Consider the following 112491-nt stretch of genomic DNA (forward strand, 5'->3'; position numbering starts at 1 on the left):
TGGCGCATTCCATCAAGGGCAGCAGTGGCAATCTCGGGGCGGTGAACCTGCAACAGTTCGCCAAGGAGATAGAACAGCTTGCAGTCGAAAAACTGCTGTCGGAAATACCACCGCTCTTATCGGGCCTGCATCAGTCATACGAAATGGTGGCGACAGAACTTGGCAACGAAGTGTTTCTGGAAGACCGCGATGCGGGTAGTAATACCCGCCATGTTGCCAAGGTGCTGGTGGTCGATGATGACCGCAGTACCCGCAGCACTTTGCGCCATACCCTGCAACGCGATGGCTTCAAGGTGGAAGAAGCCGCCGACGGTGCGCAGGCACTGCAAGTGCTGAAACGCATGCGCCCAGATGTGATTTTGATGGATGCCGTGATGCCGGTCATGGATGGTTTCACCGCCTGCGCATTGATACAGGAAATTCCGCATGGGCGCAGCATACCGGTGCTGATGATTACTGCACTGGAAGACAATAATTCGGTAGAGCGTGCCTTTGCTGCGGGGGCATGTGACTATATACCCAAGCCCATCCATTTCGCTGTATTGTCGCAGCGCGTGCGCCGTATCATCGAAGCCAACCAGGCAGAAAAACGCATACGTCATCTGGCCTTCAATGACGTATTGACGGGTTTGCCCAACCGTACCCAGTTTCTTGATCAGTTGGGGCGAAGGCTGGCGCTGGCGCAGGAAAACAGCGAAGCCGTCGCCGTCCTGTTCCTGGATCTCGACCGCTTTAAAAACGTCAATGACACGCTGGGCCATGATGTGGGTGACCGTCTGTTGATCGCGGTTGCCCAGCGCGTACGCCGCAGCGTGCGCAATGCCGATTGTGTGGCCCGCCTTGGTGGTGATGAATTTACCGTCGTACTCAGTGAACTGGCCGACCCGGCTGCGGCGGCATCAGCTGCGCAAAATATCTGCCGCACCCTGGCCAAGCCTTTCCAGATTGATGACCATGATATTTTCGTCACCGCCAGCATAGGCATTTCGATTTACCCAAATGACGGCACCGATGTCGGTACCCTGGTTAAGCATGCCGATACCGCGATGTACCGCGCCAAGAAAACCAATTCCGACTTCCAGTTTTTTGAAGCGGCGATGGAGCACACTATTTCAGAACGCCTGCGCCTGGAAACTGACTTGCGGCGCGCACTGGAACGCAAGGAGCTGGCCGTGTTTTACCAGCCACAGGCACGCATGGATACTGGTGAAATCATTGGTATGGAAGCGCTGGTGCGCTGGTTCCATCCCACCCGTGGCATGGTGTCGCCTCTGGAGTTTATTCCCATGGCAGAAGAAACCGGTTTGATCATCGAACTGGGTGAATGGGTATTGCGTACTGCCTGCACGCAACTGAAAGCCTGGATGCGCAATGACCGCCCTGAACTGAGGGTGGCGGTCAATCTGTCAGTCAGCCAGTTGCTGCAAAAAGATTTTGCTGCCACTGTTGAACAAGTGTTGGCCGATACAGGTTTGCCAGCAGCCATGCTGGAACTGGAAATCACCGAAAGCACCCTGATGGAACACGCGCAGGACACATTGGCCGCGCTGGATCGTTTGCGCAGCCTGGGTGTGCGGCTGACTATCGACGATTTTGGTACCGGCTATTCTTCGTTGTCGTACCTGAAGCGCTTCCCTGTCGATATCATCAAGATCGACCGCTCTTTTGTACGCGATATCCCTGGCGATGCCGACGATGCCGCTATTGTTACCGGCATTATTGCGCTGGCGCATAGTCTGCGTCTGGAAGTAGTAGCCGAAGGGGTGGAAAGCAAGGAGCAACTTGATTTCCTGCGTTCGAAATCTTGTGATATCTTGCAAGGCTTTTATTTAAGTAAAGCAATACCTGCGCAGCAGTTTGAAGACGAAATCCTGAATCAGACAGGTAATCTGATTATGGATCAGGAGCGCAAGTAGATAGCTGTAGCCCAGATACGGCAATGCCTGATTTGGTATGTCCGACACAGCTATTGTATTATTGTTTTTTATTATGTTTTTGCTTGGTCATATTTATTGGTGTTTCCATTTATAGCGTCAAACCGATGAGGGCTTGCATGTTCCAGCTTCAAATGTATCAATGCCGGAGTAGGCTACATGCCAGTATTGCCACGATTTGCGGCTGTACTTTTCTGGTACTCCTGCCCCTCTTGGCCATGCCTGCAAATGCGCAAGACAAGCAAAATACGCCAGATTTTTCCGAGATTGAAGTCATGCATACGCTGGCTGACAGAGACAACACTGCCGCCCTCAGACAATTACAGGAATACAAAGAAAAACTCGACAAAAATGCCGATTATGTCTTACGGGCAGAAGTCCTGAAGACCCTGATTGCTGTTCTGTATGATGCAGGAAAATTGAAGGAAGCCGATGCCACCAATGCAGAATTGTTGCAGTTGGCGAAAGCGCACAATGATACCGATATGATAGGCCTGGCCCTTATCGGAGAAGCTTTTCAATTGCTCGACAAAGGCAAGTTTGCGCAAGCACTGGTCAAACTCGGCGATATCCAGCAAAGCCTGCGTGACAGCAAAAATGCCGAAGTGTTGATGCGCCTGAATATTGCCTTTGGTACAGTGCAACTGGCGATAGGCAATTTTGATAAATCCTTACCTTATAGCCTGGAAGCCCTGCGCCTGGCTGATTTCATACCACGTCGCCAGCTACAGGCCAAACTGTATCGCATGGAATCCATCGCCCGCTTATACCTGAGTATGCACAATGCCGAAAAGGCGTTGGAAACTACCGATGAAGCGCTGGCAATGGCGCCAAAAATCGATACTCCAAAGACCATCGCCTCATTGTTCATGACACGTGGCCTGGCGCTTATTGACCTCAATAAGTACGCAGAAGCGCTGGAATCCTACAAAAAAGTAGTACAGATCGCCCAGGACGCAGGCATGCCTGGCGTAGAGGCCACCGCACTGGGAAATATTTCAGATTATTATCTGCATGTCCACAAGTACGCTGAAGCCGAAAGGGCGGCCCGGATGTCGCTGGAAAAAGCCCAGGTCATCGACGATAAATTTGCGATCGCCCTGGCCAAGGCAAATATAGGTTTCGGCCTGGCGGGGCAAAAGAAATTTAGTCAGGGCATCAGCTATATCAATGAAGCCAAGAAGTTTTTCATGGAAACCGGCTCCAAGTCGGATGTGGAAAACCTGCTCAGCGAAATCGGCAATATGTATGAAGCTGCTGACCTGCACAAGGAAGCCCTGGCGATAGTCCGCGAACAGCAAAAGCTCAGCGATGAATTGTTCCGTTCTGACCGTGCCCGTGCCGTGGCTACCTTGCAGGAACAATTCAATGCCCAGGAAAGACAAAAGCAGATTGAATTGCTGGCGCGGGAAAATCAGTTGAAAGATGCTGAAATCCAGAACCGGCGTTTGCAACAGGTTATCCTGGCACTGGCTGCGGTGGTCATGGTGATGGTTGGTGTCGTGATTTTTTTCCTGTATAAGCGTGTGCGCAAGACCAATGAGAAATTGATCGAGGTGAATCAGCAGCTTGAATTTCATGCCGTGCGCGACCCTTTGACGGGTTTGTATAACCGCCGTTCTTTTGTCGACCTGATGAAGGCGCGTATTATTCTGCCAGAAGGCGAACGACGTGAAGACAGTCTGGAAAATCCGGATTGCCTGATCTTGATGGACATTGATCATTTTAAAAATATCAATGACAACTACGGCCATGCTGCTGGTGACGCCGTGTTGATGGAAGTGGCGCATCGCCTGCGCAATACCGTGCGCGATACCGATATGGTCTTACGCTGGGGCGGTGAAGAATTTTTGATCTATTCACCCCGTTCCAACCCAGCACAATTGAAAAATCTGGTTGACCGCGTCTTGCGCACTATCGGCGAAGAAGGCATGGATGTCGATGGCAAAAAAGTACCGGTGACATTAACGGCCGGTTTCATTAGCCTGCCGTTTTCCGGTATGTCTGAAACCATTTGCAATTGGGAAAAAGCCTTGCAGATTGCTGATATGGCCTTATACCTGGGCAAGGTCAATGGCCGCAATCGTGCCTATGGCGTGACCCGTTTGTTAAAACCATATGCCGAAGCCTTGCCTGTACTGGATCATGATTTGTCCGCCGCCATCAAGGATGGCATGGTAGAACTGGCAGAAGTGCATGGCCCGGTAAAGGCCGCAGCAAATAATTTGCATGAGGCAACAGAAAATCCGGTGGCTGTTTAAGACCGTTGCGAAACTAAGATGGCCAGGCGGCAAGGCGACACAACAACGCCAGCTTAATTTCGCAACAACTTTTAAGTAGTCAGCAAGCCTTCAAATAAATAAGTAACACCTGCAATTCAAAAGTCGTATAATCTGCCGTCGTCGTCCTTATGCAAATAAGGGCTGCACAAAAATGCTAGGGGTCCTGCCATCATTTTGCTGGCGGGTGAGAAATACCCTCGAACCTGATCTGGATAATGCCAGCGAAGGGAAGCTGCCGAAGACTTCTTGCCACCTTTAATGTGCGCATACCGACTTTGGAAACTCCTTTGCTGGCTCCATGCCAACAAAGCAAAGGAGCCAAAATGAACGCCAACCCGCAATTCTTGTCCGCTACCGCGACGGTAGACGAGGCAGCCATACAACCACTGCCGAATTCCCGCAAGACCTATATACAGGGCAGCCGCCCCGATATCCGCGTACCCATGCGTGAAATCACACAGTCTGATACACCCGCCATGTTTGGATCGGAAAAAAATCCACCTATCTATGTCTACGATACCTCTGGTCCTTATACTGACCCTGAAGTAAAAATCGATATCCGTTCTGGCCTGGCATCAGTACGTGGTGCCTGGATAACAGAGCGCAATGACACTGAAGAGCTGACTGGCCCAAGCTCTGAGTATGGCATCGCCCGCCTGCACGACCCCAAACTGGCGGAGCTGCGCTTCAACCTGAAACGCCTGCCACGCCGCGCTCTGGCAGGTAAGAATGTCTCGCAAATGCACTATGCGCGCCAGGGCATCATCACGCCGGAAATGGAATTTGTTTCCATACGCGAAAACCTGCGCAGGAAAGAATACCTGGAAAACCTGAAAGCCTCTGGCCCCATGGGTAGCAAACTGGCAGAAGTCATGGGACGGCAGCATCCGGGTCAGTCTTTTGGTGCAGCGATACCTGAAGAGATCACACCAGAATTCGTGCGTTCAGAAATCGCCCGTGGCCGTGCGATTATCCCTGCCAATATCAACCACCCTGAAATCGAGCCTATGATCATAGGCCGTAATTTTCTGGTCAAAATCAATGCCAATATCGGCAATTCGGCAGTGACCTCTTCCATCGGTGAAGAAGTCGAAAAAATGACCTGGGCAATACGCTGGGGTGGCGACAATGTCATGGATCTTTCCACTGGCAAGCACATCCACGAAACCCGCGAATGGATCATCCGCAATTCACCCGTGCCTATCGGTACCGTGCCTATCTATCAGGCACTGGAAAAAGTGAATGGCAAGGCAGAAGACCTGACCTGGGAAATTTTCCGCGACACGCTGATCGAGCAAGCTGAGCAAGGCGTCGATTACTTCACCATCCACGCAGGCGTGCGTCTGCAATATGTGCCGATGACAGCCAAACGCCTGACCGGCATCGTTTCACGCGGTGGTTCCATCATGGCGAAATGGTGCCTGGCGCATCACAAAGAAAGCTTCCTGTACGAGCATTTTGAAGACATTTGCGAAATCATGAAAGCCTATGACGTGTCCTTCAGTCTTGGTGACGGCCTGCGTCCTGGTTCCATCTATGATGCCAATGATGAAGCGCAGTTGGGTGAATTGAAAACCCTGGGTGAACTGACGCAGATCGCCTGGAAGCATGATGTGCAGGTCATGATAGAAGGCCCCGGTCATGTGCCCATGCACCTCATTAAAGAAAACATGGACCTGCAACTGGAACAGTGCCATGAAGCACCTTTCTATACCCTGGGCCCTTTGACGACTGATATCGCCCCCGGCTACGATCACATCACCTCCGGCATCGGTGCTGCACAGATAGGCTGGTATGGCACGGCGATGTTGTGCTATGTGACACCGAAAGAGCATCTGGGTTTGCCCAACAAGGTCGATGTCAAGGACGGCATCATCACTTACAAAATCGCTGCCCACGCTGCCGACTTGGCAAAAGGCCATCCAGGTGCGCAGATACGTGACAATGCCCTGTCTAAGGCGCGCTTTGAATTCCGCTGGGAAGACCAGTTCAACATCGGTCTCGATCCCGACAAGGCACGCGAATTCCATGATGAAACCTTACCTAAAGACTCTGCAAAGGTTGCCCATTTCTGTTCCATGTGCGGCCCGCATTTCTGCTCGATGAAAATCACGCAGGAAGTACGCGACTATGCCAATGCGCAAGGTATCAGCGAGATACAGGCGCTGAAAAAAGGCATGGAAGTCAAAGCGGTTGAATTCATCAAATCCGGTGCAGAAATCTACAAGAAGCAATAGCCATCATGGAGATACAGCTTAATGGAGAAACGCGGCAATTGAGCAGTGCGCTGTTGGCAGATCTGATTGCTGAACTGAATCTGTCGCAGCAGGCGATTGCGGTGGCGGTGAACCGGCAGATTATTCCCAAGTCGCAGTGGGGAGTGCATCAGTTGCGCGAGCAAGATAATGTTGACGTTGTGCGTGCTATTGGTGGCGGTTGAGTTTTTAACCCCTTCCCCTTCAAGGGGAGGGGATATAGTCTTGTAGGTTGGGCTACGTTTCATCAGCCCAACACTCGCATTCAAATAACGTGCATGTTGATTTAAGGCCCGTGTTGGGCTGGTAAAGCGTAGCTTAGCGAGGCCCGGCCCAACCTACGAGGCCAATGGGTTCCCATCTCAACTCGAATTTCTTTAAGGGGGAAGGTCCGCAATTCAATTTGCACGAATATTTCCTTATAGGTACGCAAGTAAAAACAATTTCCCCAATGCGGAGAAAACAATGAACACAGAAAACAACCCAGGCTTAACCATAGCCGGCAAAACCTACCGCTCCCGCCTCCTGGTCGGCAGCGGTAAATACAAAGACCTCGAACAAACCCGGCTGGCAACGGAAGCCAGTGGTGCCGAGATCATTACGGTTGCAATACGCCGCGTGAATATAGGCCAGGACCCGAATGCACCAAGCCTGCTGGACGTCGTACCTCCCAGCAAATACACCATACTACCCAACTCAGCCGGTTGCTATAACGCCGAAGATGCGATCTACACCTTGCGACTGGGGCGTGAATTATTGGCTGGCCACAAGCTGTGCAAGCTGGAAGTACTGGGCGATGAGAAAACCCTGTTTCCGAATATGCCGGAAACCCTGAAAGCCGCTAAAACCCTGGTGCAGGATGGCTTTGACGTCATGGTGTATTGCAGTGACGACCCGATACAGGCGCGCATGCTGGAAGACATAGGCTGTGTCGCGATCATGCCGCTGGCTTCATTGATAGGATCGGGCATGGGTATTTTGAATCCCTGGAATCTGTCGCTGATTATTGATCAGGCCAAGGTGCCGGTACTGGTCGATGCCGGTGTTGGTACAGCGTCTGATGCAGCGATTGCCATGGAGCTTGGTTGCGACGGTGTATTAATGAATACTGCAATTGCCGGTGCCAAAGATCCGGTACGCATGGCGCGTGCCATGGGCCTGGCAGTAGAAGCTGGACGGGAAGCTTTTCTGGCGGGCCGCATGCCGCGCAAGTTTGCGGCTTCCCCATCTTCCCCCATGGCTGGCCGTATTGTTTGATGAAAGCGCTTAAGCGTCCCTGTGTACTGGTGTTTGCCGGGCATGACCCTAGTGGTGGTGCCGGCATACAGGCAGATATTGAAGCCGTTGCCGCGCAGGGCGCGCATGCCTTGCCGGTGATTACGGCATTGACGGTGCAAGACAATGACCATGCTTATGCCGTGCATGCAGTGGATGTGCAAATTATCTTGCAGCAAGCCATGACGCTGGTTGCCAAGATACCGGTCCGGGTTGTCAAACTGGGCATCGTCGCGCACAAGAAAAATGCCACGGCGATAGCGAGTTTCATCCAGAAAATGAAACAGCAGCAGTCTGATGTGCAAGTCATCGTTGACCCGGTACTGGGCAGTGGTCATGGCGATAGTTTGTCGCTTGATGATGCGGTAGTAGCGATTGCGCCTTTATTGAAAGTGGCGACGCTGATCACGCCCAATTTGCCAGAACTGAAACGCCTGTCACCGCAGGGCCATGACATACAGGCGCAAGTGGCAAGCCTGATGCAAAATACAAGCGCTGATGTCTTGCTGAAAGGTGGGCATGCAACAGAAGCACAGGTAAAAAATATCTGGTTCCAGCATGGGCAATGGCAGAGGCCGCAAGAATGGCAGTGGCCGCGCTTACCTGGAGAGTTTCACGGCAGTGGCTGCACGCTGGCATCTGCAATCGCCGGGCAACTGGCAAATGGTGTTGCGCTGGCAGATGCTTTGCAACAAGCACAAAGCTATACCCAGCATAGCCTGCAACAGGCTTATGCGATCGCCGCAGGCCAGCTTATCCCGGCGCGTCAACCCTTATTGAATACGAGAAAAAAATCATGAATTCACCAGACGTTCAAGACGCAGGGAAAAATCCATTACAGGGATTGTATATCGTCACACCTGACTGGGATGATACGGCACAATTGCTGGCCGTTACAGAACAGGCTTTGCTTGGCGGCGCGAACATTGTGCAATACCGCCACAAGACCGCCAGCCCGGCCTTGCGCCGTGAGCAGGCTGAAGCATTGTTGAGCCTGTGCCGCCGTTTTGGCAAACCCTTCATCATCAATGACCATCTGGAGCTGTGTCTGGCACTTGATGCCGATGGCCTGCATGTAGGCGGCACGGATATCTCGGTCGCGCAAGCGCGGGAGAAACTGGGTGCAGGCAAGATACTGGGGGCATCCTGCTATGGCGATCTGGAACTGGCACGCACTGCCGTTCAAGGCGGTGCAAGCTATATTGCCTTCGGCGGTTTCTATCCATCGCGTATCAAGAAATATGCGGTGACGACACCCTCCAGCATCGTTGGTGAGGCCGTTGAAGAATTTGATTCGCCAAACGTGGTCATCGGCGGCATGACACTGGAAAACTGCCAGCCCCTGCTGGCCCAGGGTGCTGACATGGTGGCGGTCATCAGCAGCGTATATATGACAGAACAGCCGCAGCAGGCAGCGCGTGCGTTTTCAGATTTGTTCTCTGCGCGTGATCAGCAATACAGGTAGGGACTCAGGGCTTGATCGTACTACCACTGGCGTCTTTGCTGGTTTCCTTATCAACTGGTGTTGTTGTCGGTTGCTCCAGGGTTTCTACCTTCAATAACTCTGCCGTGGTGAGGATGCCGACACTGACGGCATCATGGCCTTCTATGATTTCGCATTGGCGCGGGTTGACCAAAGTACCTTCGCCGCAGAAGCGGATATTGCCCTTTTTCGCATTCGCGCCCGGGTAATAGAAAAACATCATGTCATTCGCTTTTTTGATATACAAAGCCTGATCCAGCAATTCTTCCGGGAACTTGCCCTGCGTAGCTTTAAGCAGCCATTCGCGCATTTTGGGAATGAGTTCAGTGACTATTTCCCTGGTTTGCTGGTTGTGCGGGCCATGAAAACCCAGGTGAGTTTGCGCGAGATCGTTCCCGGCCAGCATCTGTCTTTCAATGCCTGACATGAAAATGATGGCGCAGGCTGAAAAACAGCTTCCCCTGACGGCGGTATTGATTTTCCTGGCAGTGATCAGGTAAGAAATATTATAGGCTGCATACAGGTCACCGCCCGGACTCTCCGTCAGAACAACATTTTTTACCGGCCCCTCATTCAGATTTTTGCGGAAACGCAAAAAATCTTCGGCTTCAATCTTGCCATACAGGATCAGGGTTTCATTCGACCGCAACATGGTCATGGCAGAAGCCGGCATGGCCTGGCTGAACACGGCGATGCCCAGCGCAGTAAGCATGAACTTGGCGAGGATTGCGGGCAGGCTGGCTAGGCGTAACGTCATAATAGGGCAGATAAGTGACAGTACGCACATTATCGGCTGCTTTGCCAGACTCAGCAATCTCGCTTTTTTATGGAAGACTTTGCAAACGCTCAAGCACCCCCTGCATTTTGTCTTGCATGGCAGCTGTGGCGAGCTGCATGGGCGGTCGCAAGACATTGTGCATGGCATGCGTGCTCGCCAGTACTGCTTTCAAGGGAGCAGGATTGGGTTCTTCAAACAGCGCCTGCATGACAGGCAGCAGGTGATAAAAGATCGTCCTGGCCTCACCCAGTTGCCCGGCCCTGATCTGTTCATGCATGCGCAAGAACAGATCAGGCCGTATATGGGCAGAAGCAATGATGGCACCCGCACCGCCCAGACACAGGGTATTGAACACCTGCTGGTCTTCACCCGCCAGCACCTGTATGTCTGCGTCAATAATCAGTTGCATGGTGGCTTGCTGGTCGCCGCCACAGTCTTTGATAGCGACAATATTGGGATGGCGTGCCAGTTGCTGCAAGCTTGGCAATTCCATATTCACGCCTGTGCGATAAGGGATGTTATACAGCACGATCGGCACTGCCGAGGCATTGGCAATTGTATGAAAATAGTCAATCACACCTGCCTGCGATGGGCGTATGTAGTATGGCGCGGTGACCAGCACGGCAGCGATCTTGCGCTCTGCGATGACGTGTAGTCTGTGCATGACATTTTGCATATTGTTGCTGCACAGGCCCATGATGACTTGTGATGCTGGTACTACTTCCAGCACTGCATCCAGTACTTGCATCTGTTCCTCATGGCTAAGTGACGCGGCTTCGCCAGTCGAGCCGCAAACTACCAGACCCGCAACGCCTGTGGCGATGAGCTGGCTGGCCAGGCTTTTCAGGGCGGGTAAATCAAGCGCTGCATCGCCCGGAGTTCCATGAATATCATGCATCTCATGAGTAAAAGGTGTCACGATAGCGACCCAGATGCCGGAAAAATCGGTGCGTATGCTATGACACGTATTGGTGCTGAGATTGTTGTTGAGATTATCGTTGAAATTACTGCTGCCTGCTGTGACTGTCATGCCTGTTCTCCTGTTAACCGAATAAAACCCGCCGGTGGAGTTGACATGATTTGCAAGGGGGAGAAAACCGTTTTGCCATCCTGTCAGCTCAACTGACGGGACAGCGCGCCCCGGTCAGATGAGCGTCTGTTTCTTTGCCTTGGCCAAGACCTGTCTCAGGGCAGTGCTGCCTTGAGTTTGTTGCTGGTCTTGGAAAATGGCTTGCATGGTTTGCATTTTTGAAATCGAAATATGTTGCAGATGATTATCTGTGTTTTGTCCGCGACTTGTCAAGGCTGGGAAATGCCTGGTGTTACTGGCCGCTGTTTGGCGATCTTCTGTTGCAGCTATCCATAAGCCGTATAATCGCTTCTATGCAAAATTTACTCCATAACTTAAATCCTGAACAACTGGCTGCCGTCACGCTGCCAGCGCAATCTGCGCTGATACTGGCTGGTGCAGGTTCGGGCAAGACGCGGGTGCTGACGACGCGCATCGCCTGGCTGGTGCAGACCGGGCAAGTGTCACCGGGCGGCTTGCTGGCAGTGACATTTACCAACAAGGCCGCGAAAGAAATGCTGATGCGGCTGTCAGCCATGTTGCCTATCAATACACGCGGGATGTGGATAGGTACTTTCCACGGCCTGTGTAACCGCCTGTTGCGCGCCCATCACCGTGATGCAGGTTTGCCACAGACCTTCCAGATTCTGGATTCTGGCGACCAGTTATCTTTCATCAAGCGCCTGCTCAAAGCGAATAATATCGATGATGAGAAATTCCCGCCCAAGACCCTGATGTATTTCATCAATGGGGCGAAAGACCAGGGCATGCGTGCAGCACAGGTGGATGCCTATGATGATTTCAACCGTAAACTGGTTGGCCTCTATGATTTATATGATGCCCAGTGCCAGCGCGAAGGCGTGGTGGATTTTGCCGAATTGTTACTGCGCACCTATGAACTGCTGAGCCGCAACCAGCCGCTGCGCGAACATTACCAGGAACGTTTTCGCCACATTCTCGTCGATGAGTTTCAGGATACTAATGACCTGCAATACAAATGGCTGAAACTGATGGCAGGCGAAGGTACCAAGCGTCCCGGTGCCGTGTTTGCCGTGGGCGATGATGACCAGAGTATCTATGCGTTCCGTGGTGCCAATGTCGGCAATATGTCGGCGTTTGAGCGGGAATTCCAGGTACAGAACTTGATCAAGCTGGAACAGAATTACCGTTCGCATGGCAATATCCTCGACAGCGCGAATGTGCTGATTGCCAATAACAGCAAGCGCCTGGGCAAGAACCTGCGTACGGATGCAGGTCATGGTGAGCCTGTGCGCATCATGGAAGCCAGCAGCGACATACAGGAAGCCAACTGGATCATAGAAGAAGCCAAAAGCCTGATACGTGAAGGTTCATTGCGCAGTGAAATTGCCATCCTGTACCGTTCGAATGCGCAATCACGCGTGATTGAACATGCGCTGTTCACCGCGAATATTCCTTACCGCGTGTATGGCGGCCAGCGCTTTTTTGAACGTGCTGAAATCAAGCATGCCATCGCCTATCTGCAATTGATGGACAACCCGCATAATGATTCTGCCTTTTTGCGTGTGGTGAACTTCCCTACGCGTGGCATCGGTGCGCGTTCGATCGAGCAATTACAGGATGCTGCCAAGCAGCAGAATATGTCGCTGTATGCCGCCGTGCGTCATGTCACCGGCAAGGCCGGTTCTTCACTGGCGTCGTTTGTCAAACTGATAGAAGGCGCACGCTTTGAAACCCAGAATCTACCGTTGCCGGAAATGGTCAGGATCGTGCTAGAAGTCAGCAGCTTGCTGACGCATTACCAGACTGAAAAAGAAGGTGCCGACCGCATAGAAAATCTGGAACAGCTGGTCAATGCTGCCACCCTGTTTGTATCCGAAGAAGGTTTCAACAAAGAAGCCCCGGCTTTTGCCGGCCCGGCCAGCAGTGCCGCAGTCTTGCTGGATAACGGCGACGGCAGTCAGATCATTGATGCTGACGCCGCCTTGCCAACGGTGATGTCTCCCCTGTCGGCCTTTTTGTCACATGCGTCGCTGGAAGCAGGTGACAATCAGGCGCAGGCCGGACAGGATGCCATGCAATTGATGACCGTGCATTCTGCCAAGGGTCTGGAATTTGATGCGGTGTTTATCACCGGTCTCGAAGAAGGTCTGTTCCCGCATGAAAACAGCGCACAGGAAGAAAGCGGCGTGGAAGAAGAACGCCGCCTCATGTATGTGGCAATTACGCGTGCCCGCAAACGCCTGTACCTGAGTTTTTCGCAAACCCGCATGCTGCATGGGCAGACGCGTTACAACATGCGTTCACGCTTTCTGGAAGAGTTGCCTGAAGAAGCATTGAAATGGCTGTCGCCGAAAGTGCAGGCCAGCTGGTTTGGCAACAAGAAATCAGCCTGGGACGAAGCACCGGACGAAGCAGCGAATCAGATTGCCCAAAGCTTCAAGCAAAAGAACCCGGGCCTGGCCTGGCGCATAGGGCAAAGTGTTGCACATGCAAAATTTGGTGAAGGGGTGATTGTCAAAATCGAGGGGGGGAGCGGCGGCGCTAGCCCTAGCGCACACATCAATTTTGGCAAGTTTGGCATGAAGCAACTTGATTTGAGTATTGCCAAGCTGGAGAAAATTTAAACGCGTAATCAGGCGGGCGTAGCGCCTGGCATACCTGCCTGGATTCAAAGACTTCTACCTCAAACAAAATATGCTGTCGTTGTCATCACCTTCCCCATCAACTGCATGGCAAGTTTGACCGGGGCAGGCATGGCCGCCGCACCTAAAGACTGGGCTGCAGCACCATGCGCAATTTCATCCACGCGCATTTGCTCAACGATGGCGCGTGACTTCAGGTCTTGCGCAGGCAGCTTGTCCAGATGACTGGCAAGGTGTGCCTCTACCTGTTTTTCAGTTTCCACCACAAAGCCCAAGCTTGGCGCATCACCGCTTTTGGCGGCCATCAGACCGCAGGCGTAGGCACCGGCATACCACAGTGGATTCAACAGGCTGGTATGTGAATTCAATTCTTTCAGGCGATTGGCCGTCCAGGCCAGGTGGTCTTCTTCTTCTATGCCTGACTCATAAAACTGCTGGCGAATTTTTTCGGTTTTGGCAAATCCGCCTTGCGCGTCATATAGCGCCTGGGCGCAGATTTCACCTACATGATTGACGCGCATCAGGCCGGCACTATGACTTTTTTCCTGTTCCGACATCTCGGCATCAGGTACATCTTGCGCCGGATTGTTGCGTCTTGCACGTGCTTGGCTGCTGACAACGCGCAGGGCGCGGTCAAATCCCAGAATAAAACGATCTAGAGGCAATATGTTCATCATTCTTACACTTATCCTGCGTTAGGGAGGGCGGGTCACTGCATGGCAGATGAATGGAATTATAGGACAGATGTAGAAAGTCGCTCAGAAGCATTGCTGCCAAGTATGATTTGGCACAAGGCTTTCAGAAAGCTTAAGATTTTCATAATGAGAAAGACGATGCTTGTTGCGGTAACACCACATAAAATTTGCTTAAATACGATCGTTCGCAAATTCTCTTTGCCCTAAATCGCGTAATTTGTTTCAATGGAATCTAGCTTCTTAATCTGCTGGTTTCGAAGTCTTGGCAAGACTAAATACAAAAAGCATGACCGTTTGAAAATAGCGGGTCAATGACTACACATTATAATTTTGGAGACTGTTTAAATGAAAAAAACGATACTGGCTTTTGCAGTTTTGAGTGCATTTGCGGCGAATGCTTCCGCGCAATCCTCAGTCGTCATCTACGGTATCATTGATGCTGCGGTGGTAGCGACTACTAACCAGACAGCAACAGGTGGCTCCAAAATATCGATGGATGCAGGTCAGTTATTGACTTCCCGCTGGGGTATCAAGGGTTCTGAAGATCTGGGCGGCGGTTTGAAAGCTAACTTCAATCTCGAAGGCACATTGGCCAATGACACTGGCGCGGCTGGCGCAGGCTTTGGCGGTAACGTTTTTAATCAGAGCGGTAACAATACTTCCCTGTTTGATCGTCTGTCATGGGTGGGTTTGTCCGGTGACTTCGGTGCAGTCACATTGGGTCGTAACAATATTCTGGGTGTGGATTCCGTTGGTCTGGCTGATCCTATCAGTCTGGCACATGCAGGTTCCAATCCTAACGTGATGTTCAGTGCCCTCAATGCTGGTGCATTCTTTGGCGGCTTCGGTACTAACCAGGGCGGTACAGCCTTGCGTCAAAATAATTCCATCAAATACGTTTCACCACTGATGTCTGGTTTCGGCGGCGCATTGATGTATGGCTTCGGTGAAAAAGCAGGCGACAATTCTGCAAGTAGCTACGCAGGTCTGTCTGGCTTCTTTACCGATGGCACTAACGGTGCTGCGATGTCTTACGCCAAAATGAAAGATGTGAACAATTCAGCCACGCTGACAGGCTGGGCTGGCGGTGCGAAATTCAAGGTAGATCCATCCGTAATGTTGCGCGGCACTTATGCCCAAACCACGGTTGACGGCAATATCAAGATTGATGCATTGCCTAGCGCCAACAACCGCAAACTGGCTGTGATCGGTCTCGGTGTTGATTTCTTCATGTCAGATCAAACCACGCTGACTGCTGCTTACTACAACACCAAGCGTTCTGGCGATATCGATGGTAAAGCTGACCAATACATCGCCCTGGCCAAGTATGCATTTAGCAAACGCACAACAGCGTATGCCTCTTTGACGTATGCAAAAGCTGGATCTGTGAATGCACAAGACGTTTCTCTGGCATTGGGCATCATTGGACCTGGTAACAGCTCAGCAATGCGCACTGCAGTGGGTGTTCTGCACGCATTCTGATCATTTGATTTGCACAGTATTTGCAAAGGTCGCCTTTGGGGCGACCTTTGCAGTTTGCTTTTCTGAAGGATAAGTTCTGTTATTTTTTCGTGATTTTGGTTTTATTACCACATGGTAATGTTTCTTTTAGGTACTAAAATTGTTTCTTTGTAGGCAATTTTTGTTGCTTATCTGAGACATTTTTACCCCTTATTCCCTCCAAAAGCCGAATTTGCTTGGCTGTCTAACACCATATTTGGTCAAATACGTTAACTTCTTTTTAGCAGTCTTGTAGGTTCTTAAGAATTAGCGCGTTTCGTAATATCAATTTTGGCTCTGTTTTTGCGCGAATTGTGCTCAATGTAGTTCATATCAATGTGAAATCCTTTGGAGAAATATCAATGAAAAAATCACTCATCGCTCTGTCCGTTTTGGCTGCTGTCGCTGGTACAGCTCAAGCTCAGTCTTCCGTAACTATATACGGTGTACTGGATATGGCGTTGCAAAATGAAAGCAATGGCGCTGGTACTAAAGGTGCAGGCAATATCACATCTCTGGATTCTGGCGTTCAATCCGGTTCCCGTTTGGGCTTCAAAGGTACTGAAGATCTGGGCGGCGGTCTGAAAGCTATCTTCAAACTGGAAATGGGCGTTAATGCTGATACAGGTGCATCCGCTCAAGGTGGCGTTGCATTCGGTCGCGCAGCTTGGGTAGGTCTGGCTGGTGATTTCGGTACAGTTAAACTGGGTCGTCAAAACAAGCCTATGTTTGATGCTGTTGACTCTATCGATCCATTCAGCACTGGTATTATCGGCGGCACTGCTGGCCAAAGTACAAGCGCAACTGGTTTCGGTAATCTGTTCTTCGCTACCAACCCACGTTCCACAAACACAATCAACTACTCTACAAATGATCTGAGCGGTTTCTCTGCTTCAGTTGCTTACACATTTGGTGAAGTTGCTGGCGACAATTCTAAAAATCGCGGTATTGGCGTTTCTGGCCAATATGCAGCTGGCCCATTCCTTGGCGTAGTTGCTTATCACACAGAAAATGATGCAACTGCACAAGCTATCAAACATTTGTTCACTGGTGCAACATATGACTTCGGCGTAGTTAAAGCAGCCCTGGCATACGGTAAAGTTACTTCTGACAATAACTCTGTTGATAACAAAATGTGGTTGCTGGGTGGAACAGTACCTGTAAGTGATGCTGGCGCAATCGTCGGTACATATGCACGTGTAACAAACAACCTGGTATCTGCTGGTAATTCTAACCAGATCGCTATTGGTTACACTCACTCTCTGTCCAAGCGTACTAACATCTACACATCCTTCGAGCGTTTGTCGAATGATGCAAACACAAATGCTGGTGGCCTGGCCTCTGGTAATGGTGTGACAGAACGTCTGGTGAACGTAGGTATTCGCCATATGTTCTAATATTATGCTGACATTCAGGTCAGTATAAGAGATGTAAAAAAAAAGCACCTTCATGGTGCTTTTTTTATGACTGATGACACTGAAATCGATAGATGAATATTTCCCTAAAGTAAGAACGGTCATCTGCCTCTTATTATGAGTTGTTAGGCTTGTCTGATCGCCAAGCTTTCTTTTCTCAAAAACCTGTCAAATTATTCAGCTACTCTCCTCTTATTTCATCCGGAGAGTATTGGTCGTTAGCATGTCATTTATGCGAAGCTCACACTGAGGCCAGGCAGCGGGATGCCTGAAAATGCCGTGCCCCAGGTTTGCCCTGGCAGTACCGGATAGGCATCGGTCCAGGTGCCGGTAGTGATAATTTCGCCGGCTTGCAAGGGTGGGAACTGAGGCTGCTTCTGTAGTAGGCTATGTAGATACCAGATCGCATGCAAGGGGCTGTCAAGTACATCACTGCCATAACCGGCACTCAGCAAAAAACCGTCACAAGACAGTGACACGCTGGCGTTCGCCAATACCTCGGCCAGATGCTGGCGGCTGGCGCTGGACAAAATACGCGCCTCACCAATGAGTAAAGTACCGTGCATCCCCAGCGCCGCAATAGCGTCTGCCGCTTCAAATTTCCAGTCAGGATAGGGGCTGACGACGATTTCTACGCCATGCGCCATCCATTCGAGGCAGTCTGCCAGCTCTTCTATGGTGGCGTCAGGCGCAGGGGTGCGACCCAGCTTGAATACCACTTCTGGCTCTATGCGCGGCTGCAAGGCACCTGTCAGGCTCTGACAGACGAAGGCTTCTTCGACATAGCGTACGGTACTGTCAAACAAACTGCTCCAGATCGGTGCTTGTATAGCTTCTTTTTCGCCATACTTGTTCCATAGCTTACGGTTGGTAAACCCCAGCTTGCGCCCTATGCGCACTTCGCCTTCAGCCATGCGTATGGCATCTGAAGCATTGGCGATTTCATAAGCTTCGGCAATGGTCAGGGGGAATTGCGATGACAGCGGGCTTAGTGCCTGGGTACGCGCCCGCGCATCCAGGAAAGTGTAAGCATGTTGTTCGGCTTGTGTGGAGATCAGCATGATGGGTAATTTCGATTTGAGATGAAAAAAAGCGTAAAGCCTTGTTCAAAACTGTTGATGCCTGTCGCTGCCTGGCTATCTTCCTAATCTTTCTTGTCTTCGATTTTTTTTGCCAGCAGCCACGAGTGATAAGACGCCGGTTACGGCCGATGGTTGCAAAGTTTTTAGCTGCCACCCCATAATTCGCCATTATTACCAGACCTTGGCATGGTCACGCCAAAATGCTCGTAGGCTGAAGGTGTGGCAATACGGCCCCTGGGGGTGCGTTGCAAAAAGCCTTGCTGTATCAGATAGGGTTCCAGTACATCTTCTATGGTGTCGCGTTCTTCACCAATGGCGGCTGCCACATTGTCCAATCCCACCGGGCCGCCACCAAACTTGAAGAGGATGGCTTCCAGCAGCTTTCTGTCCATCAGATCAAAGCCGACTGCATCCACGTCCAACATTTTCAATGCGGCATCAGCAATCGCCTTGGTGATTTCACCATTGCCTTTGACCTCGGCATAATCACGCACGCGCCGTAACAGACGATTGGCAATGCGTGGTGTGCCACGTGCACGCTTGGCGATTTCACCCGCACCATCCGCTTGTATGGGGGCGTTAAGCAATGAGGCTGAACGCGTGACAATTTTTGTCAGTTCTTCCGGTGTGTAAAATTCCAGCCTGGCGACAATGCCGAAGCGGTCGCGCAGCGGGTTGGTCAGCATGCCCGCGCGCGTGGTCGCGCCAACCAGGGTAAAGGGTTGCAAATCCAGTTTGACTGAGCGGGCCGCCGGGCCTTCTCCAATCATGATGTCGATCTGATAATCTTCCAGCGCCGGATACAAGATTTCTTCAACGACCGGCGACAGCCTGTGTATCTCGTCGATAAACAGGACATCATTGGCTTCCAGGTTTGTCAGCAGCGCCGCCAGGTCACCCGCGCGCTCCAGCACGGGGCCGGAAGTCTGACGCAGGTTGACCCCCATCTCACGCGCAATAATGTGCGCCAGTGTGGTTTTACCCAGTCCTGGTGGCCCAAACAGCAGAGTATGGTCAAGCGCTTCCTTGCGCTGACGCGCTGCCGTGATAAAAATTTCAAGCTGACCGCGAATTTTTTCCTGGCCGACGTATTCATCCAGCTGTTTCGGCCGCAACGCACGTTCTATCGCCTCTTCATTCGGCGAGGCCGGCGCGGCAGAAATCACGCGCGGTTCGCTGAAACTGGAAGACAGGTTGTCGGTCTGTATCGTCATCGTTTATCCCTTGGACAGCGATTTCAGCGCCAGTTTGATGCCATCAGATACGCCGCTACCAGCGGGTACCGACTTCATTGCCAGCAAGGCTTCCTTGTCTGAGTAGCCCAGGGCCAGCAAGGCATTCAAGATATCGGCGCTGTGGTCGCCAGCAGCCAGGGCGGCAACTGCATTGCCCAAGTCGGCACCCAGCTTGCCTTTTAATTCCAGCAGCAGGCGTTCAGCGGTTTTCTTGCCTATGCCAGGCACACGGGTCAGGCGACCAGCTTCCTGTAGGGTAATCGCTTGCGCCAGATCTGCGACCGACATGCCAGACAATATCGACAGGGCAGTACGCGCACCGACACCGCTGATCTTGATTAATTGTTTAAAGGTTGAACGTTCTTCCGCCGTGCCAAAGCCAAACAGCACATGGGCGTCTTCACGTATCGCCAGGTGGGTCAGCAGTACCACTTTTTCACCCAGTGGTGGCAGGTTATAGAAAGTGCTCATAGGAACATCGACTTCATAGCCGACACCCTGGCAATCGACCAGCAATTGCGGGGGATTTTTTTCCACAAGCGTGCCTGCAATGCGACCTATCATGATACTGCTTTCATACTGTATGAATAGACAGTGATAGTAAACGATTCTGTGTCGTTTGACGAGCTTAAAGCGGGAAAATTATGGGCGGTTTGTGCAAAACGGACCAGTGAGAGCCTGTCAGCGGCTTTTGAGGCAAGCTCAGCCGACCAGACGCCCGCCTTTGACGCGCAGGCCCTTTTTTGCCAGGCCAGGGGCAATTGCTCCCAGCAAGGCCAGTGCTTCACCGCTATGCGCATGGCAGATTGCCACGCCCAGCGCATCGGCGGCATCGTCACCAGGCGTACCAGACAGTGTCAGCAGACGTTGCACCATGTCTTGTACCTGCTCTTTTTTTGCCCGCCCGTGACCTACCACACCTTGCTTGACTTGCAGGGCCGTATATTCCGCCACGCTAAGATCCGCCGATACAAGGGCACAAATTGCCGCCCCGCGCGCTTGTCCCAGTAATAAGGTGGACTGTGGATTGACGTTAACGAAGACTTTTTCGATCGCAGCGCAATCTGGCTGGTAAGTGCGTACTATTTCGGATACGCCTGACAATATGGTTTTTAAACGCTCAGGCAAACTGCCTTCTATGGTCTTGATGGTTCCAGAGGCGATATACGTCAGCTTGCTGCCCTGTTTGTGGATGATGCCAAAACCGGTCGTGCGCAAGCCGGGGTCTATGCCTAGGATTTTCATGTATTGTTTTGTTGGTATCTACGGGCTGGTGCTAATGCTGCTGAGCTGGTCTTGCTGAGGAGTATAGCGTATCAGTGTGGGTTTATATTTGTGCTTATGTAAGTGGGTGATTACTTAGGCTTATTGTTATATGTGATTGATACGTGTCGCATGCCGACTTGCCGCACATTTGTGAATGGTATTACTGATCGACCAATGCCGCTGGAGCGCCAGCGCGGTAGCTTCCAGCCTGCGCTGGAGCGAGGTTAAAAAACATGGAGATCATGACTGGCAACTAGCAAGGTTGAGATATTGGCAAACCGGATTAATAGAATATCCTTCTATCCTCAAATTCGTCATTCCCGCGTAGTCAGGAATCTAGTGTCGTTTGTGGTATATCGAAATGCTGATTGCTCACGAAGATATTTCTTGCATGCTGGCGTCGAAAGTATTTGCGAATGGTATTAGTGAACAACCAACGCCGCTGGAGCGCCAGCCCGGTAGCCTCCAGCCTGCGCTGGAGCGACGTTAAACCTGCCTGTAGCGCATCAGAGGCAAGGAGCTTGATAAGGATTCAAATAATATCCAAATACAAATCCCGCCAGTAAGGATTGGTTTCTTCAATTAATCTGATCTCCCATTCCCGCTTCCATGCCTTGATCTGCTTTTCGCGTTGTATGGCGGAAATAATCGAATCGACCTGTTCAAACCAGACCAACTGATGAATCTTATATTTCGACGTAAAACTGTCGACGAAGTCCTTCTTATGCTGATAAACACGAGCTATCAAATCGTTGGTAACACCAACATATAAAGTGCCATTTCGAGCACTGGTCAATATATAGACGTAAGCCATGAGGATGAGAAGGAGAAATGAAAACGGCCCTGAATAATCAGGGCCGCACATACATTATTTAATACATCAATCCCACATCAATGACGGAAATGACGTATACCTGTGTACACCATCACGACACCACGTTCATCGGCAGCATCAATCACTTCCTGATCGCGCATGGAACCACCTGGGTGGATCACGCAAGTTGCACCAGCATCGACAACCACATCCAGGCCATCACGGAACGGGAAGAATGCGTCAGACGCCACCGCAGAACCAGCCAGTGTCAGGCCCGCGTTTTGTGCTTTGATCGAAGCGATGCGGGCAGAATCAATACGGCTCATCTGACCGGCACCTACGCCCAGTGTCATGCCATTGCCACAAAAGACGATGGCATTCGATTTCACATATTTTGCCACGCGCCAGGCGAACATCATGTCCGCCATTTGTTGCGGAGTGGGCTGCAATTTCGAGACCACGCGCAGTTCTTCCTGCAAGACATTTTTTGCATCAGGTGCCTGTACCAGCAAGCCGCCACCGACGCGTTTCATGTCGTACACATTGAAGCCATTACCCAGAGAGATTTCCAGCAGACGCACGTTTTGTTTTGCCGCGAAAATCTGTTTAGCTTCTGCCGTGAAGGAAGGTGCAATCAATACTTCAACGAATTGTTTGGCGACGATTTCAGCAGCCTTGCCATCGAGCTCACGATTGAAAGCGATGATGCCGCCAAATGCCGAAGTCGGGTCAGTCTGCAAAGCCTTGCTGTAGGCTTCAAACGGTGTCGCACCCAGGGCTACGCCACAAGGGTTGGCATGTTTGACGATAACGCAGGCAGATTCAGCGAAAGACTTCACGCATTCCCATGCAGCATCCGCATCCGCAATATTGTTGTACGACAGTTCCTTGCCTTGCAACTGCGTATAGTTGGCCAGTGAACCTTCCAGCGATTTCAGGTCACGGTAAAACGCAGCAGACTGATGCGGGTTTTCACCGTAACGCATTTCCTGCACTTTTTCAAAATGCAGGTTCAAGGTTTGTGGATAGGCGCTGCGTGTTGTGTGCGCCTTGTCTTCACCGAGGCTGGTCAGGTAATTGGTGATGGCACCATCGTATTGTGCCGTGTGGGCAAACACTTTTTTCGCAAGCGTGAACTTGGTGTCATAGCTGACGACGTTTTGATTTGCTTTCATCTCTGCCAGCACGACAGCATAGTCAGCCGGGTCAACGATGACGGTCACGTCTTTGTGGTTTTTGGCAGAAGAGCGCAACATGGTCGGGCCGCCGATGTCGATATTTTCTATCGCATCTTCCAGCGAGCATTCACCCTTGGCCACGGTTTGCTGGAACGGATACAGGTTGACCACCACCATGTCGATAGTAGGAATGCCATGCTGTTCCAGCGCAGCCACATGCGCAGGAAAATCGCGGCGCGCCAGGATGCCACCATGCACTTTTGGATGCAGGGTCTTGACACGGCCATCCAGCATTTCAGGAAAGCCGGTGTAGTCTGCCACTTCAGTGACAGGCAGGCCATTGTCAGCCAGCAGCTTGGCTGTGCCGCCAGTGGATAAAAGCTTGACACCGAGTGCAGACAATTCACGTGCAAATTCGAGCACACCTGTCTTGTCGGAGACGGAAATGAGGGCTTGTTTGATCATGATTTTTGATAATGGTAAGGAAATCGGTGTCAAGCCTCGCGGATAGCTCAGAGCAAACCGTGTTGCTGCAATTTCTTGCGCAAGGTATTGCGGTTAATGCCCAACATATCGGCGGCTTGTGACTGGTTGCTTGATGCGCGCGTCATGACCATTTCCAGCATTGGTTTTTCAACGGCTAACACGACCATGTCGTAAATATTGGAAGCTTGTTGCTCGCCCAGGTCACGGAAATATTTTTCCAGGTTTTTGTGGACGGCGTCTTGAATGCTATCTTTGCTCATGCTGTTTTTATCACTATTCGGTTATGCGGGCGGCGGGCTATCCGTTGTTAACGGACTTGCGGACGACAAGACAAATTTTTTTGTAAAAGTGGTTTGTCTTATGCTGCCAGTTTTTCTTCAAAGGGGCGGTATTGTAACCGCTCCCCAGCCATGTGATCAAAAAAACTGCTGACAGCGGCTAGTTGTGCATCGCAATCTGTCAGTAAGTTCATTTGTTGTCGGAATTCTTCGCCACCTACCAGATCCTGCACATACCAGCCTATATGTTTGCGTGCCGTTCGTACGCCCAGATAATCGCCATAAAACGCATAATGGGCTTTCAAATGGGCATCCATCAATTCACGCACTTCAGAAATCAGGGGGGCCGGTAAATGTTGTCCGGTATTGAGGAAATGCGCAATCTCGCGGAAGATCCACGGTCGGCCCTGCGCCGCACGGCCTATCATGATGGCGTCGGCACCGGTTACTTCCAGCACATATCTGGCTTTTTCCGGTGTCGTGATGTCGCCATTGGCAACCACCGGGATATTCACTGCGGCCTTGACGGCAGCAATGGTTTCGTATTCAGCGTCACCTTTGTAGCCATCGGCACGCGTACGGCCATGCAGGGTCAGCATCTGTATGCCGGCTGATTCTGCCATGCGGGCAATGTTCAGGGCATTTTTATTGGCCCTGTCCCAGCCGGTACGAAATTTCAGCGTGACCGGCACATCGACTGCGGCGACCACGGCATCAAGTATCTGGCCGACCAGGCTTTCATGTTGCAACAGGGCAGAACCGCACCAGGCATTGCAGACTTTTTTTACCGGGCAACCCATATTGATATCAATGATCTGCGCACCTTTGTCGACATTATGCTTTGCGCATTCTGCCAGCATCTGTGCGTCAGCTCCGGCGATCTGTACGGCTTTTGGTTCCATCTCGCCTTCATGATTAGTGCGGCGCGTGGATTTTTCTGTTTCCCACAACTTAGGATTGGATGCTGCCATTTCTGACACGGCATAACCCGCACCCAGGTCTTTGCAAAGCTGACGGAAAGGTCTGTCCGTCACGCCAGCCATAGGGGCGACAAAAATATTATTACGCAGCACGTAAGAGCCGATTTGCACGATCAGGGAAGGGGAAATTCGAAGAAGCGCTATTCTACCTGAATCCTGCCTAAATATTTAGCAATTTCGCACAGCTGGCGCGGGAATATTTTTATCTATACGTCCTCTGTTTCTGATAGTTTAAATTTTGCAGAAATGCTATCAGCCGGTACCGATTAGACTTACTTCTCTAAACGCCTTGTTCTTCATCGACATCTGCCTGCAATGTTGGGCAGGCAACCCTCAGCTTTGCCAGTTCTGTGTATACTCCGTGTGTTCTTTTGTCATTTTTCTCCTGACAAAAATGTATTCCCTTGCCATCCTGCGCCTGAGCAAACTCTTTGTATGTCAAGGCACATAAAGATGTTTTATATGATGGTCAGCAAGGGAATATATTTTTCATATAAGGGAGTAATCGTGGACACGCAAAACAAGGAGGCAGTACATCGCATTACGATAGTCGGCGGCGGTGCCGGTGGCCTGGAACTGGCCGTCAGACTAGGCAAAAAACTGGGTAAAAAACATAAGGCCGTCATCACTCTGGTCGACGCCAGTCGTACCCATTTGTGGAAACCCTTATTACATCAGGTTGCCGCAGGCACACTCGACAGCCATGCTGATGAACGTGAATATTTTGCGCTGGCAAGATCGAATCATTTCGAATTCCGCCTCGGTCGCATGGACGGTCTGTCGCGCGAAAAGAAAGAAATCTATATTGCTCCCATGCTCGACGAAAACGGCGTCCAGCTATTGCCGAGGCAGGCCATACCCTATGACAGCCTGGTGATTGCTCTCGGCAGCCAGACCAATGACTTCGGTACGCCGGGTGCGCGTGATAACTGCATCATGCTTGATTCACCGGCTGCGGCAGAACGTTTTCACCAGCGCCTCATCAATTGCTGCTTACAGGCACAAAGCCAGCAGCAAACGGCGGGTGAGGGGCGCTTTACTGTCACCATCATCGGCGGCGGGGCTACTGGTGTAGAGCTGGCAGCAGAGCTGCACATGACTACCAAAATCTTATCCAGCTATGGGCTGGTGAATTTCCACCCTGAAAAAGACTTGAAGATCGTCATCGTCGATGCTGGTACCCGCCTGCTGCAAATGCTGCCCGAACGCGTGTCTGACTCGGTTGCACGTGAATTGCGCAGCATGGCCGTAGAAGTACATACCAATGAGAAAGTGGTGGAAGTTTCCAAAGCGGGTGTACAGATGGCCAGTGGAAAATTCATCCCTAGCGGCATTGTGGTCTGGGCCGCGGGTATTAAAGCACCAGAATTTCTGAAAGACCTGGACGGCCTTGAAGTCAACCGCATCAACCAGCTGGTCGTTACCCGTAACTTGCAAACCACGCTAGACCCGTCGATTTTTGCCATCGGCGATTGCTGTGCCTGCCCGCAGGGTGAAGGCCTGCCCAATGTGCCACCTCGCGCCCAGTCTGCCCACCAACAAGCCAGCACGCTGGCACAAACCCTGGTGCGTCGCTTGCAAGGTAAATCCGCGCTGGAATTTACCTATAAAGACCATGGTTCGCTGGTGTCGCTAGGTAATTACAGCACTGTTGGCAGTCTTATGGGATCGCTGGCCAGCGGCTCGGTCTTCATCGAAGGCACACTGGCAAAATGGATGTACTGGTCACTGCATAAACAGCACCAGATGGCGGTCAATGGCCTGTTCCATACCTGGCTTTCCACCTGGGCAGAAACCATAGACCGCGTGCGTAATCCGCGTATCAAGTTGCATTGAAGATGCGTTTGCAGTCGCAGCCTGGGTGAGGCCTGGCTGCGACTGTAATTGGGCGCTTGTCAGCGTTTCGCACCCAATTGCTTGATAAACACCGAACTGTCCGGCCGGAAGAAAGCTGCATTGATCTTGCTTGCCAGCTTATCGAAGGCCCGCTCTGCCATGACAGCATATACCTGGCTTTCCGGTGCGCGGCGGTTGGTATCGCGGTTTGATGTCTGATACTCTACATTGAAGGAATCTGGCGGTTCCACCTCCAGATCAAACTTCCAGCGCTGATCCACATCAGGCACGACGATGGCAGACTGAAAGCGCATGACCAGTCCAACAAAGGCATCATCCTGTTTCTCGCTGGTGTACACCTTGCCTGACGGTTCAATCTGGTAAGCAATTTGCAGCATGGGGTAAGGCGGTTTGCTGCGCGTTGCGGAAAACGCCAGCACATCATTGGGAAAAATGGTGCTGAAGGCAGCGCGTACCCCCGCAATGATGCGGGCTTCTCTGGCAGATGCACTGTCGTCGGCAAAATATTTGGCTGCCGGGATGATTTTCATCCCACGCAAATTGCTGCCTCTTAACTGAAGGAAAGCATCGAGTTGTGCCAGCTCGGTCGCGGTGGGGCGGGTAAAGTTGACAGTCACGTTGGGGTTGTCATGTTCTTCGGCAAATTTCAATAATCTTTCCATTGCTACCACCATGCTGGCATCCGATTTCACCGCCTGCGCCTGGAATTTTTGCAAGGCGCGCCCATAAAGCACATGGATTTCATCATTGACATCAGGCTGGATATCAGAATGTGGAAAGCGCGATTTCAAGCCGCGCAACAAGGTGACGGAATTCTTCTTTTGCACTTCATTAAAAACCACGCGAGGTAACTCTGCCTTCATCTCTTCGACATGAAATTTGCCGTGGGTAATATAACCGGTATAGGCGGCTTCGGTTTTTACTTCCTTGGCATTCAGATACATCCTTTTATCAGACGCCGCGTTCCTGCCATACCAGAACATGGCAGAAATGGCGATAGCTGCCAGCAGCAGTGGCAGTTTCAGGTCCACCAGCAAGGCCAGCAATTTCTTCGTGAAGGGCACTGTCGGGTCATTGGCTGCGCCTTGCCATTTGTTTTTTCGTAATTCAAGAAAAGGATCAAAACCGTTCAGCGTATGTATATCCCTGTTTTGGAAGGCATCGCGTGCGGTGTTTTGCGACGCGTTAAATTTTTCAAGGACAATTTCAGCTTTATTCTTATTGGTCATCGTCAGCGTTTTGCGAGAACCATTGTTGAAATTAAATTTAAAGATGGTCTTGCTATAACGCCCATTCGTTTCATGATGGGTAACTTCCAGTTTGCGCATTTGCGCCAGGTCATGAATCGCTATTTTGTCGGAAGTGGCCTCCACTATTGCCAGTGGAAATAAATACCGTCCTGGCAGGAAATGAAATTTCTTCTTTAGCCGCAGATGCTGCCAGATATTGTGTGCGCCATACACAATGCCAAAAAACAGGATGGCATACCAGACAATAAGCCCTTTATCTTCCCAGACCGTATCCTTGACCGGGTCACCAAAATCAGCTGAGGCAGCAAGCCATACCAGAAAACCTAAAAAAAGGATCAGCAGGCTATTGAAGAAATACACTGCCCAGTCGGCCGACGCTTCTTTATAAACGAGATAATCAGGATTGGAAACAGATTTGAATAATTGTTTTCTGACGCTGCGGGATAGCGTATCGAAATCAAATTGATAAAAGACTCGCACAGATTCATTCCTTAAATTTAGAATGCAGCAGGTAATGCATGGGTAAGCGTCGCCTGAAGCCTGCCCTATTTTTAAATGGGATCAAGTATTACGAATTCTCGGGAGACGGTCAATCAAGCTGCCCTGAAATACAACTCTGCTGACCCGGAAAACGACTGGAAAAGACTGGAAAATGGCTGCAATTGCTTTTGATGACCTGGCATGGCTTTGTGCTCGCCCGGCGACATTGGCGACGAATTTTGGGCTTTTACCGTATGTCTTGCAAATCTATCCGTTTGTCGGAAAATCCCCGGGCCTCATCGGAGCTGGCCTGAACTTGATCGCAAACTTGATGTAAGGAAAATACGGTATGCGTATATTTTGCATCTTCAACCAAACACACAAGGACAATGTGATGAAGCTCTTGAAAGATGTGACCAGGCACTGGAAAACAGTGCTGGCAGCCAGTCTGATCGCTTGCGCCGTCAATGCCTCGTTTGCCGATGGCATTAAGCCTGGCGCTCCGGCAGGCTGGCAATTGTGGGGCCCCCAAGCGGACAAATATGAAATCGGCATCGACCCGGCAGAAAGCAGGACGGGTCACCCGGCACTGATCATCGCCAGCAAACCCGGCCTGAAGAGTGACGACACTGACAGCATCGCCATTACGCAAGATATTGACGGCAGCGCATGGGAAGACCAGGTCATCGAATTAAGCATGATGGTGAAAGCCGTGGGCGCATCCAAAAACAAGATATGGATACGCCATATGCGTAGTACCAACCTGATGTGGATAGAAGCGAACAGTATCCAGGATGACAAAGGCTGGGAAAAGATGACACTGAAGACGCATTTCCCCAAAGACCTGCCAGCGATGTACCGTCATTTCGATATCGGCATTGTGCTGGCCTCGGCAGGCAAGATCTGGGTACGTGATATTCAACTCGACAAAAAGCCGTTTTCGGAAGAGGCGCGCAAAATGGAACTGCCCAGTTTTCGTAGCGGCCTGCCAGCCAATCAAGTGCCACGCAATCTGAATTTTATTGAATAAGTACAGCATTTTGCATGCTGCCTGCACGGCATCTCAAACAAAAAAAAACAGGAAATCATCATGAAACAATGGAAAATATTACTTGCTGCGTCCGCTATCGCTTTTGTCGTCAATTTTTCTTTTGCCGGTGTTGTGAGAATGGGCATACCAAAAGGCTGGACAGGCAGTGGTGCGATTGCCACAAAGTATGAGACTGGCGTGGATGAAGCGAAGGGAACGCCGGGGCAACCGGCATTTTTTATCAATGCTAAAGATGCTGGCAAAGAAGATTTTGGCACGATTTCGCAAATGCTTGACGCGACCCCTTATCGCGGAAAAACGATGTCACTGACAGCATCGATTTTGCATGCCGGAGATTTGGGTGGTTATGAAATATGGATACGTGTGATTGAAGGCAAGGATAGATCATCGATTGCTTCTTCATGGGGACCGCTGAGCAACAAATGGGAAGATGTGCGTGCCAAGTTATCTGTGCCAGAAAATGCGCAAAAACTGGAAATCGGTATTGGTGTCCGTGGTCAAAACAAGCTGCTGGTAAAAGGACTTATGCTGGAAGAAGCACCTTTGCTGAAAGTACTTGCTGCGCCGCAAACCAAACAACTGGCATTTCGCATTCCAGACGACGTCGCAACGACCAGCCTGAAAAACCTGAATTTTAATGAATAAGAAAGCCCATTTTGACTGCCATTGATTTGACCAAGGCCGCTGCGCTTACCAAGGGCAATAGCGATATCAATCGCGCCAGCGCGTTTGACGCATCATCAAACTTGCTCATGCCAACCTGGCCCTGGTTGCCAGCGTTGGCAATCATCAGCATCGTACTGTTTGCCAACTTGTCCACCAGGCGTTATGCCTGGCTGGCCGATTGCGCGGCTCTGCTATCGGCCTTTACAGTGAGTCACGCTGGCTTTTGCCTGGCACAAAGGATGCGCTGGCTATCGCATGCCCTGTCGCGCTGGATAGTACTGGCCATTTTCATGTTGGCGGCCTTGATTGTAGCGCTGCATATGGAGAAATTTTTATGGCCGGAAATGATGGCCAGCCATGCTGCCGGCCTCATGCCTGCCATGATCATGGTATTTCTATTTGTCACCGTTTTACCCATGGCGATAGAACAGGAAGTCAGGCACAAGGCACAGGCCAGCCTGCAGGCAGAAGCCAGCAAACATCAGTTTGAGCGGCAAATGCTGGAAGCCAAGCTTGCCGCATTGCAGGGCCAGATCGAACCGCATTTTTTGTTTAATACCCTCGCCAATACCCGTGCGCTGATCCACCAGGACAGCGCACGGGCTGAACAGATGCTGAATCACCTCATCGCCTACCTGCGCGCCGCCATGCCAGATTTGCGCTTAAGCACGACCACGCTGGGGCAAGAACTGGACAGGGCTGAAGCCTACCTGCAAATCTTCCAGATACGGCTGGGTGAGCGCTTCCAGTTTTCGGTAGCTGCCAGTGCAGAAGCAAGGTTGTGCCTGATCCCGCCGCTGGCCGTCATGAGCCTGGTTGAAAACGCCATCAAGCACGGCATAGAACCGCAACCTGGCGATGTACGCATAGACATCATTGCACATTGCGAAGCAGGGCAGTTGCAGATTACCGTCAAAGATAATGGACGTGGCTTTCATGGTGAACTGGGTAGCGGTGTTGGCCTGCTGAATGTGCAGGAGAGGCTGCTCGCCCTGTTTGGCGAACAGGCAGAATTAAGTCTGCAGCCGCAAGAAGAGGGTGGGGTGAGCGCCATGCTGATCTTGCCCGTAAAAATCGATAATGAATCGAAGGACAATGCATGAGCGCCAGTGTGCACGCAATAGTAAGGCCACGCATTTTAATTGCTGAAGATGAAGCCATCTTGCGCCAGGAACTGCAAACCGCCTTGCTCAGTTTATGGCCAGAACTGGACGTGGTTGCCGCGGTGGATGATGGCGTGCGCGCCGCCCAGGCGATTGCCGATTTACGTCCCGACCTGGCTTTTCTGGATGTGCGCATGCCCGGCCTGAGCGGTATTGACGTGGCGCGTCTGGCGCGTCACCCTTGCCATATTGTCTTTTTGACCGCGCATAATGATTATGCGGTTGATGCCTTTGACCAGGGAGCTGTTGATTACCTGCTCAAACCTCTGGACATGGGGCGTCTGGCACTGGCGGTGCAAAGACTGAAGCAACGCCTGTCACAGCAACCCGCAGATCTGTCGGCTTTGCAGCTCAGGCAGCCAGAAGCGGCGCTGCGCTGGATACAGGCGTCCGTCGGCAACCAGATCCGTTTTATCAATGTAAGCGACGTGCTGTGCTTTCGTGCTGATTCCAAATACACCAAGGTGTTGACCACCAGGCTCGAAGCCTATATCCGTACCACCATCAAGGACCTGGCAGCACAACTTGACGGTGATAAATTCTGGCAGATCTCGCGCAGCAACATCGTCAACGTAGCGGCGATTGATGCGGTGCAAAGAAGTGATGGTGGGCTGGCTTTGCGCTTGCAGGGCAGTGATGAATGGGTGGCTGTTTCGCAAAACTATCAGTATCAGTTCCGACAAATGTGATCGGCGACGCTGACCTGCCTTGGTATGTTAGTTTACATTCGTGATACAGGTCTGTATTATGCAAAATCACTTTTGCTGAATTTTTCGCATGTCGTCTCCTCTCAAACAACGCATACTCGACACCGCAGATACCTTGTTCTATGCCGAAGGCGTACGTGCCATTGGCATCGATCGCATCATCGCTGAGAGCGGCGTCGCCAAAGCGTCTTTTTACCGGTTTTTTGCGTCCAAAGACATCCTGATTGCAGAATGGATACAGATGCGTGACCGTGCCTGGCGCCTGTGGCTGGAAGACAGTGTGAGCACTTTGTCGCCGCAGGCCAAAGGCCGCCCATTGGCAGTGTTTGATGCCCTGTATGCACGGTTTTCTGCGCCAGGTTTTCGCGGTTGCGCTTTTACTAACACCATCATTGAGTTTAGCAATGCCGATCACCCCGGCTCTTTGGCCGCGCGCGTCCACAAACAACAGGTGGTTGCCTTGCTTGAACGTTATCTGATAGACGCTGGTCAGGCGAGTGGTGTTGCGGCCGCCGCGCTGGCCCTGGATCTGATGTTACTGGTCGATGGCGCACTGGTCACTGCATTAAGAGAGCAAAAGCCAGAGGCGGCTTTACGCGCCAAGCGGATCGCCAGGCTATTGCTAAGCGATAGCGATTAGGCTGGTCTCAACATAATTTGAAAAACCGTTCAGTTTCGGCGCGAACGGTTTTTTTTCGCACTTTTAAAAAATAATACAGATCTGTCTTGTTTTAAATAAGACAGATCTGTATTATTTGGGTGTTCGCTTCAAATTCAGGCGAAACCTCATATAAACAAAAGGAAATGTCATGACAAGAATCGCTTCGTTAGATCCCGCCACCAGCGCCGGACGTGCACGGGAGTTGTTGGTTTCTACCCAAAAACAATTGGGGCGCACTCCTAATCTCTATCGGTCCATGGCGCAATCACCAGTTGCGCTGGAGGCTTATCTTGCGTTTCGTGGGGTACTCGCCAATGGCGGACTATCGATGAAAATGATGGAAAGCATTGCTTTATTTACCGCTGTAGAGAACGACTGCGACTATTGCGTCGCGGCACATAGTTTTCGTGGCGCTAAAATTGGTATGTCAGAACAAGAGTTGAACTTGGTTCGGGCCGGGCAGGCGATAGATGGCAAAGAAAGCGCGGCATTACGCTTTGTTCAGATCTTGATAAGCAAACGTGGTGCCATCAGTGACAGCGATTTTAATGCCTTGAAACAGACTGGTTGGAATGATGCCGAGATCGGCGAAATGATCGCCCATGTCGCGCTCAATATGTTCTCCAATTATTTCAATCATGTGGCGAAGCCGGAACTTGATTTCCCTCGTATCACACAAACAGCGGCAGTTTGATCATGTTACGCTTGGCTGCATCTGAAATAAAAATGGTCGCATTAAAAAGCTTCTTGCTGTTAAGCCTGCTCATGACAGTCTGTTTTTACACTGGCGTGACCGCGATGGTCGCACCTTTCAGCGCGAGCTGCGTACTGCTTGTGATGCTGCAAAAGTCGCCGTTTACAGCACCCAGAACCTTATTGCTTGCGCACTTGATTTGTTTAAGTGCAGGGTTAATAGGTCAATCCATTTCACCACCGACCATCCTTCTTGTTGGTGCTGCTACCTGGGTCGCATTGCTGGCGATGGCATGGCTGCGTGCAGTACATGCACCTGCTCTGGCACATACCGTGATTCTATGTTTGGGCAAACAAGACCCGACGCGTTATTTGCCTACAGCCATGCTGGTGGTGCTCTTGCTTGCGATCAGTTCACTGGTCTTCGCGAAGTTGGGAGACCGCGGCTGATGGACGCATTCAGATTAAATCACTATGACTTGAATCAGAGACTTCCCCACGTCAATGCTTATATTGATTTCACCTTGCCAGATGATTCTTTCCGGGCAGGTATCATCGAGTTATCTGCCGATTCAGCATTGCCCATCGATAGTCGACTACGTCACGAATTTTATGTACTCAAGGGCCAGCTCGTCGATGGAGAAAGGGTCTACCGTCAAGGTACTTTCTTGAATATAGATATGCCTTCAGATCGTAAAGATATGCCGAGTGTGCGGGCCGGTGCACTAGGTGTCGTATTGTTTGCCTACCGAGATCATTTGGAAATTTTTCGCGAAAATAAAGTCATCTCGCCGGACCAGCTCAAGTGGGTATCTGGCGGTGCCAAAGGCATGCAGGTCGCCATCTTGGCGCAATCCCCTCATCGCTTGATGTTCGTCTCTTGGCAACCCGGTACACGCATGCGATTTCATCGCCATCCACATGGCGAAGAAATTTTTGTGCTGAAAGGAAACTTGATGGACGAAAACGGAACTTATCGTGCGGGAAGCTGGCAAAGACTATACCCTGATTCCGGGCATGCCCCCTATGCGGAAGAGGAAACGCTTATCCTGCTTCGCAACGGGCATTTGCACAATTAAATTATGTAGAGCGCAGCTTAGTGCGTTCTCATTTTTGAACTGATTGCAGCTCCGGTCGAGTTACATCAATGCTTTTCGATTTTGGTCTGATTAATCTCATCCAGCCCGTCGGCATCCAGATGCGCAATATCACCCCATTGCACCAGTTTGATTTCCTTACCCATGACTTCAAAACGATTGATGCTGGCGTTGTAGATAGTCACTTCGCGTGGTGCATGCAGGGGTAAATCCTTGGCTGCGCGGTAGGCGCACTCCAATACTCCGCCGTGGGCGACAAGGGCAATTTTCTTGCCTTCAAATTGCCTGGCGTAATGCAGTATATGCTCCATCACACGCTGGTGGAACTGGCGTATGGTTTCTCCCTCGTTTTCACCGGGCGGGAATTGTGCATCGGGTTCATGCGCTTGCCAAGCATTGTATTCTTTACGAAACAGACTGGGCAGTTCGCTGTATAGCTTGCCTTCAAAACCACCGAAACAGCGTTCACGCAAGCCCTGGTCTATGCGGGTGCTGATGCCTTGCAGGCGGGCGATTTCGCCGGCGGTTTGTACGGCGCGTTGCAAATCGCTGGAGACGATCGCGTGCAGTTTTTCATTTTGTAAAGCCCAGGCCAGTGCTTTGGCCTGGCGTGTACCTTCGGCATTGAGTGGGATATCGAGGTGACCTTGTAAGCGGCGTTCTGCATTCCAGGCGGTTTCGCCGTGGCGTATCAATAAAATTTCTGTGGGTTTCATGTTCTTGTTTTGCTTATTTGGTCTACTTGGTCTTGAGCCAGAAGGTCACCGGGCCATCATTGGTCAGTGACACTTTCATGTCCGCACCAAAGCTGCCGGTTTCTACCTGTGCATGCCTGCTACGCGCCTGGGCGACAAAATAATCGAATAATTGCCTGCCCAGTTCTGGTGTCGCAGCTGGTGTGAACGAGGGGCGGGTACCGGAATTCGTATCTGCCGCCAGCGTGAATTGCGGTACCAGCAGCAAGCCGCCTTGCACATCAGTGACGCTGCGGTTCATCTTGCCAGCATCATCAGAAAAGACGCGATAGGACAATAATTTTTTCAATAAATCATCGGCCTGTTTTTCAGTGTCTTCGCGTTCGGCGCAGATCAGTACCATCAGTCCGGCATGGATGGCACCAATGGTGTTGCCATCGACGACGACTTTGGCTTCAGTGACTCTTTGGAGTAGGGCGATCATGGGGGATGTGTTTGGTTTTGTTGCTTGGGGTAGGGGAGAAGAGCGCGTGGGCGAAATCTCGTGGCTTGGGCAAGATTGTAGGTTGGGCTACGGTTTACCAGCCCAACACTCGGCGTTTAAATGAAGTATACGGTTGTTGAGGCCCAGTGTTGGGCTGATGAAGCGTAGCCCAACCTACGAATTTCAAACATCAAGCTGTCAACGTCACTTTCGCAAACTTGCGACGACCAACCTGCACCACAAATGTACCAGCTTCAACTTTCAAACCCTTGTCGCTAATAACGACAGAATCGATACGCACGCCACCTTGCTCAACCATGCGCATGCCTTCACCTGTCGATGCGCACAGATTAGTTTGTTTCAATAACTGACCTATGCTCAAAGGCGCACCGCTGATGGTGACTTCTGCCACGTCATCCGGTATCCCACCCTTGGAGCGATTGACGAAATCTGCCAGCGCATCTTCTGCCGCCTGCTTGTTGTGGAAGCGTGTGACGATTTCTTGTGCAATCGCTACCTTGATGTCACGCGGGTTCTGGCCTTCAGCTACGGCTTTTTTGTAGGCAGCGATTTGCTCCAATGAGCAGAAAGACAGCAGCTCGTAATAACGCCACATCATCGTGTCAGAAATACTCATGATCTTGGCGAACATGGTGTTAGCTGGTTCTGTGATGGCGATGTAGTTGTTCTTGGATTTCGACATTTTTTCCACGCCATCCAGGCCTTCGAGCAGGGGCATGGTCAAAATACATTGTGGCTCTTGTCCGTAATCTTTTTGCAATTCACGACCTACCAGCAGATTGAATTTCTGGTCGGTGCCACCCAGTTCGAGGTCAGATTTCAGGGCGACAGAATCATAGCCCTGCATCAGCGGGTACAAGAATTCATGCACCGAAATGGGCGTACCTGCCTTGAAGCGCTTGGTAAAATCATCACGTTCCATCATGCGGGCGACGGTGTATTTCGATGACAGTTGTATCATGCCGCGTGCGCCCAGCGGGTCAGACCACTCCGAGTTGTAGCGTATTTCTGTCTTGCCCGCGTCCAGCACCAGAGCAGCTTGCTTGAAGTAAGTCTGGGCGTTGTCTTCGATTTGTTCGCGTGTCAGCGGCGGGCGGGTGGCATTGCGGCCAGACGGGTCGCCGATCATGGATGTGAAATCGCCAATCAAAAAAATCACGGTATGGCCTAGATCTTGCAACTGCCGCATCTTGTTTAATACGACGGTGTGCCCCAGATGCAAATCCGGTGCAGTCGGGTCCAGGCCAAGCTTGATGCGCAGGGGCTGGCCGCTTTGTTCGCTGCGCGCCAGTTTTTGGGCGAACTCGGATTCGATTAATAGTTCATCAACACCGCGTTTGGTAACGGCCAGTGCATGCTGCACCGCATCAGATAAAGGCAGGGTTTTGCTGTCGGTGGAATTGGAATTTTGTACAGAAGTCATTTTATAATTTGCGTCAAATTTTTTGTAACACCGCTGGTCGAATTCTGAATCTGAATCCATAATCAGCGTTTTGCCAAATTCTGGGTGTTGGTTAAAATACCGGTATATTCATTGATTTCAATGACTTAGCCCGGTCACCATGTTGGTAGTCTTGCAGCTCTGCGCATCTTAAGCGTAATCTGAAATCACTACAACAACCTTGAATTTTCGATAAAAACAGTCAATTTTAACTTATTGCATGCGCCCATCAGATAAATTACATCGTTTAGCTTCTGGCAGCAGACTGTTGTTCGGCACCACGCGTATTTCGCGCATCGTTTCGGTTTCTGCACTTTTCTTTGCGGTTTGTGCGTTTGGCGCCGTCAGCGTCGCACCGCTGGCACCAGATGCCTCAGACATCCCGGTCAAGAAAATTTCACAAGAACTTGAACTCCCTAAACTGGATGACCAGATTGCTGCACTCGAAGCGGGTGAGCAGAAATTTATCAGGGAAGCAACATTCAAGAGCAGCGAACCCTTAAGCGCATTTTTGCTGCGCGTCGGCATTGACGACGACGAAGCAAGCCAGTTTATCAAGTCAGATAGCATTGCCCGTAGCATGCTGCAATTCAGAGCAGACAAGACCGTGGCAGTCAAAACCAATGATGAAGGTGAACTGGAGTGGTTGCAAACAACAATCTCAGAAGGCCCGGACAAACCCGTCAGGAACATCGTCATCAGCCGTAATGACAACGGCAAGCTGACATCGTCAGATGTCAGCGCCAAACTGGAAAGGCGTGTAGAAATGGCAACGGCCATTATCCGCACTGCTTTCTACCCGGCAGCCGATGAAGCCCTGATCCCCTACAACGTGACCGAACAGATCAAGAGCATGTTCGAAACCAATGTTGATTACCAGCGCCTGCAAAAGGGTGACTATTTCAATATTGTCTACGAAAGCTTCTGGCAAAACGGTGAACGCGTTCGCACTGGTCGTGTGCTGGCTGGTGAATTCAGCAATTCCGGCAAACTGTACCAGGCAGCCTGGTTTGAAGAAGCCGGCGGCAAGGGCGGTTATTACACCTTTGATGGCAAATCGTTGAAAAAAGCCTTCCTCAAGTCACCGATAGAATTTACCCGCGTGTCTTCTGGTTTCTCGATGCGCGTCCATCCTATCTCTGGTCAGTGGAAAGCCCACAAGGGCGTGGATTTTGCAGCCGCTACCGGCACGCCTATCCGCGCTTCTGCTGATGGTGTGGTTGAATCAGCAGCCCCCAGCAATGGCTATGGCAACCTGGTCGTGCTCAAGCATTGGGCTAACTATTCTACTGCTTATGCACACATGAGTCGCTTTGCCGCAGGCATACACAAGGGCAGTAAGGTCAGCCAGGGTGATGTCATCGGTTATGTCGGTACGACAGGCTGGTCTACCGGTCCTCATCTGCATTATGAATTCCGTGTTAATAATGAAGCACGTGACCCGATGTCCATCAACATGACAGAAGCCGCGCCACTGGCCGCCAATGAAATGAACCGTTTCAAAGGCTTTGCCGGTGACATGAACCATCGCTTCAACCTCATGCACCCTGAACGCATGACAGAAGTGATGAAACTGGCATCACGTTCATGATGAAGGCCTAAGCTTGTCACGGCAAGTCTCACAGGCAGGCATGCGAAGGGCAGGGATAGCAAATATCCCTGCCCTTTTTTTATCTGTCTGCCAGTTATCCTCACCTATCAGGATACTGGTGCTACCGCCCTCGGGATGGGCAGAAAAAAGTCGACAATAGAATTTTTAGCAAAGCCCTGTAATCTGCCCATCTGGCACCAGCGCTCACTTATACTCTTGCTCACTGTCTTTTGATATTGAAGTGAGCATGGGAATGTCTGATTCTGTAAAAAACCAAGCAAAACCTGTAGCCTACATCGGTCTGATGTCGGGTACCAGTCTCGATGGTGTCGATGGTGTCTTGGTCGGCTTGCCCGACATGATCACAACTGACAAGCCCATGCAGATACTGGCGACTGCCTATATCGCTTTCAGCGCAGAATTACGCCAGCAAGCCATGCGCCTGCAACTGGCAAGCGACAATGAGTTGCATCACGAAGCCCTGCTGGCCAATGCGCTGGCGCACAGCTATGCCGACTGCGTCAAAGCCTTGCAGGCCAATGCTGCGGAGGTCGCTATCCGTGCCGTGGGTGTACACGGCCAGACGATACGGCACCGGCCAGAGCTGGGTTACACACGTCAAACCAATAACCCGGCCTTGCTGGCCGAACTGACAGGGCTGGACGTGATTGCTGATTTCCGCAGCCGCGATATTGCCGCTGGTGGCCAGGGCGCGCCGCTGGTGCCGGCCTTCCACCGTGCTGTGTTTGGGTGCAATGGTGTGTGCAGCGTGGTGGCAAATATCGGCGGCATCAGCAACATCAGCATCCTTGCCGCTGATGGCAGTACGCGAGGCTTTGATACTGGCCCCGGGAATGTACTGATGGATGCCTGGATACACCAGCACCATACCAAAACCTATGATGAAAATGGTGACTGGGCCGCGCAGGGTAGGGTGTTACCTGCCTTGCTTGACGTGCTGATGGCCGAGCCTTATTTGCAATTGCCTGCCCCCAAAAGCACAGGCCGCGACCTGTTTCATCCCGCCTGGTTGCAAGCGAAGCTGGCTGGTTTTGCTGCTGCTGCGCCTGTCGATGTGCAAGCCACTTTATGCGAATTTACGGCGTTGACACTGGCGAACGATATTTGCCGCCATGCCAGTACAGCCAGTCATGTCTATATCTGCGGCGGTGGGGCTTTCAACCACCACCTCATGCAGAGGCTGCAAAGCCGGCTGACGGCTGTTGGTAGTGCCGCGCAGGTCAGCAGTACGGCTGCATTGGGTGTCGCACCAGAACAGGTAGAAGCCCTGGCCTTCGCCTGGCTGGCACAGCGGTTTTGTTTGCGTTTGCCGGGTAATCTGGCAGATGTCACTGGCGCAGCAGGTGGCAGAGTGCTGGGGGCTTTGTATCCGGCCTAGGATGGGTTTTAATGTTTCATGTCAGGTGTTTGAGTTTGATTGCCTGCGCAAAATCTGTCGCTCCTGCGCAGTCAAAAACCTGGCGGTATTGGCAGTATGGTAGTGGCATTAGTGCAGTCTTCAACTACAATCACAAAGAAACCATCACCATAACTTCCACCAGGGTTTCATGCGTTCAAAAACCTGTGTATTCTGTTTTGTCGACAGGAGTCGAGCATCCGCATGATGCGTGGACTGCCCGCGTTCTCCAGCCTGCAATTTGCCCAGCAATTCCCTGATCTTGTCATTTGCCGGTACCAGCTTCAGATACTTTCCAAAGTAGTCTATGGCTTCTTCATTCCTGTTCTGGTGCAGGCAGGCAAAACCCAGACCCTGATAGACTTCCGGATCGACATATGGGTAAGTAATTTCCAGCAGCCGGGTAAATAGCCTTTCTGCTTCTGGCATCAGTTCAGCCTGCAGGCAGACATACATGCTGGCGCGGCACAGCATGGCTTTCAAATTGACTTCATCGGCCTGAAAAATAGTATCAAGCAGGGCATCTGCATTTTTGGCCGCGTCGGCAATACCGATGTTATGCCCCATGCGCAGCAAGTCAGCCAGCACAAGCTGGACGGCGATATCGCCAGCATGCTCTTGCAGCAGCGATGCGGCATGCGCATAATCTTTTTCCCATAAGAAACGAATTTCACGTTCCTGTTCTGCCGATACCAGCCTGGTCGGCCAGCCGCCTATGACCTGACGGTAGGCTTGCAGGCGTTCTTCAAAGTACGCCATCTTTTGTTCATACTGTAGTTGCAGCGAGTGCTGGGAGCTTGGCACGGTCATCGGTTTGACTTCCTGATATGACTTCCTGAACAGGACGCAAAGAGATGAAACGAAGCATCTCTTTGAAGAAGGTTGATGAATCTTGATGAAATGGATATCAAGTATTGCATTGCCCGCGACGATTGGCAATCACTGCGTAAGCTTCCGCGCCCATGTTCAAGTTTCTATACAATGATGCATCGACTGCCACCTACGAGATTGCTATGACGCACCTGATTTACGTTGCCGACCCCTTATGCTCATGGTGTTACGGCTTTGGGCCAGAATTGCTGGCCCTGCTTGAAACTCTGCCGGATGCCAAGATTGACCTGGTCATGGGTGGTCTGCGCGCCTACAACAAGCAGGTGCTGGATGACGCCACCCGCACGACCATATTGGGCCACTGGCAGCATGTGGCAGAACGCAGCGGCCTGCCGTTCAGCAGTAGCGCCATGTCGCAGCCAGGTTTTATCTATGATACCGAACCTGCGTGCCGCGCCGTGGTGACCGCTCGCACTTTGACTGACGACGCTTCCGGGCGTGCAACGCTGGCCGTGTTTCATGCCTTACAGCATGCCTTTTATGCTGAGGCGCAGGATGTCTGCGATGCGGGCGTGCTGGCCGATATTGCCGTGACCGCCCTCAACAAGGCAGAGGGCGAAGGCAGTTTTGATATTGCCAGCTTTACCGAAACCCTGGTGTCTCCCATGGCCATGTCAGATGCGCGTGAAGATTTCGAACAAACCCAGCGCTGGGGCATAGGTGGTTTTCCGGCATTGCTGGTAGTACATAATGAAGCCCTGCACATGATCGCCTCTGGCTATACCACGCGCGATGAACTCATCTCTACCCTACAACAGCTACAACAATGACTGCAATGACTACAATGACCACCAGCCCACGCTCGCAAATCTCACCGAATGGCCCTGAATTTTCTCGTATCGTCCTTGGCTTATGGCGTTTGGCCAGCTGGGATATGACGCCACAGCAAAGGGTGACATTTCTGGAACAGGCGCTGGCGCTGGGAGTGACCACCATCGACCAGGCCGACATTTACGGAAATTATCAAAGTGAAATCCTGCTGGGTGAAGCACTGGCGCTGGCACCACACTTGCGCGAAAAATTCCAGTTTGTCAGCAAATGCGGCATCAAACTGGCGTCAGAAAATCGTCCGGCGCATCGTATGCAGCATTACGATACCAGCGCTGCACATATCATTGCGTCTGTGGAAGAATCATTGCGCGCCATGCAGATAGAGCAGCTGGATTTGTTGCTGATACACCGTCCAGACCCGCTCATGAATGTTGATGAAATGGCGACGGCCTTCCGGCAACTGCAAGAAGCCGGCAAGGTCAGGCATTTTGGCGTGTCCAATTTCACCAGCAGCCAGTTTGAGATGCTGGCGTCACGTTTTCCGCTCGTGACCAACCAGGTTGAATTGTCGTTATTGCACATGCAACCCTTGCATGACGGCACGCTGGATCTGTGTCAGCGCCTGCGCGTTGCGCCCATGATCTGGTCAGCTCTGGCCGGCGGTCAACTGTTACGTCCATTGGCAGAACAAAGCGAGCAGGGCCAACGTGTCAGCCAGGTATTGGCACAGCTTGCGGATGAACTCAATGTCAGCACCAGCGTGATTGCACTTGCCTGGATCTTGCAACACCCATCCCAACCTCTGGTACTGACCGGTTCTGGCCGTATCACTGCGGTGGCCGAAGCCGTCAGTGCTACCGGCATACAACTGAGCCGTGAGCAATGGTTTGCCCTGTGGTGTGCATCAGCAGGCAAGAATGTCGATTGATTAAGCGACATTGTTGTTCTGAAGCAATTTGCAAGTTTTGCTGGGTCCAAAACGGTGTATAAATGAATCAGGCAGTTTTTGCATTCCAAGCATTTTAACGTGATGCAATTAATTTCTGTTTAATCTGTTAATGTTGGTATAGTATTATTATTCTGGCTTGCAAATGGAGTCTGGCCAGCTCTGAGGACTGATCACAGAAGGACAGCACCCGTGACTGTTTTTCAATTCATCCGTAAAAACTATCATGCTTCGTCGTCGCCACTGAATGGTACTCATCAGTGGCGCGAGCAAGTGCTGTCGGCCATCCTGTTTTTCGTGCTGGTGCTGGGTATTGCCACGGCCATTCCCAGTATTGTGCTGGCTATCAGTGAGGGGCTGTGGTCAGTCGTGGTGGTTGATATTTTCGCCCTGCTGTGGGTGGCTGCCATCTGGCGTGTGCCTTTGATGTCTTTCGAACAGCGCGCCTGGAATTTTCTTTTGTTGCTGTATCTGCTCGGTATCTGGTTTTTGATCAAGGTTGGTCTGACGGGGCTGATTTATCTGATGGCCTTCCCGGTGTTGACTTCCTTGCTGCTCAATACCCGCCAGGCCATGCATGCCTTGCTGCTGTCAGCCATCAGCCTGTTGGTGGCAGGTTATTTATCCAACGCCAATCTGCATGTCTATGGTTTTGATTCCAGTCCGTTTTTGCGATTGGTGATTGTCACTATCAATTTCACTTTTATTGCTGCCGTCATGTCTATCTCTTGCGGTGTCTTGCTGCAAAGACTGGATAGCTCGCTGGAACAACAAAAAGTGACTACTGCCTCATTGCAACATGGCCAGTCTTCATTGCGCGCTGCCAATGAAGAATTGCGCCTGATCGTGGCTGCAGTGGCGCGCCTGAATGACATCGTCATGATCATACAGGTCGATGCCGATGCCGTCGGCAAACAACGGTTAAAAATCGTCTTCGTCAATGATGCCTTCGTGCGCCAGACTGGTTATAACAGCATCGATGTACTCGACAAGTCACCCGTGTTTTTGCAGGGGCCACGTACCCAGCCAGAAGAACTTGAACGCCTTAGCAAGGCCCTGCGCAACTGCGTATCGGTGCATGTTGAACTGATCTGCTATACCCGTGACGGTAGCGAGTTCTGGATGGAAGCCGATGTGGTACCCCTCATCAATGATGATGGCCACTATGCGCACTGGGTGGCCACCGGGCGCGACATCAGTGAACGTAAAAAGGCGCAGGAACATATACACCGCCTAGCCTATTTCGATGTGCTGACCGGTTTGCCCAACCGCCGTCTGCTGCTTGACCGCATGGGTATTTTGTTGGCGACAGCCAGACGCAGCAACATGATCTGCGCTGCACTGTTCATTGATCTTGACCATTTCAAATACATCAATGATGCGCGTGGCCATGCCGTGGGAGACGCCTTGCTGGTGCAGGTAGCGCAAAGACTCAATCACTCCCTGCGTGAAGTCGATACCGTGGCCCACATGGGGGGGGATGAATTTGTCGTCCTACTCAGCAATATCTCCAGCAATATCTCCAGCGATGTCGCCAATGGCGCGCACGCAGCGCAGGCGGTGGCAGAAAAAATCCGCAGTTCGATCTCGCAGTTTTTTGAAATTGATGGCTTGCAGTACAACACTACTTGCAGCATAGGCATTACCCTGCTGCCGCGTGATAACCAGAGCCCGCATGATTTATTGCGCGAGGCCGATACCGCCATGTATCGCGCCAAAACCTGCGGCCGCAATCAGATCGCTTTTTACGAAACCGGCATGCAAAGCGAAGTCGAAGAAAGGCTGACACTGGAGCGCGAACTGGGTGAAGCCATCTCAGGCGGCCAACTACAAATGCATATACAGGCGCAGGTTGACCGCCTCGGCAAACCCGTCGGTGGTGAAATGCTGATGCGCTGGACCCATCCTGAACGCGGCCCTATTTCGCCTGCCGTCTTCATTCCCGTGGCAGAAGAATCTGGCATGATAGTACGCCTGGGCGATTGGGTCATGGAACAGGGTTGCCTGGCCTTGCTGCAACTTGATGTGGCTGGCTGGCCCTTGCCGCTGTCTGTTAATGTCAGCCCCAAGCAATTCCGCCAGGTCGATTTTGTTGAAAAGGTGAAACGCATCCTGCAATACACAGGCGCACCGCCAGACCGCCTGATTTTTGAAGTAACCGAAGGCCTGCTCATCGACAACCTGCAAGACACCATTAGCCGTATGCATGAACTGACTGCGCTCGGTATACGTTTTTCGATTGATGATTTTGGCACGGGCTATTCCAGCCTCGCTTACCTCAAACGCCTGCCGCTGTATGAACTTAAAATCGACAAGAGCTTCGTGCAGGATACGCCAGGCGATGCCAATGGCACGGCGATTGTGCAATCCATTTTATCGATGGCATCCCACCTGGGTTTGCGTGTCGTGGCGGAAGGCGTGGAAACCAAAGAGCAGGCAGAATTTTTGATCGCCAATGGCTGTGCATCCATGCAAGGCTTCTTGTTCGCCCGCCCCATGCCGTTGGATAAATGGCTGGCCCTGCAAAGGCAGATTGCGCCGGTGTTGGTGGTGTAGGTGGAAGCTTGGCTAGGAAGGCCGTAAGTTGAGCGAAGTTTGTAGGTTGGGCTACGGGTTACCAGCCCAACACTTGGCGTATCAACACGCGATGCATCAAACATAAAGCCGTGACCGTTGTGTATTTTTTCTACAATTCAACAGGCCGTTATCATTGCGAATGTACTTATTTGTCACTGGCTCAGTGTTGGGCTGATAACCCGTAGCCAAACCTACGTTATCCAACTTGCATTAACCAATCTACTTGCCGTTACACCTGCTGATAAGTCGCCTGCATCCAGTCTATGAACAATTGCACCTCTGGTCGTATATTTGCCTGCGCTTCATGCACAAGATAATACGCATGCGGCGGGCTGGCCAGTTGAGTGTCAAATACCCTGACGACCTCACCGGCGTTGATCATGTCCTGTGCAAATTGCTGGCGCGTCAGGCCGATGCCGTGGCCGTGTTTGACGGCTTCCAGCAGCAAGCCAAGATCATCCACGCGCAAGCCGCTGGTAGGTTCTGGCCAGTCAAGACCGGCCACTTCAAACCACGGCTGCCAGGGTTCCAGCGCCGAACGCAAGAGTTTGGCATGGCGCAAATCTGCCGGGGTTCTGATTGCTGGCAGGGTTTTCAGGTAATCGGGGCTGGCAACCACGAAACTGGGTTCGACAAATAATTTCTTCGTCACCAGGTTGGGGTATTCTCCAGCACCAAAGCGGATTTCCACATCGCTTTCTGACAGGCTTAAATCGTAGAGCGGCACGAACAGGTAAACTTCGATTTCTATATCCGGGTGCTGGCTGGTAAAGCTCGCCAGGTGCGGCATGAACATATAGCGCGCAAATGTCGGCGGCACGGTCACCTTCACGCGCAGCTGGCTTTGCGTGATCTTGTTCGGCAGCGGGAAATCAGACAAAGTACGCAAGGCCACTCGCACCACATCGAGGTAACGGCGGCCAAACTCTGTCAGCGTCACGCTGCGGCCTTCGCGCACAAATACACGTTCGCACAAATGTTCTTCCAGCAAGCGTATGCGGTGCGACAGCGCCGACGGGGTTATGCATAATTCCTCTGCCGCCACGGCAAAAGAACTGTGACGGGCAGCCGCCTCAAAGGCTGACAGGGCGTGTACCGGTGGTAATCGTGTTGCCATACTTTTCCTGATAAATTTTTAGTCAGCGTATTCATTCACTGGGTAAGCAATCGCAAGTGACATGGAGAACAAAAATAGAAGAGTTTCTCTGTGTCTCTGTGGTGAAAGGTCTTCCACGGTAATGTGAATACGATCCTGATTTATTGTCCTGCTTCATCCCACGCAATGATTTTGCCCGGGTTTAAAATATTTTTTGGATCAAACGCCTGTTTCAGCAAACGCATCATGTGGATTGCATCCGCACCATGTTCTTCGATCAAAAAATGCATCTTGTGTATGCCTACGCCATGTTCACCCGTACAGGTGCCATCCATCGCAATGGCGCGGCTGACCATGCGCTGGTTGATTGCTTCGGCTGTCGCAATTTCTTCTGCATTGCCAGCATCGACCAGCATCAGCACATGGAAATTGCCATCACCGACATGGCCGATGATGGAATAGGTAATGCCGTGATTTTCACAATCAATCTGGGTTTCGCTGATGCATTCCGCCAGGCGTGAAATCGGTACGCAGCAATCGGTGGAAATGGCGCGTGAACCAGGCCGCAATTGCAACAGCGCAAAATAGGCATTGTGGCGCGCTGCCCACAGGCGTGAACGGTCTTCTGGCCTGGTGGCCCATTCAAAATCACCAGCCCCATTGGCGGCGGCAATATCCTGCACCAGTTCAGCCTGTTCTTTCACGCCATATTCGCTGCCATGAAACTCAAACAGCAATAAGGGTTTGACAGGCAGGTTCAGCTTGTCATGCGCATTGATGGCACGCACGCCGTTGGCATCGAGAAATTCTACGCGTGCGATGGGTACGCCCATCTGTATGGTCTGGATGACGGTGTTGACCGCATCGGCATTGTCAGGAAAGCTGCATACCGCCGCTGAAATCGCTTCTGGCAAAGGATAAAGTTTGACGGTCACTTCAGTGATGATACCCAGTGTGCCTTCGCTGCCAACAAACACGCGCGTCAGGTCGTAACCGGCAGATGATTTTTTTGCGCGGGAACCTGTGCGTATGATGCGTCCGTCAGCCGTCACCACTGTCAGCGCCATGACATTTTCACGCATGGTGCCATAGCGCACGGCATTGGTGCCTGATGCACGCGTTGCTGCCATGCCACCCAGGCTGGCATCGGCACCAGGGTCGATAGGGAAGAACAATCCGGTATCGCGTATTTCCAGGTTCAATTGCTTGCGCGTGACGCCAGCCTGCACTGTTGCAGTCAGGTCTTCGGCATGCACGGCGACCATATTATTCATTTGTGACAGATCAATTGTCACGCCACCGTGCAGGGCCAGGATATGCCCTTCCAGCGATGAACCCGCACCATAAGGGATAACCGGTACTTCATGCTGATGGCATAACTGCATGATGGCGGCCACTTCTTCGGTGCTCTGGGCAAATACCACGGCTTCTGGCGGCATGGCATCATAAGAAGATTCATCGCGGCCATGATGGTCACGCACAGCCTGGGCGGTGCTGCAACGGTCTTCCAGCAGGTTTTGCAGCGCGTGCAGCAAACCGGCGGGCAAGGGTTTTCTGGCACGTGCCAAAATGGCAGGATGATTCATGATGAGGTCCATACTGATCGTGTGGCCTCTATTATGCTGTGTTCAGGCAGATTTTGCCGCAAGCTTTCCACATCTTGCAGGATTTAAAATTTTGGTGGCAAACCTGCCACCCTGAAACTTAACCCAGATATATTGCCGCGGCCTTTGCATCGGCGAGGCGTATCAGCAGGTCTTCCACCGCAGCTTCAGTCACAGAGCCAAGATCGATGCTTAACTGCAAGCCATTTTCTTCTTCGCTGACAGCAGACATGAAGTGGACAACGCCATACAGACCATCTGCATTTTTCTGGTTCTGGTCTTCGCCATCAAACCAGGACATGAACCATTTAGCCAGCGTCGCGTCGGCAGTCTCTTTCTCCAGCCCGCTGACCTGGACCGGCATCCAGTCCCAGGTGAAGGGGGAGATGCGCACTTCTGTCGATGACAGCGGAAAAATGACCTGCGCAAATTCCAGCTGGGTTTTGGCATCTACCGTGTAAGACTGCCCCGCAAATTCACCGTCTACCGCGATCAGGTCGGCACGACAGGGCAATGCCGGGCTACCCTCCACAGCCAGTGCACCATAGGCATCGCGGTAAGCTGGTTCTACATGGGTATTGCCATTTGCGGCAGCCGCCGCCAGCAAGGCAATATAAGAAGTGCGGATATCAGAAAATAATTGTGTAAGTGTCATTGTTAAATTATATTCAATCAATGACCTCAAAGCAATAATGCAGCTCAATGATCCGGCATGGCAGGGGACATTTAAATGCGACGTATTGTATGTAGCGCGTCAGTGCCGGTTTTGCCGTATCCTTTCAAGCTTCTCTCTTTCTTTTATTAATCATGGGCAATCGACTCTCAAAAATCGCAACACGTACCGGTGATGCCGGCACTACCGGCCTGGGTGATGGTACCCGCGTCGCCAAAGACGCATTGCGTGTACACGCCATGGGTGATGTGGATGAACTCAATTCTCAGATCGGCGTCTTGCTGTGTGAAGACATTCCTGGTCAGATGAAACATGAACTGGTCTCGATACAGCATGACCTGTTCGACATGGGGGGCGAATTGTGCATACCCGGCTACACCATGATCACCGACACCCAGGTCACCCGCCTTGACGACCTGCTGGCAAAATACAATGCCGACCTGCCACCGCTGAAAGACTTCATCCTGCCCGGCGGTTCACGCGCCGCTGCCATCGCCAACGTCTGCCGCACCGTTTGCCGCCGCGCCGAACGCGCGATCGTCAGCGTAGGCGCCGCCGAAACCATCAACGAAGCGCCAAGGCAATACATGAACCGCCTGTCAGATTTATTGTTTGTGTTGTCGCGGGTGTTGAACAGGTATGCGGGGGGGAGTGATGTTTTGTGGGAGAAGGAGCGTCAGCGCTAGTCGGAACCCTGATTAAGCTACATGATGTGAAAGTCAGGTGGAAGCAGCGCCGCAGCATCTGGCAGCAGCCACTTGAATTGCCTGATAAAGTGCTCATATGCATAGTCATACATTTGATAGCTGCGACAGAAAAGCAGGCAGCGGAAGGATTTAAAAATGAGTGAAGAAATCAGGATAGACTTTGTATCAGACGTGTCTTGCCCTTGGTGCATCATCGGTCTCAAATCGCTTGAGCAAGCCATACAGCGTGTGGGTGATGATGCCAAAGTGCAACTGCACTTCCAGCCCTTTGAATTAAATCCCAAGATGGGGCCGGAAGGTCAGGACATCGCTGATCATCTGGCAGAAAAATATGGCGCGACGCAGGAACAGACTACCAAGAACCGCGAAATGATACGTGCCCGTGGCGCAGAGCTGGGGTTTGAGTTCAATATGGCTGCGCGCAGCCGTATTTATAATACTTTCGATGCACACCGTTTGCTGCATTGGGCAGAAACGCAGGGGCGTCAGCATGCGCTGAAGGTAGCACTGTTTGAACTGTATTTCAGTAAAGGTGAAAGCCCGGCTTCGCACGAGGTATTGCTGCGGGTAGCGGGTGAGGTGGGGCTGGATACGGCAGAGGCCGCACGCATCCTCGCATCTGACGCCTATGCTGCCGAGGTACGTGAGACAGAGACTTACTATCATCAGCAAGGCATTAATTCGGTACCGGCTGTCATCATTAACCAGCGCCACCTGATTTCAGGAGGCCAGCCGCCAGAAGTATTTGAAGGGGCGCTGCGCCAGATTCTGACGCAGGAATAAACAGTAATTGGATAAAAAGCATGGGCAATGCCCATGTTTTTTTACTGATGGCTTTTTACAATGAACTGACCTTCAACATGCTCACCATCACTGAATTATGTAATCAATTGGCAGACGCCTATGAAGCAAAAGGGGTAGCGGTGAGAGAAAACCTGCGACCTGGCCTTAGCACGACAGAAATCCTGGAAATTGTGGCGCCTCTGAATATTATTGTGCCGGATGATGTCATTGAGCTTTACCAATGGGCGAATGGGCATATCGACGAAGATGATCTCGAACTGCACAGAAACCTATGTTTCCGCGATAATAATTTTATTTCGCTTCAGAATGCAGTGTCGGAATACAAAAGTATTCAGGAAACCTATGGTATTTATTCGACATTGGAGCAAGATTTGGTGGACCTGAAGAGTTGCCTACCCATCTCCGCATTTCAAGGTTCATGGGATGTGGTGGCGTGCGGCGCTCATCTTTTTGGCGCATCGATGGAGCATCCCATTATCCGCGTATTTCAAGGCATCGATATGTATTTTCATTCGATACCGTCTATGCTCGAAACATGCATAGAATGGGTTTCTTCACCAAACTGGCAAAACCTGCGGGGCTTGCCAGACGAAGAGGAAACAGAAATCTGGAAGCGGCATACGCCTGATTTGTTTCGCGCGCGTTCCTGATCTTGCATAATTACACCTACGCTCGTTACCGCAATGGTCTTGAGCAGGGTTAAACTATTTCGTGAAAGCAGAAAAATCTCATCAATGCACTCTTTGGATGAACGCTATTTCGCCACTTGCTGACACTTCGCAATCAGAAAAAACCCTCACATCACCCGATGAAACCCCAGTAAATACACAAGCCCATATACGAGTGAGCATATGCCTGATGTCCACTGCAAAAAGCGTAACTGGGGTTTGATTTCTCCATACTGATGCCCCGGGTTTAGTATCCTTTCCTGAACACTGCCGGACGTGCGTGCAGCAGTGGAAAATGCAAACACAGCCAGCAGCGATATCAGGCGCAACAGACCTGGGCCATCTTCGCCACCACGGCTGATATGGAATTGCGTATCCAGGAAAAACATGGCTGCCCATAGCAGGAATACGGCGGTACTGATCTCCCATCGTATTGCCAGTCCAGCCGGCTTTGCCCTGACTTTATGTGCAGGCAGAAAACCGCTTTGGGCGATGCGCATCAATGTCTTGTCGCGGTTGCCTATGCACCAGAAAATCATGCGTTCAGGATATTGTGGATGACAATGATGGATACGTATGCCGCTCATGAGCACCGGTATTACACCGTACGGTTCCAGCGACACGATTTGCTCAGGGCTGAACTCATAGCGGCCAAAAGAATTGAGCAAGAGCCGCTTTGAAGAAATATTGAGTCTGGCGAATGGCCATGAGGCATTCATCCAGCCTATGTGCGCACCACCGGTAAAAATGAGTTCCTGCATGTCCCGTGTTCCTTCCATGAAGGGTGAATACCGTGTATGACAGCCAGCATATCATTGACAAGGCAAATGTTCGCTATCGCACTGAGATCAGTCGTATTTGCGCGTACAACCAGTAACAGTGTCTTGAGATGCAGATGGGCAGATATGCTGCGCATGCATACCCTGACTGTTACCGCATACTGGAGCTGGCATGAACGTACTGATGATATTGACTTCGCACGACAAACTGGGTGACACCGGTAAAAAAACTGGTTTCTGGCTGGAAGAATTTGCCACCCCCTATTATGTATTCGAGGATGCGGGTGCAAAGATCACACTGGTGTCCCCGCTGGGCGGGCAACCACCGGTTGACCCCAAAAGCGATGATGCCGCATCACAAACAGAATATACAAAACGCTTCAAGGCCGATATCGGGGCGCAGGCGGCACTGGCAGCAACGCGTAAGCTCAGCGAGGTATCTGCCAGTGACTTCGATGCCCTGTTTTACCCAGGTGGCCACGGGCCCCTGTGGGACTTGGCAGAAGATGCATCTTCCATTGCCCTCATACAGGATATGCTGGTTGCGGGCAAGCCCGTCGCCCTGGTGTGCCATGCACCTGGCGTTTTGCGTCACGTGAAGACACCAGAAGGTGTATCGGTCGTCGCAGGCAAGGAAGTAACAGGCTTTAGCAATACTGAAGAACAAGAAGCTGGCCTGGTGGATGTGGTTCCCTTTCTGGTGGAAGACATGCTCAGGAAAAACGGTGGCAACTATTCGCAGGTTGCTAACTGGCAGCCTTATGTACTGAGTGATGGTCTGTTGATTACAGGGCAAAACCCAGCTTCGTCAGGGCCTGCTGCCAAGGCATTGCTGGATAAATTCGCCAGCCCGGTCTGATCACTATTTGCTGCCATCCTCTTTAAGGAATTGTCATGAGCCCAACCAGCAATGCCGGCATATTGCCATTAATTTACGAGCCTGCCTTTGAAGTGCCTGAAGAAGATGAGGCAGAAATTCAGGCAGAATTATTGCAGTCGCTAAAGCATATATCTGAAGTCACGCTCAAGGATTCGGGCCACGCCACGCGTAGCGTGCATGCAAAAAGCCACGGCCTTTTACGCGGTGAATTGCGCGTGCTGGATAATTTGCCGCCCATATTGTCGTATGGTTTGTTTGCCAAGCCAGCTACCTATCCCCTTGTCATGCGTTTGTCCACCATACCTGGCGATATGCTTGATGACAGCGTATCAACACCGCGGGGCATGGCGGTTAAGGTTGTCGGTGTCGAGGGCGAACGTCTGGATGGCAGCGCAGGTGATGTCACGCAAGACTTCGTCCTCGTCAACGGCGGCCCGGCATTTTCCAATGCGGGTGCGAAGGATTTTCTGAAGGGTTTGAAATTGCTAGCCCCAACCACGAACAAGGCGCCTGGTTTGAAAAAAGCCCTGTCTGCCGTATTGCGCGGCACAGAAAAAGTGATTGAAGCCTTCGGTGGTGAAAGTGCAACCGTAATCAGTCTGGGTGGCCACCCTGAGACCCATATCCTGGGTGAGACTTTCTTCAGCAAGACGCCAATCTTGTTTGGCCCTTACATGGCAAAAATCTGCATCGTGCCGGTTTCGCCTAATTTGACAGAACTCGCAGGTGCAAGCCTCAACGTCAACGGCAAACCCAATGGTCTGCGTGAAGCCGTCATCGATTTTTTCAAAACCAATGTCGCCGAATGGGAAGTGCGCGTGCAACTTTGTACTGACCTGACACGCATGCCCATCGAAGACGCTTCGGTCCCCTGGCCTGAAGACCTCAGTCCTTATCTGCCAGTTGCACGTATCGTGGCACAACCGCAAATCGCATGGAGTGAGGGGCGGGCAAAGGTAGTTGACGATAATATGTCGTTCAGCCCCTGGCATGGCATTACTGCCCATCGTCCGATAGGGTCTATCATGCGTGTGCGCAAGGCGGCGTATGAAATGTCATCCAAATTTCGCGCAGCACACAATGGCTTGGTGATGGTGGAGCCACAGAACCTTGATCAGTTTCCAGAGTGAATAATTGGTGCTGTCATAGTGGTAACCCATGTGCGTAATTGCATTGTCACTTGCGCACATGGCAGCGTGCAGAATAGGGATCTTCAAATTCATGTGTGCTGTGGTTGGGCATGAAGGTAATGTAACTCATTACTTCCTGCGTCGGGTGTAGCACGCCCGCTGAATACATGGCGAAATCGAGCAGGCTTAGTCGATTTAGCTGATATCGTTTATTTTTGAAATCAGGCCATCGCGAAATTCAAATTCTGAACGGCCTTCCATGTCCAGCACCTGTCCTTTTTTCAGGCCATTGGGCAGATCATTGGCCACCATGGCGCGAAACTTGATGCTTGCTGCCGCGCTGCTTTCGGTGCTGTCGAAAGCGACGAGGTCCTGATGTCTTTCGCTGAATAGTGAAACCGATTGTTCTGCCAGCGCCTTCAATTCAGCAACACCAGCGGTGTGCGCATTGACGACACCGTTTGAGATATTGTTGAACTCGACATCAGCATGCACAGCCAGCAGCATCGCTGCAATATCCTTGCGGTTGTAAGCGTCTATGTAGCGGTCTATCAAAGCGCGAATCTCAGTGGCATTCATCTACATCCTCCATTCAAGTGGCCATATCAGTGATAAAGGTCAGGGGGGTTTTTTCAGTGAAGCAAATACGCAAACGTCAAGCAAATGAAGCTGCGTATATGAAGATCAAATCTGGCATGGTAGCCATCGTAGCTATAACCAGCGTGTATTTTGTCAGCACTGCCCAAGCCAGCGATGCGACTGACAGTGCAACACTAACTGAAATTGCGCATTTTGAAAACCCGGGCTGGCGCTTGTTGGCAGACCACGTACAAAGCTTGAAATATAAAGCTCTATCAAGCTTTATATTTCGATTCCTTTACATGCGCTTGAGCATGATGCGATTGCAAGCGCGTTGCCATTTCTTAGGTTGCTGCTGTCAAGGTGATACGCAGCGATTGTGTGGTCAAGCTATGGCAACGGTATAGTTAGGTGGACAAAAAGGGTGGACAAAATACATGGGCAGGAAATGCGAATACGATTTTATAAATCGCATCTTTTATCTCGCAAGCATCAGGCGGTGCAATGGCATTGCACCTTCAATCTCCGCTTTCTCTGCGCTGCTGTAGTGAGACTTTCGTCTTCAGGCATCAAACCGGGCACGAATCGATTTTTCTATTCCCACTGCATCCAGCCCGCATAGCGCTAATAGGACGGCAGGGTCGCCGTGATCGACGAATTTGTCGGGCAAACCCAGGATCAACAGGGGTTTGCAGATGCCTGCGGCGGCCAGTGCTTCGGCCACGGCAGAACCTGCACCGCCCATGGTGCAGCCTTCTTCTACGGTTACCAGTACATCATGGCTGGCGGCCAGAGATGCAACGAGGTCTGCATCCAGCGGCTTGATGAAGCGCATATTGGCTAGCGTGGCATCGAGTTTTTCTGCGGCTTGCAGGGCTGGGGGTACCAGGGAACCAAAAGCCAGTATGGCAATGCGCTTGCCCTGGCGTTTGACTTCGCCTTTGCCCAGCGGGATGGTGGTCAGTTCTTTTTCCATCGCAGCACCTATGCCTGCGCCGCGCGGGTAGCGCACGGCGGCGGGGCCAGGGTAACGATAGGCTGTGCTTAACATCTGGCGGCATTCGTTTTCATCCGAGGCGGCCATGACGACCATATTGGGGATGCAGCGCAGATAAGCGAGGTCGTAGTTACCAGCATGGGTGGCGCCGTCAGCACCGACCAGGCCAGCGCGGTCCAGCGCAAAAGTGACATCCAGGTTTTGCAGGGCAACGTCGTGTATCAGTTGATCGTAAGCACGTTGCAAAAAGGTGGAATAGATGGCGACGACAGGCTTCAGGCCTTCGCAAGCCAGGCCACCGGCAAAGGTGACTGAATGCTGTTCAGCGATGCCGACATCGTAATAGCGTTTGGGAAATTGTTTTTCAAACTCCACCATGCCTGAACCTTCGCGCATGGCAGGGGTAATGCCGACCAGTTTGTCATCAGCAGCTGCCATGTCGCACAACCATTGGCCAAACACTTGTGTATAGCTTTGTTTGGCCGGCACCACAGCTGGCTTGATGCCTTCAGCGGGGTTGAATTTGCCTGGGCCGTGGTACAAGACCGGGTCAGCTTCAGCCAGTTTGTAACCCTGGCCCTTTTTGGTGACCACGTGCAAAAATTGCGGGCCTTTGAGGTTCTTGATATTTTGCAGTGTCGGTATCAGCGAATCGAGATCATGGCCATCGATAGGGCCGATGTAATTGAAACCGAATTCTTCAAACATGGTGGCCGGTACGATCATGCCTTTCGCATGCTCTTCAAATCGCTTGGCCAGTTCCAGTACGGGCGATGGCAAGACTGATTTACCAACATTGCGTGCGGCTGCATAAAACTTGCCCGACATCAGGCGAGCGAGATAACGGTTCAACGCGCCGACGGGTGGCGAGATCGACATATCGTTATCATTAAGCACGACCAGCAGGTTGATGTCTTCATTCACGCCTGCATTGTTCATGGCTTCAAAAGCCATACCTGCCGTCATTGAGCCATCACCAATGATTGCAACGGCATGCCGGTCTTCACCTTTGGTGCGGGCGGCAACAGCCATGCCCAGCGCGGCAGAGATAGACGTGGAGGAATGCGCCGTACCAAAGGTATCGTACTCACTTTCCACACGACGCGGGAAGCCGGATATGCCATTTAACTGGCGCAGGCTATGCATCTGGTCGCGGCGGCCTGTCAAAATTTTATGCGGATAGGTCTGGTGGCCAACATCCCATACCAGCCTGTCTTCAGGCGTATTGAAGACGTAGTGCAGGGCGATGGTCAATTCCACCGTGCCCAGGTTGGACGACAGATGGCCGCCGGTCTTGGAAACAGAATCGAGCACATACTGACGCAGCTCGTCTGCCAGCGGTTTCAACTGGCTACGCGTCATGCTGCGCAGGTCAGCGGGGGAATTGATGGTGTTTAGTAGTGTCGTCATTATTCTTTTTCAGTACTTGGCTAAGCTGCCCTGACTTCAGACCCAGGTGGCTATCGCATTCTTGTATTGCGCTTTTATCTCTATATTTCGTTCAAGCCTGGCGCTCAACGATCAGATCCGCCAGCTCGTGCAAACGTTGTGCCTTGTCGCCAAAACCTTGCAAGGCGGCATGCGCATCATGGCACAATTGTCGTGCCAGTTGTCTGGATGCGTCCAGACCCATGAGGCTGACAAAGGTCGGCTTGTTGTCTGCCGCATCTTTGCCCGCAGTCTTGCCCAGCGTTGCTGAATCGGCAGTCGCATCAAGCACATCATCCACCACCTGAAAAGCCAGGCCTATGGCAGCGGCGTATTGATCCAGTGCCGCGCTTTCGTCCGTGTTCAGAGTTTTGCCGCTCATGGCGCCCAATAATACCGCAGCGCGCAGCAAGGCACCGGTTTTCAGCCTGTGCATCTGCTCCAGCTGTTCACGGTTTAATGCCACGCCTACACTATCGAGGTCAATGGCCTGGCCACCACACATGCCGACAGAACCAGCAGCGCGTGCCAGCAATTGCAGCATCATCAGCCGGGTTGCAGCCTGACCGGCAGCACTGACATCGCCTTCCGACAAGATCAGAAAGGCTTGCGCCTGCAAGGCGTCACCTACCAATAAAGCAGTGGCTTCATCATATTTGACGTGTACTGTGGGTTTGCCACGGCGCAGGGCGTCGTCATCCATGCAGGGCATGTCATCATGCACCAGTGAATAGGCATGGATCATTTCTATGGCCGCGGCGGCGCGGCTTAATAAATCTGCGGGGGCGTCAAATAACTGGCCTGCTGCATATACTAATAAGGGCCGCACACGCTTGCCACCATCCAGTGCTGCGTAGCGCATGGCGTCATGCAGTTTGCCAGGCACGGTGGTGGTGGCAGGCAAGAAATGAGACAAGTCATTTTCGCAAAGCGCTTGGCATTGCTTCATCCATGACTTGAAATCCATGTTATCTGCGTTGATTGCGTTGTTCATACTGCACCGTCGCCATTATCTGAGGCAAAGGGTTTCAGCATGCCTGCTTCCAGTACCTTGACTTGCTGTTCCACCTTATCTAACTGGGCAGCGCAATATTTGATCAGTTCTGAACCACGTTGGTAGGCGCTTACTGATGCTTCCAGTGGTAGTTCTCCTGCTTCCATGCTGGCCACCAGAGCAGTCAGTTCGGCCATGGCAGCTTCGAATGACAGCCCGGCCTTTACAGGCACTGCCGAATCATTTTCAGATACTTGTTTTTTTGTCATAAAGTTTTGTTTGGGAAACGCCGTTACAGTATTAATCGCCAAGCTCTACACGAAAGCCGACAGCCAAATGTAACGAAAATGCGTTCAAATGTAACTGAGGTAGCGTGAAATTGGTTCAACCTGTTATTTTAGAGCAAACCGCGCAAAAGAATCAGTTTAATGCCATTGGATGCCATCCTGATAAGCCAAAATTAGGAGGTATTTTCAAATGGGAAAGTTTTTTATAAGCAAGCTTGATTTATACTTCAGATTGTCACGTAAAAAAGCCTCACAATTGCGTTTCAAACATTTCCACGTGGAAATTAAAGGTATATAGTTGTAGTACCTGGTTTGATTAATTCCTGAGCAGTTGGGTGATGAAGATTTAATCACCAAACTGGTGCATAAATTGCCTGGGAATAATAGATTTTTCGCAATCAATTGAAGTTGCTGTGCTGAATATACGCCGCGCTTCAGTTTGCAAAACATGCTGGGAAACCTGCCTTTGGCAGCCAATTCCCGGCTTTTCTTGTTTTTACATACAGTATTAGCAAAATAACCTTGATTTTATTGCAGCCATGTCGACTCCTGCCAACCAAACCAAACCCGGTGCTACTGCCTTGCAGTCGCGCGACGAGGTATTGCGCGGCCTGATTCCCCTGGCGAGTCATCTGGTTGTTTCCCAGCTTGATGCCTTTTCTGCCCGACTGTCGAATGCTTTCCTGGCTCTGTCAGAGCAAAGCATGGATGCCCGCGAAGCCAATCTCAGCTTTAATGCCGGCCAGCTGCTGAAAAAAAATTCATACGCTTTCTATTACATTGCCTCTGCTGGTTTTGAAACCGCTTTCCGAAAGGAAATCGACGCCTTGTTACAAGGCGTCAAGGTGCTGGCTTCACCAGTTGATATTGCACTAAGCCTGGTGACGTATGAAGAAATGGACAAAAAGCTGGCCTTAAGCCGCGCCAGCCGTACGCTCGAACTAGACAACGCTGAGCAATATGCTGCACTCAACATGCGCTTTGCCCATTTGATGGATCATGAAGCCCTCAGCATTGCGCAAAATCCTTTCCGTCCCGAAATGATTCTGCATACTGTGTATGCAGCATGGTGTGAATTCGACCCGGAAGTTTGCACGCACGAACTGGTTTTACCTTTGCTGCGTGCTGAAATCCTGTTTGATCTGGAGCCATTCTTAAATACCCTGAATGAAGCACTGATCGTCAAAGGCATTCTGCCTGATTTGCACGAATCCTTCCGTATACGCCGTAACCGCAATTCCACTGAACGACGCAAAGACCCGGTTGCTGCCGCTGGCGAGGTTTCGCAGAAATTAAGAAACTTCCTGTCTAACGGCAACCAGATGGGGCAGGGCGGTAACGGCCAAGGTGGCGCACACGCTGGCGGCGGTGGTCATTTTGGTGGTGGCAGTTATAGCGTCGGTCATTTCGACGCGGCCAATGATGTCAGCGGTCAGTACAGCCAGGGCGGTGGTTTTGCTCAGGGTGGTGAAGGCGGCAATGCTCAGGGCCAAGGCCAGTTTGGTGGCAGTGGCCACGGCGGTATGAATGCCGGCATGTCTGGTGGTGCCATGCCTACGGCAGGCGGCTTTAGCCAGGGCGGTGAACATCAGGAAGTGGCACGTACCCAGCTCTTCCAGAAACTGGCTGACCTGCAAAAGAGCGTCAAACTGCAACAACTGGTGGCAGGTGCGCAAGATGTGCTGCGCCTGTCGCAAATGCGTGAACAAATGCCAGAGTTGGCAGGCACAGGTGTAGAGAAAAATACCCTGGACCTGATGTCACAAGTGTTTGACAGTGTTTTCCGCAACCAGGCCATTCCTGCACCGATCAAGGAACTGATTTCTGTTTTGCAGATACCAGTGCTCAAAGCGGCACTGATGGACAAGGAATTCTTCTTCCAGGAAAACCATCCAGCCCGTCGCCTGATCGAACTATTGTCACGCTACAGCCTGGCATGGGATCAGAAAAAGGGTCAGCAAGATCCCCTGTTCCAGACCATGCAGCGCAATGTACATCGCGTGCAGCAAGAGTTCGACCAGGAAATTGCCCTCTTCGAAGAAGTGGTCAATGATCTTGAGTCCTTCATTCAGAAAGAAGAAAAAGAAGCTGCTGAAGCACTGCAAGTGCCCATCAACACGGCGCTGAAAAAAGAAAAAGTCAAACAGGCCAATATCGCGGCCACCCATGAGGTCGCTTTACGCGTAGGTACCGGCGAAGTGGTCGCCTTTGTGGAATCCTTCCTCGAAAATCGCTGGACCAAGGTGTTGACCCTGGCCTACAGCGTCAAGGAAGAAAAACCTTATGCTGTTGAAGACGCCATCAAAACCATGGACGATCTGATCTGGAGCGTCAAGCCCAAGATCACCCTGCAACAACGACAAGAACTGTTGAACCGCCTGCCCGCAATTCTGGCACGCCTGAATAAATGGTTGAGCCTGATTAAATGGGAAGACGCCGACCGCGTACAGTTCTTTGCAGAACTGGCAGAATGCCATGCGTCCATCGTGCGCGCCCCGCTTGATCTGTCGCCAGAACGCCAGCTTGAAATTGCTGTCGAAGTCGCCCAACAAGCTGCCGAACGCCGCCTGGCAAAACGCGCTGAAGCAGAAAGCAAGACCGAAGAGGAAGCACCACCGCCAGCTGACGAACACGTCGATACCGTCACGCAACTTGAACGCGGTGTCTGGCTGGAATTTACCAAAAAAGCTGGTGGTGTCAACAAAGTCAAACTGGCCTGGGTCAGCCCCATGCGTAGTTTGTACATCTTCACTACCGGCCAAAAAGACAAGACTTTCTCGGTCCCCGCTGAAGAGCTCGAACAAATCTTCCGCGAAAAACGCGCCAAAATCCTGGTGCTGGACAAAGTCGTCGACCGTGCCCTGATGGAAGCGCTGGAAGACCAGCCGCAAGAAGAGCCAGAAGAAGAAATCAGTCTGGCTTGATCAAGGCGCGTTAGCGTTCAACTCCCGCTATTTCAAAAGACGCAAAGCGGTGCAATGCATTGCACCCTACGCACTTGCACAAATCTGGAATAATGAATACGCTATTCTTACTCTTTTTTTGTCGTCTCTGTCTTCAAAATGCCTTTGCGATATCAATGAAAATTTAGATGAAATCTTTTATTGGCAGTCTATTTCTCGCGTCATTTTTCGCCATCAATATGGCGGCTGCATCTGAATCGATCACTCCTGAAAAAATCGATCTGCGCGTACCCGTTTTAAAACCAAGTGAAGTCATTGCCGTAGCCCGGAATTATTTGACGAAAGAAAAGCATGTCAATATGTCCAAATACGAATTGGTGCACGTTTCTTTTGGCTACTATTCGCAGTGGGATAATAAGATGGATGTAGTTAATGGCACATGGTCGATTTCTTACGCGCCAGTTGGTCTGAGAGGGCCGGATTCTGAAATTAATTTGAGCATATCGAATGAAAAAATCCTAAGCTCAAGTATTTTTCGTATCTTGGTGCCAATTAATTTCATGTGCAATTTGGCCCGCAGGGCGCAATGCATTGCACCGTTTTGACTTTTATTGCGGCAAGCTATATTTATCTTGGCCGTATGCAACAAGGCAAAAGCACTGATTAGAATCCACGCGCGCAAAGCCCTTCGTAGACAAAATGACAGCCTCCACCTTCAATTTCTAGAGAGTAATAATTAAAATAGTCACGTTGGTCAGCTTCTTCTTTTTTATTAGCAATGACAGTTGCGTTAATGCCGTCACTAGTTTCGATAACATCTCCACGATTGATATGTTCAGCCGCAGTCCAACCTCGCCCTTTTACCAGAAACTCCTGTCCAGGTGTGATGAAAACGATATCTAGCCGCGCGTGTGGATATTTATATGAAAGTACGTATTCAGGCATACTTTCGTGCAAAACACGCCGCAGTACTTTCCGATAGCTTAATTCCCCTGTTATTTCATTGCGCGACAGAACTTCCGTACCGGGCCGAATAAATTCCAGCTCACTTAAATCTCCACCTTTTACAGGAATAAGAGTATCTGACAAAAAACCACCAATTTTTGTTTTAAGTTTTGTAGTCGACGGCAAAGTAAGGTCATCATTGCCTCTCTCGTTGAACGCAAGTACATTTACGTTATCGGAAATCCAAAAGCTCTCCTCCCGTATGAAATAAGTATGAAAACTTCCTATATCCAGGTTATAGACTCTTCTAAATAATCCCGTTTCTTTTATACCAAGAACAGTTTGCGTTGAACAACCAAAGGACTTCACTTTAAAAGAATTTGGTGCAAAACCAGTAAGATCGAAAGATGTGACCAAATCATTGGTTTTCAAATTTTTTAATGCAGTCCATCCCTTATCCACGACAAAGAGAGGCAAGCTGCCAACTGCTTCGATGGATCTAAGATCCCAATTATTGGAATTATCCGAAAAATGTCCTTTATAATAAAGCAAGTAAGTTGGAACATCTTCCAAACTTGATATGCTCACTACTTTTCGGTACTCTATTTTTCCAGTTTTTTCGCAACGAGACAATATCTCCTGACCTACCTCCATATATTGAATTTCCTGAGGATACTCATCTTTGATCAAAATAGGTGTACTTCCGACTATCCAAGAACGATCGAAATCACTCCTTTCTCTCTCTTGATTCGTAGAATTTTCCAAAGGAATTACTTGCTCTCGACTAGTAGTGCTCATTCAAGTTCTCGCTTTTAGTTTTTTAAAATTAATATGAACAATTAATCCTGCCGACTATATTTATACTCATCATATCCGCATGGGATAACGAGTTCTTTCGCCTTGGCGCACAAAACCAGCATTGATATTTGTTAATCTTGAACGGCGCAATGCCTGGCTCACTACTCGCCGTCTTGACTATGTCTTCCATCATTTTTTAGCCTGACCATTCTGATTCTCAAGCAGCGTCATGAGCTTCCCTGCAATCAGCCGGGGTTTGTCGTTACTATCATTGTAGTTTGCACAGCCCTCAGGCAATAGTTGCTCCGCACCTTTACCTGGCCTTGAAAAATACAGTTGATCCCCATCACAACGCAAACGCGCCCTGATGCGGCGGGTTGATTTCTTGCGCACTTCGGCGACCCAGCAGGCATCTGCGCAACCGCTGGAATGATAGGCCAGCAACTCGCCGCGTATTGGCCAATCGAGTGTGTATTCTCCGGTGCCGCCAGACGCCCAGGCGATAGCGCTGCATGTGAGCAGTGCTATCACGTTAGCTTTTACCAGATGGCGTACAGTGTTGGGTATCACGAAAATTAAAATAGATTCAGATCAAAAATCAGCTCGTAGAGTGCAATGCATTGCACGCTACAGTTCACTGGCATAAAGTCAGTGCTGACTGCGAAGCTTCACTCATACGCTGGCAACCTGCGTTGTTCATCGGCATTGAAATACTGATTGCGCACCAGTTGCAGGGCGGCCTGTTTTTCTATGTCGGTGTGCATGGCCATTTCTGTGCTCATGCGGTTTTTCTGATCCAGGTATTGTTGAATGCGACTTTTCCAGCTGGCTTCGTCTTTGTCGAGCTGGGCCAGGCGGGTTGCGGCTTCTGGTGAAGTGGCGGCGGCGCGCATGCGGTAGATGTCGTCGTCACTGGCACCCTGGGCGCGCAGGTTTTGTGCCTGCTCTTCCAGGCGTATAACCTGGTAAGGTGCGGCTTTTTCTTCTTTCAATGCCGCTGGCATGGCATCATCCAGGGCCTTGATCTGGGCCAGTTTTTGTTCTGGACTGAGGCTGGTGTTTTCACTGATTTCCAGTCTTGCCAGGGCATCGCTGTCATAGGCATCATCAAAGCCAAACAGCGCCTGGTTTTCCCTGTCGCTGAAATAGCGTGACCGCGCTTGTTGCATGGCTGCCCAGCGCTGGCGCACGGCGGCGCTCATGCCTGCTTTGTCTGCGCTGATGTTTTGCGCATTGCTTTCTATGGCAAACAGAGCCTGTTTGTATTGCAGGTAACGTCCCAGTAAGTCTTTAGCCTGGCTGGCTGCTTTGGCACCGAGTTTCAGGCCCAGCATTTTTTCAATTTCAGCCTGGATTTCAGGCAATTTTTTTTCACCTGTGGCGGCCAGGTAATAATCAAACATCAGGCGTAACTCTGCATTGATTTGCAAATCACCCGCATTGTCCTGACTGATTTGGCCATCGCTGGTCGTGCCTTCCATCGAGCGCACGAAATCGAAGCTGTGTTCGGCTGGGCGCAGCTTGATTCTTTCCGGCTGGCTATCAGGTTGCATCGCATAAAACGTCAGAAAAACCGCGACGAACAAGCTCGTCGCGCCAGCAAACGTCAGATTGGCTGTTTTCATAAACCCCCGCTCCCTTAGTTTTGTGCTTCACTGCTGGCAACCTGGCTGGATGCAGATAAATCATATAACAGATTAATCCAGCCAGGCTGCTTTGTTGTAAGCATGTCTGATTTTCAGATATGGCTTACAGGCCCTGGTTTTTCAGGCGATTGGCATGCTGGCGGTAAATCGTCACCGGATTGGTCTCGAAAATATTGATGAGGCCGATGGTCTGATTCACTTCATCAAGATGGTTCATCGCATAATCATCACGAATGACCTTGCCCAGATGGCTGGAACAACTGGCGACCAGGCCGTCATTTTTTTCGTCGCCAAAAGCCAGTGAAGTCAGTGCCAGTGCCGGGTCGATCACATCAAGAAAATTGGTGTAAGGCTTGGCACCACTCCATGAAAAATAAGCGACACCTCTGGCCTGATAAGCACCTTCACCACATGCGGTGGTAGGTACACCTTCCGGATATTTGGCATTGAATTTTGCCGCGCCTGCGGTGCTCAGTGAATTGGCCGCAGCCAGTGCATCTTGCGACAGATTGGGTTTGCCCGACAAAAAGCTGATGATGCTGGCCAGGCCATTACTGACCGACACCAGCACTGCATTTGACAACGAACCCGCAGGCGCCACACCCAGCAAGACATCCGCCACCTTGGAACCGCGATTCACGCCGCCCACAGAGGTCGCGGAGGCAACCAGATCAGGCCGGACTGACGCTACATAACGGATGGTAGGCCCGCCGTGGCTGTGCCCGATCAGGTTGACTTTAGTTGCACCGGTGACCGCCAGGATTTGCTTGACCTGGGTCAGCAACTGTTCACCCCGGACTTCGCTGCTGTTGGCAGCGGCCACCTGGGTGACATACACTTTGGCGCCGTCTGAGCGCAAAGCGGAAGGGATACCGTACCAGTAATCAACCGGGCCGATGTTATCGAAACCGAACAGGCCGTGCACCAGCACGATGGGATATTTTGTTTCCGTATAGCCTGAAGCCCAGGACGGTGCGGGTAGCGCCATCAGGGCAATTACAAAAAAGATTAACTGCTTCATCATGGTTTTTTTCATTTTGTCTCTTTCATTGTTATCGTTGAAATGAAAACCGGCGGGAGCCGCGTCAACCAGGCAAGCCAGCTTCTGTGAGCTGGTCTGCATGCCTTCACAAAATTGCCGCATCGTCGTGCCGCTGGTTTTGCCTGATCTGCCTGAATTGACCAGGCTCAGGCTAGGTTTGTGGCGCATGATTAGCAAGTTGCTATGCAACATAAAAAGGCAGCAAAACGCGGATGTGTTGGTAATTTGTGACGATGCAGGCGCGATATAAATGTGTTAAATCATTTATATGCACTCTGGAGATGGGTGTGAAAATACGGCAGAAGACGGGTTTTAGATGAAATTCACTAAAATGAGGTATTGCGTTTTTGTCAGGAAACTAATGTGCAGCCTGGCGATGAATGGTCTTGCACGTGAAATTGCTATGAGGTAAGGTAAAACATATTGAGTTTTTTGCAGATATTTTCCTGAATTCGCCACTCCAGCGCGGGCTGGAATTGGGTGGCTTTCCTTGATCGGCAACAAAAAATAATCTACTAAGCTCACTCCATTCGTGTGTCGCCACGTCGTTGTAGTTCAGGATAGGTGCATATAGAAATTTTTATCTTTGTCAGTCATCGACAAACGACTCCAGGCTTCAGCCTCCAGCCTGTGCTGGAGCGACGGTTTATGGCAATGAGTCAAATTGAGTGCGGGATTTTTGAGCCGTCGTGAACTTAAGCCAATCTTGCCTTTGCCCGAATGAACCAGACAGGCTTGCAACTGGCAGCTCAAGGATAAAACACACCCACATGATAGCCCGCTGCCTTGAGCTTGGGCAGTTCGAAATACAGTTTGATGTTTTGATCACTGTTGGGCGCGAAGCCTTTGGTGATCTTGTCTTTTTCAGCCAGATAATCTGCTGGCGTGAAAGCACGTTGCAGTACGGCCTTGTCTTTGGCGTCGTTCAGCACCAGTTCGACATTGGGCCAGGCTTGCACGATATCACTGTGGTTCTGGATTTGCATGACCAGCATGAAGACATTTCTGTCCGGTGCCAGGGTTTGTAGTTCGTTGGATTCGACCGTGATTTTTTCTATCTGGGCAGGCAGGTTGACCTGGCATTGCAAGAGTTTGCAGGCTTGCACCAGATAGGGTTTGCTGTCGGGCATCCAGGCGGCCAACTGGCTGCGGAAGATGTAGGCAGACTGGGCCAGCAACAGCGGCAGCAGCAATAGCAGCATCAGGCCGAGCATGATGTTGGCAATGCGGCGACGCTTCTGTTTTTTCTCGGCTTCGATGACAAAACCAGGGCGCTGAATAGTGTATTCACTGTCTTCTTCGTCGCTGACAACGTCGCTGCTGGAATCTTCGCTGACAGCAGCCTGGTTGGCCAGTGCAGCTTCTTCTGCGCCGATATAGGGCTCAGGTTTATGCAGGTCATCAGCCGCGTGTTCGCTGGCAGGTTCAGTGTTTTCTTTATGTCGCCAGACCTTGGTGGCGGTAATCGGGGCCAGGCTATCGGCTACCGGCTCGGTATTTTCCTTGCCTTCACTGACGGACCAGTCTGCTGTTGGCGGATCCATCAGGGCGGCGCGGGTTTCCAGTTCAACACGGGACAGGTCAGCTTCGTTGATTTCTGTCTCTTCTGCGGCGACGCCGAAGCTGCCATCACCCAGATCAAAGTCGAGAGCGGATGATGTGACCGGTGCGGCAGGCATGACAGGTTTGGCTGCTGGTATTTCAACTGCGCCTGGCGCTGCAACAGGTGGCGTGACCGGGTCTGGTGTTGCTGGAACGGGTGCCTTGGCGGGTGTTGCGGATAAGGCTGGAGTCGCCGGTGCAACGGGCGTAGCAGATGCCGCAGGCTTGGGCCTGTTGGCATTTTCTGCTTCAATTTCGTTTTCTGCCCTGGTGATGGCGGCCAGCACGTCGGCAGCAGGCAGGCTGGCAGCTTCGGTGCGTTTTGGTGTCGCAGTAGCTGCGGCAGGTGTTACTGTGGCTGGTGCAGGCATTGCTTCGGCAACAGGCTTGCTGGCCGGTTTGGTGGTGGCAGGTGTTTCCGGGGGCTTGGGTGTTGCTGGGATCTCCGGTTTGGCAACCGGTGTCGCAACGGGAGATTTTTCTGCTGCTACTGCTGGTGTAATTGCCGGTGCTGTCGTGGTAAATGAATCAACCGCAGCAGTCTTTTGTGGCGTAACGATAGTATTGTCGGCAGGGCTTGCCTGCGCTGCCGGGGTGGCAGCAAGGGGGGCAGAATTGGCAGGCGCTGTGGCCCTGGCGATAACTGCGGCAGGTGATATTGCCGCTTGCTGCCCATCTGCAATCAGGTGTTCAACACCATTAAAAGTTTGTTGACAGGCACCACAGCGCACGACACCCGCATGCAGCTTCAACTGGTCATTGGCTACCTTGAAGGCAGTGTGACAGTGGGGGCAGCGGGTGGCCAGTGCCATGGTCTGCTCAGGCGCTCAGTTTGCCTGACAGGGCAACCCAGCCTTCATGTTCAGCCCACACTGTGAGCTGGATGAAAGGCGCATAGGCTGCTGCCACTTCGTCGGCTTGCCTGGCGAGTACGCCTGACAAAATCAGTGCACCGCCGGGGGCGACGCGCCCAGCCAGCATCGGGGCCATCAGTTTTAGTGGGCTCGACAGAATATTGGCCACCACGACATCAAATTTTTCTGTTGCGGGGTGGGCTTTACCAAAGGTTTCTGGCAAGGCGTATTCGATCTGGCACTGATTACGTTCGGCATTGAAACCGGCTGATTCTATGGCTTGCGGGTCAATATCGACACCAATGACCCTGGCCGCACCCAGTTTGCTGGCGACCATCGCCAGGATACCGGAACCGCAACCATAGTCCAGCACCGATAAATCCTTAGGCGCATGTTCTTCCAGCCATTCCATGCATAGCTTGGTCGTCGGATGGCTGCCAGTGCCAAAGGCCAGGCCGGGGTCAAGTTCGAGGATCAGTGCATTGGCGTCAGGTGCGTCATGCCAGCTGGGCACGACCCAGATATTCTTGCCGATATGGATAGGGGCAAACTGGGATTGCGTCAGGCGCACCCAGTCTTGTTCTTCGACGTTACGGGTGGTGTAGGCTGGTACAGTTGTGAGCGCAATCGCGGCAGCAGCTTCTGCCACCAGGGCAGCGTGGTCGCAATTGATATCAGCCAGCGCAACGACGCGGCTGTGATCCCAGGCGGCTTCGTCAGGTTCCATGCCGGGTTCGCCGAACAAGGGTTTTTCAGCATCCGTGCCTTCATCGGCATCTTCGACGGAAACAGACAATGCGCCCGCATCCATCAAGGCATCTGACAAGGCTTCGGCATGTTCCCGCGCCACTTCGATCACTATTTCTATCCAGCCCATATTGCAACTTTCTTATACGACGTTATCACTTCAAAATATTTTAAAACCAAAAGACTCGCCAGACAGATACCAGGTCACAGATCAAGCACAGAACAATAGCAAAAATCTTACTACGCTGGCTCTGTAATTAAGCCAAAAGCACAGGGAAAAACGGGTGTTTTCTCTGTGCTTCTTTTTACATTTGCTTCACTCAGGTTGGGCTGATGAAACCTGGCCCCACCTACGAAATAATAACCAGTCTACAGATCAACTCCCTCGATTTCCTTTGAGAGATCTAAAGGCTTAATTGTTTTTCTTTGACAATTCCGGCATATCCGCCAGCTTGTGTTCCAGATAATGGATATTCGTACCACCTTCAATGAAGCGGGCATCGATCATCAGTTCGCGGTGCAGCGGGATATTGGTCTGTATGCCTTCAACCACCATCTCTGACAAGGCGATCTGCATGCGGCGTATGGCCTGTTCACGGGTTTCACCATAAGCAATAACCTTGCCTATCATCGAATCATAATTTGGCGGCACGAAATAACCAGCATAGGCATGCGAATCGACACGTATGCCAGGGCCACCTGGTGCATGCCATGAAGCGATGCGGCCTGGTGAAGGCGTGAACTTGAACGGGTCTTCCGCATTGATACGACATTCAATGGCGTGGCCCTTGAGCATGATATCGGTTTGCTTGTAACGCAGCTTTTCATTAAAGGCAATACGTATCTGTTCCTGCACGATGTCGACACCGGTAATCATTTCTGTCACGGGATGTTCAACCTGCACGCGGGTGTTCATTTCTATGAAATAGAATTCACCGTTTTCGTACAGGAATTCAAACGTGCCTGCACCACGATAATTGATCTTGCGGCAGGCAGCTGCACAGCGGTCGCCAATTTTCTCAATGACCTTGCGGGGGATGCCAGGTGCCGGTGCTTCTTCGATGACTTTTTGATGGCGGCGTTGCATGGAGCAATCACGCTCGCCGAGCCAGATGGCGCTGCCATGCTGGTCGGCCAGGATCTGGATTTCCACGTGACGCGGGTTTTCCAGAAACTTTTCCATATACACTTCGGGGTTGCCAAAGGCTGCACCCGCTTCGGTCTTGGTCATGGTGACTGCATTGAGCAGTGCCGCTTCGGTATGCACGACACGCATGCCGCGGCCACCGCCACCGCCAGCCGCCTTGATGATGACCGGATAACCGACCTTGCGGGCAATTTGCACGATGGCCTTGGGGTCGTCCGGCAAGGCACCCTCAGAACCAGGTACGCAAGGTACGCCAGCCTTGATCATGGCATGCTTGGCAGATACCTTGTCGCCCATCAGGCGGATGGATTCTGCACGCGGGCCGATGAAGACGAAACCGGATTGTTCTACGCGTTCGGCAAAGTCGGCATTTTCAGATAAAAAGCCATAGCCTGGGTGAATCGCCTGGGCATCCGTCACTTCAGCGGCGCTGATGATGGCTGGCATGCTCAGGTAACTCAAATTTGATGGAGCAGGGCCTATGCAAACAGATTCATCGGCGAGCTTCACATATTTTGCTTCGCGGTCGGCTTCAGAATGCACGACGACGGTTTTGATACCCATCTCGCGGCAGGCGCGCTGTATGCGTAGCGCAATTTCACCACGGTTGGCGATAAGAATTTTTTCAAACATGATTTAACTTTTCTGTGGCAATGGTTGCAATTGCGTAGCCGTAAAATCGCGCTGGTGCCTCGATACAGATCATCGGACCAGGGCAGCGACAGACGACACGCGCGCCTGGATTAGCCAATCACGAACAGGGGCTGACCGTATTCGACAGGCTGACCATTTTCAACCAGAATTTGTTTGATCGTGCCTGAAAAATCGCTTTCGATTTCATTCAGCAGTTTCATCGCTTCGATAATGCACAGAGTGTCGCCAGTATTGACGCTTTTGCCGATGTCAGCAAAAGGTGCAGCGCCTGGGGCAGAAGAGCGGTAGAAAGTACCAACCATAGGGGATTTGACGATGTGGCCGTCTGGCACGACAGGTGCAGCAGCAACCGGTGCGGCAGCGACTGGTGCAGCTGCAGCAGGCATCATCTGATGCTGCGGTTGCATCATGACAACTTGATTTTGTGGCATTGCGGAAGATTTGACGATGCGAACCTTGCCTTCGCCTTCTGTAACTTCCAGTTCAGCGATATCTGATTCTGCTACCAGGTCAATCAGGGTTTTAAGTTTTCTTAAATCCATGTGGAATCCCCTTGGAAAAGTGCTTCTGAATTATCGGAGGCGCGCAAAATTGAACAGTTTTTCGTTCTCATAATGCCGCCGAAGGATGGATTATATACGAAATAAGCTGCCATTATCGCCAAATTGCGCGAAGATGCAAGAATTTAAATATTTTTGAGAGAAAAGTCAATCGCCAGACGGTAACCTTCTATACCAAGGCCACAGATCACGCCCCTGGCAATGGCAGACAAATAAGAATGATGTCTGAAGGCTTCTCTTTGATGCACGTTCGAGATATGCACCTCGATAAACGGGATGGCAACTGCGGCCAAAGCGTCCCTTAAGGCGACGCTGGTATGTGTCAGTCCGCCCGGGTTGATGATGATAGCATCGACTTGCTCATTACGGGCAGCATGAATGCGATCAATTATTGCACCTTCATAATTGCTCTGGAAAAAAGTCAGCTCAGCCCCTGCTGCCTGTGCCTGTGCTACGCCAGCCAGTTCTATCTGCGTCAACGTGGCGGCACCATAGGTGGCAGGTTCACGCGTACCCAGCAGGTTCAGATTCGGGCCATTCAACAGCAGCAGTTTGCTTGCCATAGTCAGAATTCAATTTCACGAAGATGGCCGCATTTTGCTGCTAATGCATGCAGATTGGCAAGGAAAACCGTAGGCCCACTTATTTTTCGAGAGAAAATTTGGTGATGTCAGCGCGTAATTCTTCCATCTTCAGGCGGCCCAGATAATTTTTCAGCAGCTTACCATCTGCGCTTATCAATAGTGTAAAAGGCAATCCACCTTGCTGATTACCCAGTTGACGCGACAATTCGCTGCCTTCCATGCCGGCCACGAACAAGGGGTAACTGATCTGGTATTTTTTTGCAAAATCAGCAATATTGCCAGGGCTATCTATGCCCATACCCAATATCTGGACAGCCTTGCCCTTGAATTCGGTTTGCAGGGCCGACAGTTCAGGCATTTCCTGCACACAAGGGCCGCACCAGGTTGCCCAGAAATTAACTACCAGCAATTTACCCTGCCATTGCGACATCGCCTGTACTTTGCCGTCACTATCCTTTAACTGCTGCGCCATTAATTGTGCTACGGCCTTGCCTTCTGGGGTAGTGGCGGCAGATGCCGGTGCAGCAGGGGATGCATTAACTGCCGTGTTGACAGGCACGACCTGACGACTGGCGAAATAGACACCCAGACCGGCAGAGAGTAGTCCCAGCGCGACGGCCAGTACGATAAATTTCTTGTTCATACACGATTCTTTCACAAGCTTGTATTCAGGCTCAGGATAGTAGCGCAGCTTGCCGGTTTGTGCTGGTGAAAAATCCGGCATATTTGCTGACCTGGTGGCGGCTGAGTTGGTGCGCGGGGCTTGTTCTTAATTCGCAGGGGCGGTCGCGCGTGCAGATAGGTTTATTTTCTTCCTTCCTGCCATGGATATCCGTTACTGGATCATCGTCAATTTCACAAAAATTTACAAAAACAGCAAACCCTATGTTATTTTGCTGGGTCATAGTAATTGTGAATTGTTGATTTAATAATAGTTAAAGACATCCCGGCATGCAAACAAGCACAGACAAAGCTGATCTATGGCAGGTACCGCTGGTGATTGATGAATCGGCGACAGAAGCACCATTCGTCGTGGGTGATCTCTCCCTGATCAAGGATCTGGTTCAGATTGAGGCGCAGCCGCAGACCCGGCATGAAATCACTTTTACTGGCAATGGCCGTGAATATTTCAAGATATGGATAGTCAATCTCTGCCTGAGTCTGGCGACGCTGGGGATTTATTCAGCCTGGGCCAAGGTCAGGCGTTTGCAGTATTTTGACTGCAATACCCAGCTTGATGGTGCCGTATTTAATTTCCACGGCAACCCGAAAACCATCTTGCGTGGTCGTGTGCTGGCAGTGTTGCTGCTGTTTTGCTATCACTACCTGTTTACATTGTCGAAGGCGGTGGCGCTGGTGCTGTTTATCATCTTCCTGCTCGGCATTCCCTTCATGATGCGCAGCGCCATGCAATTTCGCCTGCGTAATACCAGCTACCGTGGCTTGCGTTTTGATTTTAATGGCACACTGATCGAGTCGTATCAAACCTATTTGCCGGTTGCCGTTGTCTTTCTCTTGCCAGGTCTGATGGGGGTACTGTATCCCCTGCAAAAAGTGTATATCGGTCTGGCTTTTCTGACTTACCTGGCCTGGCCATGGTTGCATGCCCGCATGCGCATTTATCAGCATGGTAACTTTTATTACGGCAAGCTGGAATCGCGTTGTTCATTGACCGGCAGTGCCTTTGGCTGGGCCTATTTTGCAGCAGCCCTGGCACTGGTCGGTTTTATCACTCTGGTGGTGATCGTGAGTATGGTTTCCATGTATTCCATCAAATTGTTTAACCCGAACACGTACAGGCATTACATGGATGATTATGCCTGGCTGATGGTCTTGGCTACGGTGGCCATGGTGGTGGTCGCTTATCTGATATTTTTAATCTGCAGCTGTTTTTTGCAAGCAAAAGTCTGGAATAAATCATGGAACGCGACGTCGTTTCACGGCGTACAAATTCATTCTTCCATCCCTTATTTTGCCTATCTACGCCTGCAAACAAAAAATCTGGTGCTGACCTTGCTAAGCCTGGGTTTGTACCGGCCATTTGCGGTTGTCAATGTCTATCAATTTCGTCTGGCGCATATCAGCTTGCAAGCTGATCAGCTTGATGTGGCACTGGCAAACAATGTTCCGCAGCGCGGCCAGGCAGTAGGCGATGGCTCGGCGGATCTGTTTGGTTTTGATTTATCCTGGTGAATGAAACTAAGGCGACGATATGATTTCCGCGAATTATTTTGATCATCAGCAGGGCCGGTTGCATATGATCTGGCTGGATTTGCAAGACACTTTTATTACCCTCAATGGTGAGGGCGTGAGCAAGCATTTTTCCAGACAGGAATTGCATGTTGATGAGGTCTTCATGCATGCTCCTTGCGTATTGAATTTTGCTGATGGCAGCCATTGTGAAGTACATGATGCAGCACACAAACAAAGCTTGCTGGCATGGTTGAACCATCAGCCTTCCTGGGTACAACGCTGGCAAAAAAAATGGCTGGCTGCCTTGCTGGCCATCATGGTCATGAGTGGTATGCTGTTTGCCGCTTACCAATGGGGTGTGCCGGTGCTGGCAGACATCGTGGCCGAAAGACTGCCCGTCAGTTATGAAAGGGTACTGGGCGCGGAATTGATGACCGCGATTGACAAGTCATTCATGGAACCCAGCAAGTTAAGTGATCAGAAAATCGCCCGGGCTGAACAATTGCTGCGTCGTCTGCGCCCCAAAGATGCGCGCGTACCCATCCATCTGGAAGTGCGCTACGCACCCAGAATAGGTGCCAATGCCTTCGCCTTGCCTGGTGGTACAGTAGTGGTCACCGATCAACTGATAGACATGATTGTTGGTTACGGTGGAAATGATCTGGAAGGCTATCTGGCCGATGAATTGTCTGGCGTACTGGCACACGAAATTGGCCATGTGCAAAAAAACCATGCCATGCGCCGCCTGAGCCGCGACGCCATGATAACGGTCATTGCCGGCACCCTGTTTGGTGATTTCAGCTCGGTCGTCGCACTGGCACCAACCGCGATACTGAACCGCGAATATTCACGTGAAATGGAAATCGAAGCCGATATCTATGCGATAGAACGACTGATACAACTAAATATATCGCCGTCCCACCTCGCAGATGCGCTGGAAACCATGCAGAACCAACGCGGCGCTGGCAGCAAGATACCCCCGTGGTTGCGGGCCAGCTTGAATTACAGCAGCACGCATCCACCAGCGGCAGAACGCATCGCCCGCATGCGGGCAGCGGCTTTGTAAGAATTTGGAAGTAGTAGGGGTTTGCAGGATTGCATAGCGCTGGCCAGGCAATCCCGCCAAGCCTCAGCGGGATCATTCCCCCGCCAGGCCCGCTTCATCTTCTGCCATCAATGCCCGCAAGGCATGGATATTGGCTCTTTCCGTACTTTTGCCGTGGCCGCTGCGGATGTCGTCCTGGTCGTGCAAGACCAGGTGTACACCCTCGTTCTTGTGCATGAAGCTCAGGGTCTCTATGCGATCATTGCGGTTATTGAAACTTTCCGACACTTCGAACTGCACATCCTTGTTCAGCAGGTAGATGGCAACGTCCTTGGTATTGTCGGCAAACAGGTGCAGGTAAATATCAGAATGGTTGCTCGCCGTGCCATTAAGCACAGCGCCGACGAGGTAGGGGTGGAAGCGGTCAAGTTCTTCCATCAGCTCAACTGCAAGTTGGCGTAATTGCAATAGACGCTGAGGCTGGGTATCGCCGAAAAACAATTCATTGTATTCGCGTACTTCCTGCTCGATCTGGGCATTGTCAGGCAAGACATCGCCCTTGATCTTCTGGTTGCCCAGCAATTGCTTGGCCGCCTTGCGCTTGGCAGAGGCATAATCAGCGCCGTCTTCGGCAATCATGCGGGCCGCCAGCGCTGCGATTTCTGCGCGCAGGCTTTCGGCTTCAGTGGGTGTATGGATCATCATACGGTCATCATAACTGAATACACAAGACCCCTCAACACAGAGTAGGGAAGAGCTGCCTGCAGGCAACTCTCATTCTGCAGGCGCGCGGCATGCTGCACGCCCCCCCACTCGACCAAGGAGGCACTGAGAAATACAAGAGAAAGGCAAAAACTATAAAGGCTTGGCATTTTTGATATGTTTTGATTTTCTCTGTGAACCTCTGTGGCTCCGTGTCCCTGTGTTGAGAGGTTTTAAGAACACTGCTTACTATGGCCGCTCTCAGGTAGAATTGCGGGATTCTGGAATTTGGTTCAATTATGCATATTCATATATTAGGTATCTGCGGCACTTTCATGGGTGGTCTGGCGGTATTGGCAAAAGAAGCAGGACATACCGTGACGGGTTGCGATGCCAATGTCTATCCACCCATGAGTACCCAGCTCGAAGCCCAGGGCATTACCTTGACGCAGGGCTTTGGTGCTGAACAGATTGCGCTGGAACCGGATTTGTATGTCATCGGCAATGTGGTTTCCCGTGGCAACCCGCTGATGGAAGAGATATTGAACCGTGGCCTGCCATATGTGTCTGGCCCGCAATGGATGGGCGACCATATCCTGCATGACAAATGGGTGCTGGCCGTGGCAGGTACACATGGCAAGACCACTACTTCGGCAATGCTGGCCTGGATTCTGGAATACGCCGGTTATGCACCGGGCTTCTTGATCGGTGGCGTGCCACTCAATTTTGGTATCTCAGCCCGTTTGTGGGGCAGTCATGCGTCTGACTTTTTTGTCATAGAGGCGGATGAATACGATACTGCTTTCTTCGATAAGCGCAGCAAGTTTGTGCATTACCATGCCAAGACGGCTGTGCTGAATAATCTTGAATATGACCATGCCGACATCTTCCCTGATGTAGCAGCGATAGAAACCCAGTTTCATCACCTGGTGCGTACCGTCCCTGGCGTTGGTCGCCTGATAGTCAATGGTGACAATGCCTCGCTGGAGCGTGTACTCAAACGCGGTTGCTGGAGTGAAAAAGAATTCTTTGGTCATCAACAGGCCTGGCGCCTGGAATTGAAAGATGGCGAAGATTTTGACGTGATCTTCAATGACAAGCTACTGGGCACTGTGCACTGGAACCTCAATGGCGAGCACAACCGCCAGAATGCGCTGGCTGCCATTGCCGCTGCGCGCCATGTCGGGGTGACGCCGGATATCGCCATAGAAGCACTGGGCCAGTTCGTCAGCGTCAAGCGCCGCATGGAAATACGCGGCATTGCCGATGAGATCACCGTCATCGACGATTTTGCCCATCACCCGACCGCTGTCGCTACGACGGTTGCAGGTTTGCGCCACAAGGTTGGCAGCGCCCGCATTCTGGCCGTGCTTGAGCCGCGTTCCAATACCATGAAACTGGGCACCATGAAGCAGGCCTTGCCGGGCAGCCTGGAACTGGCTGATCTGGTATTTGGTTTTGGTGCTGCTGAAGGTAAGGATTCCCTTGGTTGGGATCTGGGCGAAGCACTGGCACCACTGGGCAATAAAGTGTCATGCCACAGCAAGATTACTGAGCTGGTAGATGCCATTGTCGCGCAAGCGCAGCCTGGCGACCATGTGCTGGTAATGAGCAATGGCGGCTTTGGTGGCGTTCATCAAAAACTGCTGGATGCCCTGCACAGCCGTGCACAAGCTAAAACGCATGAGGCCAGGGCAGCATGATTTTATATCTGCACGGCTTTCGTTCTTCGCCTGATTCATACAAGGCACGCGTCATGCTGGCCCGCATGCAGGCGCTTGGCCGCGCAGATGAGATCGCCTGTCCGGCACTGTCACCATCACCGCTGCTGGCCATGCAACAGGCAGAGGCCTTGCTCGCCGGGCATGCTGCAAAGGATATCAGCATCATCGGCTCATCCCTTGGCGGGTATTACGCCACCTGGCTGGCAGAAAAATATGGCTGCAAGGCCGTGTTGCTGAACCCTGCTGTCAAGCCACCGCGTGACCTGGAAAGCTATGTCGGCGTGACGACCTATTTCCATAGCCAGGAAGTGTTTGAATTCAAGGCAGAATACGTGAACGAATTGCGAGCCTATGCCATCGACACGATCAGCAGCCCCGACCGTTATTTCCTGCTGGCGGCTACTGGTGATGAAGTGCTGGACTGGCGCGAAATGGTCACTCATTACCCACGCGCAAAACAGTTGGTCATTGAAGGCAGTGATCATGGCATCAGTGAATTTGCCGATTATGTCGATCAGGTATTGGCATTTTGTGATGGTGAAGACGAATAATGCAGGACAAGTTGAAAGCAGCGCCTGAGGTATTACGCAATGCGCAGATACAGCGGCCAAGGGTTGCGCACTGGTTTGATCACGTGAATGCCGTCCAGGCGACACCGGTCATGCAAGACTGGCTGACCAACCGCGATTCACTGACCGCCAGGCTGGTTGCCCGTTGCGGACAGTTTCGCGTGCAGCGCCTGTCGCAGCACAAGGCGATGTGCCTGCGTGATGAATATGCGGCAATCGGTTTGACGCAGGCTGTCAAGGTGCATGAACGCGAAGTGTTCTTGCGTTGCGATGGCATTGCGATGGTGTACGGGCATACCGTTGTACCCTTGACCGCAACGGCCAATGAATGGCCGTTGTTTCATGCGCTGGGTGAAAAATCCCTGGGTAGTACGCTGTTTAACGATCCGCTGGTACGCCGTGGTGATTTGTCGTACGCCCGTCTGCGTCACAGTCATCCGTTGATACGTCGTATCGTGGCAAGGCAGCCAGACCTGGCGGACGTAGTCAGCATGCTGGCCCGCCGTTCTTTGTTCTGGCGCAAAGGTGGATGTTTGCAGGTGACGGAAGTATTTTTGCCTGGCGTTGAAGGGTTACGGTTAGTGTAGATGCGAAACCTTAAGATCTCTCAACACAAAGGCTCAGAGGCACAGAGTGGCAAAGAGAGACTGATAATGATTGAGAAAGCTTGAGAAAGTTTGGAAAAGTTTGAGAGAGGCGCAAAATGACAGGCCTTATGCCTATGAAGCTGCAATCTTAAAATCGTCATTCCTGCGAAGGCAGGAATCCAGCGGCGTTCGTGGCAAAATGAGATAGCCAAAACGCAAGCCGGAATATTGAAAATACTGTCCCCTTGAAGGGGCCAATAGAAACGTGAATTAAGAAGAATGACGGATTTTGCCTGACAAGCAAAGTCACTATAGAAACAATCAACGCCTCAACCAAGGGCAGAGAAAAAGCAGGGTAAATAAAAAAACAAAGAAGCTTTTCTGCCGTTTTCTCTGTGGCTCTGTATTGAACTTTTTGGTCTTAAACATAAAAGAAGTATTGAATGAATTTATTTTTTGAAGAATCCGGTGATTTCAAGGCTGGCAGCATCATGTCGCAGGCTGGCGAGGCGTATCAGGTCGAGATGGCCAGTGGCAAGCGCAACAAGATCAAGGCCAAGGACGTGCTGCTGCAATTTGCTTCACCTGATCCAGTCAGCCTGATCGAGCAGGCCAAAGCCGCCGCGGCAGAGATAGACCTGGAATTTTTGTGGGAAGTCGCCGGGCAGGAAGAATTTGGTTTTGCTGAGCTGGGCACTGAATACTTCGGCCATGCGCCCCAGCCTGTGGAAGCCGCAGGCCTGATCTTCGCATTGCATAATGCCCCGGTTTATTTTTACAAAAAGGGCCGTGGCCGCTACAAAGCTGCTCCTGAGGCTTCGCTGAAAGCAGCGCTGGCCGGTATAGAAAAGAAAAAGCAGCAGGCACTGGTGCAGGCGGCTTATGTCGAAGAACTCAAACAAAACCACCTGCCAGACAGCATGAAACCGCTGGCTTTGCAGCTCTTGTTCAAGCCTGACAAAAACAGTATCGAATACAAGGCCCTGGCCGAAGCCTGTGATGTCATGCAAATGTCGCCGCAAAGACTGATGCTGGCGGCGGGCGGCATTGCCAGCCCCAAGCATCTGCATCTGGCAAAATTTCATTACGAGCATTTTCCCAAGGGCGTAGGTTTCCCGGCCATTACCGTACCAGCTTTGCCGACAGATTTGCCAGTGGCCGATGTGCAGGCGTTTTCGATTGATGATGTCACGACCACTGAAATTGATGATGCGTTTTCTGTCGTCGATATCGGCAACGGCCAATTGCGCGTTGGTATACATATCGCTGCACCAGCTTTAGGCATACAACGTGGTGATGCACTCGACCAGATCGCCCGTGGCCGCATGTCCACCGTCTATATGCCAGGCGACAAGATCACCATGCTGCCTGATGAGCTGGTCGAAGCCTTTACGCTGGGTGCCGGCCAGACCCGTCCTGCATTGTCGTTGTATGCAACTTTGAATACCGAAGACTGGTCTGTCATCAGTACTGAAACCAGGGTTGAAGCCGTACCCATGGCCAGCAATCTGCGTCATAACGATCTTGATACCCTGGTGACCGAAGAAAACCTGGCCAATGATGCTGGTGAATATCCACACAAGGCCGATATCGCGCTGTTGTGGAAATGGGCGCAGGTACTGGAACAGGGCCGCATGGTCAAACGCGAAAGCTTTGGCATGAAGCCGGAACAGAATAACCGCGTCGATTTCAACTTTTATGTTGAAGATGATGTCGTGTCCATTGTCCGCCGCAAACGTGGTGCGCCGTTGGACAAGATCGTTGCTGAACTGATGATCTTTGCCAACAGCACCTGGGGCAAACTCATGGCTGACCATGGCATTCCTGGTATTTATCGGGCCCAGGGTGTGGCCGGTGGCCGTGGGCCCGGTGGCTGGACCGCCCGTATGCAGGTACGCATGTTGACCCATGCAGCACCGCATCAGGGCCTGGGAGTGGATCAGTATGCATGGAGCACTTCGCCACTGCGTCGCTATACCGACCTGGTCAATCAGTGGCAAATCATCGCCTGTGTCCAGCATGGCGTGACGGCGCCGCTGGTGGCGCCGTTCAAACCCAGGGACGCTGATCTGTTCGCCATTGTGTCCGGTTTCGACGCGGCCTATGCCGCCTATGCCGATTTCCAAAACAATATGGAACGTTACTGGTGCCTGCGCTGGCTGGACCAGAACGAGAGCCGTCAGGTCGAAGCTGTGGTATTGAAGGACGAAGTCTTGCGTCTGGTTGAAATTCCGCTCATCATCCGTCTGCCGGGCATGCCGCAGATGGCACGTGGTGCGCAAGTGCGTCTGGATATCTTGCGCTGGGATGAGATTGACCTGACTGTTGAGGCACGTTTGCTGGAGTTGTTATCCACAGTGACCGAACTGGATGAAGACGAAGAGATGGAAGAAGAAACTCTAGCTGAGTCTGAAAACACTGAGACCGCTGAAGCAGATGAGGCCAGCACCGGTGATGCAGTAAGTGAAGAAGTTGCAGACGATGTTTCAGCAATAGAAGCTGAAGCAAGCGCAGAACAACCAAAGGACGAAGAGTCCAAAGCAGATTAATGAAAAGTCAGACCAATAAACCGGCCAAACCAAAGCAGGCTGCGCCAAAGACACAGGCGTCAGCCCGCTCGCCTGCGCCTGCTGTGAATGTGTCGAGTGCAGCAAATACAGTCAATGCATCAACTCCCCCGGCAACTCCTGCCGGGGCAACTGCCGCCAACCCGCCAGCCGCCTTTACTGCGGCTGCACCTGCTTCATCTGTACAGGAGCAGTATGAGCATAAAGTGAAATCCACCTTTGACAGGCTGATCTTTAGCGTCGCCATCATCATTTCACTGGTGATCCATGCGGTGTTGTTACTGCTTCACTTTGTGGCACCCAAACCGGTAGAAAACAAACCAGCCGACCCTGACCTCGAAATTATCCTGGTTAATTCCAAGCACGACAAGAAACCCCTGAAAGCCGATGCGATTGCCCAGGCTGATCTGGATGGCGGTGGTGCACACGACAGCGGGCGCAGCAAATCGCCGTTGCCAGACATGCGTAAGACCGAAGATGGAGATAGCGCCAATACCACGACGCGCCGCATCGCCGAACTGGAACAGCAGCAACAGCAATTGATAGACCAGGCCAAACGCAAGGAATTATTCCGTCTGCCGCAGCAAGAAAAAAAGCCACTGGATGACAGCCGCAAGCCGACTACCGGTACAGACCAGATCGACACCTCGCAAGCCGTGGCGCGCATGGCTGCGGAAATCTCGCAGACCATAGAAGACCAGAACAAGCGCCCGCGCAAAACCTATATCACGCCAAGCACGCAAAAGGCGGGCTATGCGATTTATTACAAGGCCATGCAAAAGCGCATAGAAGATATGGGCACGCTGAATTTCCCGCAAAAAGACGGCAAGAAATTGTATGGTGAGCTGGTCGTGTATATACCCATTTTTCAGGATGGCACCATCTATGAAAAAGAAGGAGGCCCGCAGATAGAGAAATCATCTGGTAACAAGGCGCTGGATACTGCTGCCTTGCGCATCGTGCGTCGTGCTGCACCGTTTGGCCGCTTTCCGCAAAACATGCGTTCTACCGACAAGGATGATATCTGGGTCGTCATTACACGCTTCAAATTCACCCGAGATCTGCAACTGGAAACCGAGTTACGCGGGGGGCAAGGTTGAGTACTACCAGAGCACAGCCAGATAACTATGTCGTCATCGGCAACCCGATCGCGCATAGCAAATCACCTGCCATTCATGCACGTTTTGCAGAATTGACTGCGCAGGCAATTGATTATCAGCGCCTGCTGGCACCGCTGGACAGTTTTGTAGCCACGGTACAGACTTTTATTGCCAGTGGTGGCAAAGGTGCGAATGTGACCGTACCATTCAAGCTCGAAGCCTTTACTCTGGCGACAGAACTGACGCCGCGTGCGCAAGCTGCGGGAGCCGTCAACACTTTGAAATTTGACAATGGCAATATTCTGGGTGACAACACCGACGGTATCGGTCTGGTCACAGATATTATTCATAACGCCGGATATAGCCTGCGCGGCAAACGCGTGGTCTTGCTGGGCGCAGGTGGTGCTGCTCGCGGGGCCTTGCTGCCCTTGTTGCAAGAACAGCCCGCGCAGTTGCTGATCGCCAACCGTACCGTCAGCCGTGCGCAGGAATTGCTGGCACTGGCTCAGGAGATGAGCAATGGCATAGACCTGCAAGCTTGCCGTTTTGAAGACTTGCAAGGCTCTGCCGATATCATCATCAACGCCACCTCGGCCAGCCTGCATGATGATGTGCCGCCTTTTTCACCAACCTTGTTCAGTCCGCAGACCTTGGCGTATGACATGATGTATGCGGCACAGCCTACGGCCTTTTTGCGTTTGGCAAGCTCACACGGCGCACAGTGTCGTGACGGCCTCGGCATGCTGGTTGAACAGGCAGCTGCCGCCTTTGCACTGTGGCGCGGCGTGCGCCCGCAAACTACCATTGTGCTGGCAGACATGCGTGTTGCCATGCAGGCCAGGTCATGAAATTATTTCGCCGCTTATTGTTCTGGCTGGTGCTCGTGCCCTTGTTGTTGTTTATACTGGTGCAGGCATACTTCTTTGTACAAATCTACTGGTGGGTAGATCACAATCCCAGTTCCACGGCCTTCATGCGCCATCAGCAAGATGTGTTACAGGAAAAAAAGCCAGACTTCAAGCTACAGCAAAAATGGGTGCCGTATAACCGTATTTCAAATAACCTGAAACGCGCCGTGATTGCATCTGAAGACGATGGCTTCGTCGATCATGAAGGCGTTGACTGGGAAGCCATGCAAAAGGCTTACGAAAAAAACCAGAAGAAGGGCAAAGTAGTATCTGGTGGTTCCACCATCACCCAGCAACTGGCAAAGAATTTATTTTTGTCCAGTGAACGCAGCTATATCCGTAAAGGTGAAGAACTGATCATCACCTATATGCTGGAAACCTGCATGGAAAAACAACGCATACTGGAAATTTATTTGAATGTGGTCGAATGGGGTATTGGCGTGTTCGGTGCAGAGGCAGCAGCCCAGCATTACTTCCACACCAGTGCTGCCAATCTGAGCGCGGCGCAGGCTGCGCGGCTGGCTGTGATGTTGCCAAAGCCGCGGTATTTTGATAAAAATACAGGTTCCGGGTATTTACAAAGACGCAGCGAAGTCATCTTGCAAAGGATGGGTAATTCGGAGTTGCCATGAGCAAACAAAAGCAGCGCGGACTCAGCCTGATCGTCGTCTCCCTCGTTTCCATGTCGGTAGCGGTGATCGCCATGGCTTTCATTTATTACCTGCGCAATGGTCACTTGCCCATACCCGAATTTCTGCAACCGTTTTTTACGACTGCCAATGCCGTTTCCAAAGACTTGAAAAATGCCACTGGCATCGGTACCAGTAATGGCAGCGGCATGCGTGAAGCCGCAACCACCGCTGAGGGCGTACGCCGTTGCGTGATCGATGGCAAGACCGTCTATTCAGACACCTTGTGCACCGACAAGAACCCCTCCACGAAGAAGCTCAAGCTCAATGACGCCAAAGGGATAGAGCCACCAAAATCTGTCGCCTCGCAAGAAAAAGAAAAAACAGGCGAAATGAGTGAAGAGCAAATGAAACAGAAGATTATGGAACAGGCTGTAGACGGCGGGAAGAAATAGAAAAATACCGGATTGATTTTGCAGGGTGCGCCGCGCACTTTATGCAAGTGTCTTCACAGAAATGGTAACGCCAGGGTACATCCTGGGCATGTATACGCCTACGTAGCGCATGCATTAAGACCTGCTGCGTTCATTACGTTCATCCATACGCGCATTCGCCATCGTTGCTACCTTGCTGCTTTTATCCTGTGTCAACTGACTGGAAAGTTCGGCAAAGATACCACGCGGCATTTCATCAAGAAAACAGGCAACCTTGAAGCGCACATCTGCCTTGGGGTGCTGCGCTAGCTCTGGCCACAATTTCAATACCTGCGGATAATCCCCTGACGACAGACGCAGCCATTTGGCGGCATTTTCCCACACACCCGCACCGCCATCTGTCATGGCCACACGCAAGGCATGCACCAGATGATCTTCAGACCCTTTGTCTTCGAGCAAATCATGCACGGCATCAATGACATTGAGCAATAACACCACTTGCGATGGATTGCGCACATACTTGCTGTCGCAACGTTTTTCGTGTTCGCGTCCAAAAGTGAACATAGTTGCTCCTCGCTAAGGATAGTGCTGCCTAAAATTGTAGCATTACTTGGTTGAGATTTTTCCAGAAATACAGAGACTGTGGTTTTTGATGCGATTTGCCTGGCGTTTGCGTCGACATCTGGTTCTTGCCCAAAAATATGTTCAGACCAGCGAACCTGTTTTACCTTTACCAGCCTCCTTCATCATGCATAGCGCCGTCGCGTTGTGTTCATTTTCAGGAGAAACCAGCATGTCTACTTATCAATCCCCGGCCGACCTGGCACTGGCGCCCGAACTGGTGCGCCTTGCGCCGTCTGAAGCGCAGGCTTTTCTTGCGTTGAAGAAAGCTGCAGAACGACACGACGGCCAGATACCGGATAAAACCCGTGAACTGATTTCTATTGCTGTTGCACTCACCACCCAATGCGCTTATTGCATAGACGTTCATAGCAAAAATGCCGCCAGGGCCGGTGCCACGCGGGAAGAAATTGCTGAAGTCGTTTTCATCGCTGCTTCCCTGCGTGCCGGGGCTGCGGTAGGGCATGGCTTGCTGGCTTTAAGGCTGTTTGATGAGGCTGCTTGAACCAAGCCTATACCGTTGGAGCAGGCCTGTGTGCCACCCAATGCACCAGGGGTTCCTGCTGTTCATCGACAAAAGTGCCGCAATTGAGAAACCCCAGTTTTTGTACCACCCTGGTTGATGCCAGATTGTCGGGATTGACTGTGGCCAGTACTTCTTCTGCGCCGCCGTCGAAGGCCAGTTGCAGCAGGTATTGCACTGCTGCGCTGGCAGCCCCCAGTTTTCTGCATTCGGCAGAAATGCCGTAACCTATTTCTACACAGCCAGCCTGCGGCGCTGATTTAAAACCACAACTACCGACGATATGTGCATTGTCGGTATTGAGTACGTAAAAAGTGCTGCACCAATATGCGGATGCACCAGCATCGATCTGTGCCAGCGCACGTGCCGCGACAAAGGCTGGGGGCAGAGCATTGCTGGCGTGTGTATAAGCAAGTGTTGCAGGTATGACAGAACTGGCCAGATCATGTAAATGATCGATGGGGATGATAAGCAGCTCGTAAGGTAGGGAAGTAGCCATGAGCAAGTGCGCAGGTGAAACCGTGATTGTACCTTGCCTGCGAATGGGAGCGTGTACGCAGCAAAGTCGAAAATCTTCAGTGTTGCGATGTATTGCAGTTCAAGGATTGCCAGATTTTAATTACTGTTTTCTTCCCTGTTTTTGGTGGTATCGATATCTTTTGCAGGTGACAGGCCAAACATGCGGCCATATTCACGCGTGAATTGCGGCGCGCTTTCATAGCCGACAGTAAATGCTGCGGTGATGGCAGACATGCCTTCTGCCATCATCAGCCGGCGTGCTTCGATGAGGCGCAACTGCTTTTGAAATTGCAGTGGCGACAGCGAAGTCTGGGCGCGGAAGTGATGATGAAAAGAAGACGCACTCATGCCCGCAGCGGCGGCCAGTCTGTTGATGGGTAACGGCTGCATAAATTCAGCGCGAAGAATGGCCACTGCGCGTCCCACACGCAGGGCATGACCATCTTGCCAGCCCAGACGCCGTATGGCCGCACCATGCCTGCCGGCCAATAGCCAGTAATGCAGTTCACGCACCAGTTGTGCATGCAGCACCGGTACCGCTTCAGGATGATCCAGCAAGCGCATGAGCCGCAAGGCGGCATCCGCAACTTCGGCATCGGTCTGTTCGGCCAGTACCTGGCTGTTTTGGGCAAGTGGTGCAGTACGCATTTGCACACTCAGTTCGGTGATGATGGTGGTATCCAGGTCCAGCACAAGTGACAGGTAAGGTGATGAAACTGTCGCCCGCGTGACCTGACTGATGGTAGGGACATCTCCCGTAATCAGCAATGAATCACCCGCATCGAAGTTAAAGCTTTGAACTCCCATTGTCACCTGCTTGCTGCCCTGTAGTACCAGGCACACGAGTGGCCGCGAAATTGCATGCACCAGACCGCTGGGTGTAGTCGAACGTATCGTCGTCAGGCCAGGCACAGGTGTCTGGGCGACGCCGCTTGTATCGGCATGGCTTTCCACATAATGGCGAACAGCATTGAGCAGGGTATCAGTCATGCCCTTATCTTACCTTATGCCGTTTATGGTGTTGATGAATCTGGAGGATCAGGCAAGCTATGGCGAGGTTTTGGCAATGCTTATCAAGGCTTGGCTGGCTATCATGAGCTTCCCTTAACACAACAGGAGTAGCAGCATGAGCAAGATCACCATCATTACCGGTGCCAGCCGCGGTCTGGGCCGCAACACGGCCTTAAGCATTGCCCGTCAGGGCGGTGACGTCGTCATCACTTATCATCGCCGCAGTGATGAAGCGCAGGCAGTTGTTGCCGAGATAGAAGCCCTGGGCCGTAAGGCAGTTGCCCTGCAACTCGATACTGGCAACAGTACCAGTTTTGCAGGGTTTGCCGACAGTGTACGCAATGTCTTGCGCGATACCTGGCAGCGCGATAGCTTTGATCACCTCGTCAACAATGCCGGTCATGGTGACTATGCACTGATCGCGCAAACTACAGAAGCGCAATTTGACGGGCTGGTCAATGTGCACTTCAAGGGTGTTTATTTTCTGACGCAGGCCTTGCTGCCATTGATTGCTGATGGTGGTCGCATCGTCAACCTGTCCACTGGGTTGACACGGGTATCGTATCCTGGTTACGCTGCCTATGCGGCAGTGAAGGCAGCGGTGGAAATGCTGAGCGTGTATATGGCGAAAGAACTTGGCAGTCGTGGCATTGCCGTTAATACCGTCGCTCCGGGCGCGATAGAAACTGATTTTGGTGGTGGTGCCGTGCGTGATAATCCTGACGTCAATAAAATCTTTGCCGACATGACGGCACTGGGCCGAGCTGGTGTACCAGATGATATCGGCCCCATGATCGCCAGCCTGCTGTCAGACAGCAATCGCTGGATCAATGCCCAGCGTATAGAAGTATCTGGCGGTCAGGGCATCTGATCAGACAGAATCGTCAAATGCAAAAGCCACCGCTGCTTCGCAATGAATGGCGTTGGTGTTGAAGACCGGTATGCTGACATGGTGCTGGTCGATCAGCAACGGTATTTCCGTACACCCCAGTATCACGCCTTCTGCACCAGCCTGCGCAAGCTTTTCTATGATGTCGACGAAGATGCGGCGACTGTTTGCTGTCATGCGGTTGTGGATCAGTTCGGTATAGATGATGTCATGGATAACATTCTGCTCAGCGACAGTGGGTGTCAGCGTTGTGATGCCGCTTGCGGCCAGCCTGTCATGGTAAAAGTGTCCGCTCATGGTTTGCTTCACGCCCAACAAGGCAACGCGACTGATTTGTGCGGCTTCCACTTTCTGTGCGCAGGCTTCGATAATGCTGATCAGTGGCAGACCAAGGCGCGGCAAAATCGCAGGCACAAAGCGATGCGCGCCATTGGCACACAGCAAAAAGAAATCGGCACCCGCAGCCTTTAAACGTGCCACCTCATCCACCAGGAAATCTTCTATCAGCAGCGGGCTGGCCAGCGCAGCACGCGAAGTAAAGTCAAATTGGTTGAGGCTGGACAGGATGATGCGCGCACTGTGCGCGATACCCATGCGCTCTACCATCAGTTCATTGATCATGCGGTAATACTCGGCGCTGGAGGCCCACCCTATACCGCCTATCAGGCCTATGGTTTTGTTTTGCATATGCGTGTCAGTGAATTGGCCACTAAAAATCAGGCTGTGATTGTACTACGCGTGACGGTTAATTGAAGCTCTCCCGTTTAAACCATGCAAATGCAACTCAAACCTTTCAGGCTGCCACTGGTCGCAGTGTGCCTGGCGCTTGAAAATCGCCTCACTTACCATGCTGTTGCCATGCTGTGTATGTCTGGCTACCCCGGTCACAATGACTATTGTGACCGGGTATATTCATTCTACAAAAGGAGACACCATGAACCAACAACAAGAGCTCATCAATCAATTAAACCGTCAAAACCGTTTGCTCAAGCAAGGATTGGCCATCAGTGCTGCTGGCCTGACAGTGTTATTGCTTGGCGCTGCCGCTTCAACTGAAAACCGTGGAAAATTTTCTGAAATAGATGTCGAACGCATCAACATCGTGACGCCTGAAGGCAAGAATGAAATGGTCATCGCCAATCACCTGCGTCTGCCGCAACCCATTACCAATGGTAAGCAAGTTGAACGTGGTGGTCCGCAAAGGCCAGGCATGATTTTCTATAATGCGAGCGGCGATGAAAATGGCGGTTTCATTTTTGATGGCAAGCTGGATGATAAAGGCAAACCCGTCGCTGGCATGCATTTTTCCATGGACAGGTTTGGCGGTGATCAGCAGCTTTCGCTGGGGCATTATGAAAGTGGTGGCACCATGGAATCTGGTCTCAAGATCTATGACCGTGGTCTGCAAAAAGATTACGATGGCCTGTATGAAACCTATGAAAAAGCCCCGGCCGGACCAGACAAGGATGCGTTGTTGAAGAAATGGAGAGATGCTGGCGGCCAGCAAACCAACCGCCTGTTCGTGGGCAAGACACGTGGCCAGTCATCGGCTATCATCATGGCTGACGCCAAAGGTAAGGCGCGCATCATGATGATTGTTACTCAGGATGGCAAACCCATGCTGAATTTTCTGGATGATAACGGCAAGGTGATACAGAGTTTGCCGCAATTGGAAAAGGCGGTAGAGAAATAGGCTGATGTCTTTGCAATATTGCCGAAGTTGAGCCACATAAGGGGAAATGTGGCTCAAAACAGGCCAAGCACATATCGCACATCATTAGGCCGGCGGCCCCTTCAATTCCACCACATTGTCTTCCGGATCACTGATATACATCGAAGGGCCTTCCCCCTCAGCACCATAGCGTTGCTGAACTGCGCCGGCAACAATGCCATGGGCATGCAAATGCGCACTGATGCCAGCCGCATCAAAATCTTCCACGCGCAAGCAAAGATGATCGAGATTGCGGCCTTCCTTGCCAGGTGCCGCGCCTCCCATGCTGCCCAGTTTGCCTGTCACCGGTACCAGGTCTATCATCGACCTGCCAGCACGCAACTGCACCAAGCCGATTTCATCCTGCCGCCGCTCTGGCTGGCAACCCAGCACATCGACGTAGAAGCGCAGCATCTTTTCCAGATCAGTCACGCGCAATACCAGGTGATCAATTTCACGTATCTTTATCATTATGTTTCTTCCATGTTGCGAGTCAGTGAAGGGCAGTGTAGCGCGCTTTAAAAGTTTGCGCAGGACAGGGCAGGTATTGATAAAATGAGTGTCAGTTATGTTTGTTTTTCTGCGGTTCAGCATCGTTTTTCGCGTGCAGTTTTTATTTCTATTTGGGAGAAATCATGAGTGTCGCCTATTACATCGTGCTTGATAGCGATGAAGCGAATTTTGATAGTTTCGTCGATGGCAAGGCTGTTGCCCATGCCATCGAAGACCTCAATGCAATATGTGAACACACTGGCCTGCCCATACTTGAATCTTTCGTTGGCCAGTCTATCGACGACCTGGAAGACATGCTGGGGGAAGACATAGAATTGCCAGAAGGTGAATCTGGCGAGCATGTCTGGCATACCGCCGAAGCGGGCATTACCTATATCGATGCCCTGATGGCAGCCATACGCAATAGCCAGCATGACCTGGCAGCATTAGACGATGTGCTGGAAGACTTGCAAGAGTATAAGAACGTGCTCGAGCAGGCGAAAGAAGCGGATATGAAATGGCATCTGGCGCTGGATATCTGAGGTAGATGGTTTTTACATACAGAGAAAATGGGAAGTTCACCAAAAGCGCCGGTAAAAATAAAACCCTGCACCTTCCCGCTCTGCACGCGAAACAGGTTTACAATCCAGCCAGACCTGAACCCTGCTTTTCCGGAATTCGCTTATGATTAATGTCTTTGTTTTGCACAATGGACGCCTGAGCCAGATCAATGTGGAAAACCGCGCTGATCTGGAAAATACCCTGCCTATCTGGGTGACCTGACCGACCCGAATGAGGAAGAGCGCGAATGGGTGAAAAGCATCTATGGCGTGACCTTGCCGGGTGAGGACGAAGTCAAGGATATTGAGGCATCTGCGCGCTATTACGAAGCAGATAATGGTGACCTGCACCTGCGCACTGATTTTTTGATTGATGATGACGATGAGCCGGCGCGCACTATCACGGTCGCGTTTATTCTCGCGCGCGATATTCTGTTTTCTGTACATACCATCGATTTGCCAGTGTTTCGCCTGGTGCGCATGCGTGCGCGTTCGCGTCCTGGCTCGATTGCCGATTATAAAGACGTGCTGCTGGATTTATATGCCACCGATGCTGAGTATTCAGCCGATGCACTCGAAGGTATCTATCAAAACCTCGAAGATGTGAGTCGTAGCGTGCTGCAAAAAAACTTCAGCGATCAGGATGCGGCAGCGGCGCTGAATTCGATTGCCGTCGAAGAAGATTTGAATGGCCGCATACGCCGCAATATGATGGATACGCGCCGTGCTGTCAGCTTTTTGATGCGCGGGCGTTTGTTGAATGCCGACCAGTTCGAAGAGGCGCGTCAGATTTTACGCGATATTGAATCACTCGATGGCCACACATCCTTCTTGTTTGACAAGATCAACTTCCTGATGGATGCAACCGTTGGTTTCATCAACATTAATCAGAACAAGATCATCAAGATATTCTCGGTCGCCAGCGTGGCCTTCCTGCCGCCGACCCTGATTGCCAGTATTTATGGCATGAATTTCCGAGGCTGGTTCCCTGAATTGGACTGGCAACTGGGTTACCCGTTTGCGCTGGCGCTGATGCTGGCATCTGCGGTGACACCTTTCTGGTATTTCCGTCGACGTGGATGGTTAAAATAAAATGGCAGCGATCGCAATCAATCATTACAACCTGCGTGGTGACCGCGCAACCCTTGACAAACTCAGGGATTTTTATATCGCCTATGTCGGCCTGCAAGTAGGCGCGCGTCCCTTGAAAAGCTTTGGCTACTGGCTGTATGCAGGCGACAAGGATGTGCTGCACCTGTCAGAAAGCCGGCCTGGTGAAGTACGCCAGACTGTACTGAAAACCGGCTTTGATCATGTAGCATTTAGCTGCGATGATTTGCCAGGCATGCTGGCCAGATTACAGCAGGCGGGTATTGTGTACCGTCATGCCGTGGTCGAATCCAGTGCCGGTTTCCCCACGCAGCAACAAGTGTTTTTCAGTGACCCTGAAGGTAATGGCATAGAGCTGAATTTTGTTGATGCGGTGGCATAGAGCGACGCAACGATTTCTACGATGCGATTGATCGCACCCTGCCGGGCATGGCGATTTTCAAAATGCAATAAGTGCACCACCTTGATGTTGGGTGAACGATAGTCTTAGTGCATTTGCACGCACTTTGCACGCTACGGCGATTTAAGGGCGTGATGAATTATCCTTAGATCTACCGCGATCTCTTCAATTTTCCTGCATGATCGCCGCCAGTACGACGTGGCGGTCATTTGCTGGCAAGCTGGAGATATTTTGATAAAACGAAATCATCGCATCACATTGCAGTTCTGGCTGGCCTGCATATTGCTGGAACTGGCTGATGACTTTCAGGTGTAGAGGTAACATGCGCGCCGTCAGGGGTATCATGCTTTTCTTGAATTCTTTCGAATCCATATTGATCACTTTGGTACGCGCTGGCGCGACCAGCGCCCGCATCGTCAGGTTTTTCTCTTTTTCCATCAATGCTGCCGGCAGGGTATTTCTGACATCCAGTTCAGTTCTTAAAAACTTGGCGCAAGCTTCAGGGCTGATTTTTTTTGCCGCCTGCATTTGTGCCACAGTGATGTCTGCAAATTCATCCAGCAGGCTGTCGTCCAGGGTTTTCAGCAAATCGTTATAGGACTTTGCCAGACGCAAGCGTGCGGCATTGCTCATAGCCAGGTCGTTTGCCCCTTTGAGTTTCATCTGCCATATCGTTTCGCTCAATTCATTGACCAGACCCGGGAAGCGTGCATCATAGGCACGCCAGATGGCGGCGCTGCGAAATGCCAGATCCATTTCTGCTTTTGAAGTCATCGTCGAAAATACGCTGACATTGGCTTCGCCACCCAATGAAGTACGGGTAACCACGTTGGCGGCAATCAGTTCTTCCCTGGTGGGGAACCACATATCTTCGGCCCTGGTGTTGCCCACTCTTTGCAAGAAAGCTTCTGGCAAACCGGCACCGCGATATTTGTCCAGCATGGTTTTGGTGACACCCTTGACGGCATCGGCATCCATGCCGGGGAAACTGGGTTGATGAAAGCCAATTTTTGCATTCACGGTTGCTGCACGGTCTTTGCCAGCCAGGAACACATAAGTACAGGCGCTGGCACACAGGCCTTCGACATAGGTATCGAGTCGCCTTTGCCTGACCAAATCGGCAATGCGCTCGGCTTCCAGCAGGCGGCCACCACCAGAATTCAATACGATGAATCTGACCTGACTGGTTTGTGCGAGTTCAGCAGCAAATTTATCGGCACTTCCTGTCCCAAGTATGCCCTTTAAATACAGGGAATCCCCTTTGGGTGAGTGACTGATTTCTATGATCTTCATGTCGTCATTGCCAGTGGCGATCAAGAAGTATTCACGCATTTGCGGTGCGATTGAATTAACTATATTGGATGCCATGTACACCACGTTCAGGGCAACAATCAATTGCGCCACGACCGCCGCGCCGCTGGAACCACCACGACGGGCATGCTTGCGGGCCGAGCGCCAGATGCCGGTAAACGACCAGCACCAGACCAGCATGGTCAGTACCAGCGTCAGCAGGCTGACCATGGAAAGCACAGGCAAGGATGAGCCCGACATCTCAGTCATCTGTTTGATGCCAGCCATGATGGCCGACACCAGCACGTTGCCGATCAAGATACCGTTGCCCCAAAATGCCAGACCCAGCGGCAAATTGCCGCGCCAGTGTTTCAACAGGTAGTTGGAATTGTCCTGAAGATCTTCGTCTTCAAAATGTGCATAATGAGCGGTAGCGGTAGTGTTGCTTGGATGCGTCACGGCTGGCGCTGCGATACTTTCGTCATCGTGTAACGGCAATTCAAAATCAGAAGCATGGCCAGATGGCTGCCCGGGCAGCGTGATACTGCCTCCAGGCTCTATCCTTTCTGCGACGTCATCGTCCAGTATCTGCTGGCGGTAGTACAGACCAAGGGCATTCAGGCCAAAAGGCAAGGAGACGATGATCATGCCCATGATGAGCTCAAGCTTCTGCGCTTGAGTGAGCATGTTGGCTAGGCATGCCAGTGTTATCACAACCAGGCCAGCGACAGTCCAGCGCCAGGCAGACTTGATTGATTTCATTGTGCCATCCGGCCCCAGCGCCCGCCATGGAAAGAACAGACAGGCCATCCACAAGCCCGACGCCACCAACATCCCGACTTGTTCAGGGATATGACCGCTCTGTCGAAAAATCATCAGCAAAAAATACAGCACAAAGACGACCATGGAGAAAAAATTGATGACGCGTATCCCGGTAATCATTGGTGCCAGCCTTTGTCTTCGAATGTCGATGTGTCCAAAGCACAAGCATTGCACAAGTCAGAGGTCGAATCAAGCCAACATGGCCTGAGAAGGATGGGTCAGGGCTAAGGCTTGAACCATAATTCTGGCCTGTTCAAAGGCATTTTGTCGGCATTGAGCAAGGGGTTGCGCAGCACGATGATATTGCGCTGCCTGATGTTGGCGTTACGGATCGGGTTTTGCAGGTATTTTTGAAAAGTGCGCTCGAAACTGCCGTTCCTGATCATTTCTTCAAGGCCAGCCTGCAAATCTTCAGCCATTTTTGGTTCGCGCGGGCTGACAAAAAAATACAGGGCCGACGGGTAATGCAAAATGATGTTCTTGTCTATATGCAGATCGTGGTTGGGATGGGCATCGAATTCATTCTGTGCTTCAAACACCGAACGTGGGAAATAATCAAAGCGACCCCCTTTCAGCATATTGAACAGGGGTTCATACGAAGTCGATGTCCTGACCGGCAAGCCATTGCTTTTCAGAATGGATACGTCAGGCCAGTCCAGTTCTTGCCCCGCGCTGAAAGCCGCCAGGTCTTTCACGCTCTTTACATCCTTGAGTAAATTGCTGTTGGCTGTGGTCACCAGCGGTAGGCGCCAGCCTATCAGCCCTTTGTCGATGGGAATGCGGATAGGAATCAACTGGTTTTCACGCTCATCGGTGGTCATGGTCCATAGCAGATCAATACCACCCATGCCTGATGTTAGTTCGTAGATTGCCCGCGCCTGTTGCATGGGCGCGTCACTTGCCTGCAACTGATAGGGCTGACCGCTGCTTTTGACAGCCTGTTTCAGTATTTCCATTATGTATTCACCATGCGGGTCAACCACTGCCGACAGGCGTGGGTAGCGTATGATTTTGGCGGCATCTGCCAGTGCTGGCAAGGGCGTAGCCCAGATGCCCATGCTGGCCAGCACGGATAACAAGACAGTCAGCAATGGTTTGATCGGCATCCTGCATCACCTCGGATTTGGTCTGCTTGCAAAACTCAATTAAGTGTAATCTGCCTGCGTGTGGCAGTGTGAAAAATATGTTGAAATGCCATGCTGACAGGGAAGGCAATGACGAAAAATGCAGATCAGGCTGGGGCGTGAATGTCTTGATGCCTGCTCCCTTCCAGGTCAGAAAATCCTCCTTTTATACCCTGATTCTTGCATTTGGTCTGAATCCTTATTCCCCGTCCAGGCAATTTGCCTATAGTGCGCACTGGGAAATCGATTTGCCAAAACGAAGGGCAGTAGCTTCAAGCCCTCATGATCAATCTGAAAAGAGACCACACCATGCAAATAGAAACATTAGAAAACATAGATACACTGGATCTGCAAGACACCAGCCCGTTGCGCTGGTACCAAAACCCCACCCGCCATGCCATTGTGCGCTTGTTACTGGTGATCGTAATGGTGTTCGGCACCATGGCATTGAGCCGTTTTATCAACAGCAAGCTGTTCGGGTCTGATCATATGTACCTGCGCAATGCCATCAATGTCATTGTCACTCTGGGTGCTTACTGGCTGTATGTGCATCTGATAGAAAAACGGCAGGCAACTGAACTGACATTATGGCGTGCCTTGCCTGAATTTGGCGCAGGCATCCTGGTGGCCAGCGGCCTGTGTGTCGCGGTTGTAAGTATTCTGTCGCTGCTGGGCATGTTCCATATCGATGGTGTGAACTATGAAAATAACCAGAGTGCGCTTTATGCCATGCTCGATCCCCTTGCAAAATTCATGGTGGTAGCGCTCATGGAAGAACTGTTTTTCCGCGCCATCCTTTTTCGCATGATAGAAGCGTCACTGGGCAGCATTGGGGCACTATTGATTTCAGCTTTGTTGTTTGGTTTTGCCCATTCCTACAACGATGGCGCAACAATATACAGTTCGCTTGCCATCGCGATAGAGGCAGGCTTCACCTTTGGTGTCGCGTATATGCTGACACGCCGCCTGGCCTTGTGTGTAGGCATGCATCTGGCCTGGAACTTCACCCAAGGTGCCATATTTTCAGTCGCGGTATCAGGTACAGAAGGCAAGGGCTGGCTGAAAACCCATATGACCGGATCAGACTGGCTAACTGGTGGCAGCTTCGGCGTTGAAGCGTCTGTCGTAACGGTGTTGCTGATGACTGCAGTTGGCCTGATATTTTTCATCCTGGCCAAACGCAAGGGACATTTCATCTACGGCTTTTGGCAGAAACAGGCTGTGCCGGCACAAAGAACTGCTGACCCCATATGACCACATTTATTGAGCCGACCTGGTTAGGTTGCTAATTGACCCGGTAAACGCATGAGCGCCATTTCTTCATGCAGCCAGGCCACAACTCACCAGCCTGGACACTTTTTGCCTGGCTGGTGCCAGCAATACGCGATAACACCAGGGTGAACTCAGTTGTATCTTGTCCAGTACCTATAGACGACCTTGGCGGATATCTTCATGGGCAATCGCGTAGGGCAGCAGCGCCACACCGTGACCTGACACGGCGGCCTGTACCAGCAGACCGGAATGGCTGAGATTTTGCGCAAAATCGAGATGCTTGTGCTGATCCGTTATGCCATGCATCTGCAACAGGCGCAACTAGTTTTCTGGCGTACTTTCATACAGCAAAGGGTAACGCAGCAGGCGTTTTAGCTTGAGGGATTGAGCCGCCTCCTGATCTCGTGCACTCAATAGGCTGCCGGTATATGCCAGCAGTAATTGCTCACGCCATAGCAGATTGCTGTCCTCGCCTGCCACATAACTTTGATGGCGAATGGCGATGTCGCAGGCATCACGGCTGACATCCACCACTTCATCGTCTGATTCTATGTGTATATCCATCTCAGGGTGCCTGACCGAGTAGCGGTGCAAGCGCGGCAACAGCCATTCCATGGCGAAAGAGTGGGTGCATGCAATGCGCAGTCTTTCATTGCCACAGTCTTCACGCAGTGCCGCTACATTGAGCCGTAGTTCATTGAGCAGGTGATTCACTGTAACGGCCAGTTCCAGCCCTTTTTCAGTGACAACCAGATGCCGCACATGCCGTTCAAACAGGGCAAAGCTCAACACCAGTTACAGTTATCTGATTAAGCTAACTTATTTCACACATCAGGGTTTTTCTGGCACTGAAAAAAATAAAACTGCCAGGCATGCATACCACTTTGTAAAACTGTCCCATCCCGCACTAATACTGCAAATGCCATCGCAAGCTCTCACGAAATCACCATACCAGTGGCGGAATGAATTTCCATATTCACTTATATTCGTTTCCTCGTAGATATATTATTGATATTTTTCGGTCTTCCCTGTTTTTTAAAGAAGACCCATGCCTACCAAGAAAATCAAACTCAAGCCTTTATCTGCCTGTGTCATCAGCACACTGGCGCTGTGTTACAGCCATGCTGCGCTTGGTCAGACGCCACAGAAAGAAGACAAAAAAGAAGAATCCGTCGTCATTACTGGCTCACGCATACCGCGTGCCAGCCTCGAAGGGCCAGCGGCAGTCACCATCATCACTGGTGAAGAAATTACGCGCCAGGGGTACAAGAATGTGTACGATGCCCTCAACAATGCGGTGCAAAATTCCGGCTTTACCCAGGGCGAGGATTTTGGCAATACCTTCACGCCCTCTGCCAACACCATCAGCCTGCGCGGGCTGGGGCCGAACCATACGCTGATCCTGCTTGATGGTCGCCGCATGGCGGATTTCCCTATCGCTTATGAAGGCACGGTCAACTTTACCAACCTCGCCAATATTCCGTCGAACATTGTTGAACGCATAGAGATATTGAACGGTGGCGCATCAGCCATTTATGGCTCAGACGCGATTGCCGGTGTGGTCAACATCATCCTCAAGAAAAATACACAAGGCTATAACATTAATGCCAAGATCGGTGACACTGAGCGAGGTGGCGGTGGCAGCGAGCGCGTGCAGTTTTCTGGTACAGTCAATATTGATCAGTTGCAAAGCCTGTTCAGTCTTGAATACAGCGAGCGCGAACCATTGCGAGCTACCCAGCGTGATTTCATGGCCACACGCAGCACGCCAAGTGCCACCTTATATCGCAAGGACATCAAGACAGGTCGCTATATCGATCTTGGTGATGCCTGTAGCCAACTGGCTGACTTTTTCGAAGGCACACAGATCAGTTATAAAACCAGCAAAGGCAGCTATTGTGCCAGCCCACGTCTTAGTCCTATGCACTGGACCGTGCAAACCAAGAACCAGAGCCTGAATCTTTTTTCCAGCAGCAACCTGACACTCAATGCTGACACCACTTTGTTTGCTGATATCCTGCTGGGTAAAAACAAGACAGAAAACGATACGCGTTCACCAAGCTGGGTATCATCATCAACGAACCAGAGTTACTTCTGGAATAAAAACAGCAATGCCTATGAAACCTGGAGCAAGGTATTTTCGCCCGAAGAAATCAATGGTGTGAACCGTTTTAACCGCCGCTGGGATGATACCTCCGCTGGCGTCAACCTGGGCATACGTGGTATCTTGCCAGGTTCGCAGTGGAATTATGAAGCGGCCTACAGCGCATCGGCCTATCGTAGTGAAAACGTGGTGCCGCGTACGCTGGCCAATATCGATGAATTTTTCCTGGGCCCTAAACTCGGCCTGGACAAGGCCAGCATCGCTATCTACGCGCCGGATGTGCAACGCCTGACACGCCGCCTGACACCCGAAGAGTTCAACCAGATCACCGCCACCTCACGCAGTGCAGATACCTCGCGTACCCAAACCTTGAGCCTGACACTGAATGGTGAACTATGGAAGTTGCCTGCCGGTGCTGTTAAAACCGCAGGCATTGCAGAAATTGGCAGTCAGAGTTTTGATAACCTGGTTGACCCGCGCGTTAATCAGGGTGTCTTCAATACCGTTACCAAGTCAGATGATGTACATGGTTCGCGCGAGCGCTATGCACTGGGGGCGGAGGTGTATGTGCCCTTATTGAAAGAAGTCACGGCCAGTCTGGCCGGGCGCTATGACGACTACCATTTCGCCGGCCGCAAGGATGGCAAACTGACCTATAACGGCGGCCTGGAAATTCGCCCTACGCAAGAATTGCTGTTGCGCGCCAACTATGCCACCAGCTTCCGTGCGCCTGACATGAACTACATCTTCAAGGCACGTGGCACCGGCTATTATTCAAGCACCACCGATTACTACCGTTGCAAGGCTGAAGGGCAGGAACTGAAGGACTGTGATTATGCGAATTATTCGCCAGGCGCCAATTATGTGCAGTTCGGCAGCCCTGATCTGAAATCAGAAAAAGGTAAATCCTTTGGCCTCGGCGTGGTCTGGTCCCCGAGCAACCAGTTCGATGTCTCGCTGGATTACTGGAACATCAAGATCAGCGACATGGTCGTCAACCTTAGTGCTGACCAGTTATTGCGTGATGAAGCAGATTGCCGCACCGGCAAGCGCGATATCAATTCCAGCCTGTGCGCCGACACCATCAACCGCATCAAGCGTTATCCGGTTGATGCGCTCAGCCATGCCGGTGAAATACAGGAGATCTGGGTCAACCCTATCAACGCGGCTTATCAGGCGACTAGCGGCATCGACGTCAGCGCCAAATATGTGCTGAAGACCAATACGGCTGGCAGCTTTACTTTCAAGGCCAATTACAGCAAGGTGCTGAGCAAGAAATCCAAGCAGTTTGAGGGGGATGCCCTGTACGACGATCTGGCCGACCTGGGCAATTCAGACTGGCGCGATAAACTGATCGCCACCGTGAACTGGAACAAGGGGGACTGGTCGAACACGCTGACTGTCATCCGTTACGGCAAGATACCAAATGGTTCTGGCGATTACTACCTGTCTCCAACAGGTATCGCCAACTGGAGTACGGTGTACCAGGCCAGCAAGAACCTGTCAGTGTCGCTGATCATCAACAATGTATTCAACAAGATCAAATATGATTACAGCGGTGGCTGGCCGAACTATCCTGTGGGTTCGTTCACCCCGTTTGGGCGACAAGGATGGCTGGAGGTGAACTACAAGTTTGGTGGCTGAGATATATTTTTGTGAAATGAAAAAACGGTGCAATGCATCGCACAGCGTTGGCAGATGTTTCCTTCAAGGCGCAGGAGTCGCCCATTTTTTTTCTATCACTGCATATTTGCCATTTGCTCGTATCTCTCGCAAACCCTTATCGAGGGCATCGGCATAATGCTGTGCATCGGCACGTTGTTTGGAAAAACTGATAAACAGTTTGTCTTCCACCAGCGTGCCGACCTGGTGGATTTTCCCCTTGAGTTCGTCGGGATAGGTCGTGATCAGGTAATCCGCTATCCGGGTATAGATCAGCGAATAATCTGACCGCCCTAGTATCAGTTTGCGGATGTTGGATAAGTCAGACGGGGCGATTTCACGCAGCATCTGCTTGTCGTTTTCAAAGGCATCACCGTAAGTGTAACCATGGGTGACACCGATGGCGTGGCCGTGTAAATCGCGCTTGGTCAGCCCGGTGGCAGCATGGTCGGCTTTGCTATAGATGCCTATGCTGGCCTTGAAGATCGCTTCTTTATGGAACAGAAAATTGGGTGTCAGTGTGCTGTCTTGCAGGCTGTCGAAACAGCCTAGTTCCTGCCCGCTTTGCACCAGCATCAGGCAGCGTGAATAAGGCGTGGCGATAAACCTGACCTGGATGTTGGACGCTGCATACGCCGCTGTAATAACGTCTACCGCAAAACCGCGGTTCTTGCCGTCTTTCACGGCAGAATATGGGTACCAGTTATCTTCGCCAATCAGGGTGATGGTTTCAGCGCTAACCTGGCCGCTGCCACCAATCAGCAGCATCAATAACATGACTACTTGTCTTAGCCCCGGCCCTGGCCAATACCATGGCCTGGTAATTCGTGGGGCAAATACGTTCAACATGGGCGTGCAGCCAAGCTAAGGTGCCGACGACGACTTGGTGCGCTCTGGTGCCGGGCCGACTTCCATCCGCTGCCCATCCATGCCTGCCTTGCTGATCTTGCCGTTATCCCAAAACAGCATTTCCCCTTTTTCACCACCCTTGATGCCAGAATCAATCGACAAGACCTTGCCCTGGTAATGTGCAAACACGCCATTCATGGGCGTGTGGCCGACAACAATGTGTTTTACCTGCATTTGTGTCAGCAACTGATCGACTTCTGCATCTGATAACCTGGGGTCATTGAAATAGCCGCGAAACCACAACGGCCCGTTACTGCCATACAGAAAATTGAGTGCATCATCATTCTTTTCTTTCAATTGCGGCTTGGTGATGCCCAACGATGCGCGGTATTGTTCATTGATTTGCGCTACGCTCATTTTCAGGCGTTGATAATCGGGATGCAGTCCACCGTGCATGAACAGCATATCGTTGACGCTAATGATCGCCGGCTTGCTGCGTAACCAGCGCCCCAGTACGGTATTATTGTCGAATAATTGCGGGTATGTCTTGCCCGTTTGTTTGGCCACATAATCCGATTTTTTGGTGACATAACGCAGGTCACCAGAAAAATTCATGGCTTCATGGTTGCCCAGCAGAAGGTGTACCGCACCTCCCGCAGCCTGCGCCTGTGCTTCGAGTGCATACAATAGCCACAGCGCTTCGGTAGTTTGCGGACCACGGTCAAACACATCACCAGTAATCACCAGATGGCCAGTACCAAAAGTCCATTGCCAGTTTTTACCGATAATACCGTTGCCCTGCAAGAGCTTGACCATCAATTCAAACTGGCCATGGATATCGCTGAATGCGGCGACCCTGTCTGCCTTGAACTGTACCTGTGCCGGAAAGACCGCAGGCGCTGGCCGTATCGTCAATGCCTGTGGATATCCACAAAGCGCAGGCAAGCTGATATCGGCGGCTTGCGTGAATGATTGCTTTTGCAACTGGTTATTACAAATCCATGCGACATCCAGCCCGTTTTTATCAATTTGATAAAACGCATAAGGACCATCGTTGACAACAGTTTTGCTGTTGTCCAAATCTTGGGCAATTGCTCCACCAGACATCAGCACGGCAGCAATCAGATAAATATGACGGGACAATGACAGGGGACGTAGGCTAGGCTTGAACATGGGATAGGTGCGTAAATGTCAGGTACGCCAATATAGCATTTTCGCTGCGGCAAGCGGTGGGTAGCGGAAGAAAAGCCAGGGCTTGGCTTGCCTGCAGCCAGCTTGATCATGTATTGGATTGCTTTGTCAATTAAATCGCACTGCCGCCAGCAAGCCCGGCCAAGCCTCAATCTTCTGTCAACGACGCACTCCATTCTTCCGACCATTGCCACAGCGGCATCATCGCTCCCAGCAGTTTTTCACCGGAAGGGCTCAAGGTATAGCCGCCAGTCTCTGCGATTTCAATGATACGGGTTTCGCGTAGTTCACGCAGGCGTTGGTTGAGTACCGTGGGCGACATCTGGTCGCAACGGTCTTGCAATTCACGAAAGCTTAAAGGGGTGCTGCGCAATTCCCAGATGATGCGCAAGGCCCAGCGGCGACCCAGCAAATCCAGCAAGGCCATGATGGGGCGGCCGGTTTCTGAGCCGCGCACTGGTTGTTGCGGCTTGGGGATTTTTGATGCCGGCATATATTTTTCTTGTGCTACGTTTAATGTAGCGCTATCCTGTTTTATGTTTGCTACTGAATTGGTAGCGAACGGGAATTTTATCACTAAGAAACAAGCCGGAGACAAAAATGCAAAACAGCAGAATCGCGCCCTTAGACGCGCCTTATGAAACCAGCATCGCCGAAGTCTTTGAGCGCATCATGCCGCCGGGCGTGCCACCTTTGAAATTGTTCCGTACCCAGGCCCACAATTCGCGTGTCATGCAGCGCGTGTTTGCCGGTAACTTGTTGGACAAGGGGTCCATTAGCTTGCGCCAGCGTGAGCTCTAGATTTTGCGCACCTGCGCGCGCTGTGGTTCTGAATATGAATGGGGTGTCCATGTCACGCTGTTTGCAGACAAGGCGGGCTTGAGCAAGGCAGATATCACAGCGACCTTGCAGGATGTGGATGATGCATCCGCCATGCCTGCATCAGAACTGAGCATGTTGAAAGCAGTGGACCAGTTGCATGATGACAGCCAGATCGACGATGCGGCCTGGGCTGAACTGGCACAACATTTTACATCAGCGCAGATTGTTGAAATCATTACCCTGACCGGTAGCTACCATACGATTTCATTTACCACCAATGCATTGAAAATAGAACTGGAAGATTTTGCGGCGCGCTTTGCGCAATATCGGTGAAGGCAAGAAAATTGCTGCGTCAATACCGAAGACTCACTACCGAGACAAGGGAATACGGAGACACAGGGACACTGAGAAATGCAGAGAAAAGTCTGCTGTTCAGTTTCTTCTCGTGCTGATGTGTTTTTGACGAAAAGCGGTGCGATTGATCGCATCGCTGTGGAACATAAGTGACGATAATTTTTTTCAGCCAGGCTGTTCGCATAGCCATGTTTTACCATCCAGGTACTACAGAACACTACTTTTTCCACCATGTCGTGTAGCTTTCTTCAGACTGATAGACAACGGACTATCAGTCCGCCATGCTGCTGCCATTAACTTAAAGGGTTGCATAATGCATAGACAGTCTCTAACACAATCAAAGCATATCCGCTTGTTTGCAACTCTGGTAATGGCCCTGTTTTTTGGCAATGCGCAAGCTGGCATACGTGTCACATTCGAACAGCAAAATCTGAGCGTTCAATCTGGCAAGCCAGCACAAAAGGGTAAAAGCAGTTATCAGGCAGAGATAGATGGTGGTAGTTTCAGACTGGTCGGCAAGCATGTGATTGAATCATCGGACGACGATGGTGCCAGCACCATGTTTGACAGCCAGCCTGGCGTCAGGAATAAGCCCTTGCTGCCTGAAGCACCTGGCTTGACAGATCCTATTGCTGGCACGGTCGAAGACCAGCACATCGTCATTGGCAAGCCGGTAGCTGGTCCACAGTGGCAGGGGCAGGCAACCCGTGTCTATACTGTGGATATGGACTATACAGTGGTCGCACGCATTGCCTGGCTATTCAAGCGCCGGTCTGTACATCACGATCATTATGATGTGACCGTGGCGGATCTTGACGCCTCCACCGCTGCGGTGCGTGTCGCACTGACGCGCGGATATGGCCGTAACCTCGGCTTGCACCCTGAAGCGTTTCTGGGGTTTCCCATCAAAATCATTGCGCATTTAAGTACGCATGAGGCCGCGGATGAAGCCGCAGAAAGCCTGACGGATTTTCAGCTGGACGCGATTGGTATCACGCCGTGGTCCTCTCTTTAGAGGCTATCTGCTTAGGATGCCGCAACAAGTGCGACATCATCACATGGTAAGGCCAGTTTATTTTTTCACCGGCGCCTTCGGTTTCTCAGCCGGCTTTTCTTTCGCCGCTTCTTTTTCTTTCGTCTGTGCCGTTTCTTTGACCGTTACGGGTTTATCGTCCTGCTTCATCAGGGAAGCATCAAATTTGGGTGGGTAGCTGCCGGGCTTCCAGTCATTGGCAAGCTGGGTGGCCTGCTGGATTTCTTCGGGCTTCATCCTGATTGCCAGCACCAGGGTGTCACGTCCTGCGCTGCCTTGCAGGTCTTGCTCGGTGTCGATGCGGTTGGCGATGCTGTAGTAAATGTAAGAACGCAGCAGGTCAGCCGGCACACCAATGCCGTCGCGATATATCTTGCCCAGCCAGGCAAAGGCGCGGGCGTTTCCTTGTTTTGCTGCCGTGACCAGCCAGTACAAAGCCTGTTTATCATCCTTTGCCACGCCTTCACCAGTCATGTGCAAGGTGGCCAGATAGGTTTGGGCTGGTGCAAAATTCTGGCGCGCAGCATACGTGGCATAGATACCGGCCAGCCGCATATTGACTTCTGTGCCCAGCCCCAGTGCATGCATGCGCGCCAGCCTGGAATTGGCCTGGCCAAGCTGATGGTCGCTGGCCAATTGATACCATTTGGCGGCTTGTGCATAATCCTTGGGCAAGCCCTCGCCATTTTCTGCCATCACGCCCAGCGTCAGTTGTGCTATCGGCAAACCCTGCTCGGCTGATTTTTTATACCATTCCACGGCCTGATTCATATCCTTGTCCACTCCTACACCCAGGCGGTAAGCCTCCCCCAGATTGAATTGCGCGCGGGCGTTGCCCCCATTTGCCGCTTTGGTGAACCATTCCATCGCGGCTTTTTCATTTTTGGGCCCCGCCTTGTCCGACATCAGCAAGATACCCAGGTTGAACTGGGCATTGTGGTCGCCCTTTTCGGCCATCGCAGTCCATTCTTTCAGCGCCAGCGCATAGTCACCGCTTTGAAAGGCGACCGTCCCTGCTTCAGTCGGGGTTTGCGCTGATACCGGGTTTATCACCAATACCTGGGCACCGAACAGAAGTGCCGCAAGTAATGGTGTCAGGGTTTTGAACTGGAATTTGAACATGGCTTTGTTGAACATGGCTTTGTATAGTTTGACTTCGTGCTGGATTAAAATGCGTAACCGCAGTTTAAACCTATTGCTCAGGGAATGGGCAATAGCGCATTTGCAATCTGACATGCTATCGCATGTTAAGCTGCAATCTCCCCACTATCTGCATCTGGAGAAATTCATAACACAAGGCCGTCCCTTGCTAGGAAAAAATTTCAACACGGTCGATTTGACCGGGTCCAATTTCAATGAAGTCCAACTGCGTGGCAGTTCATTTTATAACGTCGATATGGAAAGCTGCCGCTTCAGCAATGTGTCTTTCATGGGCGTACAAATAGAGTCATCTGAACTGGCTCATATGAAAATCAACGGCATACTGGTGACAGAATTGTTGCGTGTGTACGAAAGTACGTTAAAAAAATAGGCGAGACCCCTGGCGGCTTTGCCTTTATGGTAGCTGCCGTGTCTGCTTTACATACTGCCTTGTTATAATCCGTGCCTAGGTCAATGAAGGCGAAAACAAAGGGAATGGAATGCTTAACTGGTTGCGTATGCCGGGCCAAAAATCGGTAAGGTCTGTTCAGGCAAACCGCAATCGGCGATTGGGATAGTGTCATCAAAGATGTGAGACAGGCGCTGGATCTGGAATTTCCTGTTTAAGCCCTTTTATTCCATTCCTTCATGCTCAATTGCCGTGCGGCGGCTTCAGGCGCAGCATTTCCATTGGTGCGTGCTCGCCTGGCCGCTATCTTTGATGAATCTTCTGGAAGCTGCCTCTTTCTTCATTTGCCGTAAGGCATTTTGATTTCGGTGTTGGGCCATGAGCTTGATCGTGGCGTTACACTACCCCGCCTTGCGCAATTTCAACCAGCCAGCGTCTGACAATTTTTTCTTCCTCTGCTCCTAGTCCCGCTGTCAGGGATTGTCCTATCGGTTGCACCAGATGCTTGCATTGCGCCAGCAAGGCGCGACCCTCTGCCGTGATGTCTATCAGTTGTATGCGTCCATGCACTGGATGGGGTTGGCGTGTGACCATGCCATCGCGTTCCAGATTGCTGACAATGACGCTCATGGTTTGCGGTGTCAGCAGTGCCAGCCGCGCCAGGTCTGCACCCGAAGCGCCAGGGTAGGCTGCCAGCATCGTCAATACCGAAAATTGCGGCAGGGTGATGCCCTTGTCGACCAGCGCCTTTTCCATGCGGATGCGGTGGGCCGCATAGGCTTGCCCCAGCAGATAACCTGTATAACCCTGCTCGCCACGTTTGCCTTCGCCCACAGCAGGTACGGTTGTGCCTTGTAAATTTTGCTTGCGCATGATGTAAGAGTTCGAATATTATTTAAAGACATGATCGAATTCTTATATTAACCGATGTAAGCCGCCCAGGCATTAAAAAGGATAGATACACGTGAGCACATCAACAGACCAACAGTCTCAACCGCCGCTGTCTCTCCAGCCACATCAGGCCCGAATTGACTGGGCCACTTATGAAAAGACCGCTCCCGCTGCCGTCCTTGCCTTGCGGTCTCTAGGTCAGGCAGTCGACGACAGTGGCCTCGACAAGGGGCTGACAGAATTGATCAAGGTGCGCGCATCGCAAATCAATGGTTGTGCATTTTGTCTGCAATATCACCTGAACCTGGCACGCAAGCTGGGTTTGCCAGTTGCCAAACTGGATTTGCTGGCCACCTGGGCTGAAACTGGTATCTATAGTCTGCGAGAACGCGCTGCGCTGGCATGGACAGAAGCATTGACGAATATGAACCAGCAAGCCATCAGTCAGGCTGCGTGCGAGCAGTTGAAGTCTGCGTTCAGCGACAGCGAAATCGCATTTTTGACGACCTCCATTGCCGCTATCAGCGCCTGGAACCGCATTGCCGGAAGCTTGCAATTTGCACCGCCAGTCCCGGCAGAAAATTTATCTGGAGCAACAAAATGAACATCAGTTTTCACGCAGTTACTACGTCTGAAGAAGTACGCAGTATTTTTCCGCTTATGCAGCAATTGCGTCCACATCTCCTCAATGCTGACGAACTGGTAGAGCGCTGGCAACGCCAGACACAGGACAGTTACCGCATTGTCGCCCTATATGATGCAGAGCAACCGTGCGCGTTGGCCGGTTACCGCGTCCAGGAAAACCTGGTGTATGGCCGTTTTCTGTATCTGGATGACCTGGTATCCGATGTCAACGCGCGCAGCAAGGGTTATGGCGCGATGCTCATCGCCTATGTGCGTGAGCAGGCAAGTGAACTGGCTTGCAGCAAGCTGGTGCTGGATACCGCGCTGTCGAATTCAATAGCGCAACGCTTTTATTATCGCTGCGGCTTGCTGGCCACTTCCATGCGGTTCAACACCCCAATACAGTGCTAAGACATGAAACAGGTTTTGCATATTGCGGCTAGCCCGCGCGGTGCAGTTTCACATAGCCGGCAGGCAGCAGAGCAGGCACTGGCCGCACTGCAAGCGCGCAGCCCGATCGAGGTCATTTTGCGTGATTTGTCTGAACAGCCCTTGCCACATCCCGATGCCACATTCGTCAGCGCCAGCCTGATGCCGCCAGAGCAACGCAGCCCGTCGCATAGGCTCAGCCTGTCCTTGTCAGAAGCCCTGATTGCTGAACTGCAAGCTGCCGATGCTGTTCTGATCTCCACGCCCATGCACAACTTCATGTTGCCGTCAGTCTTGAAGGCATGGGTCGATCACGTACTACGCCCCGGCCGCAGCTTTGCACGCACGCCGCTAGGCAAGCAAGGTTTGCTGACCGACCGCCCCGTAGCCATGCTGATGGCTTGTGGCGGTGCCATCGGCAATGGTGACCAGCAAGACTTTGCAAGCCCCTATATGGCTTACGCTTGCCAGACCATGGGTTTGCACAATTTTCAAAGCATCATCCTCGAAAATTGCAACCGCGACGCAGCAGCCCGTGCATCATCCTTAACCAGTTTGCAGAAATGGCAACAGGGTTGGCCCTGGTAAGGTCGTGCTTCAAAGAGAGACGCAGATCTTCAATTGAAGAACACCCCCGGCATTCGCATACTAGAGTGTCTTTTGTTTCTACGGCAAGCTGTGTACGACCACGACAACTTGCTAGCGTATCTTCAGGCAGGCAAAGCGGGTTCATCCAGCAACTGATAAATCTCATGCAAGGTGCTGCGCAATTGCGCCAGTTTGGCTTCCCCCACTAATTGTGCCAGATTGCTTTCATAAAGCTTCGACAGGGCAATGCCAGTCGCTACCACCGCTTCACCGCGGTTGGTCAGACGCACCGTGTTGGCACGGCGATCTTGCAGGTCAGGTGCAATTTCTACCAGGCCCGCCGCCAGCATCTGGTCAACCAGATAGCCCATGCTTTGCTTGGTCATGCCAGCGCGCTGCGCCAGGTCAACCACGCGCGCACCATTAGCAGGCAAGTTGCGCAGGACTGCACTAAAGGCCGGGCGCACGTCATCAAAGCCATGTTTGACCAGTTCGGCATACAGCCATTCCGACATATGTTCATAAGGGCGGCGTAGCAGAGTGCCCAGCGTTGCTTCAGCTTCAGGCAAGGATTTGGATAAATTTTTTGGTTTCATGCAGAGAGTATTGCATAAGACAGAATGTCTGTCTATAATAGGCAGACATTCTGTCTATTTGGAAAAAAATACCTGCTTTGTGCGGACGGTATCCGTGCTGCTTTATTCTGCTTCATCCTGCTTTTATACTGATTACACACTCTTCTTGTACCGGAAAAAAAATGAATGCCATAGAACACAACCTCGACATTGTTGATCGCCACATCCAGGGCGAGGCACGCGATGTCGATTCCATACTTGACCTTTACACCGACGACATCGTGCTCGAAGTGCCTGGCCGTGGCCTGCGCTTCGTCGGGCGCGAAGCCGTCAAAGCCAATTACCTCGCCATGTGGCCAGCCATGGCTGAAGTGGAAATCATCCCGCTTGACCGCTTTGCCACTGCCAGCCGTGTCGTCGATGACATGATCGTGCGCATGCGTCTGGTCGGCCCTGGTATGACAAATGCCCCCTTGCCCATAGGCAGCCGCGTAGAGATACGTCTGATCCACCACTTCAGCATTAAAAATGGCCTGATCGCCCGCGAACAGGTTTTTGAAATCTGGCGCAATCTCGATGAAACATTATCAAGCCAGGCGATATCGACAGATGATATATCAGGAGCAACGGCATGAAAAACAATATGAAAAACAGTATGAACCAGCGCTTCATCCGTATTGCCGTCCTGTGGTTTGCTGCCGGCATCATGCTCGGTATTTACATGGGCATTTCGCATCAGCATATCGACAAACAAGTGCATGTACATGGCCTGCTGCTGGGCTGGGTATCCTGCGCCCTGTTTGCTCTGGTCCACACCGCCTGGCCACGTCTGCAAACCCTGCGCAGTGCCGCGGTTCACTTCTGGTTGCACAACCTGGGCCTGGTCATGTTGCTGACCGGGTTGGTGATAGAGCGCCGCGAGGCCACGATGGCTGGCCCCTTCCTCGGCATAGGCTCAATCACACTTGCCGTGGCGACCGTCATATTCACCTGGAATGTCTGGCGCGTGACCACGATGCAAAACAACGATGATTTAACGATGAAGGAAGTATCCGGCAAGTTGCATCATGCGCATTTTGATTTAAGCTGAAGGTGCCATTTACGGTGCAAAGCTGTTGCGCCATAAATGGTAGCGTTTTAAAAAACTTAATATTATTTTACAACTAACTTAGTTGAAAAATAAAAATAAGTAAGATATCCTCTGTAGAATTGCAAACTTACAAGTTCTATATTTATGCATAAGAGGACTTTTCCCCATGAACAAACCAACATGACAAGAATATCTGGACGATGTCTTGGCTGGTTGACGATGCGCTGTTCATGGAATTTTTTGCTGATCATCTATTGAATGTCGGTCACGTTCCCGCATAGATTGGAACCTGTGGGGTTGAAGTCTATAGTCTTACCTGCTAGATCGACAGATTGAGCTATAAATCGACTGCATCAGGCAGTGAATATGAAACGATGAAATTAAGATGACTAAGGATGCAATACGCAAGAAGACAGTTAGAGACATCTGCATATCGACATCCGATGCCATTGCCGGATGCCTGGTGGGTGGCGCGGTTGGCGATGCCATAGGCTTGCCCTTTGAGGGGCTATCACCTCGCAGGATAGAAGGCTTGGCGAGATTTCCGCTAAAGCATCAATTTTTCTTTGGTCGCGGTATGATCAGCGATGATACAGATCATTCCATCTTTGTGACGCATGCGCTGCTGCGCAGTGATGGCGATCTTGTCAAATTCAGAAAAAAACTTTCCTGGAGTTTGCGTCTGTGGCTGTTGTGCCTTCCCGCAGGCACAGGCTGGGCAACCCTGAGAAGCATCATCCGTCTATGGCTGGGTTTGCGCAATAGTGGTGTCTATTCTGCTGGCAACGGACCCTGCATGCGCAGTGCGATGATAGGTGCGATCCTTGCAGATGACGCACTGGCTCGCCGCCAGCATGTGGAAGTGTCTACCCTGCTGACTCATACTGATCCCAAGGCCTTGGCTGGTGCCATGGCAATCGCCGAAGTCAGTGCACGACTGGTTAGCAAGCAATGGCAAAAGAAGCCGCCACTGACAGAATTGATTGCCTTACTCACTGCCGTTTCTGCAGATGCAGAATGGCAGGGCGCAGTTCTCGCAATACAAGAAGCTTGCGTATCAGCGCAGCCAGTCCAATTGGCAAAAGCCAGGTTTGGCAATAAAAATGGCATATCGGGTTATACCCTGCACACAGTGCCGTTCGCGCTGGTGGTTTGGTACAGGCATTTTTCCAACTACCGTGCAACCATAGAAGAAATAGTTAAAGCTGGTGGCGATGTGGATAGCATTGCCGCCATTTCTGGCGCACTGGCGGGCGCGACAACGGGCTGTGCAGGTGTACCTGAGGAATGGCAAGCAGGAATTGCAGACTGGCCACATAGCCGTAAATATATGCAAGCACTTGCGCAGAAGACCAGTCATCATGAAAGCAAAGTATCGTTGCGATTTTCTGTCTGGTTATTTCCACGAAATATCGTTTTTACGATCATTGTTTTGCTACATGGCTTTCGGCGGTTGTTGCCGCCGTATTGAATATGCTTGTTAATGTAAAAAGCACGCATCTAACGTGTTCAGTTGGGCCGCAAAAAAGGCAGGTCAATATTGTTACGGCAGGCGTCAGCAGACGCAAGCTACCAAGTCTTTATAAGTTCAGAGTACAAGGAAAAATCTAGTGACAGTTTTTATCGTATATTATTAGCATCACCAAATTTTAGGCGAACATGCCAAATTGAACATGCTATTGAGAAATGACTTTTTCAGCGCATCTTATACTCGTTGCTGCTCGACTGGCATGCACCTGCTCAATCAATTCCTGTTTGCCTTTGCATGTGTTGCCAGCCTGATGGCGACTGAACCAGCCAAGGCTGCTGATGTATCTACACAATTTCAGCAACTCGCCAGCCAGTACCAGGTTTGCGCAGCTGCGTTGGTGTATATCAAGGCCGGGCAGATACAAGAGCCTGTTTTTGCCAATGGCTGTGAAGAGACGCGCATGCCGGACAGTGATAGCATCTTCCAGGCGGCATCTCTGGGCAAACCTGTATTTGCCTACGCTGTGCTGGGTCTGGTGACGCAGGGCAAGCTGGCATTAGATGCGCCATTGATGCAATACCTGCCGCAGGGATATCAGCATGCATCCCAGCCCGGTGATAGTAATAGCGCGCATGAGCTGGTGACAGACGGTCGCCTGCAAAAAGTGACAGCACGCATGGTTTTGCAGCATACGACTGGCTTGCCGAACTGGGCCAGCGGGCACCTTGATTTTCAATTTGAACCTGGCGCACGCTGGCAATATTCAGGGGAAGGCTTCATGTTGCTGCAAGCTGTTGTCGAAGCCATCACCGGCATGGAACTGGAAGCCTGGATGCAACAGCAAGTGTTTGCGCCGCTAGGCATGCTACACAGCAGCTATCAACCCGGCAAAGCATGGCAGGACCATCTCATCTGCGGTAGCCTGCACGGCAAGGCCTTGTCATTGCGCGTGCCGCGGCATGCAGTGGCTGCTGCCAGTCTGCATGCCAGCGTCACCGATTATGCGCGTTTTGTGCAGGCGGTGTTGCGTGATGAAAGCGCGATAACGCGCATCCTTGCCAACCCTGTCATAACAGATCAGCAAAGCAATGTGCAATGGGGGCTGGGCTGGGGTCTGACGCATCCGAATTCAGCCGGGCAGGGGGTGCAGTCGACGCTGCTCTGGCACTGGGGCAACAATTATGGCTATCGCGCCTTTGTCATTGCAGACCCGGCAACCGGTAATGGTATGGTCATGCTGACCAATAGCGATCAGGGTCTG

114 protein-coding genes, 1 pseudogene and 1 riboswitch (2 of these 116 running past the window's edge) are annotated in these 112491 nt (G+C 51.5%); of the genes and pseudogenes, 63 read left to right on the plus strand and 52 right to left on the minus strand.

Annotated features, from left to right (window positions below):
- From ACO0LH_RS08440 to thiE, 7 genes are all read left to right on the plus strand, one after another.
- On the plus strand, positions 1–1916 hold the 3' end of the coding sequence (locus tag ACO0LH_RS08440; protein WP_422940629.1) for an EAL domain-containing protein. It extends 2653 nt beyond the left edge of the window; only the last 1916 of its 4569 coding nucleotides appear in the window; its start codon lies beyond the left edge, outside the window; its stop codon occupies positions 1914–1916.
- A 236-nt stretch (positions 1917–2152) separates the two neighbouring features.
- The gene (locus ACO0LH_RS08445; protein ID WP_422940630.1) at positions 2153–4195 is read left to right on the plus strand and encodes a diguanylate cyclase; all 2043 of its coding nucleotides are present in this window, start codon (positions 2153–2155) and stop codon (positions 4193–4195) included.
- Positions 4196–4362: 167 nt separating this feature from the next.
- Positions 4363–4463: riboswitch (TPP riboswitch) on the plus strand.
- 76 nt (positions 4464–4539) lie between these two features.
- Positions 4540–6453: a phosphomethylpyrimidine synthase ThiC gene (thiC, locus tag ACO0LH_RS08450; protein ID WP_422940631.1), complete on the plus strand. Its 1914-nt coding sequence runs from the start codon at positions 4540–4542 to the stop codon at positions 6451–6453.
- Positions 6454–6458: 5 nt separating this feature from the next.
- Positions 6459–6656, plus strand: coding sequence for a sulfur carrier protein ThiS (gene thiS, locus ACO0LH_RS08455; protein ID WP_422940632.1), 198 nt, complete (start codon positions 6459–6461; stop codon positions 6654–6656).
- A gap of 280 nt (positions 6657–6936) precedes the next feature.
- Positions 6937–7728 (plus strand): thiazole synthase, encoded by a 792-nt coding sequence (locus ACO0LH_RS08460; protein WP_422940633.1) that lies wholly within the window; start codon positions 6937–6939, stop codon positions 7726–7728.
- On the plus strand, positions 7728–8546 hold the full coding sequence (thiD, locus tag ACO0LH_RS08465; protein WP_422940634.1) for a bifunctional hydroxymethylpyrimidine kinase/phosphomethylpyrimidine kinase: 819 nt from the start codon (positions 7728–7730) through the stop codon (positions 8544–8546). The genes ACO0LH_RS08460 and thiD overlap by 1 nt, the downstream gene beginning before the upstream one ends.
- Complete coding sequence (gene thiE, locus ACO0LH_RS08470) at positions 8543–9211, plus strand: thiamine phosphate synthase (protein WP_422940635.1); 669 nt, start codon at positions 8543–8545, stop codon at positions 9209–9211. The genes thiD and thiE overlap by 4 nt, the downstream gene beginning before the upstream one ends.
- Before the next feature lie 4 nt (positions 9212–9215).
- Here the strand turns inward: thiE and ACO0LH_RS08475 are convergent, their stop codons facing one another.
- Positions 9216–9986 (minus strand): hypothetical protein, encoded by a 771-nt coding sequence (locus tag ACO0LH_RS08475; protein WP_422940636.1) that lies wholly within the window; start codon positions 9984–9986, stop codon positions 9216–9218.
- Between the two features lie 67 nt (positions 9987–10053).
- Positions 10054–11037 (minus strand): 4-hydroxy-tetrahydrodipicolinate synthase, encoded by a 984-nt coding sequence (dapA, locus tag ACO0LH_RS08480; protein WP_422940637.1) that lies wholly within the window; start codon positions 11035–11037, stop codon positions 10054–10056.
- A 353-nt stretch (positions 11038–11390) separates the two neighbouring features.
- Here dapA and ACO0LH_RS08485 point away from each other — a divergent pair, with 353 nt between their 5' ends.
- Entirely contained in the window at positions 11391–13682 is a 2292-nt protein-coding gene (locus ACO0LH_RS08485; RefSeq protein ID WP_422940638.1) for a UvrD-helicase domain-containing protein, read from the plus strand.
- Positions 13683–13741: 59 nt separating this feature from the next.
- Here ACO0LH_RS08485 and coq7 read toward each other — a convergent pair whose 3' ends face one another.
- Positions 13742–14377 carry a 2-polyprenyl-3-methyl-6-methoxy-1,4-benzoquinone monooxygenase gene (coq7, locus tag ACO0LH_RS08490; RefSeq protein ID WP_422940639.1) on the minus strand — a complete coding sequence of 212 codons (636 nt, stop codon included), beginning with the start codon at positions 14375–14377 and terminating at the stop codon, positions 13742–13744.
- A gap of 363 nt (positions 14378–14740) precedes the next feature.
- Here coq7 and ACO0LH_RS08495 point away from each other — a divergent pair, with 363 nt between their 5' ends.
- Both ACO0LH_RS08495 and ACO0LH_RS08500 read left to right on the plus strand, forming a co-directional pair.
- Positions 14741–15877, plus strand: a complete 1137-nt coding sequence (locus tag ACO0LH_RS08495) for a porin (protein ID WP_422940640.1) — start codon at positions 14741–14743, stop codon at positions 15875–15877.
- Between the two features lie 380 nt (positions 15878–16257).
- Positions 16258–17292, plus strand: coding sequence for a porin (locus ACO0LH_RS08500; RefSeq protein ID WP_422940641.1), 1035 nt, complete (start codon positions 16258–16260; stop codon positions 17290–17292).
- Between the two features lie 248 nt (positions 17293–17540).
- Here ACO0LH_RS08500 and ACO0LH_RS08505 read toward each other — a convergent pair whose 3' ends face one another.
- The 4 genes from ACO0LH_RS08505 to ruvC all read right to left on the minus strand — a co-directional run bounded on the left by ACO0LH_RS08505 (position 17541) and on the right by ruvC (position 20872).
- Positions 17541–18371: a 2-keto-4-pentenoate hydratase gene (locus tag ACO0LH_RS08505; protein ID WP_422940642.1), complete on the minus strand. Its 831-nt coding sequence runs from the start codon at positions 18369–18371 to the stop codon at positions 17541–17543.
- Positions 18372–18535: 164 nt separating this feature from the next.
- A complete protein-coding gene (gene ruvB, locus ACO0LH_RS08510) occupies positions 18536–19606 on the minus strand; it encodes a Holliday junction branch migration DNA helicase RuvB (protein WP_422940643.1) in 1071 nt (356 codons plus the stop codon).
- 3 nt (positions 19607–19609) lie between these two features.
- Positions 19610–20191 carry a Holliday junction branch migration protein RuvA gene (gene ruvA, locus ACO0LH_RS08515; RefSeq protein ID WP_422940644.1) on the minus strand — a complete coding sequence of 194 codons (582 nt, stop codon included), beginning with the start codon at positions 20189–20191 and terminating at the stop codon, positions 19610–19612.
- A gap of 138 nt (positions 20192–20329) precedes the next feature.
- Positions 20330–20872, minus strand: a complete 543-nt coding sequence (ruvC, locus tag ACO0LH_RS08520; protein ID WP_422940645.1) for a crossover junction endodeoxyribonuclease RuvC — start codon at positions 20870–20872, stop codon at positions 20330–20332.
- A 382-nt stretch (positions 20873–21254) separates the two neighbouring features.
- On the opposite strand from ruvC, the gene ACO0LH_RS08525 reads away from it, so the two are divergent.
- The gene (locus ACO0LH_RS08525; RefSeq protein WP_422940646.1) at positions 21255–21383 is read left to right on the plus strand and encodes a hypothetical protein; all 129 of its coding nucleotides are present in this window, start codon (positions 21255–21257) and stop codon (positions 21381–21383) included.
- A 42-nt stretch (positions 21384–21425) separates the two neighbouring features.
- Here ACO0LH_RS08525 and ACO0LH_RS08530 read toward each other — a convergent pair whose 3' ends face one another.
- The 4 genes from ACO0LH_RS08530 to dusB all read right to left on the minus strand — a co-directional run bounded on the left by ACO0LH_RS08530 (position 21426) and on the right by dusB (position 24740).
- Complete coding sequence (locus ACO0LH_RS08530; protein ID WP_422940647.1) at positions 21426–21707, minus strand: GIY-YIG nuclease family protein; 282 nt, start codon at positions 21705–21707, stop codon at positions 21426–21428.
- A 77-nt stretch (positions 21708–21784) separates the two neighbouring features.
- A complete protein-coding gene (gene purH, locus ACO0LH_RS08535; protein ID WP_422940648.1) occupies positions 21785–23350 on the minus strand; it encodes a bifunctional phosphoribosylaminoimidazolecarboxamide formyltransferase/IMP cyclohydrolase in 1566 nt (521 codons plus the stop codon).
- A 47-nt stretch (positions 23351–23397) separates the two neighbouring features.
- Positions 23398–23631, minus strand: coding sequence for a Fis family transcriptional regulator (locus tag ACO0LH_RS08540; protein WP_422940649.1), 234 nt, complete (start codon positions 23629–23631; stop codon positions 23398–23400).
- Between the two features lie 98 nt (positions 23632–23729).
- Entirely contained in the window at positions 23730–24740 is a 1011-nt protein-coding gene (gene dusB / locus ACO0LH_RS08545) for a tRNA dihydrouridine synthase DusB (protein ID WP_422940650.1), read from the minus strand.
- 396 nt (positions 24741–25136) lie between these two features.
- Here dusB and ACO0LH_RS08550 point away from each other — a divergent pair, with 396 nt between their 5' ends.
- Positions 25137–26465: an NAD(P)/FAD-dependent oxidoreductase gene (locus ACO0LH_RS08550; protein WP_422940651.1), complete on the plus strand. Its 1329-nt coding sequence runs from the start codon at positions 25137–25139 to the stop codon at positions 26463–26465.
- A gap of 59 nt (positions 26466–26524) precedes the next feature.
- Here the strand turns inward: ACO0LH_RS08550 and ACO0LH_RS08555 are convergent, their stop codons facing one another.
- Entirely contained in the window at positions 26525–28216 is a 1692-nt protein-coding gene (locus ACO0LH_RS08555) for a hypothetical protein (RefSeq protein ID WP_422940652.1), read from the minus strand.
- Positions 28217–28388: 172 nt separating this feature from the next.
- Here ACO0LH_RS08555 and ACO0LH_RS08560 point away from each other — a divergent pair, with 172 nt between their 5' ends.
- From ACO0LH_RS08560 to ACO0LH_RS08600, 9 genes are all read left to right on the plus strand, one after another.
- Complete coding sequence (locus tag ACO0LH_RS08560) at positions 28389–28553, plus strand: hypothetical protein (RefSeq protein WP_422940653.1); 165 nt, start codon at positions 28389–28391, stop codon at positions 28551–28553.
- Positions 28554–28610: 57 nt separating this feature from the next.
- Complete coding sequence (locus ACO0LH_RS08565) at positions 28611–29246, plus strand: hypothetical protein (RefSeq protein WP_422940654.1); 636 nt, start codon at positions 28611–28613, stop codon at positions 29244–29246.
- A gap of 60 nt (positions 29247–29306) precedes the next feature.
- On the plus strand, positions 29307–29912 hold the full coding sequence (locus ACO0LH_RS08570) for a hypothetical protein (RefSeq protein WP_422940655.1): 606 nt from the start codon (positions 29307–29309) through the stop codon (positions 29910–29912).
- Between the two features lie 11 nt (positions 29913–29923).
- Positions 29924–31036: a sensor histidine kinase gene (locus tag ACO0LH_RS08575; protein ID WP_422940656.1), complete on the plus strand. Its 1113-nt coding sequence runs from the start codon at positions 29924–29926 to the stop codon at positions 31034–31036.
- Positions 31033–31785 (plus strand): LytR/AlgR family response regulator transcription factor, encoded by a 753-nt coding sequence (locus ACO0LH_RS08580; protein ID WP_422940657.1) that lies wholly within the window; start codon positions 31033–31035, stop codon positions 31783–31785. The genes ACO0LH_RS08575 and ACO0LH_RS08580 overlap by 4 nt, the downstream gene beginning before the upstream one ends.
- Positions 31786–31873: 88 nt before the next feature.
- Entirely contained in the window at positions 31874–32443 is a 570-nt protein-coding gene (locus tag ACO0LH_RS08585) for a TetR/AcrR family transcriptional regulator (protein WP_422940658.1), read from the plus strand.
- A gap of 169 nt (positions 32444–32612) precedes the next feature.
- Positions 32613–33158 carry a carboxymuconolactone decarboxylase family protein gene (locus tag ACO0LH_RS08590; RefSeq protein ID WP_422940659.1) on the plus strand — a complete coding sequence of 182 codons (546 nt, stop codon included), beginning with the start codon at positions 32613–32615 and terminating at the stop codon, positions 33156–33158.
- 2 nt (positions 33159–33160) lie between these two features.
- Entirely contained in the window at positions 33161–33607 is a 447-nt protein-coding gene (locus tag ACO0LH_RS08595; protein WP_422940660.1) for an HPP family protein, read from the plus strand.
- The gene (locus tag ACO0LH_RS08600) at positions 33607–34236 is read left to right on the plus strand and encodes a cupin domain-containing protein (protein WP_422940661.1); all 630 of its coding nucleotides are present in this window, start codon (positions 33607–33609) and stop codon (positions 34234–34236) included. Before ACO0LH_RS08595 ends, ACO0LH_RS08600 begins: the two co-directional genes overlap by 1 nt.
- A 65-nt stretch (positions 34237–34301) precedes the next feature.
- Here the strand turns inward: ACO0LH_RS08600 and ACO0LH_RS08605 are convergent, their stop codons facing one another.
- From ACO0LH_RS08605 to tyrS, 3 genes are all read right to left on the minus strand, one after another.
- The gene (locus tag ACO0LH_RS08605; RefSeq protein ID WP_422940662.1) at positions 34302–34970 is read right to left on the minus strand and encodes a histidine phosphatase family protein; all 669 of its coding nucleotides are present in this window, start codon (positions 34968–34970) and stop codon (positions 34302–34304) included.
- A gap of 22 nt (positions 34971–34992) precedes the next feature.
- The gene (gene dtd / locus ACO0LH_RS08610) at positions 34993–35433 is read right to left on the minus strand and encodes a D-aminoacyl-tRNA deacylase (protein ID WP_422940663.1); all 441 of its coding nucleotides are present in this window, start codon (positions 35431–35433) and stop codon (positions 34993–34995) included.
- A gap of 190 nt (positions 35434–35623) precedes the next feature.
- On the minus strand, positions 35624–36877 hold the full coding sequence (gene tyrS / locus ACO0LH_RS08615) for a tyrosine--tRNA ligase (RefSeq protein ID WP_422940664.1): 1254 nt from the start codon (positions 36875–36877) through the stop codon (positions 35624–35626).
- A 238-nt stretch (positions 36878–37115) separates the two neighbouring features.
- Between tyrS and ACO0LH_RS08620 the strand changes: the two genes are divergently transcribed.
- Both ACO0LH_RS08620 and ACO0LH_RS08625 read left to right on the plus strand, forming a co-directional pair.
- Positions 37116–38486 (plus strand): peptidoglycan DD-metalloendopeptidase family protein, encoded by a 1371-nt coding sequence (locus tag ACO0LH_RS08620; RefSeq protein WP_422940665.1) that lies wholly within the window; start codon positions 37116–37118, stop codon positions 38484–38486.
- Positions 38487–38739: 253 nt separating this feature from the next.
- Positions 38740–39885, plus strand: a complete 1146-nt coding sequence (locus ACO0LH_RS08625; protein WP_422940666.1) for an anhydro-N-acetylmuramic acid kinase — start codon at positions 38740–38742, stop codon at positions 39883–39885.
- A gap of 144 nt (positions 39886–40029) precedes the next feature.
- Here the strand turns inward: ACO0LH_RS08625 and ACO0LH_RS08630 are convergent, their stop codons facing one another.
- Positions 40030–40713, minus strand: a complete 684-nt coding sequence (locus ACO0LH_RS08630) for a tetratricopeptide repeat protein (RefSeq protein WP_422940667.1) — start codon at positions 40711–40713, stop codon at positions 40030–40032.
- Positions 40714–40916: 203 nt separating this feature from the next.
- Between ACO0LH_RS08630 and ACO0LH_RS08635 the strand changes: the two genes are divergently transcribed.
- From ACO0LH_RS08635 to ACO0LH_RS08645, 3 genes are all read left to right on the plus strand, one after another.
- Positions 40917–41564, plus strand: a complete 648-nt coding sequence (locus tag ACO0LH_RS08635) for a DsbA family protein (protein WP_422940668.1) — start codon at positions 40917–40919, stop codon at positions 41562–41564.
- Between the two features lie 5 nt (positions 41565–41569).
- Positions 41570–42493 (plus strand): aldo/keto reductase, encoded by a 924-nt coding sequence (locus ACO0LH_RS08640; protein WP_422940669.1) that lies wholly within the window; start codon positions 41570–41572, stop codon positions 42491–42493.
- Between the two features lie 210 nt (positions 42494–42703).
- Positions 42704–45067: a putative bifunctional diguanylate cyclase/phosphodiesterase gene (locus tag ACO0LH_RS08645; protein WP_422940670.1), complete on the plus strand. Its 2364-nt coding sequence runs from the start codon at positions 42704–42706 to the stop codon at positions 45065–45067.
- 250 nt (positions 45068–45317) lie between these two features.
- Here ACO0LH_RS08645 and ACO0LH_RS08650 read toward each other — a convergent pair whose 3' ends face one another.
- The 3 genes from ACO0LH_RS08650 to ACO0LH_RS08660 form a co-directional block, all read right to left on the minus strand.
- Positions 45318–46205, minus strand: coding sequence for a LysR substrate-binding domain-containing protein (locus ACO0LH_RS08650; protein WP_422940671.1), 888 nt, complete (start codon positions 46203–46205; stop codon positions 45318–45320).
- A gap of 140 nt (positions 46206–46345) precedes the next feature.
- Positions 46346–47770, minus strand: coding sequence for an FAD-binding oxidoreductase (locus ACO0LH_RS08655; RefSeq protein ID WP_422940672.1), 1425 nt, complete (start codon positions 47768–47770; stop codon positions 46346–46348).
- A gap of 118 nt (positions 47771–47888) precedes the next feature.
- Entirely contained in the window at positions 47889–48443 is a 555-nt protein-coding gene (locus ACO0LH_RS08660; RefSeq protein ID WP_422940673.1) for a hypothetical protein, read from the minus strand.
- 152 nt (positions 48444–48595) lie between these two features.
- Here ACO0LH_RS08660 and ACO0LH_RS08665 point away from each other — a divergent pair, with 152 nt between their 5' ends.
- The 3 genes from ACO0LH_RS08665 to ACO0LH_RS08675 all read left to right on the plus strand — a co-directional run bounded on the left by ACO0LH_RS08665 (position 48596) and on the right by ACO0LH_RS08675 (position 50622).
- Entirely contained in the window at positions 48596–49147 is a 552-nt protein-coding gene (locus ACO0LH_RS08665) for a cob(I)yrinic acid a,c-diamide adenosyltransferase (RefSeq protein ID WP_422940674.1), read from the plus strand.
- 156 nt (positions 49148–49303) lie between these two features.
- Positions 49304–49951 (plus strand): DsbA family oxidoreductase, encoded by a 648-nt coding sequence (locus ACO0LH_RS08670; protein WP_422940675.1) that lies wholly within the window; start codon positions 49304–49306, stop codon positions 49949–49951.
- A gap of 20 nt (positions 49952–49971) precedes the next feature.
- Positions 49972–50622 (plus strand): hypothetical protein, encoded by a 651-nt coding sequence (locus tag ACO0LH_RS08675; RefSeq protein ID WP_422940676.1) that lies wholly within the window; start codon positions 49972–49974, stop codon positions 50620–50622.
- Between the two features lie 146 nt (positions 50623–50768).
- Here the strand turns inward: ACO0LH_RS08675 and ACO0LH_RS08680 are convergent, their stop codons facing one another.
- Positions 50769–51401, minus strand: a complete 633-nt coding sequence (locus ACO0LH_RS08680; protein WP_422940677.1) for a hypothetical protein — start codon at positions 51399–51401, stop codon at positions 50769–50771.
- Positions 51402–51591: 190 nt separating this feature from the next.
- Between ACO0LH_RS08680 and ACO0LH_RS08685 the strand changes: the two genes are divergently transcribed.
- On the plus strand, positions 51592–52278 hold the full coding sequence (locus ACO0LH_RS08685) for a type 1 glutamine amidotransferase domain-containing protein (protein WP_422940678.1): 687 nt from the start codon (positions 51592–51594) through the stop codon (positions 52276–52278).
- A 35-nt stretch (positions 52279–52313) separates the two neighbouring features.
- The gene (locus tag ACO0LH_RS08690) at positions 52314–53429 is read left to right on the plus strand and encodes a catalase family protein (protein ID WP_422940679.1); all 1116 of its coding nucleotides are present in this window, start codon (positions 52314–52316) and stop codon (positions 53427–53429) included.
- 195 nt (positions 53430–53624) lie between these two features.
- On the opposite strand, the gene ACO0LH_RS08695 is transcribed toward ACO0LH_RS08690, so the two are convergent.
- Positions 53625–54008, minus strand: coding sequence for a nuclear transport factor 2 family protein (locus ACO0LH_RS08695; RefSeq protein WP_422940680.1), 384 nt, complete (start codon positions 54006–54008; stop codon positions 53625–53627).
- A 98-nt stretch (positions 54009–54106) separates the two neighbouring features.
- Here ACO0LH_RS08695 and ACO0LH_RS08700 point away from each other — a divergent pair, with 98 nt between their 5' ends.
- Positions 54107–54415: a hypothetical protein gene (locus ACO0LH_RS08700; RefSeq protein ID WP_422940681.1), complete on the plus strand. Its 309-nt coding sequence runs from the start codon at positions 54107–54109 to the stop codon at positions 54413–54415.
- A gap of 155 nt (positions 54416–54570) precedes the next feature.
- On the opposite strand, the gene dxs is transcribed toward ACO0LH_RS08700, so the two are convergent.
- The 3 genes from dxs to ACO0LH_RS08715 form a co-directional block, all read right to left on the minus strand.
- A complete protein-coding gene (dxs, locus tag ACO0LH_RS08705) occupies positions 54571–56415 on the minus strand; it encodes a 1-deoxy-D-xylulose-5-phosphate synthase (protein WP_422940682.1) in 1845 nt (614 codons plus the stop codon).
- A gap of 91 nt (positions 56416–56506) precedes the next feature.
- Positions 56507–57427 (minus strand): polyprenyl synthetase family protein, encoded by a 921-nt coding sequence (locus ACO0LH_RS08710; protein WP_422940683.1) that lies wholly within the window; start codon positions 57425–57427, stop codon positions 56507–56509.
- Positions 57424–57696, minus strand: coding sequence for an exodeoxyribonuclease VII small subunit (locus tag ACO0LH_RS08715; protein ID WP_422940684.1), 273 nt, complete (start codon positions 57694–57696; stop codon positions 57424–57426). The genes ACO0LH_RS08710 and ACO0LH_RS08715 overlap by 4 nt, the downstream gene beginning before the upstream one ends.
- A gap of 557 nt (positions 57697–58253) precedes the next feature.
- Between ACO0LH_RS08715 and ACO0LH_RS08720 the strand changes: the two genes are divergently transcribed.
- Both ACO0LH_RS08720 and ACO0LH_RS08725 read left to right on the plus strand, forming a co-directional pair.
- Positions 58254–60638, plus strand: a complete 2385-nt coding sequence (locus ACO0LH_RS08720) for a DUF1631 family protein (protein ID WP_422940685.1) — start codon at positions 58254–58256, stop codon at positions 60636–60638.
- A 167-nt stretch (positions 60639–60805) separates the two neighbouring features.
- Positions 60806–61222 carry a hypothetical protein gene (locus ACO0LH_RS08725; protein ID WP_422940686.1) on the plus strand — a complete coding sequence of 139 codons (417 nt, stop codon included), beginning with the start codon at positions 60806–60808 and terminating at the stop codon, positions 61220–61222.
- Positions 61223–61280: 58 nt separating this feature from the next.
- On the opposite strand, the gene ACO0LH_RS08730 is transcribed toward ACO0LH_RS08725, so the two are convergent.
- The 12 genes from ACO0LH_RS08730 to ACO0LH_RS08785 all read right to left on the minus strand — a co-directional run bounded on the left by ACO0LH_RS08730 (position 61281) and on the right by ACO0LH_RS08785 (position 72101).
- The gene (locus tag ACO0LH_RS08730; protein ID WP_422940687.1) at positions 61281–62360 is read right to left on the minus strand and encodes a hypothetical protein; all 1080 of its coding nucleotides are present in this window, start codon (positions 62358–62360) and stop codon (positions 61281–61283) included.
- A gap of 189 nt (positions 62361–62549) precedes the next feature.
- Positions 62550–62930 carry a hypothetical protein gene (locus ACO0LH_RS08735; protein ID WP_422940688.1) on the minus strand — a complete coding sequence of 127 codons (381 nt, stop codon included), beginning with the start codon at positions 62928–62930 and terminating at the stop codon, positions 62550–62552.
- A 98-nt stretch (positions 62931–63028) separates the two neighbouring features.
- Entirely contained in the window at positions 63029–63985 is a 957-nt protein-coding gene (locus tag ACO0LH_RS08740; RefSeq protein WP_422940689.1) for a lipase secretion chaperone, read from the minus strand.
- Between the two features lie 124 nt (positions 63986–64109).
- Positions 64110–65042 (minus strand): lipase family alpha/beta hydrolase, encoded by a 933-nt coding sequence (locus ACO0LH_RS08745; RefSeq protein ID WP_422941163.1) that lies wholly within the window; start codon positions 65040–65042, stop codon positions 64110–64112.
- Positions 65043–65360: 318 nt separating this feature from the next.
- Positions 65361–65573 (minus strand): hypothetical protein, encoded by a 213-nt coding sequence (locus tag ACO0LH_RS08750; RefSeq protein WP_422940690.1) that lies wholly within the window; start codon positions 65571–65573, stop codon positions 65361–65363.
- 224 nt (positions 65574–65797) lie between these two features.
- Complete coding sequence (locus ACO0LH_RS08755; RefSeq protein ID WP_422940691.1) at positions 65798–67462, minus strand: DUF3426 domain-containing protein; 1665 nt, start codon at positions 67460–67462, stop codon at positions 65798–65800.
- Positions 67463–67469: 7 nt separating this feature from the next.
- Positions 67470–68381, minus strand: coding sequence for a 50S ribosomal protein L11 methyltransferase (gene prmA, locus ACO0LH_RS08760; RefSeq protein WP_422940692.1), 912 nt, complete (start codon positions 68379–68381; stop codon positions 67470–67472).
- Positions 68382–68663: 282 nt separating this feature from the next.
- Entirely contained in the window at positions 68664–70031 is a 1368-nt protein-coding gene (gene accC, locus ACO0LH_RS08765) for an acetyl-CoA carboxylase biotin carboxylase subunit (protein ID WP_422940693.1), read from the minus strand.
- A 110-nt stretch (positions 70032–70141) separates the two neighbouring features.
- Positions 70142–70594 (minus strand): acetyl-CoA carboxylase biotin carboxyl carrier protein, encoded by a 453-nt coding sequence (gene accB / locus ACO0LH_RS08770; protein ID WP_422940694.1) that lies wholly within the window; start codon positions 70592–70594, stop codon positions 70142–70144.
- A 143-nt stretch (positions 70595–70737) separates the two neighbouring features.
- Positions 70738–71175, minus strand: a complete 438-nt coding sequence (aroQ, locus tag ACO0LH_RS08775; protein ID WP_422940695.1) for a type II 3-dehydroquinate dehydratase — start codon at positions 71173–71175, stop codon at positions 70738–70740.
- Positions 71176–71254: 79 nt separating this feature from the next.
- Positions 71255–71839 (minus strand): TlpA disulfide reductase family protein, encoded by a 585-nt coding sequence (locus ACO0LH_RS08780; RefSeq protein WP_422940696.1) that lies wholly within the window; start codon positions 71837–71839, stop codon positions 71255–71257.
- 31 nt (positions 71840–71870) lie between these two features.
- The gene (locus tag ACO0LH_RS08785; protein WP_422940697.1) at positions 71871–72101 is read right to left on the minus strand and encodes a hypothetical protein; all 231 of its coding nucleotides are present in this window, start codon (positions 72099–72101) and stop codon (positions 71871–71873) included.
- 46 nt (positions 72102–72147) lie between these two features.
- Between ACO0LH_RS08785 and ACO0LH_RS08790 the strand changes: the two genes are divergently transcribed.
- Positions 72148–73389 carry a YjgN family protein gene (locus ACO0LH_RS08790; protein WP_422940698.1) on the plus strand — a complete coding sequence of 414 codons (1242 nt, stop codon included), beginning with the start codon at positions 72148–72150 and terminating at the stop codon, positions 73387–73389.
- A gap of 19 nt (positions 73390–73408) precedes the next feature.
- The gene (locus ACO0LH_RS08795; protein WP_422940699.1) at positions 73409–74455 is read left to right on the plus strand and encodes a M48 family metallopeptidase; all 1047 of its coding nucleotides are present in this window, start codon (positions 73409–73411) and stop codon (positions 74453–74455) included.
- A 72-nt stretch (positions 74456–74527) separates the two neighbouring features.
- Here the strand turns inward: ACO0LH_RS08795 and ACO0LH_RS08800 are convergent, their stop codons facing one another.
- A complete protein-coding gene (locus ACO0LH_RS08800) occupies positions 74528–75139 on the minus strand; it encodes a hypothetical protein (RefSeq protein WP_422940700.1) in 612 nt (203 codons plus the stop codon).
- A gap of 296 nt (positions 75140–75435) precedes the next feature.
- Between ACO0LH_RS08800 and mpl the strand changes: the two genes are divergently transcribed.
- The 8 genes from mpl (at position 75436) to ACO0LH_RS08840 (ending at position 83675) form a co-directional block, all read left to right on the plus strand.
- The gene (gene mpl, locus ACO0LH_RS08805; RefSeq protein WP_422940701.1) at positions 75436–76839 is read left to right on the plus strand and encodes a UDP-N-acetylmuramate:L-alanyl-gamma-D-glutamyl-meso-diaminopimelate ligase; all 1404 of its coding nucleotides are present in this window, start codon (positions 75436–75438) and stop codon (positions 76837–76839) included.
- A complete protein-coding gene (locus tag ACO0LH_RS08810; protein WP_422940702.1) occupies positions 76836–77411 on the plus strand; it encodes a YqiA/YcfP family alpha/beta fold hydrolase in 576 nt (191 codons plus the stop codon). Before mpl ends, ACO0LH_RS08810 begins: the two co-directional genes overlap by 4 nt.
- Positions 77411–78016, plus strand: a complete 606-nt coding sequence (locus ACO0LH_RS08815) for a chorismate--pyruvate lyase family protein (protein WP_422940703.1) — start codon at positions 77411–77413, stop codon at positions 78014–78016. Before ACO0LH_RS08810 ends, ACO0LH_RS08815 begins: the two co-directional genes overlap by 1 nt.
- Positions 78017–78459: 443 nt before the next feature.
- Positions 78460–80565, plus strand: a complete 2106-nt coding sequence (locus tag ACO0LH_RS08820; RefSeq protein WP_422940704.1) for a ribonuclease catalytic domain-containing protein — start codon at positions 78460–78462, stop codon at positions 80563–80565.
- A gap of 224 nt (positions 80566–80789) precedes the next feature.
- A complete protein-coding gene (locus tag ACO0LH_RS08825) occupies positions 80790–81683 on the plus strand; it encodes a TonB family protein (protein ID WP_422941164.1) in 894 nt (297 codons plus the stop codon).
- A complete protein-coding gene (gene aroE, locus ACO0LH_RS08830) occupies positions 81680–82531 on the plus strand; it encodes a shikimate dehydrogenase (protein ID WP_422940705.1) in 852 nt (283 codons plus the stop codon). Before ACO0LH_RS08825 ends, aroE begins: the two co-directional genes overlap by 4 nt.
- Positions 82528–83223 carry a monofunctional biosynthetic peptidoglycan transglycosylase gene (gene mtgA, locus ACO0LH_RS08835; RefSeq protein WP_422940706.1) on the plus strand — a complete coding sequence of 232 codons (696 nt, stop codon included), beginning with the start codon at positions 82528–82530 and terminating at the stop codon, positions 83221–83223. Before aroE ends, mtgA begins: the two co-directional genes overlap by 4 nt.
- Positions 83220–83675, plus strand: a complete 456-nt coding sequence (locus ACO0LH_RS08840; RefSeq protein ID WP_422940707.1) for a hypothetical protein — start codon at positions 83220–83222, stop codon at positions 83673–83675. The genes mtgA and ACO0LH_RS08840 overlap by 4 nt, the downstream gene beginning before the upstream one ends.
- Positions 83676–83789: 114 nt before the next feature.
- Here ACO0LH_RS08840 and ACO0LH_RS08845 read toward each other — a convergent pair whose 3' ends face one another.
- Positions 83790–84218, minus strand: coding sequence for a hypothetical protein (locus ACO0LH_RS08845; RefSeq protein WP_422940708.1), 429 nt, complete (start codon positions 84216–84218; stop codon positions 83790–83792).
- A gap of 229 nt (positions 84219–84447) precedes the next feature.
- Between ACO0LH_RS08845 and ACO0LH_RS08850 the strand changes: the two genes are divergently transcribed.
- Positions 84448–84780 (plus strand): carboxymuconolactone decarboxylase family protein, encoded by a 333-nt coding sequence (locus ACO0LH_RS08850; RefSeq protein WP_422940709.1) that lies wholly within the window; start codon positions 84448–84450, stop codon positions 84778–84780.
- A gap of 7 nt (positions 84781–84787) precedes the next feature.
- Here the strand turns inward: ACO0LH_RS08850 and ACO0LH_RS08855 are convergent, their stop codons facing one another.
- Positions 84788–85297 carry a GNAT family N-acetyltransferase gene (locus ACO0LH_RS08855; RefSeq protein WP_422940710.1) on the minus strand — a complete coding sequence of 170 codons (510 nt, stop codon included), beginning with the start codon at positions 85295–85297 and terminating at the stop codon, positions 84788–84790.
- A gap of 116 nt (positions 85298–85413) precedes the next feature.
- Complete coding sequence (locus ACO0LH_RS08860) at positions 85414–86307, minus strand: AraC family transcriptional regulator N-terminal domain-containing protein (RefSeq protein ID WP_422940711.1); 894 nt, start codon at positions 86305–86307, stop codon at positions 85414–85416.
- 136 nt (positions 86308–86443) lie between these two features.
- On the opposite strand from ACO0LH_RS08860, the gene ACO0LH_RS08865 reads away from it, so the two are divergent.
- Positions 86444–87199 (plus strand): SDR family NAD(P)-dependent oxidoreductase, encoded by a 756-nt coding sequence (locus ACO0LH_RS08865; RefSeq protein ID WP_422940712.1) that lies wholly within the window; start codon positions 86444–86446, stop codon positions 87197–87199.
- Here the strand turns inward: ACO0LH_RS08865 and ACO0LH_RS08870 are convergent, their stop codons facing one another.
- Positions 87200–87904, minus strand: coding sequence for an aspartate/glutamate racemase family protein (locus tag ACO0LH_RS08870; protein ID WP_422940713.1), 705 nt, complete (start codon positions 87902–87904; stop codon positions 87200–87202).
- 247 nt (positions 87905–88151) lie between these two features.
- Here ACO0LH_RS08870 and ACO0LH_RS08875 point away from each other — a divergent pair, with 247 nt between their 5' ends.
- Positions 88152–88910 carry a hypothetical protein gene (locus ACO0LH_RS08875; protein WP_422940714.1) on the plus strand — a complete coding sequence of 253 codons (759 nt, stop codon included), beginning with the start codon at positions 88152–88154 and terminating at the stop codon, positions 88908–88910.
- A gap of 84 nt (positions 88911–88994) precedes the next feature.
- On the opposite strand, the gene ACO0LH_RS08880 is transcribed toward ACO0LH_RS08875, so the two are convergent.
- Positions 88995–89399 (minus strand): VOC family protein, encoded by a 405-nt coding sequence (locus ACO0LH_RS08880; protein ID WP_422940715.1) that lies wholly within the window; start codon positions 89397–89399, stop codon positions 88995–88997.
- 164 nt (positions 89400–89563) lie between these two features.
- Here ACO0LH_RS08880 and ACO0LH_RS08885 point away from each other — a divergent pair, with 164 nt between their 5' ends.
- The 3 genes and pseudogenes from ACO0LH_RS08885 (at position 89564) to ACO0LH_RS08895 (ending at position 91472) form a co-directional block, all read left to right on the plus strand.
- A complete protein-coding gene (locus ACO0LH_RS08885) occupies positions 89564–89962 on the plus strand; it encodes a hypothetical protein (RefSeq protein ID WP_422940716.1) in 399 nt (132 codons plus the stop codon).
- A gap of 142 nt (positions 89963–90104) precedes the next feature.
- Positions 90105–91072 (plus strand): annotated as a pseudogene (gene corA / locus ACO0LH_RS08890) (magnesium/cobalt transporter CorA).
- A gap of 1 nt (position 91073) precedes the next feature.
- Positions 91074–91472 (plus strand): VOC family protein, encoded by a 399-nt coding sequence (locus ACO0LH_RS08895; RefSeq protein ID WP_422940717.1) that lies wholly within the window; start codon positions 91074–91076, stop codon positions 91470–91472.
- A 183-nt stretch (positions 91473–91655) separates the two neighbouring features.
- On the opposite strand, the gene ACO0LH_RS08900 is transcribed toward ACO0LH_RS08895, so the two are convergent.
- A complete protein-coding gene (locus ACO0LH_RS08900) occupies positions 91656–93722 on the minus strand; it encodes a hypothetical protein (protein WP_422940718.1) in 2067 nt (688 codons plus the stop codon).
- Positions 93723–93826: 104 nt separating this feature from the next.
- On the minus strand, positions 93827–94708 hold the full coding sequence (locus ACO0LH_RS08905) for a substrate-binding periplasmic protein (RefSeq protein WP_422940719.1): 882 nt from the start codon (positions 94706–94708) through the stop codon (positions 93827–93829).
- 327 nt (positions 94709–95035) lie between these two features.
- Between ACO0LH_RS08905 and ACO0LH_RS08910 the strand changes: the two genes are divergently transcribed.
- Positions 95036–95980, plus strand: a complete 945-nt coding sequence (locus ACO0LH_RS08910; protein ID WP_422940720.1) for a lysostaphin resistance A-like protein — start codon at positions 95036–95038, stop codon at positions 95978–95980.
- 171 nt (positions 95981–96151) lie between these two features.
- On the opposite strand, the gene ACO0LH_RS08915 is transcribed toward ACO0LH_RS08910, so the two are convergent.
- Together ACO0LH_RS08915 and ACO0LH_RS08920 are read right to left on the minus strand one after the other, a co-directional pair.
- A complete protein-coding gene (locus ACO0LH_RS08915) occupies positions 96152–96304 on the minus strand; it encodes a hypothetical protein (protein ID WP_422940721.1) in 153 nt (50 codons plus the stop codon).
- Between the two features lie 15 nt (positions 96305–96319).
- The gene (locus tag ACO0LH_RS08920) at positions 96320–96790 is read right to left on the minus strand and encodes a LysR substrate-binding domain-containing protein (protein WP_422940722.1); all 471 of its coding nucleotides are present in this window, start codon (positions 96788–96790) and stop codon (positions 96320–96322) included.
- Positions 96791–97046: 256 nt separating this feature from the next.
- Here ACO0LH_RS08920 and ACO0LH_RS08925 point away from each other — a divergent pair, with 256 nt between their 5' ends.
- Positions 97047–99746: a TonB-dependent receptor plug domain-containing protein gene (locus tag ACO0LH_RS08925; protein ID WP_422940723.1), complete on the plus strand. Its 2700-nt coding sequence runs from the start codon at positions 97047–97049 to the stop codon at positions 99744–99746.
- 63 nt (positions 99747–99809) lie between these two features.
- On the opposite strand, the gene ACO0LH_RS08930 is transcribed toward ACO0LH_RS08925, so the two are convergent.
- The 3 genes from ACO0LH_RS08930 to ACO0LH_RS08940 all read right to left on the minus strand — a co-directional run bounded on the left by ACO0LH_RS08930 (position 99810) and on the right by ACO0LH_RS08940 (position 102297).
- On the minus strand, positions 99810–100541 hold the full coding sequence (locus ACO0LH_RS08930; protein ID WP_422940724.1) for a substrate-binding periplasmic protein: 732 nt from the start codon (positions 100539–100541) through the stop codon (positions 99810–99812).
- A gap of 87 nt (positions 100542–100628) precedes the next feature.
- Positions 100629–101786: a metallophosphoesterase gene (locus ACO0LH_RS08935; protein ID WP_422940725.1), complete on the minus strand. Its 1158-nt coding sequence runs from the start codon at positions 101784–101786 to the stop codon at positions 100629–100631.
- A 166-nt stretch (positions 101787–101952) separates the two neighbouring features.
- Positions 101953–102297 carry a winged helix-turn-helix transcriptional regulator gene (locus ACO0LH_RS08940; RefSeq protein WP_422940726.1) on the minus strand — a complete coding sequence of 115 codons (345 nt, stop codon included), beginning with the start codon at positions 102295–102297 and terminating at the stop codon, positions 101953–101955.
- A 107-nt stretch (positions 102298–102404) separates the two neighbouring features.
- On the opposite strand from ACO0LH_RS08940, the gene ACO0LH_RS08945 reads away from it, so the two are divergent.
- The 3 genes from ACO0LH_RS08945 (at position 102405) to ACO0LH_RS08955 (ending at position 103995) form a co-directional block, all read left to right on the plus strand.
- Positions 102405–102605: a hypothetical protein gene (locus tag ACO0LH_RS08945; RefSeq protein ID WP_422940727.1), complete on the plus strand. Its 201-nt coding sequence runs from the start codon at positions 102405–102407 to the stop codon at positions 102603–102605.
- Between the two features lie 3 nt (positions 102606–102608).
- Positions 102609–102959 carry a carboxymuconolactone decarboxylase family protein gene (locus ACO0LH_RS08950; RefSeq protein ID WP_422940728.1) on the plus strand — a complete coding sequence of 117 codons (351 nt, stop codon included), beginning with the start codon at positions 102609–102611 and terminating at the stop codon, positions 102957–102959.
- Positions 102960–103332: 373 nt separating this feature from the next.
- Positions 103333–103995, plus strand: a complete 663-nt coding sequence (locus ACO0LH_RS08955; protein WP_422940729.1) for a hypothetical protein — start codon at positions 103333–103335, stop codon at positions 103993–103995.
- A gap of 57 nt (positions 103996–104052) precedes the next feature.
- Here the strand turns inward: ACO0LH_RS08955 and ACO0LH_RS08960 are convergent, their stop codons facing one another.
- The gene (locus ACO0LH_RS08960; protein WP_422940730.1) at positions 104053–105150 is read right to left on the minus strand and encodes a tetratricopeptide repeat protein; all 1098 of its coding nucleotides are present in this window, start codon (positions 105148–105150) and stop codon (positions 104053–104055) included.
- 97 nt (positions 105151–105247) lie between these two features.
- Here ACO0LH_RS08960 and ACO0LH_RS08965 point away from each other — a divergent pair, with 97 nt between their 5' ends.
- On the plus strand, positions 105248–105544 hold the full coding sequence (locus ACO0LH_RS08965; protein ID WP_422940731.1) for a pentapeptide repeat-containing protein: 297 nt from the start codon (positions 105248–105250) through the stop codon (positions 105542–105544).
- A gap of 414 nt (positions 105545–105958) precedes the next feature.
- On the opposite strand, the gene ACO0LH_RS08970 is transcribed toward ACO0LH_RS08965, so the two are convergent.
- On the minus strand, positions 105959–106435 hold the full coding sequence (locus ACO0LH_RS08970) for a MarR family winged helix-turn-helix transcriptional regulator (RefSeq protein ID WP_422940732.1): 477 nt from the start codon (positions 106433–106435) through the stop codon (positions 105959–105961).
- Positions 106436–106526: 91 nt separating this feature from the next.
- On the opposite strand from ACO0LH_RS08970, the gene ACO0LH_RS08975 reads away from it, so the two are divergent.
- From ACO0LH_RS08975 to ACO0LH_RS08985, 3 genes are read left to right on the plus strand one after another with little or no spacing between them, the layout of a single operon-like run.
- Positions 106527–107057, plus strand: a complete 531-nt coding sequence (locus tag ACO0LH_RS08975) for a carboxymuconolactone decarboxylase family protein (protein WP_422940733.1) — start codon at positions 106527–106529, stop codon at positions 107055–107057.
- The gene (locus tag ACO0LH_RS08980; protein WP_422940734.1) at positions 107054–107488 is read left to right on the plus strand and encodes a GNAT family N-acetyltransferase; all 435 of its coding nucleotides are present in this window, start codon (positions 107054–107056) and stop codon (positions 107486–107488) included. The genes ACO0LH_RS08975 and ACO0LH_RS08980 overlap by 4 nt, the downstream gene beginning before the upstream one ends.
- Before the next feature lie 3 nt (positions 107489–107491).
- Positions 107492–108094: an FMN-dependent NADH-azoreductase gene (locus tag ACO0LH_RS08985; RefSeq protein ID WP_422940735.1), complete on the plus strand. Its 603-nt coding sequence runs from the start codon at positions 107492–107494 to the stop codon at positions 108092–108094.
- A gap of 122 nt (positions 108095–108216) precedes the next feature.
- On the opposite strand, the gene ACO0LH_RS08990 is transcribed toward ACO0LH_RS08985, so the two are convergent.
- Entirely contained in the window at positions 108217–108690 is a 474-nt protein-coding gene (locus ACO0LH_RS08990) for a MarR family winged helix-turn-helix transcriptional regulator (RefSeq protein ID WP_422940736.1), read from the minus strand.
- A gap of 161 nt (positions 108691–108851) precedes the next feature.
- Between ACO0LH_RS08990 and ACO0LH_RS08995 the strand changes: the two genes are divergently transcribed.
- From ACO0LH_RS08995 to ACO0LH_RS09010, 4 genes are all read left to right on the plus strand, one after another.
- Positions 108852–109304: a nuclear transport factor 2 family protein gene (locus ACO0LH_RS08995; RefSeq protein WP_422940737.1), complete on the plus strand. Its 453-nt coding sequence runs from the start codon at positions 108852–108854 to the stop codon at positions 109302–109304.
- A complete protein-coding gene (locus ACO0LH_RS09000) occupies positions 109301–109759 on the plus strand; it encodes a hypothetical protein (RefSeq protein WP_422940738.1) in 459 nt (152 codons plus the stop codon). Before ACO0LH_RS08995 ends, ACO0LH_RS09000 begins: the two co-directional genes overlap by 4 nt.
- Positions 109760–110144: 385 nt before the next feature.
- On the plus strand, positions 110145–111230 hold the full coding sequence (locus tag ACO0LH_RS09005; RefSeq protein WP_422940739.1) for an ADP-ribosylglycohydrolase family protein: 1086 nt from the start codon (positions 110145–110147) through the stop codon (positions 111228–111230).
- A 259-nt stretch (positions 111231–111489) separates the two neighbouring features.
- Positions 111490–112491: the 5' portion of a serine hydrolase domain-containing protein gene (locus ACO0LH_RS09010; protein WP_422940740.1), read on the plus strand. It continues 114 nt past the right edge of the window; the window shows 1002 of its 1116 coding nt (coding positions 1–1002); its start codon is at positions 111490–111492; its stop codon lies off the right edge, out of view.

Origin of the sequence: Undibacterium sp. TJN19 (genome assembly GCF_049339485.1) — a bacterium.
Classification (GTDB): Bacteria; Pseudomonadota; Gammaproteobacteria; order Burkholderiales; family Burkholderiaceae_D; genus Undibacterium.

Coding starts and splice junctions, on each gene's coding strand:
- ACO0LH_RS08445 (WP_422940630.1), top strand. CDS start 2,153: ATGCCTGCAAATGCGCAAGACAAGCAAAATACGCCAGATTTTTCCGAG.
- thiC (WP_422940631.1), top strand. CDS start 4,540: ATGAACGCCAACCCGCAATTCTTGTCCGCTACCGCGACGGTAGACGAG.
- thiS (WP_422940632.1), top strand. CDS start 6,459: ATGGAGATACAGCTTAATGGAGAAACGCGGCAATTGAGCAGTGCGCTG.
- ACO0LH_RS08460 (WP_422940633.1), top strand. CDS start 6,937: ATGAACACAGAAAACAACCCAGGCTTAACCATAGCCGGCAAAACCTAC.
- thiD (WP_422940634.1), top strand. CDS start 7,728: ATGAAAGCGCTTAAGCGTCCCTGTGTACTGGTGTTTGCCGGGCATGAC.
- thiE (WP_422940635.1), top strand. CDS start 8,543: ATGAATTCACCAGACGTTCAAGACGCAGGGAAAAATCCATTACAGGGA.
- ACO0LH_RS08475 (WP_422940636.1), bottom strand. CDS start 9,986: ATGACGTTACGCCTAGCCAGCCTGCCCGCAATCCTCGCCAAGTTCATG.
- dapA (WP_422940637.1), bottom strand. CDS start 11,037: ATGACAGTCACAGCAGGCAGCAGTAATTTCAACGATAATCTCAACAAC.
- ACO0LH_RS08485 (WP_422940638.1), top strand. CDS start 11,391: ATGCAAAATTTACTCCATAACTTAAATCCTGAACAACTGGCTGCCGTC.
- coq7 (WP_422940639.1), bottom strand. CDS start 14,377: ATGATGAACATATTGCCTCTAGATCGTTTTATTCTGGGATTTGACCGC.
- ACO0LH_RS08495 (WP_422940640.1), top strand. CDS start 14,741: ATGAAAAAAACGATACTGGCTTTTGCAGTTTTGAGTGCATTTGCGGCG.
- ACO0LH_RS08500 (WP_422940641.1), top strand. CDS start 16,258: ATGAAAAAATCACTCATCGCTCTGTCCGTTTTGGCTGCTGTCGCTGGT.
- ACO0LH_RS08505 (WP_422940642.1), bottom strand. CDS start 18,371: ATGCTGATCTCCACACAAGCCGAACAACATGCTTACACTTTCCTGGAT.
- ruvB (WP_422940643.1), bottom strand. CDS start 19,606: ATGACGATACAGACCGACAACCTGTCTTCCAGTTTCAGCGAACCGCGC.
- ruvA (WP_422940644.1), bottom strand. CDS start 20,191: ATGATAGGTCGCATTGCAGGCACGCTTGTGGAAAAAAATCCCCCGCAA.
- ruvC (WP_422940645.1), bottom strand. CDS start 20,872: ATGAAAATCCTAGGCATAGACCCCGGCTTGCGCACGACCGGTTTTGGC.
- ACO0LH_RS08525 (WP_422940646.1), top strand. CDS start 21,255: ATGCTGATTGCTCACGAAGATATTTCTTGCATGCTGGCGTCGAAAGTA.
- ACO0LH_RS08530 (WP_422940647.1), bottom strand. CDS start 21,707: ATGGCTTACGTCTATATATTGACCAGTGCTCGAAATGGCACTTTATAT.
- purH (WP_422940648.1), bottom strand. CDS start 23,350: ATGATCAAACAAGCCCTCATTTCCGTCTCCGACAAGACAGGTGTGCTC.
- ACO0LH_RS08540 (WP_422940649.1), bottom strand. CDS start 23,631: ATGAGCAAAGATAGCATTCAAGACGCCGTCCACAAAAACCTGGAAAAA.
- ACO0LH_RS08560 (WP_422940653.1), top strand. CDS start 28,389: ATGGCTGCAATTGCTTTTGATGACCTGGCATGGCTTTGTGCTCGCCCG.
- ACO0LH_RS08565 (WP_422940654.1), top strand. CDS start 28,611: ATGAAGCTCTTGAAAGATGTGACCAGGCACTGGAAAACAGTGCTGGCA.
- ACO0LH_RS08570 (WP_422940655.1), top strand. CDS start 29,307: ATGAAACAATGGAAAATATTACTTGCTGCGTCCGCTATCGCTTTTGTC.
- ACO0LH_RS08580 (WP_422940657.1), top strand. CDS start 31,033: ATGAGCGCCAGTGTGCACGCAATAGTAAGGCCACGCATTTTAATTGCT.
- ACO0LH_RS08585 (WP_422940658.1), top strand. CDS start 31,874: ATGTCGTCTCCTCTCAAACAACGCATACTCGACACCGCAGATACCTTG.
- ACO0LH_RS08590 (WP_422940659.1), top strand. CDS start 32,613: ATGACAAGAATCGCTTCGTTAGATCCCGCCACCAGCGCCGGACGTGCA.
- ACO0LH_RS08595 (WP_422940660.1), top strand. CDS start 33,161: ATGTTACGCTTGGCTGCATCTGAAATAAAAATGGTCGCATTAAAAAGC.
- ACO0LH_RS08600 (WP_422940661.1), top strand. CDS start 33,607: ATGGACGCATTCAGATTAAATCACTATGACTTGAATCAGAGACTTCCC.
- ACO0LH_RS08605 (WP_422940662.1), bottom strand. CDS start 34,970: ATGAAACCCACAGAAATTTTATTGATACGCCACGGCGAAACCGCCTGG.
- dtd (WP_422940663.1), bottom strand. CDS start 35,433: ATGATCGCCCTACTCCAAAGAGTCACTGAAGCCAAAGTCGTCGTCGAT.
- tyrS (WP_422940664.1), bottom strand. CDS start 36,877: ATGACTTCTGTACAAAATTCCAATTCCACCGACAGCAAAACCCTGCCT.
- ACO0LH_RS08620 (WP_422940665.1), top strand. CDS start 37,116: ATGCGCCCATCAGATAAATTACATCGTTTAGCTTCTGGCAGCAGACTG.
- ACO0LH_RS08625 (WP_422940666.1), top strand. CDS start 38,740: ATGTCTGATTCTGTAAAAAACCAAGCAAAACCTGTAGCCTACATCGGT.
- ACO0LH_RS08630 (WP_422940667.1), bottom strand. CDS start 40,713: ATGACCGTGCCAAGCTCCCAGCACTCGCTGCAACTACAGTATGAACAA.
- ACO0LH_RS08635 (WP_422940668.1), top strand. CDS start 40,917: ATGACGCACCTGATTTACGTTGCCGACCCCTTATGCTCATGGTGTTAC.
- ACO0LH_RS08640 (WP_422940669.1), top strand. CDS start 41,570: ATGACTACAATGACCACCAGCCCACGCTCGCAAATCTCACCGAATGGC.
- ACO0LH_RS08650 (WP_422940671.1), bottom strand. CDS start 46,205: ATGGCAACACGATTACCACCGGTACACGCCCTGTCAGCCTTTGAGGCG.
- ACO0LH_RS08655 (WP_422940672.1), bottom strand. CDS start 47,770: ATGAATCATCCTGCCATTTTGGCACGTGCCAGAAAACCCTTGCCCGCC.
- ACO0LH_RS08660 (WP_422940673.1), bottom strand. CDS start 48,443: ATGACACTTACACAATTATTTTCTGATATCCGCACTTCTTATATTGCC.
- ACO0LH_RS08665 (WP_422940674.1), top strand. CDS start 48,596: ATGGGCAATCGACTCTCAAAAATCGCAACACGTACCGGTGATGCCGGC.
- ACO0LH_RS08670 (WP_422940675.1), top strand. CDS start 49,304: ATGAGTGAAGAAATCAGGATAGACTTTGTATCAGACGTGTCTTGCCCT.
- ACO0LH_RS08675 (WP_422940676.1), top strand. CDS start 49,972: ATGGGCAATGCCCATGTTTTTTTACTGATGGCTTTTTACAATGAACTG.
- ACO0LH_RS08680 (WP_422940677.1), bottom strand. CDS start 51,401: ATGCAGGAACTCATTTTTACCGGTGGTGCGCACATAGGCTGGATGAAT.
- ACO0LH_RS08685 (WP_422940678.1), top strand. CDS start 51,592: ATGAACGTACTGATGATATTGACTTCGCACGACAAACTGGGTGACACC.
- ACO0LH_RS08690 (WP_422940679.1), top strand. CDS start 52,314: ATGAGCCCAACCAGCAATGCCGGCATATTGCCATTAATTTACGAGCCT.
- ACO0LH_RS08695 (WP_422940680.1), bottom strand. CDS start 54,008: ATGAATGCCACTGAGATTCGCGCTTTGATAGACCGCTACATAGACGCT.
- ACO0LH_RS08700 (WP_422940681.1), top strand. CDS start 54,107: ATGAAGATCAAATCTGGCATGGTAGCCATCGTAGCTATAACCAGCGTG.
- dxs (WP_422940682.1), bottom strand. CDS start 56,415: ATGACGACACTACTAAACACCATCAATTCCCCCGCTGACCTGCGCAGC.
- ACO0LH_RS08710 (WP_422940683.1), bottom strand. CDS start 57,427: ATGAACAACGCAATCAACGCAGATAACATGGATTTCAAGTCATGGATG.
- ACO0LH_RS08715 (WP_422940684.1), bottom strand. CDS start 57,696: ATGACAAAAAAACAAGTATCTGAAAATGATTCGGCAGTGCCTGTAAAG.
- ACO0LH_RS08720 (WP_422940685.1), top strand. CDS start 58,254: ATGTCGACTCCTGCCAACCAAACCAAACCCGGTGCTACTGCCTTGCAG.
- ACO0LH_RS08725 (WP_422940686.1), top strand. CDS start 60,806: ATGAAATCTTTTATTGGCAGTCTATTTCTCGCGTCATTTTTCGCCATC.
- ACO0LH_RS08730 (WP_422940687.1), bottom strand. CDS start 62,360: ATGAGCACTACTAGTCGAGAGCAAGTAATTCCTTTGGAAAATTCTACG.
- ACO0LH_RS08740 (WP_422940689.1), bottom strand. CDS start 63,985: ATGAAAACAGCCAATCTGACGTTTGCTGGCGCGACGAGCTTGTTCGTC.
- ACO0LH_RS08745 (WP_422941163.1), bottom strand. CDS start 65,042: ATGAAAAAAACCATGATGAAGCAGTTAATCTTTTTTGTAATTGCCCTG.
- ACO0LH_RS08755 (WP_422940691.1), bottom strand. CDS start 67,462: ATGGCACTGGCCACCCGCTGCCCCCACTGTCACACTGCCTTCAAGGTA.
- prmA (WP_422940692.1), bottom strand. CDS start 68,381: ATGGGCTGGATAGAAATAGTGATCGAAGTGGCGCGGGAACATGCCGAA.
- accC (WP_422940693.1), bottom strand. CDS start 70,031: ATGTTTGAAAAAATTCTTATCGCCAACCGTGGTGAAATTGCGCTACGC.
- accB (WP_422940694.1), bottom strand. CDS start 70,594: ATGGATTTAAGAAAACTTAAAACCCTGATTGACCTGGTAGCAGAATCA.
- aroQ (WP_422940695.1), bottom strand. CDS start 71,175: ATGGCAAGCAAACTGCTGCTGTTGAATGGCCCGAATCTGAACCTGCTG.
- ACO0LH_RS08780 (WP_422940696.1), bottom strand. CDS start 71,839: ATGAACAAGAAATTTATCGTACTGGCCGTCGCGCTGGGACTACTCTCT.
- ACO0LH_RS08785 (WP_422940697.1), bottom strand. CDS start 72,101: ATGACCCAGCAAAATAACATAGGGTTTGCTGTTTTTGTAAATTTTTGT.
- ACO0LH_RS08790 (WP_422940698.1), top strand. CDS start 72,148: ATGCAAACAAGCACAGACAAAGCTGATCTATGGCAGGTACCGCTGGTG.
- ACO0LH_RS08795 (WP_422940699.1), top strand. CDS start 73,409: ATGATTTCCGCGAATTATTTTGATCATCAGCAGGGCCGGTTGCATATG.
- ACO0LH_RS08800 (WP_422940700.1), bottom strand. CDS start 75,139: ATGATGATCCATACACCCACTGAAGCCGAAAGCCTGCGCGCAGAAATC.
- mpl (WP_422940701.1), top strand. CDS start 75,436: ATGCATATTCATATATTAGGTATCTGCGGCACTTTCATGGGTGGTCTG.
- ACO0LH_RS08810 (WP_422940702.1), top strand. CDS start 76,836: ATGATTTTATATCTGCACGGCTTTCGTTCTTCGCCTGATTCATACAAG.
- ACO0LH_RS08815 (WP_422940703.1), top strand. CDS start 77,411: ATGCAGGACAAGTTGAAAGCAGCGCCTGAGGTATTACGCAATGCGCAG.
- ACO0LH_RS08820 (WP_422940704.1), top strand. CDS start 78,460: ATGAATTTATTTTTTGAAGAATCCGGTGATTTCAAGGCTGGCAGCATC.
- mtgA (WP_422940706.1), top strand. CDS start 82,528: ATGAAATTATTTCGCCGCTTATTGTTCTGGCTGGTGCTCGTGCCCTTG.
- ACO0LH_RS08840 (WP_422940707.1), top strand. CDS start 83,220: ATGAGCAAACAAAAGCAGCGCGGACTCAGCCTGATCGTCGTCTCCCTC.
- ACO0LH_RS08845 (WP_422940708.1), bottom strand. CDS start 84,218: ATGTTCACTTTTGGACGCGAACACGAAAAACGTTGCGACAGCAAGTAT.
- ACO0LH_RS08850 (WP_422940709.1), top strand. CDS start 84,448: ATGTCTACTTATCAATCCCCGGCCGACCTGGCACTGGCGCCCGAACTG.
- ACO0LH_RS08855 (WP_422940710.1), bottom strand. CDS start 85,297: ATGGCTACTTCCCTACCTTACGAGCTGCTTATCATCCCCATCGATCAT.
- ACO0LH_RS08860 (WP_422940711.1), bottom strand. CDS start 86,307: ATGACTGATACCCTGCTCAATGCTGTTCGCCATTATGTGGAAAGCCAT.
- ACO0LH_RS08865 (WP_422940712.1), top strand. CDS start 86,444: ATGAGCAAGATCACCATCATTACCGGTGCCAGCCGCGGTCTGGGCCGC.
- ACO0LH_RS08870 (WP_422940713.1), bottom strand. CDS start 87,904: ATGCAAAACAAAACCATAGGCCTGATAGGCGGTATAGGGTGGGCCTCC.
- ACO0LH_RS08875 (WP_422940714.1), top strand. CDS start 88,152: ATGAACCAACAACAAGAGCTCATCAATCAATTAAACCGTCAAAACCGT.
- ACO0LH_RS08880 (WP_422940715.1), bottom strand. CDS start 89,399: ATGATAAAGATACGTGAAATTGATCACCTGGTATTGCGCGTGACTGAT.
- ACO0LH_RS08885 (WP_422940716.1), top strand. CDS start 89,564: ATGAGTGTCGCCTATTACATCGTGCTTGATAGCGATGAAGCGAATTTT.
- ACO0LH_RS08895 (WP_422940717.1), top strand. CDS start 91,074: ATGGCAGCGATCGCAATCAATCATTACAACCTGCGTGGTGACCGCGCA.
- ACO0LH_RS08900 (WP_422940718.1), bottom strand. CDS start 93,722: ATGATTACCGGGATACGCGTCATCAATTTTTTCTCCATGGTCGTCTTT.
- ACO0LH_RS08905 (WP_422940719.1), bottom strand. CDS start 94,708: ATGCCGATCAAACCATTGCTGACTGTCTTGTTATCCGTGCTGGCCAGC.
- ACO0LH_RS08910 (WP_422940720.1), top strand. CDS start 95,036: ATGCAAATAGAAACATTAGAAAACATAGATACACTGGATCTGCAAGAC.
- ACO0LH_RS08915 (WP_422940721.1), bottom strand. CDS start 96,304: ATGCATGGCATAACGGATCAGCACAAGCATCTCGATTTTGCGCAAAAT.
- ACO0LH_RS08925 (WP_422940723.1), top strand. CDS start 97,047: ATGCCTACCAAGAAAATCAAACTCAAGCCTTTATCTGCCTGTGTCATC.
- ACO0LH_RS08930 (WP_422940724.1), bottom strand. CDS start 100,541: ATGTTATTGATGCTGCTGATTGGTGGCAGCGGCCAGGTTAGCGCTGAA.
- ACO0LH_RS08935 (WP_422940725.1), bottom strand. CDS start 101,786: ATGTTCAAGCCTAGCCTACGTCCCCTGTCATTGTCCCGTCATATTTAT.
- ACO0LH_RS08940 (WP_422940726.1), bottom strand. CDS start 102,297: ATGCCGGCATCAAAAATCCCCAAGCCGCAACAACCAGTGCGCGGCTCA.
- ACO0LH_RS08945 (WP_422940727.1), top strand. CDS start 102,405: ATGCAAAACAGCAGAATCGCGCCCTTAGACGCGCCTTATGAAACCAGC.
- ACO0LH_RS08960 (WP_422940730.1), bottom strand. CDS start 105,150: ATGTTCAACAAAGCCATGTTCAAATTCCAGTTCAAAACCCTGACACCA.
- ACO0LH_RS08965 (WP_422940731.1), top strand. CDS start 105,248: ATGCTATCGCATGTTAAGCTGCAATCTCCCCACTATCTGCATCTGGAG.
- ACO0LH_RS08970 (WP_422940732.1), bottom strand. CDS start 106,435: ATGCGCAAGCAAAATTTACAAGGCACAACCGTACCTGCTGTGGGCGAA.
- ACO0LH_RS08980 (WP_422940734.1), top strand. CDS start 107,054: ATGAACATCAGTTTTCACGCAGTTACTACGTCTGAAGAAGTACGCAGT.
- ACO0LH_RS08985 (WP_422940735.1), top strand. CDS start 107,492: ATGAAACAGGTTTTGCATATTGCGGCTAGCCCGCGCGGTGCAGTTTCA.
- ACO0LH_RS08990 (WP_422940736.1), bottom strand. CDS start 108,690: ATGAAACCAAAAAATTTATCCAAATCCTTGCCTGAAGCTGAAGCAACG.
- ACO0LH_RS08995 (WP_422940737.1), top strand. CDS start 108,852: ATGAATGCCATAGAACACAACCTCGACATTGTTGATCGCCACATCCAG.
- ACO0LH_RS09000 (WP_422940738.1), top strand. CDS start 109,301: ATGAAAAACAATATGAAAAACAGTATGAACCAGCGCTTCATCCGTATT.
- ACO0LH_RS09005 (WP_422940739.1), top strand. CDS start 110,145: ATGACTAAGGATGCAATACGCAAGAAGACAGTTAGAGACATCTGCATA.